The following is a 115,343-nucleotide window of genomic DNA, read 5'->3' as shown; positions in this document are numbered from 1 at the left end:
AGGCCGTCAGAACGGGCGCTGGGACAGCGGGACCCGCACCGTGATCGTGGCCCGCTCCTCCGCCGTCGGCCCCTGACGGCTCGCCCACGGCTCGCCGCCCCGCATCCAGGCCGGCAGACCGGCGGGCAGGTCACCCTCGGGGATGTCGCCGAGATCCGCGGGTGCGAAAACCTCCCCGTAAGGGGCCGGCGCCACCGGGGCGTCCGGTGTGACCACCGGGCGCAGGGCGTCCAGGGCGGCGTTCCAGGCGCTGAGCGTCTTCGCCACGGCGACCGCCCGGGGTGTTCCGCAGGACGCGGCGCCGTCGGGGCGGGTGGGGTCCGGGATGGGCTCGTAGGCGCCGTCGTAGGCCTGTCCCGCGGGGGTCTCGCGCCAGAGGCGGAACGCCGTGTCGGCCGGCCGGCCCAGTGCGACGACGGCCTCCACGGGACTGCTCGCCATCAGGGCGTCCAGCCACGTGTGCCGGTACAGGGCGATGCCGGGGTCCACCGCGTGGGCGTCGCCCGTGTGCCGGCCGTGGACGCCGTACAGATACGTGTTGACCATGACGTAGCCGGTCCCGATGCCGAGCTTGGCGAGAAAGCCCTGCACGCGCCGCCCCGCCGTGCCGACCAGGACCCGCCGGACGACGGCCTCGTGCGCCCCGGGCGCCTCGCCGAGGACCAGCACCCGGGCCGTGCCGTCCAGCCGCCCGCGATGGAAGACCGGGCCCCATTCCGTGCGGAAGTCCCGGGGCGGGTAGGTCTCCGTGCCGGGAAAGACGCGTGCCAGCGTGGCATACGGCTCTTCGGCACAGCCGGGATCGAAGTCGTGCATCGTGCTTCTCCTGTACGCCGCCCGGGCCCGCCAAGGCCTGCCGGTGTGGTGAGCGCGGCGGCCGCACCCGTGGGAAAATTGTTACCTCATACCAGGACTGTTCCCTGTACGCACTGCGGAGGGACCAGCGGATGTCACCACCCGTAGAGCCCCCGGTGGACCCCCTGGCGGGACCGCGTTTCGCGTTGCGGGGCCGCGTCGTGACGATGAACGCCCGGCACGACGTGCTCGACGACGGTGTCGTCTACGTCGACCGGGGCGTCATCGACGCGATACGGCCCGCCGCGGCCGGCCCGCCGGAAGGCCACGAGCTGACGCCGGTCGTCCGCAGTGGCGGCAGCGTCTACCCCGGGCTGATCGAGCTGCACAACCACCTGCCGTACAACGTGCTGCCGTTGTGGCAGGTCCCGGAGAACTACCCGAACCGCTCGCGGTGGGGCGGGGCCCGCAACCCCGACTACCGCAGACTCGTCACCGGACCGATGCGCGTCCTGGGCGAGGACGCCGCGCTGATGCCCGCCGTCGTGCGTTACGTCGAAGCCAAGGCACTCGTCAACGGAACCACCACCAGCCAGGGCATCGCCCTGTTCTCCAACACCGGAGCCCGCCGCATGTACCGGGGGGTGGTACGCAACGTCGAGGCCACGGACGACCCGGCGCTGCCCGAGGCGGCCTCCAGGATCGCGGACGTCGAAGCCGTGGACGCGCGGAAGTTCCTGGCCCGGCTGAACCAGGGACGCCGGCTGCTGCTGCATCTCGCCGAAGGCCGCGACGAGGCCGCCCGCAACCACTTCCTGGCCCTGAGGTTCCACGACGACGGCGGGCACGAGAAGTGGGCCATCACGGAGAACCTGATCGGCATCCACTGCGCCGGTCTGCTCGCCGAGGACTTCCCCGTACTGGCCGCGCACGGCGCGTCCATGGTCTGGTCACCGCTGTCGAACCTGCTGCTCTACGGCCGGACCGCCGACGTGGCCGCCGCCCGGCGGGCCGAAGTGCCCCTCGCGCTGGGATCGGACTGGTCGGTCTCCGGCAGCAAGGGACTGCTCGGCGAACTCAAGGCGGCCCGGCTGGCCTCGGCCGCCGCGGGCGGTGTCTTCAGCGACCGGGACCTCGTCGACATGGCCACCCGCAACCCCGCCGTCATGCTGCGCTGGGAAGCGGCCCTCGGTTCGCTGCGGGCGGGCGCGCGGGCCGACCTCCTCGTCGTGGCCGGGGCGGCGGGTGACGCGTACAGCACGCTGATCGACGCCCGGGACGGCGAGCTGAGCCTGGTCGTGATCGCGGGCCACGCGCGCTACGGCACGCGGGCGCTGATGGAGGCCCTGGCCCCGGAGACGGAACTGGAGACCGGGGTGCGGGGCCTGCCGGCCGGCCGGGCGCTGCACCTGGACCAGGAGTCGGCGGACCCCGCCGTGGGCGCCCTCACCGTCGCCGAGGCCGCCCGGCTCCTCACCCAGGCGCTGGCGGACCTCCCCGGCACCGCCGACCGGGCCCGCCGGGCACCGCCCGAGGAAGGCGTCGCCGGGCCGCGGTGGCGGCTGGCCCTGGACGAGATCGAGCCGACGGGCGCCGAACTCCGCCCGCGGCTGCCCCTGCTCGAAGCGGGCCGGGCCGTGCCCAGCGGGCCCGTCGTCGGCGGGCCGGACGCAGGACTGGAGGAGGGCCCGGCCGACCTCGCCTCCCTGCGGCTGGACGGGCTGACGGCGGCCAAGGACGCGACGTACCGCGGCACCCTGGCCGAGGAGGCCAACCTTCCCCCGGGCTTCGCGGACCGGCTCGCGGAGTCGCTGGGCTGAACCACCGGCCGGAGCGCGGCCGGCGTCGCACCGTCACCCGGACGGCCCACACCGCGTCGACGCGCCCGAGCGCGTGTCCCACCGGGTCCGGCCGCCGTTCCACGGCCGGGCCCGTTCCACGACGCCGGCCGAGCGGTCGCGGGTGAGGGCCCTTCGGGTGAAGCTGGAGCCCGCGGAGGGGCATCGGAGGGATCGAAGGGTGTCGCGCCATGTCAGACGAAACGACGCGGGTGCTGGCCGGCCTCGACGAGGCACGGCGCCGTGAACTGGCGGGGCTGTACCGGGATTTGCACTCCCACCCGGAACTGTCCTTCGCCGAGCACCACACCGCCGCGGAGGTCGCCCGCAGATCACGGGCCTACGGGTACGAGATGACCGAGGGCGTCGGCCGTACCGGTGTGGTGGCGGTCCTGCGCGGTGGCGCCGGGCCGACCGTACTGCTGCGGGCGGACTTCGACGCGCTGCCGGTGCAGGAGCGCACCGGGCTGCCCTACGCGTCCACCGCCGCGGGGGTGATGCACGCCTGCGGCCACGACATGCACACCACCTGTCTGCTGGGCGCGATGCGGCTGCTGGCCGAGGGCCGCGAACACTGGTCCGGGACGGTACTGGCGGTCTTCCAGCCCGCCGAGGAGACCGGCCAGGGGGCACGGGCGATGACCGACGACGGCCTCTTCACCCGCTTCGGCAAGCCCGACGTGGTCCTCGGCCAGCACGTCATACCGTTGCCCGCGGGCACGGTCGGCTGCCACCCCGGCACGGCCTACGCCGCGACGGACGTGCTGCGGGTGCGGATGTACGGCGGGGACGGGCCCGACGCGGCAGCCGGCCCGGCGGACGCCATGGCGCGCCGGTTGCGAACGGCGTTCACCCGGGAGGCCAGTGACACGGGCACCGTGCGGATCACGGTCGGTGACCCCCCTTCCGCCTCGGCGGCCGGTGCGCCGGAGGGTGACGTCCCGGTCGTGGCCGAGCTGACCGTCAGCCTGCGCACCCGCTCGCAGCCGTTGCGGCAGCGCGCGCTGGCCGCGCTGGAGCGGGCCGTACGGGACGAGGCCACCGCCATCGGCGCCGCCCGCGAACCGGAGATCATCCGGCTCGGCACCTTCCCGGCGCTGGTCAACGACGTGGACGCGGTGGACCGCACGATGACCGCCATCGGTGCCGTGATCGGCGCGGACAAGGTGGCCGACCCGGGACCGCTGCCCGGCGGCGAGGACGTCGGCGTGTTCGGCACGGTGGCCGACGTGCCGGTGTGCTTCTGGCAGTTCGGCGGCATCGACCCCGCCACGTACGCCAAGGCCGAGGCCGCCGGCACCACGGCACGCGACGTCCCTGCGAACCATTCGCCGTTCTTCGCCCCGGTCATCGAACCGACCCTGACCACCGGGGTGACCGCCATGGTGGCGGCCGCGCTGGCCTGGCTCGGCCCGGGCGGCGGCAGGCACTGACCCCCGGGCCCGGCGGACTCCGGTCGCCGGGCCCGCCGCGTGATCGTCACCCCCGCGTCACCCCGCTGACGCCGGGAGTCCGTCTGTCGTTGGCCCGCATGTTCGTACACCGTTAAATCATTGCTAATTCAGGCCATCTGTGTAAGAAGCGAAGGAAGAATTGCGGTATCTTCTTCGATGTTCCGGGGGGACGTGATCATGCGTGGGTGGCTTCGTCACCCACCCCCGTCGAACACCCGTAGTCAGGTGGCGGGCTCTGAGCCCCGCCTTGCCGCGCACGCCCGTCCTTCCTCGTATTCATCCAGACAAGGCCTTCATGCCCGTCCATCAGCTCTCGGACCTCATACGTCACGCCCGTCATCACTCGCCGTTCTACGCCGAGTTGTACGCCGACCTCCCGCCGGACGTGGACCGCCTCGCGGACCTTCCCGTCGTGGACCAGAGCGCGTTCTGGCGGGCCAACACGCTCGTCGACAACCGGGTGTTGACCGCACCCCTGGCCGAAGCGACCGTCTTCAAGACCGGCGGCACCAGTGGTGCGCCGAAGTTCTCCTGCTACACCCGGGAAGAGTGGCGGGAGTTCGTCACCGTTTTCGGCCAAGGTCTGCTCGACGCGGGCCTGCGCCCCGGCCACCGCGTCGCCGACCTCTTCTACGCCGGGGAGCTGTACGCCAGCTTCCTGTTCGTCCTCGACTCGCTCGCGCACGCCCCGGTCGACAACGTGCGGCTGCCCATCGGCGGCGGCGCCCCGCTGGAGTCGACGATCCCCACCCTCCACGACTTCGCCGCACAGGTGGTGGCCGGCACCCCGACCACCCTGTGCCGGCTCGCCGAGCACCTGATCTCCATGGGCCGTCAGCTGCCCGACGTGGAACTGCTGTTCTTCGGCGGCGAGGCGCTCTTCGACGACCAGCGCCGGCTGCTGGCCGCCGCCTTCCCCCGCGCCGAGGCCCGCTCGCTCGGCTACGCCAGCGTCGACGCCGGACTCCTCGGCCGCCCCGTGCCCGGCCCGGACGCGCGACTGCACCGCGCGTTCACCCCGCACTCCGTCGTCGAGATCCTCGACGAGACCACCGGCGAAGTGATCACCGAGCCGTACCGGCCCGGCCGCGTCGTCGTCACCAGCCTCTTCCGCCGCCTCATGCCCATCATCCGCTACCCCGCGGGCGACCGCGCGGAATGGACGGACACCGAAGGGCACTTCCGCATCCTCGGCCGCGCGGAGGAAGGCGTCCGCGTCGGACCCGTGTCGCTGTACTCGCAGGACGCGCAGGCCGCCGTCACCGCCGCCGACACCCGGGGCCGGATCATGGGCTCACAGCTCGTGGTGCGCCGCTGGGACGGCCGCGACGGCCTGGTACTGCGCCTGGCCACCGCACCGGGCGACGACGACCCGGCGGAGCTGGAGGTCCTCGCCAAGGAGATCATCACCGAGCTGTACACGGCCCGGCCGCTGTACCCCGACAGCGAGCGCGCCGGATTCGTACACCCGTTGACCGTCGAGTGGGCGCGCCACCGCGACCTCGCCGTCAACCCCCGCTCGGGCAAGCTCGTCCGCGTCATCGACGAGAGGCCGACCGCATGAGCGCCCCGACGACCGACACCGGCCGCGCGCGGCCGCTCGTGCTGCGCAACCGCGCCTTCGGCACCGTATGGCTGGGCCAGGTACTCACCCAGGCCGCGGTGCGGATGTTCCAGGTCGGCGTGTCCTGGTGGCTCGTCGCCTACGCCGTGACCAGCGGCCGCGGCCTCGCCTCGGGACTGTTCATGGCGGTCAGCACGCTGCCCGCCGTGACCCTCGCCCCCGTGGTCGCCCGGGCCATCGCCCGCTTCGCGCACCGCTCCCTGCTGCGCACCGCGGCCGGTGCCGCCGGCGCCACCGCGGCGGCGCTCGCCGGCTGGGCCTTCGCGAGCGACCTGCCGCTCGCCGCCGCGTACGCCGCGACCCTGGCCCTCGCCACCTGCCAGGCGTTCTTCGACCCCTGTCTGACCACCTCCGTGCCCGAACTCGTCGACGACGAGGACATCGAGGCCGCGACCGGCTTCGAGCTGTCCACCCAGTCACTGGCCAGCCTCGGCGGGGCACTGCTCGGCGCCCTGATCGTCGACCGCGCCGGGGTGGCCGGGCTCGCGGTCGGCTGCGCCGCCGCCTACCTGTGCGCCGCGGCGCTCATCACGACGGCACGCTTCCGCACCTCGCCGGCCGAGGCCGCCGAGCCGGCCGGTGAGGGCGCCGAGGCCCGCCGGACGCTCCGACAGGTCCTCGCCGATCTGCCCTTCGTCCGCAAGATCCTGGTCTGCTTCGCCGCGGCCAACCTCTTCACCACCGCCGTCTTCGTCGTCATCCCGCTCTACACCAAGTCGGTGCTCCACGGCGGCGGTGGCACCGTCGCCCTGCTCGAAGCCTCGCTCGGCGCGGGCACCCTGATCGGCTCCTTCTCCGGTGCGCGGGTCCCGGGCCGGCCCACCGTCGTCGGCTCGCTGTGCCTGGGCACGATGGCCGTCGTCCTCGCCCTGCCCGGCCTGATCGCCCAGCGGCCCGTCATCGCGGGCTGCCTCGCGGTGGCCGGCTGGTGCGTCGGGGTGATCGGCGTCCGCTTCGTCGCCCTGTTCCAGCGGCTGGTCCCCACCGGTGACAAGCCCGCCTTCTTCGCCGTCATGCAGGCCCTGCTGGGGGCGACCTTCCCCGTGGCCTCCCTGCTGTTCGGCCTGCTCGGAGACCACCTCTCCGCGCAGACACTGTGCCTGATCCAGGCGGCCGGTCTCGTCCCCGCGGCCTGCGCCCTGGCGCTGCTGCGCGAGCGTGCCACCCCCACCGGCACCGAGGACGCGCCGGACGTGCCGGACGTGCCCGCGCCGGAGACCCGGGTACCGGCCGATACCGCGGGAGCACAGCGATGACCGCCACGATCGACAGGGCAACCGCCGCCGACATCGCCGATCTGCGCCAGCTCTACTACGCCGTCTACGGACCGCACTACCCCGTCGCGCTCGGCACCGACCCCGCCGAGATGTCCCGCCTCATCGCGGACCCGCACTCCCTCTGGCTCGTCGCCCGCTGCCCGCGGACCGGCGGTCTGGCCGGATCGGCGGCCATCCGCGGCGAGGACGGCAGCCGCACCGGCAAGCTCGAGGGCCTCGCCGTCCACCCCGACCACCGGGCGGCCGGCCTGGCCGGGACGCTGACCGAGGAACTGTGCGCGCGGATGCTGGACACCGGCCGCCTCGACTCGGTGTACGCGACGGTCCGCACCGTCAGCACCGGCCCGCAGCGCGTCGTCTCCCGCAACGGCTTCCGGCCGATGGGCATCCTGCCCAACGCCGTGGACCTCAGCAGCCGCGAAAGCCTCGCACTCTACGCGCGTCACTCCGCCGGGGTGCTGGACCGCCGGCTCCCCGTGCCCGAGGTGCCCGCACCCCTGGCACCCCTGCTGCGCACCGTCGAACGCAGCCTCGGCATCAGCTACGCCGACACCCGGGCCACCGCCCCGCTGCCCGCGCCCGCGGAACCGACGGCGGGCGTACTGGAGATGATCGAGGCACCGGCCTTCGTGCGCCGCCGCTTCCACGAGCGCTTCCCCGACGCCACCCAGTGGTACTACCCGCTGCACACCCCCAACGTGCTGCTGATGCCCGACGACGGCCGCTTCGAGGTGTACGCCTACCTCAACCGCACCGGGGGCTACTGCGCCCTGGTCGCCGCGCACCCCGCCCCGGCCGACGCGGCCGCGTGGCTGGAGCCGATCACCCGGACCCTCACCCGGGCCGGCGCGGGCTACGTCGAAGCGCTGCTGCCGCTGTCCCAGCACGGCCTGCTCTCCGCCTGCCTCGCCCAGGGCTTCATCCCGAGCGCCCTGTACCCGGCGATGCGCCCCGAAGGCGACGGGTTCACCGACTACGTCGTCATGACCCGCACCACCGAGCAGATCGACTTCCGCGGCCTCGCCGTCGACGAGCCGCTCCAGCCCTACCTGGACGCCTACGTGTCGGCCTGGGCGTCGACCTACCTGCCCACACTCGAGGTTGCCCCGTGAACGCGCTGAACCCCCACCTCGCCCCCGTCGACGTCCCGGACCCGGCACTGCTGCCGCGCGTCCAGGAACTGTGCGACCTGACCGACCCCTACGCCTGCGGGCCCGCCGAGGACGAACTGTTCGCCGCGGCCATGGCCGAGACCAACGCCTGGCACACCGCACGCTCCCCGTTCTTCCGCAAGCTCCACGAGGCCCACCAGAAGAGCGAACCCGCCGCGGACTTCGCGGCCCCGCTCGTGCACGCGAACTTCTTCAAGCGGCACGAAGTGCTCTCCATCCCGCGCGACGACGTCCATCTGCACCTGACCTCCTCCGGCACCACCGGCCAGAAGTCGCAGATGTTCTTCGACGAATGGACCATCCGCTCCGCCCAGCGCATGGTCGCCCGCATCTTCGACCGCAACGGCTGGATCACCCCCGACCAGCCGGTCAACTACCTCCTCTACAGCTACGAGCCCGCCCGGGACCTGAAGCTGGGCACCTCCTTCACCGACAACTACCTGTGCGACTTCGCCCCCGCACGCCAGGTCGAATACGCCCTGCGCGACACCGGCAACGGACACGAATTCGACCCCTTCGGCTGTGTCGCCGCGCTGCGCCGCTACGCCGAGGACGACATCCCCGTCCGCATCCTGGGCTTCCCGGCGTTCCTGTGGTTCACCCTGGAGCGGATGCGCGCCATGGGACTGCCGCCCCTGACGCTCCCCGAGGGCTCGCTGATCCTCTTCGGCGGCGGCTGGAAGGGCAACGCCGACCGGCAGATCGGCAAGGAGGAGCTCTACGGGCGCATCACCGAGCAACTGGGCGTCCCCTCCGAGCGGATCCGCGACACCTTCGGCTCGGTCGAGCACTGCGTCCCCTACATCGAGTGCGACCACCACCGTCTGCACGCCCCCGTCTGGTCCCGGGTGTTCATCCGCTCCACCCGCACCCTCGAACCGCTGCCGTACGGCGAGAAGGGCTATTTGCACCTCGTCTCGCCCTACATCACCTCCGTACCGGCGCAGAGCGTCGTCATGGGCGACCTCGCCTCGCTGCACCCGGGCGAGGAATGCGGCTGCGACCTGGACACCCCCTGGTTCACCCTCCACGGCCGTGCCGGGGTGAGCCGCAACAAGAGCTGCGCGGTGGCCGCCGCCGAACTGATGAAGGGCATGTCGTGATGACCGAAAGCGTGCAGCACCACTACTGGCAGGGCACGTTCGTCGACGACGAGGAAGCGGGCCGCCGCCTGGCCGGCCTGCCCGCCACCGTCGAGGCGGCGCTGGCCGAACCGCTGGACACCGAGACCGTCCTGGCCGCCTGTGAACAGCTCGCGGCCGCCCTGCGCGACCCGGCCCACCCCACCCACCTCCGGCTGGCGCGGCACCTGGCCGAGGGCGAGGACACCACCGTCCTCACCGAACTGGCCGCCTTCCTCAGCCGGTCCGAACTGACCACCAAGCTCAAGCGCGAACTCGGCGGCACCAGCCCGCAGCGGCTCAACCGCCCCGACGCCAAGGAGACCGTCTACGAGGCCTGGGCCCCCGTCGGCCTCGTCGCGCACATCGCCCCCGGCAACGCCGCCACCGTCGCCCCGCTCAGCCTCGTCGAAGGACTGCTCGCCGGGAACGTCAACGTCCTCAAGACCAGCAGCGCCGATACCCTCCTCGCCCAGCACCTGCTCGCCGAACTCGCCGCCCTGGACCCCACGGGAGCCATCGCCGAGCGCGTCATCGTGCTGCGCTTCCCCTCCTCCCGGCAGGACTGGCTGAGCCTGATGTGCGCGCCCGCCGACGCCGTGGCGGTGTGGGGCGGCGAGAGCGCCGTCGAAGGCGTGGCGGCCCATGTGCCCGCCGGCTGCCGGCTCGTGGAGTGGGGCCACAAGATCTCCTTCGCCTATCTCACCGCGGACGCCTGGCGGGACCCGGCCGCCCTGGCCGCCCTGGCCACCGACGTCTGCCTGCACGAACAGCAGGCCTGCTCCAGCCCGCAGGTCGTCTACCTCGACACCGAGGACGCGGGCGAGGTCTTCGCCTTCGCCGAGCGCTTCGCCGCCGTCCTCGGCACCATGCCGCCCGCCGAGGGCGCGGACCCGATGGGCCCCGCCGAGGCGGCCGAGCTGACCACCACCGAACTCATCGCCCGCCTCGAGGAACACCTGGACCTCACGCGCGTCATCGCGGCCCCCGACGGCTCCTGGCGCGTCATGGCCGACACCCGGCCGGCCCTCACCGCCTCCCCGCTGCACCGCAGCGTGTGGGTCAAGCCGCTGCCCCGCAAGAAGCTCCTGGGCACCCTGCGCCCCATGCGCCGCTATCTGCAGACCGCCGGAATCGCCGGCGGCCGCACCGACATCGCGGAGCTGTCCCGGCTCGCCCTGGCCGCCGGGGCCACCCGCGTCACCCCGCTCGGCCGGATGCTCGGCGGCTACTCCGGCGAACCGCACGACGGTGTCTACGCCCTCCAGCGCTACAGCCGCCGCGTGGCCGTCCAGGCCGACGAGCGCTTCGCCACCACGGCCTGCCTCGACGACCTGACCCGGCCGGTCTCCTTCCCGCCGCCCACCGGGCCGCTGCTCGACAAGGCCGCCGTCCAGGAACTCAACGAGAGCGTCGACCGGCGCGACGCCGAGCTGTACTTCCGCAGCGGCGGCAGCACCGGCAAGCCCGCCCTGTCCCTGTTCACCTACGACGACTACGACACCCAGATGCGCGCCGCCGCCCGCGGCCTGCTCGCCGCGGGCTACGACCCGGCGCGCGACCGTACCGCCAACCTCTTCTACTGCGGCGGCATGTACGGCGGCTTCATCAGCTTCTTCTCCATCCTGGAGCGGCTGGGCGGCACCCAACTGCCGATGGCGGCGGGCCCCGACCACCGCGTCACCGCCGAGGCACTGGTCGCCCATGGGGCGGACACCCTGTTCGGCATGCCCTCCTACCTCTGGCAGCTCCTCCACGAGCAGGCCGACCTGCTGCGCTCGTACGGCGGCATCCGCAAGATCTTCTACGGGGGCGAGCACTTCACCGCCGAGCAGCGGCGCACCCTCAGCGAGACCTTCGGCATCGAGACCATCCGCTCCATCACCTACGGCAGCACCGATCTCGGCCCGCTCGGCTACCAGTGCACCGAGTCCACCGGCGGCGTCCACCATCTGCACGCCGATCTGCACACGATGGAAATCCTCGAGACCGAGGCCGACCGGCCGGTGCCGCCCGGCGAGATCGGCCGCCTGGTCTTCAGCACCCACGCCCGGCGCGGCCAGAACCTCGGCCGGTACGTCATCGGCGACCTCGGCCGCGCCCTGCCCGGCCCCTGTGCCTGCGGCAACCGGTCCCCGCGCTTCGAACTGCTCGGCAGGGGCGGTGACGTGATGCGCGTGGCGGCGTACTTCCTCAACTACCGCCGCTTCGTGGCCATCGCCGAGCAGGACTGCGGCTACCGCGGCGAACTGCAGGTGCTGCTCGCCCGCACCGACGTCCGCGAACAGCTCACCGTCCGCGTCGAGGCCACGGACACGGCCGGGCCCCAGGAGCTGCGCGCGGCCTTCCTGGCGGGTTACGAGGAACTGCGCTCGGCCGTCGACGACCGGCTGCTCGACCTGATCGTGGAGACGGCCGACGGCGCCGACTTCGCCCGTACGGCGACGAGTGGCAAGCTGCGCGCCGTCGTCGACGACCGGCAGGGCTGAGCCGTCCGCCCGTGGCTTCGGCGGACCACTGCCACGGTCCGCCGAAGCCACGGACGGTGCCCGGTGGCGCGCGCCGACGGACGCCGTCTAGCGTGACGTCATGAGCACAGAACACTCCACGAACGGACCCGAGTTCGACGTCGTCGTGCGCGGCGACGGCCCCGCCCTCCTGCTCGCCCACGGCGCCGGCGGGGGGATCCAGGGCAACTTCGGTCTGGTCCTCGACGACCTGGCCCGGGACCACACGGTCATCGGCCCGCACTACCCGGGCTCCGGTGCCACGCCCGCCGCCACCGGCCCGATCCGGCTCGACGACCTCGCGGACCGGTTGGTGGCCGCGGCCGTCTCCCGCGGGCACGAGACGTTCGCCGTCGTGGGCGAGTCACTGGGCGCGGCCGTCGCCGTCCGGGCCGCCACCCGGCACCCGGAACGGGTCACGGCGCTCGTGCTCACCGCCGGGTTCGCCGTCGCGGACCCGGCGCTGGCGATGGCCACCCAGTTCATCAAGGTGCTCGGGGCGGCGGGGGAGTGGGGCGCCCTCGCGCGGCTCGGCTGCGTGACGTGCATGTCGGACTCCGACGAGGCGGGCTACTCCGCCCCGGAACTCGACGCCGTGATCCAGCGGTTCCAGGAGGGGATGCCACCGGGCATACTGGACCACTTCGACCTGGTGGCCCGCGTCGACGTCCGCGAGGACCTGCCCCGCGTGCAGGCACCCGCCCTCGTCGTCATACCGACCGGCGACCGCCTGATCCGCCCCGAGAACTCCCGCCGGCTCGCCGACGGCATCCCCGGCGCCGAAGTGGTGGAACTCCCGGGCGCGGGCCACATCCTGAGCGAGCGGGACCGCGCGACGTGGCTGCGGCTGGTACGCGCCTTCCTCGTCGGCGCGGGATCACCCCCACGCCGGCCCTGACCGACCGCCCGTACGCTCCGCTGCGGTGACCTCAAGCGCCGGACAGGCCGCTGTGTTGTGTCCTCAAGCGCCGGACAGGCTCGTATGGCCGACCTCAGCCAAATCAAGCCCGTCCGGCGATTGAGGACGCGCCCGCAGGGCGCCCTCGTCGCCGCAGGCGACATCAAGACCGCCCGGAAGTGAAACGCTTCGTATGGAACTCCATCCCCCCACCGAGCCCTACGACCACGGCATGCTCGATGTCGGCGACGGTCACCACGTCTACTGGGAAGTCTGCGGAAACCCCGCCGGCAAGCCCGCCCTCGTCGTCCACGGCGGCCCCGGGTCGGGGTGTTCGCCCGGCGCGCGACGGTACTTCGACCCCGACCGTTACCGGGTGGTCCTCTTCGACCAACGCGGCTGCGGCCGCAGCACACCGCACGCGAGCGATCCCGCGGCGGACATGCGCCACAACACCACCGAGCATCTGCTGCGCGACATGGAGCGCCTGCGCGAACACCTCGGCATCGACCGCTGGCTGCTATTCGGCGGATCCTGGGGATCCACCCTCCTCCTCGCCTACGCCGAACGCCACCCGCACCGGGTCTCGGAAATCGTCGTCACCGGCGTCACCACCACCCGGCGATCGGAGATCGACTGGCTCTACCGGGGCGTCGCGCGGTTCTTCCCCGAACCGTGGGAGCGCTTCCGGGCCGGGCTCCCCGCCGCCGACCGTGACGGCGACCTGGTCGCGGGCTACGCACGCCTGATGGAGGACCCCGACCCACAGGTGCGGGCCCGGGCCGCGCACGACTGGTGTGCCTGGGAGGACGCGGTCGTCTCGCTGGAGCCGAACGCCGCTCCGGCTCCCTACAGCGGGCGTCCGCCGGCCGGGCGGCTGGCCTTCGTCCGGATCGCCACGCACTACTTCTCGCACGGCGCCTGGCTGGAGGAAGGCGCGCTGCTGCGCGACGCGGGGCGGCTGGCGGGCATCCCCGGTGTGCTGATCCACGGCCGGCTCGATCTGAGCGGACCCCTCGGTACCGCCTGGGAACTCTCCCGGGCCTGGCCGGACGCGCGGTTGGTCGTCGTCGGCGACTCGGGGCACCTGGGCAGCGACACCCTTCGCGCGCAGGCGCGTCGCGCACTGGACGGCTTCGCCCGGAGCTAGGGCCTGTCCGGCGGGTCTTCGGCTACCGACCGGCTTTGCCGCCTCTCGCCTGGCCGGCGGCTTTTTCGGCTGCGGGCCGTCGTGGCCGCCTGCGGCGGCGGGGCGCCCTGCGGGCGCGTCCTCAAACGCCGGACGGGCTTGATTCGAGCCCGCTGGGGGTCCCCAGCGGTGGTGTACACGCCACAGGCCGCAGCGCCCGCCCACATGATCCGCCGGACACGGCCTAGGCCCGACGCCGACGCGGCCCCAGGTGTCCCCTTCCGCCCCGGGACACCCGCACGGCCCGCGTCCACGCGCCTTCCGCGTGCGCCGGAGCCCGCCGGCGGGAGGCGCACCTCACCCGGCTCGTCACGCCTCGTGACGGGGCGGACAGGCAGGGGAACCATAGCGAGGGTGCCCCGCGGCAGACCGCGCCCTCGCAGACCCGAACGAACGTGCTCGATACCGCCGTCAATTTTGTTCTGTAATCATGCAATTACAGAGGGTTGGGGGCGTGATGGTGGCGGTGGAGGACGCGTTCACGGCGGATCCGGTGGCGATCGTGGGGCTGGGGTGCCGGCTGCCCGGCGGGATCATGGATCTGACGGGGCTGTGGGAGGCGCTGGAGGCGGGGCGTGACCTGATCGGGGCGGTGCCCGAGGACCGGTTCGAGGTGGCGCGTTTCGTGGATACCGCGATGGTGCGTCCGGGGAAGTCCTACACCGCGAGGGGCGGCTTCCTGCCGGACATCTCGGGGTTCGACGCGGACTACTTCGGCATCTCGCCGCGGGAGGCGGCGCAGATGGACCCGCAGCACCGGCTGCTGCTGGAGACCGCCGCCGAGGCACTGGACGACGCCGGCATCGACCCCGCGTCGCTGGCGGGTTCCGACACCTGCGTCTTCGTCGGCATCTCGGACTTCTCCTACGGCGGGCTGCAAATGGTCAGGGTCCGCCGGATGAACGCCTACTCCATGGCGGGCGGTGCCCACGCGATCGCGGCGAACAGGCTGTCGCACTTCTTCGACCTGCGCGGGCCGAGCATGGCGATCGACACCGCCTGCTCGTCGTCGCTGATGGCCGTCGAACGCGCCTGCCGCCAACTCGCGTCGGGCGGCAGCCGCGTCGCGTTGGCGGGCGGGGTGAACGTGCTGCTGAGCCCGAACGGCTACATCGGGTTCAGCCAGGCGTCGATGCTGTCGAAGCGGGGGCGCTGCGCGGCGTTCTCGGCGGATGCCGACGGGTTCGTCAGGGCCGAGGGCGCGGGCATGGTGGTGCTGAAGCCCCTGGCCGCCGCCGTGGCCGACGGCGACCGCGTCCACGGGGTGATCGCCGCGTCCGGCAGCAACTGTGACGGGCGCACCGCCGGGCTGGCCCTGCCCAGTGCGCGGGCGCAGGAGGATCTGCTGCGGCAGGTGTACGCACGGGCGGGGATCGCGCCCGACGAGGTCGTGTACGTGGAAGCGCACGGCACCGGTACGCAGGTGGGCGATCCGGCCGAGTGCACGGCGTTGGGCCGGGCGCTGGGTGCCGCGCGGACGGTGGGGCCGCTGCCCATCGGGTCGGTGAAGTCCAACGTGGGGCATCTGGAGCCCGCGTCGGGCATGGCGGGGCTGTTCAAGGCCCTCGCGGTGCTGCGGTACGGCACGGTCCCGGCCTCGCTGCACCTGGAGACCCTCCACCCGGGCATCGACTTCGCCGGGCTGGGGCTGGAGCCGGCCGCGCGGGCGCGTCCGCTGACGCCGGGGGAGGGGCGGCGCTTCGTGGGCGTCAACTCCTTCGGGTTCGGCGGGGCGAACGCCCATGTGGTCGTCGCCCCGCCGCCCGCCGGGCCGCCGCGGCCCCGCACCGAGGCGGCGGGCGAACTGCCCGTCATCGCCTCGGGGCGTACGCCGCGGGCGGCCGAGGAGGCGGCCCGGCGGCTGGCAGCCCGGCTGGCGGCCACCGCACCGAGCGAGCCGTCGGAGTTCTACGACGTCGCGGCCACCACCGCCGTCCGCCGGGCCAGGCACCGCTACCGCCGCGTGGCGCTCGCTCCGACGCCGCAAGAGGCCGCGCGGATCCTGACCGAGGACGGCATGACGGGCGAGGCGGTCGAGCGGGGCCGGGTCGCGCTGGTATTCGCGGGCAACGGCTCGCAGTGGGCGGGGATGGCCGCCGACCTGTCGGACGACCCCGCGTTCCGCGCCGAGCTGGAGGCGGTCGACGCGGCGCTGGCGCCCCGGCTCGGCTGGTCGGTCGCCGAGGCCCTGTCCCGCCCGGTGGACGAGTGGGGGCTGGAGGCCACGGAGGTGGCCCAGCCGCTGCTGTTCACGGTGCAGGCCGGCATCGTCGCGGTCCTGCGCGGCCGGGGCGTGACGTGGCGGGTCGCGCTCGGGCACAGCGTCGGCGAGGTCGCCGCCGCGTACGCCGCCGGCGCGCTGACGCTGCGGGAGGCGGCATGGGTGGTCGCCGAGCGCGGCCGCGCCCAGGCGGCCACGGCCGGCCGTGGCCGGATGGCCGCGGCCGGCCTGCCACCGGCCGAGGCGGAGAACCTCCTGCCGGCCTATCCGGATCTGGTCGTGGCCGCCGTGAACACCGCCCGGGACGTGACGATCGCCGGACCGCTGGACCAGCTCAAGGAACTGGGCGGGGAACTGGCGGCACGGGAGGTGTTCTTCCGTCTCCTGGACCTCGACTACGCCTTCCACAGCCCCGCCATGGAACCGGTCCGGGCCTCGCTGACCACCGCCCTGGAGCAACTGGCCCCGACCGGGAGCACCGAGGCGCTCATCTCCGGACTCACCGGTGGGCCGGTGCCGACGAGCGGTCTGAACGCCGACTACTGGTGGCGCGCCGTCCGCGAGCCCGTCCGGTTCGCCGACGCCGTGGACCACGCCCTGGACGCGGGCGCCGACATCCTGCTGGAGGTCGGCCCCCACCCCGTTCTCCGTACGTATCTGCGCCGGAGCACCGCCGGGCGCGGCCCGGTGGCCGTCCTCGCCACGCTGCGTCGCGGGTCCGCCGGCCCCATCGCGCTGCGCCAGGCGGTCGAAGCGCTGATCGCCGCCGGGGCGGAGACCGACTGGGCGCGCTGGTTCCCCTGCCCCGCCCGGGTGGCGGAGCTGCCCGCCTACCCGTGGCAGCGGGAGCGGCACTGGAGCGGCACCCCGCAGCAGTGGGTCATCAGCAGCGGATCGGGGCAGTTGGACCACCCGCTGCTGGGTGAACGGCTGCCGACGGCGGAGCCCTCCTGGCAGGGGCCCCTCGAACCGGCACTGGTGCCCTGGCTGGCCGACCACAAGGTGGCCGGATCGGTGGTGTTCCCGGCGGCCGGCTACCTGGAGATGGCCCTTGCCGCCGGCCGCCGGGTGCTGGACGGCCCGGTGGAAGCGGCCTGGCTGGAGGTGAGCCGCCCGCTGGTCGTCCCGTGGGACCGGGCCGGTGACGTCCGCCTGCAGCTCGCCTTCTCACCCGACGACGGCATGGTGTCCCTCACCAGCACCGAGGCCACCGACGGCACCGAAGCCGACAGCACACCACCCCGACCGCACGCCCGGTGCCGGGTCCGTGAGCTGATCGGCCGCCCGCCCGCGCGGATCGACCTGGTCGGCGTGCTCGCCCGCTGCCCCCGCCGGGGCGACGTCGACACCCAGTACCGTGAACTGGCCGCGAACGGCCTGGAGTACGGGCCCGCCTTCCGGCAGCTGGTGCGGCTGCACCTCGGAGAAGGCGAAGCGCTGGCCGCCTACCGGCACACCACCGACGCGGCCGACACCGCGCGGTACGAGGCGCATCCGGCGCTGCTCGACGGCGCGCTGCAGGCGTGCGTGCCGCTCGTGACCGCCCGGGCCGACGCCGGCCGGGCCTGGCTGCCGGCCTCGATCGGGGCCGTACGGCTGTGGCGGAGCCCGTCCGGCGCGGGGATGCTGCACGTCCGCGACCGCACGCGGAGCACCACCGAACTCTGCTTCGACGTGGCCGTCACCGACCCGGACGGCAGCGTCACCGTCGAACTGGACGGTGTACGCATGCGGCGCGTGCCCGCTCCGGCCGACCGGGCGCTCCGGCGGTACGAGACCGTGCTGCGCGCCGCGCCGCATCACCACCTGCCGGCCGCCCCCTCACCGCTGCCCGGCAACCAGGACCTCGCCCGGGCCGTCGCGGGAAGCGTCGACGCGGTACGGAACGAAGCGCGCTTCGTGCGCCTGACGCGCTTCATGGACCGGCTCAAACTGCTGACCGCCCATGTGGCCGCCGCGGCGTTCGCGGAACTGATTCACCCGGGTGCGGCCGAGTTCGCGCCCGCCGACCTGGTCGGGCAGGGGATGCTCCCCGAGCACACCCGGCTGGCGCGGGCCCTGCTCGTCCTGATGTCCCGGCACGGCCTGGCCACCGTCGGCGAGGGAGAACGGTGGCGGCTGACCGGCACCCCGGACCCGACGGCCCTCCTGCCCCGGCTGCCGCTGGACTTTCCGGCCTTCAGCGCCGAAGTCCTGCTGGCCGTCCGGCAGCTGACGCACCTTCCCCAGGTGCTGCGCGGCGAACAGGACGCCCTGCACCTCCTCACCGGACCGGACGTACGAGAGGCCTTCGAGCAGTTCTACGACCTCGGGCCGGGCAGCCGGCTCTTCAACGGGACCGTCGCCGCCGCCGTGGCGGAGATCGTACGTCTGTGGCCCCGGGACCGGCCACTGCGCGTCCTGGAGATCGGCGCGGGCACGGGTGGTACCACCGCCGCGCTGCTGGCGCTGCTGCCGCCGGAACGGACCGTGTACCACTTCACCGACCTGTCCGCGGGCTTCTTCGCACGCCCCCAGCACCGTTTCGGCGGCCATCCCTTCGTCACCTACCGCCCGTTCGATTTGAACACCGACCCCGGTGAGCAGGGCTTCACCGACGGCACCTACGACCTGGTCGTCGCGGGCAACTCCCTGCACACCGCCGACGACCTGCGCACGTCCCTGCGCCGGGTAGGCGGGCTGCTGGCGCCCGGGGGCCGGCTGCTGGCCTTCGAGGTACACGACACGGAGTATCTGCTGCCGTTCTTCGGCGCGCTGCGCGGCTTCTGGGGGCACGACGACGAAGTGCGGCCGGGTGCGCCCACGCTGGGCCGGGACCAGTGGCTCGATGTGCTGCGCGCGTGCGGCCTCACCGATGCCGTCTGCCTTGCCGAGTCCCTCGATCCGGCCGGGGACGCCGCCTCGGTGCTCCTGGCCTCGGCCCCCGCGGGCGAGGCCGCCCGGCCCACGCCGGCCGGGCCGCGGGACGGCACCCGATGGATCGTGGCCACCGAGAGCGGACCGGAAACACCCCTGGCCGAGCACCTCGCGGCACTGCTGACCGGCGACGGAACGCCGCCTGCGGCGGTGCTGCCCGCTCCCGGCGACCCGGCGTCCTGGACGGCGGCGCTCGGCGGTGCCGGCGACCCGGCGGTCGTGCTCCTGCTGGGCGAAGCCCCCACCGGCCCGCACACGATGCTCGACCGGGCCGTGCGCCGTGCGGCCACACTGCGCGCCCTCACCACGGCCTGCCAGGACCTCCCCGACGGAGTCCGGCCGGCCCTGTGGCTGGTGACCCGGCCCAGCGGCGCGTTGCCGGCGCCCGAACGGACCGTCCAACCGCAGGACGCCGTCGCGTGGGGCGTCGCCCGCACCCTGGCCAACGAGCATCCGGATCTGCGGATGACCCGGCTGTCGCTGGAACGCCTCGGTGACCCCGCCGCCGACGCGCACCGGCTGGCCCGCGAACTGCTCGAACCCCACCCGTCGACCGGCGACGACGAGACCCCGGCGGCACGCGAAGACGAGATCGTCCTCACCTCGGGCGGCCGCTTCGTCCCCCGGGAACGCGCGTTCCCCTCCGGCGAGCACATCGAGCCGAACGGCGACGACCCCTTCGTGCTGGAGATCGGCGCGCCCGGTCTGTCCTACGAGCCGCTCTGGACGCGGACCCGCCCCCTTACGCCCGGGACCGGTGAAGTGGTGATCGCGGTGCGCGCCGCGGCGCTCAATTACCGCGACATCATGCTGGCGACCGGCCTGCTGCCCCCCGAGGCGGCCGAAGGGGCCTTCGGCGAAGGCGGGCCGGGCTGCGAATGTGCCGGGATCGTCACCGCCGTGGGCGAGGGCGTCGACGATCCGGCGGTGGGGGACCGGGTGTGCGCGGCCGTCCCGGCCGCTCTGGCCTCGCACACGGTGGCTCCTGCGTCGGCCGTGGTGAAGATCCCCGACGAACTCGGTTTCGCGGAGGCCGCGACCCTGCCGGTGGCCTTCCTGACCGTCCACTACGCCCTGCACGACCTGGCACGCCTGGCGGCCGGGGAGACCGTGCTGGTGCACGGCGCCGCCGGCGGGGTGGGACTGGCCGCCCTCCAGTACGCCCGTCTGGTGGGCGCCACCGTGATCGCCACCGCGGGCAGCCCCGCCAAACGCGATCTCCTGCGTGCCCTGGGCGTCGAGCACGTACTCGACTCCCGCACCCTCGAATTCGCCGGCCGGGCACTGCGGATCACCGGTGGGCGCGGAGTCGACGTGGTGCTCAACTCGCTGGCGGGGCAAGCCATCGACCGGGGCCTGGAGACCCTGAGGCCCGGCGGCCGGTTCGTCGAACTCGGCAAGCGCGACATCTACGCCAACAAGCCGCTCCTCATGCGGCCCTTCGGCCGTAACATCGCCTTCTTCGGCGTCGACCTCGTCGCCATGCTGTTCGACGAGGCCGGACTGGAAACCGGTCGGCACGTACTGGCGGAGGTCGCCGAACGGGTGGCGGACGGCAGCTACCGGCCGCTCCCGCACACGGTGTTCCCGGCCGCACGGGTCAAGGAGGCGTTCGCGCTGCTGCAGCACTCGCGCCACATCGGCAAGGTCGTCGTGTGCCTCGATCCGCGGGACGGCCCGGTTCCCGTCCGCGTCCGGCCCGAGCCACCCCGCCTCGATCCCGACGGCAGCTACCTGGTCACCGGCGGGCTGGGCGGCTTCGGCGCCGCCACCGCCGACTGGCTCGCCGATCGCGGGGCCCGTCACCTGGCCCTGGTCTCCCGGCGGGGCGCCGACGGCCCCGAGGCCGCCGACGTGCTGTCCGCCCTGGCCGAGCGGGGCGTGACGGCCACGCCCTACGCCGCGGACGTCACCGACGCCGCCGCCATGGCCGAGGTCATCAGCCGCGTCGACGCCACCGGACACCGCCTCGCCGGTGTCGTCCACGCGGCCATGACGCTCGACGACGGCCCGCTCACCGAACTGACCGACGAGCGGATCCGCGCGGTCCTGGTCCCCAAAATGGCCGGGGCGGCGGTCCTCGACGCCCTGACCCGCGGACACGACCTGGGCTTCTTCTGGCTGTACTCCTCCTTCGCCACGGTTATCGGCAACGTCACCCAGTCCGCCTACGTCGGCGGGAACCTGTTCACCGAAGCCCTGGCCCGGCAACGGCACGGCACCCGGCCCACGCTCGCCATCGCCTGGGGCGCCCTCGGGGACCGCGGTCATGTCGCCCGCGAGGGCCTGGCACCGTCCCTGGAGGCACTCGGCAACGCCCCGATCGGCTCCCGCCAGGCCCTGGAGAGCCTGGGAGCGCTGGCGCCGTCCGGCACCGCCGTCGCCGGTGTCGCCCGCTTCGAGTGGGCGAAGGCGCGCTCCGTGCTGCCCGCCCTGGCCGCGCCCCGCTTCGCGGGGCTGCTGCCCGACGACGACTTCGGCGGGCACACCCGTCAGGACCTCCTGGCCGCCCTGGCCGGTCTCACCGCGGAGGAGGCGCTGGAATTCGTCAGCGGCGCGCTCGCCGAGCTGATGGCCGGCATCCTGCAGACCGATGTCGCACGTCTCGATGTGCGGCAGCCGCTGCAGGACTACGGCGTCGACTCCCTGATGGCCGTCGAACTGCTGACCACACTGCGACAGCGCCTCGATGTGGAGATCCCACCCCTGGAACTCCTCCAGAGCGGCATCACCCTCACCGACATCGCCCACCACGTGCTGCTGCGCCTGGGAGTGCGCACCCCGGCCGAGCGGACCGGAAGAACCGGAGCCGACGGTGAGTGAACTCGTCCGGTTTCTGCGCGAGAAGATGTGGATCCTCGGTGACACCCACTGGTACGCGCGCGTGGACAGCGTCCGCGGCGAACTCGTCGAGGTGGAACGCCTCGGATACGCCCAGCTCGACGCCCGCGCCCGCACCGTGGGAGCCTGGCTGGCCGGCCGTACGCCGCCCGGTGCGCGCGTCCTGCTGATGTATCCGGCGGGTCTGGAGTTCTTCACGGCCTTCCTCGGCTGCCTGTACTCCGGGCGGGTGGCCATCCCCGCCCCGCTGCCGGACACCGACCGGCGGGCCCTGCGGCGGGCCGAGGGCATCCTCCGCGACGCGGGTGTCGGCCTGGTCCTCAGCGACACCGCGCACCGGCCCGCACTCGGCTCCTGGCTCGCCGGCCTGGACCCGGCACCACGGGCGGAGTGCGTCGCCACCGACGCACCCGGACTGCCGGACCCGGACACCTGGTCCCCCCGCGCACTGGACCTCTCGGCGACCGCCTACATCCAATACACCTCCGGATCGACCGGCGAGCCGCGCGGGGTCGTCATCACCCACCGGAACCTCCTCCACAACCTGCTGTCGATCAGGGAGATGATCCTCCCAGAAGAAGTCCTGGACGAGCTGCGCCACGGCCTCTCCCAAGCCAGCGCCGGATGGCTGCCGCACTACCACGACATGGGCCTGGTCGGCATGCTGCTCAGCCCCCTCGCGAGCTACGGCAACCTCGTCTTCAGCTCACCGGTGTCCTTCATCGCCCACCCGGTGCTGTGGCTCCAGATGATCAGCCGGTACCGGGCCCTGTACACCTACGCCCCGAACTTCGGCTACGACTGGCTGTTGCGAAGCCTCCAGGACGGCCAACTCACCGACCGGTACCCGGACCTGGACCTCGGCTGCCTGCGGTTCGCACTGACCGGCGCCGAGCCCGTCCGCGCCGGTGTCCTGGACGCGGTCGCCCGCAGGCTCGCCCCCCTCGGCTTCCGCCCCGGAATCTGGGCGCCCAGCTACGGCCTGGCCGAAGCCACCCTGTTGGTCACCGGCACCCCCTGCGGCACCGGACCGACCACGGGGCGTTTCGACCGGGAAGCGCTGGAGAACGGCCGCGCCGTGCCCGCCCCGGACGGCGTGGACCTCGTCGGCTGCGGAAGCCCCGCGGGCGCGGAGGTCCGCATCGTCGATGCCGCCGCCTCGTGTCCCCTCGACGACGGACAGGTGGGAGAGATCTGGGTGCGGGGCCCGAGCGTCGCCGCCGGCTACCTCGCCGACCCCCGGGCCACTGCCGAGCACTTCGCCGCCACCACGGCCGACGGCGACGGCCCCTTCCTGCGCACCGGCGACCTCGGCTTCCTCCACGACGGCGAGCTCTACGTCACCGGCCGCGCCAACGACCTCATCATCATCGACGGCCGTACCATCCACCCTCAGGACGTCGAACACGTCAGCGAGAGGGCCGACCCCGCCGCGGGCCCCAGCGCCGCCTTCGCCCTGCCCGACGCCTCCGGCGACGAACGCGTCGTCCTGGTCCAGGAAGTCCGCCCGCTCCACCTCCACGGCCGTACCCCCGCGACCCTCGCCCACATCATCGGAAAACGCGTGACCCACGAACTCCGCCTGTCCGTAAGCGTCGTGATCGTCGCCCCCCTCACCGTGCCCCGCACCACCAGCGGCAAGGTCCAACGCGCGCGGGCCCGCGACGACTTCCGCGCCGGCCGTCTCACCCCCCTGCGCTGAGCCGGCCCCCCGACGCAACGGGCCGGGTGCCCGGAAGGAGACGGACTCCTTCCGGGCACCCGGCCCGACAGACGGGGTGGCCCGGGACCTCAGTGCCCCTTGGCCCGCGGTTTCGTGGAAACCGACCCCTGGCCGCCCCCGAGCTTCCACTCCCGGTGCAGCGTGCCGAGCGGGATGCGCCTCTCGAAGAGCGGCGTGCCGAATATCCGCAGTTGCGCCTGGAGCGCCCCCGACAGGTCGAAGCCGCCGAACGCCGCCCACCGGCCGGTGGCCGAGGCGCTGCCGTCACTGGCACCGGTGACGCTGCCCTCGCCCTCGGCCCGCAGATACGGGGCGAGTTCGGCGCTGACGCCCGCCATGCCGTACAGCCCGACGGCCGCCTCGGCGCCCAGCGTGGCCTTCACCGCGCCCGTGGCGGTCGCCGTCGCGACCACCGGGGTGGCCTTGATGTCGGACGTCGAGACGGGGCTCCAACCTTTGCCGCGGGTGTAGTCGCCGCCGACGCGGAAGTCACCCTTGACGCTCTGCTTGACGTCGACGCCGATCCGGCCGTCGCCGTCCACCTGGAGGTAGCAGGTGAGGTCGACGTTCACCACGACCGGCACCGCACCGACCTGGATGACGGGGGCGGCGTGCAGCTTGGCGAACGGCAGCCGCAGTGGCTTGCCGTCCTTGGTGGACCCGGCGGCCTGTCCCTTCAGCTCCCACTGGGAGGACCAGTCGCCGGACAGCCCGAGGGACGCGGTGCCGGGCGAACCCGCGGAGCCGAACCCGCCGCCGTTGTAGGCGAAGTCGACCTCGGGGGCCAGCTGGACGAAGCCCGCGACGGACGCCTCGGCGGACACCGGCGCGCCCTTGGCCGTGGGGACCGAGGCGCCGACGTCGATGCGCAGACTGCCCAGCGGCACCTTCGCGCCCTTGGGGCCGAACCGGACGTCGCCCATCTTCGCCCAGGAGACCTTCGTGCCCCGCAGCAGCGGTTCGACCTTCATGGCGGACGGGTCGACGGGCACCTTGCCGTCGGCCTTGGCGTCGCCCAGCAGGGCGCCGAGCGTCGCCGGGGCCGTGTTGACCTCGGTGCCCCGCTCGGTTTTGCCCAGCACCTTCGTGACCTTGGCGAGCACCCCGTCGGGCGCGCCGGGGGCGGGCGCGCTCGCGATGACGTCACCGACGGCCACGGTCGCCTTCGGGGGCGTCGCGGGCGGCGGGGTGTGTCCGGGGGCGGGCTTCTTCGGCGCGGCCGCCGTCCCGGAGATGACGGCCCGTCCGCTCCGGCGGTCGAAGGAGGCGATCTTCAGTGCGGACTTCTGTGCCTGCCGGCCGCCGCCGGACGGACGGGCCACGGCGCTCGGGGCACCGGCCGCACGGGCCGGCGCCGCCTGGACGGCGAGCTGCGGCGCGGCGGCGGCCGGGGCGGCACCGGCCGCCGGCTCTCCGTCTCCGCCGGCCGCGGGCGAGGACGGGGAGGCGGCCGAACACCCGGCGACGAGCAGGGAAGCGGCGGCGAGAGCGGGCAGCAGAGCGGTACTTCTGTGGGACTTGCGCAAAATGGGATCCTCGGGAGCGTGAGGTGGGGGCGGGCCGCGGGGGATCGACACCCGCGGCCCGCGTCACACGGCTGCGGGACATGTGTGTACCCGCCGGTAATGATTCGCATGATCATGCCACGCGCGCACCGGCGACCGCCCCGGTTCCTCCGGAGCCGGCGAAATGATCTGGATCACATCGGTACGGGAGGCACGGACACCACGTCAACTCCCCGCTTGGACAGGCCCCATACTACGGCCGGGGCGGCTGCTGACGGGTCGTCAGTCACAGGCAGCCACGGCTACCGGGCTCACCTCCGGGACGGGGACTTCCACGCACTGACGCCGACCTCGCCGGCGCCGCCCAGATCGACGGGGGCGCCCGGCTTCACCGTCCGCCAAGGGGCCCCGTCGGCCGGGGCCACCTCCAGATAGCCGACGCGTACGGTGCTTCCCGCAGAGCCCGCAGAGCCCGCAGAACTCGTCCGGCTCCGCGCGCTCTTGCGCCACAGCAGCCCCGCCACCGCCTTCTCGCCGGGGCGGAGCACCACGGCCCCGGGGGTCGCGCCGACGACGCCGGCGAGGGCGGAGGCCCCCTCGGTGACCCTGACGTCGAGCCGCTCGCGGTCACCGCCCAGGAGCCGCACCGCCGGATAGCCCCGCACGGTGTACGGCCGCGCCCCGCAGTTGACCAGTTCCAGGGTCAGGGACCCGAGCCCCATGCCACCGTCGACCGGACCGGCCTTGACCTCGGTACACGGCCCGGACGGAGCGGCGGCCGGCTTCGGCGCGGCCGAGGGGGAGGCCGTGCACGCGGCGAGCAGAACGGCCGCGGCGGCCAGCGGAACCGCCCGCCCGGGACGGCCGCGACGGATCCGGAGCGCCATGGCCCACATCGTGTTCACCCGCCGATCGTCCCACGTTCCGCGCGGGCGGCTCACGCCAGGAGCAACGCCCGGTCCCACCGGGTCGCGGGGGCGGCGTCGGTGGCGAAGGTGTGCAGCGCCAGCGCCGCGCCCGCCGCGCCGGTGAGGAACCCGGCGGGGTCGCTGACGACGCCGTCCGGTCCCGGGGCCGGGGGCCGCAGGCCGAAGGGCTGATCGGCGGCCGCCGACTCCAGGACGCGTTCGGCGAGCCAGGGCAGCCACGCGCGCAGCTCCGCGTCCCCGGTGTCGTCCGCCATGCGCCAGGTGGCCTGGAGCACACCGGCCCAGCCGTGGCACAGCCCCGCGTCCGTCAACCCCGCACCCGCCGCGCCCTCGTGGGCGCGCCGGGAGCGCGTCAGCGCCGCGTGCCAGGAGGACAGCGCGGCCCGGCGCCACTCGGGCACATCCAGCGCGCTCCCCGCCAGGTACAGCGCTCTGGCGATGCCCACGGTTCCGTAGCACCATGACGCCCGGCCCGCCGCGCTCTCGTTGGCGGCCGGCGCGCCGTCGGGGCCCAGCACCAGCGTGCGGGGCCACCACCCGCCGTCCTCGTCCCGCCGCTCGATGTCCATCAGCCACTCGGCGAGCACCCGGACCGCCCGCTCCTGCCCGGGGACGACCACACCGTGCCCCCAGGCCAGGGCCAGCAGGGCCAGAGGGCCCGGCGCGCCGTGCGCCAGGCCGACGTTGGCGTGACCGGCCCCGGGATCCGTCGGCGCGTAACCGGACGACTGCTGGGCGGTCCACCAGCCCGGCAGCGAACGCCCGCCGAGCCGCAGCGGCACGGCCAGCCCCGTCAACGCCGTCAGCACCTCGACCAGCACCTCGCCACTGCCCTCGACCCCCTCCTGCCGGCCGTCGAGCAGATGTGCGCCCAGCCCCGCGAGCCCCGAGATGACGTCGTACGTCCCGACGCTCACGCACTCACCGTCGTGCGGGCGCCGCCGCCGCTCCCAGGCGGCGAGGCCCCGGGCGAACGCCCGGACGTGCCCGGCCAGCCGCGCCGCGGCCCGGACCGGGCGCCCGGAGACCAGCTCGGCACGGCTCATCGCGAACGACAGCGCGGGAATGCCCAGATAGAGCCCCGGAGCCGAGGGAGGCGTGGCGCCCGACGTGCTCGAGGCGTCGGCGACCGCGTCGGCCAGCCACCGGTGCGCGGTGCCCAAAGCGCCCGGCGTCGTTTGTCCGCGCTCCAGGTGCAGCAGCGCGATGCCCGGTGCGCCCTCGCTCAACGTGCGCGTGCGCGAGGGGCTCTGCGGCGCCGGCAGCGACGCCCGGACCCGGCCCGGGTGGGCGAGCCGCTCGGCGATGTCGGCGGAGAGGGCCGCTGCCCTGTCCCGTGTGGTCATACCCGCGTCCGTTCCCGCTCCCGGTCGATGTGCGCCCGTACCGCGCAATGCGCCAGGGCGAGCGATTCCTCCTCGGCACCGCGGGCCGTTCCCACGAGCCGGTTGTGATGCATGTGGAACAGGGACGTCAGCACCGTGTGCTCTCCCGCCCACGCCGCCTCGCCGAGACCGCGCAGCCGGGCCCCGTACGCGGCGACCGCCGGGCCGCGCAGCTCCCAGGCGCGCAGCACCTGCGCCCCGCCCGGCCGCCGGGCCAGCTCCGCCCACTGACCGTCCGGATCGATGAGCCGCCGCGCCTCCCGCCGCAGGGCGGACGGGGCCGCCCGGTGCCCGAGCGGACCCGCGTCGTCGCGTAGCCGGTACGCCGCCTCGCGGTGCCCGGCGCCGTCGGCGCCGGGGAAGAAGCGATGGGCCAGGTCCACGTAGTTGGCCGCGGCCAGCAGCCGCGGGTCGAGGTCCACGGCGCCCTCGCGGAGCAGGGCCACCTGCTCCAGACACGCCCGGCTGTCGGCGTCGAAGGCCGCCTCCGCGTCCGCCATCGCCTCGGGCCCGCCGTAACGCTCCCACTCGGGATCGTAGGCGTCGAGGACCATGCGCGCGCACCACCCCTGCCGCCGCAACTCGTCGGCCCACCGCCCCAGGAGGGGCAGCAGCCGGCCGCCGAGGACCTCCGGGGTGCCGTGGAAACGCAGTCGGAGATGGGGCTCGGGGTCGGCGTAGCGCAGGAAGTGCCAGCGGTCCACGTCCTCGGGCAATCGGCTCAGCAGGGCGGGCAGCCGCCGGGCGAGCAACGTGTCCTGGTGTTCCGTGGCGCAGTACAGCTTGGCGTAGAGCCACCGCGACCCCGGGCCGTACACCGTGTGCGGACGGCCGGGGCCGACCGCCGGCGGCCGTGCCGTTCCGGGCGCGGCCCGTACGAGGGGGAAGGCGACCTCGGTGGGCCGGCCCCCGGCCCAGCCGTGGCCGTACCCCCCGTCCGTGGGCAGCTCCTGCAGGAACGCCCCCGGGCGGCGCTGCCACTCGTGCCGCAGCAGCTCCTCGTGCCCCGCGTCCCGCAGGTCGAGGGCGATGCGGTGGTCGGCGTACACCGAGGCGACCTCGTCGGGCACACCCGCCCTGGCGCGCCAGGCGGCGAACCGCCGCCGCCAGGTGCCGGGGGGTGTGGCGGGCGAGGTCAGCGCGGGATCGGCGGGCCGCCAGCGGGCCGGTGCCAGCACGGTCCGGCCGTAGCGCACCCGCGGCAGCCAGGGCAGGGCGGCGGCCGTGCCCCAGTCCCACCCCGGCCACGCGGCCTCGCCACCGCGCTGGATCTCCTCCAGGAAACGGGCGACGTCGGGGGCGTTGCCCGGGGCCAGCACCATGCTCGGCAGGGTGGGGACGACCTCGCGTCCCAGCGTGGCCGACACCAGGGCCAGCCGCCCGGGTTCCGCCACCACGGCGAGGTCCGCGAGGCCCAGGGCGTGCGGGGACCGGCGGTCGGTGAACGCGGACACGGTGATGGTGTGGTCCAGCCACCCGGGGACCTTGGAGACGTTGGCGGCCCTGCCCGAGCGCGGTGCGAAACCCAGCTGGGCCCGGACGGCCGCCGGGTTGCGGGTGGGCGCGGCCCGCACGAGACGGCCGAAGTCGTCGGCGGCCTCGCCCAGTACGGGGGCGAACCGGCCGGCGACCGCTCCCGCTGCCCCGGACACCCCGCCCACGATCAGCCGGAACTCGCCCCCGGCCATCGCCGGCACGGAGTCCGCCAGCAATTCGGTGAGCAGATCGAACGACGGCGGCGGGCCGGGACGGTCCTCCGGCGCGGTCGTGGCACCGGTCCCGGCGAGTTCGTCCAGCGACGCGTCGTCCAGCACGATCTCGCGTTCCGAGGCCATGGCCGCCTCCTGGGCCCAGGCCAGCAGCAGCCGGTCGCGCCCGTCGAGACCCTCGCCGCCCGTGTGGCCGCCGGGCGCGCGGGCGACGCCGTAGCCTTCGGGGACACCCAGTCCGCGCGCGGGATCGAGCAGTTCCAGCAGCGGAACCGACCGGCCCGTGCCGTACCGCTCCAGGAACCTCCGGTGGTAGTCGCGGAAGTGGCGGGGACCCGGCCGGCCGGCGGACAGGGACACCAGCGCCCGCGCCGCGCGTTCCGCCTCCGCCCGGACGACGTCCGGCAGACGGACGTCGGCGTCCAGCGCGAGATCCACCTGCACCGGACGCTCGGCGGGCCGGAGGGCGCGCATGCGGTCCGTCACGGCCGTCAGCGCCGGGCGGCCCCGGCCGACGGGCGCGGCGGCGTAGGCCGCCAGCCCGCTCCGGATGTCGATCAGTTCGTCGACGACCCGCCGGCTGTCGGGGGAGAGCGCGCCGCTGTGCCCGGCCAGCAGGCCGAGGACGTGGTCCACCGGGTCGCCGTCGTCCAGCGGCGGCCGCAGGTCCGTGAGCAGCAGTCCGAGGCGGACGAGCCCGGCGGCCATCCGCGCCACGGTGTCCGCGGCCACCTCGGGGTGGTCCTCGCCCAGCAGCTTGACCAGGTCGGGCCAGGGGACGGGGGTCGCGGCCAGTTCGAAGGCACGGCGCACCGGCTCGGTGTGACGCACCGACACCTCTTGGGGGGCCGCCCCGCCCGGGTGCGGGCGGTCGCTGTGCTCCGGTGCCGGGACGAAGGGCAGCACGAGCCGGTCGCCACGGACGGTGCACAGGTCGTTGGCGGTGACGTGCAGCAGGGCCAGGACGGCGGGGTCGCGTTCCAGGCGGCTGACGACGTCGAGGACCCAGCCCATGTCCGCCCGGGCGGCCTTGGTGTGCGCCGCACCCCAGCGTGCCCCGGCGACGGGACCGAAACCGGCGGCGGTCACCCCGGCCATGATGCCGAAGGGCGTGGCACGGCCGCTCATCCTCAGCTGATAGCGCGTCACCGCGCGGACCGCCCGGCGTGTTTCCTTGGGCGACAGGGCTTCCCCCGCCGCCGCCTTGTCCAGGACGTGGGCCAGGGACGGGCTGGCCAGGGCGATGGCCTCGGCGAACAGCTCGTCGGCCGCGGCCCGTCGCACCCGGGCGAGGTCGCCCGGATCCGGGTTCCCAGGCGAGGTGCCGGCTGGGCGGACCGCCGCCCGGAGGAGGACGGTACCGGCACAGGCGAATCCCGTGTCCCCGCCCCCGTTGTCCCTGTCCCGCACCCGTTGCACCATCGACTTTCCCTCGCCGCCTCTTCCGCCTCGCCCCGCTGCCTCGCCCGCTCGGCGTGGGTGGGGTGCCGGAGCCGGGCAGTCCCGGCACCCCACCCACGCCCGGTGGGGCCGACTAGCAGATACAACCCGTGTCGGGGTTGCAGACACGGCCGGTGACCGGGGTGTGGAACGAGACGAAGCCGAGCGCGTCCGCGGCCCCGGTCTCGTCGAAGGACGGAACGGCGATCTCTTCCACATCCAGATCGAACAGGTTCTCCATGGGAATTCCTCCTTGTTGCCGATGTCCGGTGCCCCGGGCGGCGCCGCGACCAGCCGGCCGCCGCGCTGTCCGGCCCGGTTACGAAGGACTGTAGGAGTGGCCCGTCAACCCTCGATCAACGTCCGATCAACGCCTCGGCGTGGGACGGGCGGGGCGACGCGCGGCCGGTGAGGGGAGCGGCCGCGCGGGAGTCCGCCCGGCGGGGAGCGGGTGCGCCCGGCCGTGCCGCGACGCGCCGCACGGAGATTCCCCCGGGCGCGCGGACGGCCTGCCAAGGTCGGTCCTGTGCCGACCCGGCGGAGATGAGGGAGACATGGACGACATCCTCGATACGCGCACACCCGGGCAGGACCACTGCCCGCCCCGCACCGAGGCGCCCCGGGCCGAACCGGTCACCGTCCGTCTGCCCCCGCTGGGGCGCGGCCTCGCGGCCACCCGGCATCCGAGGGGCGCCGAGGTCTCCGCGCGGGTGCTGGAGTGGGCGGGCCGTCATCTGACGTTCCTGCCGCTGTCGGAGGAGGACCTGCTCCACTCCCTCCGGCCGGTCGTCGCGTTCGCGGAGTGGGCCTACCCCTCGGCGCCCGTGGAACGGTTCACGGACCTGTCCGCCTTCACCACCTACTTCTTCGCCATCGACGACACCCTCGACGACCTCCGCGGCGGCGAGGAGAGCGGTGGCCACGACGAGCTGGTCCGTTCGGCCGTCGACGCCTGCGTCCGCGCGCACCACGGCGAGCCGGACCTCACCTCGCCGTGGGGCGCCGCCTATGCCGACGTCCTCGACGGTGTCCGGCGCCGGATGACCCCCGCGCAGTACACCCGTCTGACCTCGGTGTGCGAGGAATGGTTCGAGGCCTGCGTCCGCGCCCTCGGCGCGCCCCCGGAGAACTCGGACCTGGAGAGCTACATCGCCGGCCGGCTGCCCGCCGCCGCGGCCGAGGCGGCCATCGGCCTCGTGGAGTACGCCACCGGCACGGACGTCGCCGGTCCGCGCCGGGCGGACGCCGATCTGGAGGCGCTCTGCCAGGCGAGCCGGCGTTTCGGCGTCCTGGTCAACGATCTGTTCTCCTACCGGCGCGACCTCTTTTCCGGCGGCCCGGTCACCGGCGCCGTCACCGTGCTCCAGCGGAGCGAGGGCCTTTCCCTGCAAGGCGCCGTGGACCGGCTGTGCGAGGAGCTGGGCAGCACCGAAGCGGCTCTGCACACCGCGCACGCCAAGGTCCTGGCCGGCCCGCTGGGGGAGCGGGCCGACGTCAGGGCCTTCATGAACGGGGTGCTGGAGATGACCGCGGGCAATCTGCTGTTCTCCGCCACCACCCCCCGCTACCACGGCGTCCGGCTGAACCTCGATCCGCACGAGGGCAGCATCCTGCTGCTGACCCCCGCGCGCACCCTGGTCCTGTCGGTGGAGGAACGCGCCGGGTAGCGAGACCGAGCGGACGAGGCCGTCGGCCCGGGGACCGCCGGCCCCGGGGCCGGCGGTCCTCTTTCACCTCTTTCTCGTCCGCAGCAGCAGTGCGTGGAAGGTGCGCTGTTCCTGCGGGCTGAGGGCGGCCAGCGGGGAGTGATGGGTCAAAAGCTCCAGGAGCCGGTCGCGCAGGGCGGTGCCGTCGCCGGTCAGGGCGAGCTGCTTGGCGCGGCGGTCCGTGGGGTGAGGGCGGCGTTCGACCAGGGCCAGCTTCTCCAGCCGGTCGACGACGAAGGTGGCGTTGGAGGGCTCGCAGCTCATTCGGTCGGCGAGTTCACGCATGGTCATCGGGCCGGTCAGCTCACGCAGCGCGGTCGCCTGGGGGGCGGTCAGGCCCAGTTGCGCCGCGCGTTCCCGCACGTGCGACTCGAGCTGTCGGGCCAGCCCGCCCACCAGTCCGCACAGCTCCCGCTCTGCGGCGGCGCGCGGCTCTGCACCGACCATTGGGTCCCCGGGCACGAGGTCACTGGTCATGCCCGTCATTCTACCCAGGTGCATCAAGCTTTCATCATTGCAACTTGAATGATTCTAGTTGTAAGTTTCCTGTGAGGTGCCGCCCGGAGCGGTATCCCGTCACGAGAAGGAGACCGCGACCATGACACGTCCCGCGTCCGGCGCCCGCATAGACGCCTCGCAGGGTGAGCCGGAAAGCCGCCGGCGGCTCCACCGGGTATCGGGGATCCGGTCGTTCCGGCTGGGTGAGCTGAAGATCAGTTACGTCCCGGACGGGGCGGTCGCGCTCAAGCCGCTCGGCTGGCTGGCCGACTCGTCCGAGGAGTACTGGGCGGCCCACCCCGAATACCTCGACGCGACCGGCAATCTGGTGGCGAGCATCGGCGGACTGCTCGTCGAGCACGGCGAGCGCGCCCTGCTGATCGACGCGGGCTTCGGGCCCCAGGCGTGGCCGGCGGACCCCGGGCATCCGTTCATCGGCGCCATCCACGGCGGTGAGCTGCTCGACAATCTCGCCGTCCTCGGGCGCGCGCCGGAAGAGATCGAGGCGGTGGCGTTCACCCATCTGCACACCGATCACCTCGGCTGGGCCTGCCTTCCCGTCCCCGGCACGGACCGGATCGCCTTCGCCGGCGCGGAGTACCTGTTCTCGGAGCCCGAGTGGGCGCAGCGCCGTCCCAACGCCGGTCACGGGGTGACGCAGGAGATGCTGACCACGCTGGAGCCCCAGGTGCGCACCGTCACCGACGACGAGGAGATCTTCCCCGGCGTCCGGGTTTTCCTGACGCCCGGTCACACGCCCGGTCACACGGCCTACACGATCACTTCGGGCGGCCGGCGCCTCATCGCGTTCGGTGACGCGATGCACACCTCGGTGCAGATCGACCATCCCGACTGGTCGGCCGGCCCCGACCACGACCCGGTGGAGTCCGCCGTCCACCGCCGCCGCCTGGTGTCCGAGCTGGGACGGCCGGACACGATCGGCTTCGGCGTCCACTTCGCCGACGTGGTGTTCGGCCGGGTCCGCCCGAACGGTGACGGCCCGGCCTGGCACCCCGAGCCCTGAGGGCCCCGCTCCCGGACTTCGCCGTGCTGCCACGGTCTTTCGTGGGTGCCCGCACCGGGCACCCACGAAGGGCATCGGGGCCGTTCGGCCCGTTCACCCCTCGACGGCTGTCATCAAACGCTCATACAAGCAGGCCAACCGGGTAGGGCTCGCCCCCGTCTGAGTCGACGAACCGATTCACGACACAGGACGATCCGATCCAAGGCAAGCGAGCTGCCTCGTCGAGGAGCGATGGGACCATGGGCACAGACCGGTACAAGCCACGCCTGCCCCGCCGTAGGACCGCGGGCCCGAAGCGGCGGCGGCGCTACGTCGACTACCCGCGTCACGGCAGACGAGGGTGGCGGCGCTGGCTTCCCTCGTGGCGACAGCTCCTGGGCACCTTCACGTTCTTCCTCGCCTGTCTCGGCGCGCTGTTCGCCTACGTCTACACCAGTGTGGACATTCCCGACGAGAACGCGGCGGCCCGCCAGGAGGCCAACACCTACTACTGGGCCGACGGTACGCAGATGGCGAGCCTGGGGGCGGTCAACCGCAACATCGTCCGGTTGGCGGACGTCCCGAAGTCCGCCCAGAACGCGGTGATAGCGGCGGAGAACGAGAGCTTCTACAGCGACTCCGGGGTGTCCTTCAAGGGCATCCTGCGTGCCTTCTTCAGCACCGCACAGGGCAAGGAGACCCAGGGCGGTTCCACCATCACCCAGCAGTACGTGAAGAACACCTACCTCTCCCAGGAGCAGACCCTCACGCGGAAGGTCAAGGAGTTCGTCATCTCGCTGAAGGTGGACCGGAGCAAGACCAAGGACGAGATCCTCCAGGGCTACCTCAACACCAGTTGGTTCGGCCGCGGGGCGTACGGCATCGAGGCCGCCTCCCAGGCCTACTACGGCATCCCCGCCAAGAAACTGAACCCCAGCCAGGCCGCCATGCTCGCGGCGCTGTTGAAGGGGGCCGAGCAGTACGACCCCGCGCTCGGCGAGAAGAACCACGAGCGGGCCGAGGACCGCTGGAAGTGGATCCTCGACCGGCAGGTCCGGGCCGGACTCATGGACCGCGCCGAGCGCGAGAAGTACACGACCTTCCCCGAACCGCGCAAGCAGTCCACCGCCACCGGCCTCAACGGCCAGATCGGCTATCTCGTCGACGTCGCCAACAAGAACATCAAGCAACGCACCCGGCTCACCGACCAGGACCTCGCCCACGGCGGTTACCGCATCCACACCACCTTCGACAAGAAGAAGACACAGCAGCTGCTGAAGTCGGTGCAGGGCGTACTGAAACGCGACCTCGACCCGGGCAAGCGCCCGTCCGACACCGATGTGCAGGTCGGCGCCGCCTCGGTACGGCCCTCGGACGGTGCCATCGTCGCCCTCTACGGCGGCCCCGACGCCACCAAGCACTTCACCAACAACGCCGACACCTCCGGCGTGCCCGTCGGATCCGCCTTCAAGCCGTTCGTCCTCGCCGCCGCCCTGGAGAAGGGCGCGCGGGCCGCCTCCGGGGACGAGGACCGGGGGGACGTCACCCTCGACAGCTACTACGGCAAGGACGGCACACTGCGCCGGTCCTCCGACGTCTTCCCCGCCGCCCGGCCGACCCGGCCGCCCGGCCCCGGACAGCCCGGCGCCGAGGGGCCCGACGCGGCGCACCCCACCCTGCGCCAGGCCGCGGTCACCGGCGGCAACGCGACGTTCGTCCAGCTCGGCGCCGACGCGGGCCTGGAGCACGTACGGGACACCGCCGTCCGGGCCGGCCTGCTCAAGGAAAGCATGGCCCCGCTGGAGCGCACCTTCCCCATCGGCACCTCGACCCCCAGCGCCATCCGCATGGCGGGCGCCTACGGCACCTTCGCCAACAGGGGCGTGCAGAACGACCCGTACTCGGTGACCAAGCTGCTCAAGGAAGGCAAACCGGTCGAGGGCTTCCAGCAGACCCGGGCACGGCACGCGCTCGACGAGGACGTGGCGGACGACGTCTCCGACGTGCTGCGCGAGGCCGGTGACAAGGCCGCCGCCGAACTCGACGGTCACACCACCGGGCGCCCCGGCCCCTTCGCGGCGGGACGCACCGGCGATCAGGACCGGCTGAAGTCCGCGTGGTTCGCCGGCTACACCAAGGAGCTGTCCACCGCCGTGACCATGTTCCGCGCCAAGCCGGGCGAGCCGCAGCTGCTGCCCATGTCGGACGTCGGCGGTGCGGAGTCGGAGCGCGGCAACGTCTTCCCGCCCCGGATCTGGGCCGACTACATGGGCGCCGCGACCTCCTGAGCACCGGCGGGCGGGCCGGCGGGCGGCCCGCCCGCCGCCCGTTCCCGCCGCCGTTCCCGCACGGGAACGGGCGGGGCAGGGGCGGGGCCCCGGCCTCATGCCCTTGGGGCATCGAGCCGCTGATCGTGAGGGTGACCATCCGATCCAGCTCAAGGACGAGCCCCTCATGTCTGCCATCGCTTCACCGATCACCCTGGACAGGTGCCTCGTCGCCGGTTCCGTGAGTTTCCCGGTACAGGTGCGCCACGGGGAGGACTCCTGGCCCGAACTGGCGCGGATCGCGGCCGACCCGGCCCCCGACGCCTTCGTGCTCGTGGCGGAGCGCACCCTGCCCCGGGCCCACGTCGCCCGCGTCCTGCACCACCTCGGCACGGCGGCGCCCACCTGTGTGCGGTGGCTGACCGGCCAGGACGTCCCCGACGGTGCCGCGCCCACGCCCGGCTCGGTGATCGTCGCCCTCGGCGGCACCCGCGTCATCGACGCCGCCGGCCGGCTGGCCGCCCGTACCGGGGGCCGCCCGCGCCTGGTGCATCTGCCGACCACGCTGCGGGCCATGTCGGACTCGGCCCTGTCGCTCGTGGGCCCCACCGGCCCCCGCCCCGCGCCGGTCCTCGTCCGCGTCCAGCTGGACTTCCTGGACACCCTCACCCCCGAGGCCGTCCGCTCCGGACTGAGCGCCCTGGTCAGGAACGTCCTGGCCGTCAGCCCCGCCTTCCACGACCGGGTGGCCGACCGGCTGCGCCCCGACGCCCGGTACGGCATGGCCACCCTGGCGTCCTTCATCGCCCTGTGCCTGGACGTGCGGGCCACGCTCGTCTCCTACGACCCGCTGGAGCGGGGCCCCGCCATGGCCCTCCACTACGGCCGGACCGTGGCGGACGCGCTGCGGGGGCTCGGCGCCCCGCGCCACGGCGAGGCCACCGGCCTCGGCCTGCTCGTCGCCGCCCGCGTGTCCAGGCTCGCGGGACTGCTGGACGAGGAGGGCGAACGGGCCCACCGGGAGCTGGTGGCCCGGTGGGGCGTCCCCATGGAACTGCCCGCCACTGTCACCGCCGACGACGTACTGACGGCGCTGCGCCGGGGCGCGGCAGGGGGGATGGTGCTCCTGGACCGGCCGGGGGAGCCGCATATCGCCCACGGCCGGCCGAACGTCGAGATCGGCGAGGACATTTTGCGCGCGGGGCTCGACGCGATATCCGGCGGCTCCGCGCCCGAACGCCACCCGGCGGCGGTGCCCGCCCCTGCCGACCGGGCTGCTGTGCTGTGTCCTCAAGCGCCGGACGGGCTCGGTTTGGGCTGAGACATGGGACCGCCGCACAACCATCCCCTCATGTGCCCGGGACACCGGGACGCCCAGTGTGGATCACGAAGTTCATCCCGATTCGGTGCCCACGTGGCACCCCACCCGAGGAGACGGTCGTGCCGACCACACAGACATCCCGTGACCAGTGCCTCACCGACCTCTTCCAGGAGGCGGTACGGGCGCACCCCCACCGGACGGCGGTTGTCGACGAGGAGGAGAGCCTGACCTATCGCGAGCTCGCGGAGCGGAGCGCGGACCTCGCGGTGTACCTGCGACATCTCGGCGTCGGCCGCGACGACCGCGTGGGCATCTTCGTCGAGCCCTCGGTCGACCTGATGGTGGCAGCCTGGGGAATCCTGACCGCTTCGGGCGCCTATCTGCCGCTGTCCCCGGAGTACCCCGAGGCGCGGCTGCGGTACATGATCGAAGACGCCCGGGTCGACGTCATCGTCAGCCAGGACAAGCTCACGTCAAGGCTGGCGGAGCTGGCGCCCGAGGGCACGAGGGTCGTCACCCTGCCGGACGCGCTCGCCTTCGCGGGAACCCCCCAGGCCGAGGCCGCACGCCGCACCGGCCCGCGCCCCCAGGACCTGGCCTACGTCATCTACACCTCCGGCAGCACGGGGAAGCCGAAGGGCGTCATGATCGAACACCGTGCCATCGTCCATCAGATGCGGTGGATGCGGACCGCGCGCAACGTCGACGGGGACGCGGTCGTCCTGCAGAAGACCCCGATGAGTTTCGACGCGGCGCAGTGGGAGATCCTGGCCCCGAGCTGCGGCAGCAAGGTCGTCATGGGCCGCCCGGGCGTGTACCGGGACCCCGAGGGGCTGATCGAGACCATCGGCAGGCACCGGGTGACGACACTCCAGTGCGTACCGACACTGCTCCAGGCCCTCCTGGACACCGACGAGTTCGCGGGGCTCACCTCGCTGACGCAGATCTTCAGCGGTGGTGAGGCCCTGTCCAAGAACCTCGCCCGGCAGTGCCTGGAGACCTTCCCGACGTGCGACCTGGTCAATCTGTACGGGCCGACCGAATGCACCATCAACACCTCGGCGTTCGCCGTCGACCGGGCCTCCCTCGACGGCGACCCGCACACCGTGCCGATCGGCACCCCCGTGCACCACACCCACTACCGCATTCTCGACGCCCACCGGGCCCCGGTGGGTGTGGGGGAGACCGGTGAGCTGTACATCGGCGGGGCCCAGCTCGCGCGCGGCTATCTGCACCGCCCCGATCTCACCGCCGACCGGTTCGTCGACGACCCGTTCCGCCCCCACGACCCCGGGGCCAGGCTGTACCGGACCGGCGACCTGGCGTACTGGAACGCCGACGGCACGGTGCAGTTCGCCGGCCGGGCCGACAACCAGGTGAAGCTGAGGGGATTCAGGGTCGAGCTGGACGAGATCAGACTGGCGATCGAGAACCACGACTGGGTCAAGAACGCCGCGGTCGTCGTCAAGGACGACCCCCGCACCGGGTTCCAGAACCTGATCGCCTGCATCGAGCTGAGCCCGAAGGAAGCGGCCCTCATGGACCAGGGGCGGCACGGTGCCCACCACCAGTCGAAGGCGAGCAGACTGCAGGTGAAGGCCCAGCTGGCGAACGGCGGCTGCCGGGACGCGGCACGACTGCGCGGCCGAAGGGCGGTCGAGCTGCCCGGCCGGACACCGACCCCGCGGCAGCGGCGCCGGGTGTTCGCCCGCAAGACCTACCGGTTCTTCGAGGGCGGCGACGTCGGTAAGGCCGATGTCCTGCGCCTGCTGGGGGGCGGCGGCCCGGCCGCGGCGCCCCGGGGGCCGGGCGCCCCGGCCCTCGCCGAATGGGGCGAGATCCTCCGTTACTTCGGCCAGTACCCCAGTGCGGAGCGGCTGCTGCCGAAGTACGGCTACGCGTCGCCGGGTTCGCTGTACGCCACGCAGCTGTACATCGAGATGAGCGGCGTGGAGGGAATCGCACCGGGTTGCTACTACTACCACCCCGTGCACCACCGGCTGGTGCTGATACACGATACGGCGGACACGCGGGCGCCGCGGGTCCGGCTGCACTTCCTGGGAAAGAAGTCGGCGATCGAGCCCGTCTACAAGAACAACATCCGAGAGGTCCTCGCGATCGAGGCGGGCCACATGGTCGGCCTGTTCGAGGAGGTCCTCCCCGAGTACGGCCTGGACGTCCGGGCCGTAGGCCACCTGCCCGCCGTGAAGAACGCCCTCGACTGCGCCGGCGAGGACTACTACCTGGGCACGTTCGAGGTGGTGCCGTACTCCGGGCCGCGCCCCGAGGAGGACGCCCTCGACGTCTACGTCCAGACGCACCCCGGGAAGGTGCCCGACATGCCGACAGGGCTGTACCGGTACCGGGACGGCGACCTGGAGCGGATCTCGGACGAGATCATCCTGAAGAAGCACGTCATCGCCATCAACCAGCGCGTCTACGAGCGGTCGGCCCTCGGCATCACCGTGGTCAACCGGGACCGCCGGAGCTGGCGCGGCTACCTCGATCTCGGCAGGAAGCTCCAGCGCCTGCAGATGAACGACATCGGCCTCGGCTTCATGTCCTCGGGGTACAGCTCCGAGAGCGGCGACGACCTGCCGTCGGCGAAGCGTGTGGAAGGCATCCTGGCCGGCCTCGGGCGGGAGACGGGGGCGTCCTACTTCTTCGTCGGCGGCCGGGTGAGCCAGGAGCAGCTGCGCAGTGAGGGAATGCGGGAGGACATCGTCCATATGAAGGGCCCGGCGGAGATCATCAAGGATGATCTGGTCGCCTTCCTTCCCGACTACATGATGCCGAACCGGGTCCTCGTCATGGACCGGCTGCCGCTGACGGCCAACGGGAAGATCGACGTCAAGGCGCTGGCCGCGTCGGAGACGGTGCGGGCGGAAACGGCCGGGCGGCCCTTCGTCGCCCCCCGGACGAGCACCGAGAAGCGGATCGGCCGGATCTGGGGGAAGTCCCTGAAGCGGGACACGGTCTCGACGCGGGACGACTTCTTCGAGTCCGGCGGGAACTCGCTGATCGCGGTCGCGCTCGTCAACAAGCTGAACAAGGAGTTCGGGAGCGCGCTGCCGCTCCAGGTCCTGTTCGAACACCCGACCGTCGAGGAACTCGCCCGGCGGGTCGACGGCGCCCGGTCCGGGTCCTCCTCGCGCCTGGTGCGGCTGTGGGGCGAGGGCACCGAACCCCCCGTCCACTGCTGGCCCGGCCTCGGCGGCTACGCCATGAACCTCCGCCCGCTGGCCGCCGCCGTGGACATCGACCGGCCCTTCTACGGGGTGCAGTCCCACGGCATCAACGAGGGCGAGGCCCCTTACCCCTCCATCAAGGAGATGGCGGCGGCGGACGTCACGGCCGTCCGGCGGAACCAGCCGGCGGGCCCCTACACCCTCTGGGGCTACTCCTTCGGCGCGCGGGTCGCCTTCGAGACCGCCTACCAGCTCGAACAGGCGGGGGAGCGGGTGGAGAACCTCTTCCTGATAGCACCGGGGTCACCGACGTTCCGCGCGGAGTACGAGGCCGTGCACGGCGGCGAGCCCTCCTATCGCAACAAGGCGTTCGTGGCGATCCTCTTCTCCGTCTTCGCGGGCAGTGCCACCGGCCCGGCACTCGAGGACTGCCTGCGGGCCACCCGGGACGAGGAGAGCTTCCGCTCCTTCATCGGCGCCCGTCTGCCGGACCTCGACCGGCCGCTGATCCGGCGGATCGTCGACATCGTGCGCCGCACCTACGAATTCACGTACAGCTTCGAGGAGTTGACGGAGCGGACCATCGACGCCCCGGTGACGGTCTTCAAGGCCACGGGCGACGACTACTCCTTCATCGAGAACAGCGCCGGGTACGCGTCGAGCACCCCGACGTTCGTCGACCTCGGAGCCGACCACTACGGGCTCCTGAAGGACCCGGGCGTGGACGAGCTGGTACGGGCGATACGGCGCCGCCTGGAAACCGCGCGGGTGTGACGGCGCAGCCGTACGAGTGCGAGACGCTCAAGACTCCGGCGAAAGGGATATGAGTGGTCAAAAGTAGCTGATAGCGTCGCTTTGTGAGCGAAGAAGACAGGTCTGTGCCCCGCGTCCTGATCGTCGACGATCATCCACTCTTCCGCGCGGGGCTCAAGGCCGCCCTGGAGATCCGTCAGGGGGCCGTCGTCGTCGCCGAGGCCGAGACCGTCGGCGAAGTACCCGACGCCGTGGCACGGCACCACCCCGACGTCGTCGTCATGGACCTCTCCCTCCCCGACGCCTCCGGCATCGAGGCGACGCGTCAGCTCGCCGGACTCCACCCCGGGCTCCCCGTCCTGATGCTCACCATGTCCGACGACGACGGCAGTCTGCTCGCCGCCCTCCAGGCGGGGGCGCGCGGATATCTGGTGAAGGGCGCCGGCGCCGACGAGGTCCAGCACGCGGTACGCACCGTCGCCGCGGGCGGCGCCGTCTTCGGCTCCGACATCGCCGCCCGTCTCGCCGGACTGCTCTCCGGCAGCCGCCGCCACGACGCGGAAATGCTCTTCCCCTCCCTCACCTCCCGGGAGTCCGAGGTGCTCGAACTGATCGCCCGGGGCCTCGACAACCGGCACATCGCCCGCGAGCTGGTGCTCTCGGAGAAGACGGTGCGCAACCACGTCACGCACGTCTTCGAGAAACTCCAGGTCACCTCCCGTGCCGAAGCCGTCGCCCGGGCCCGGGACGTGGGCCTGGGCGACGACGACTGACCGGGCACCCACCCGGGCCCGGGACCGGCCCGGGACCCACGCCTCAGGCGCCCGGGACCACGGGCACACCAGGATGGAAGGTCAGCGCCACACGCGGCGAGGAGGGCCGGAGATGCCCACGGACCACATGACGCGGAAGAAGCCCAGCTCGGGCCCCCGCATGCTGCCCGCCTACGCGGTGAGCGTCGTCACCATGCTCTCCGGGATCGTATGGGCGGTCGTGACGCTGACCCACGTCGGCCATCCCCGGCTCCAGGACGTCCGCACGGGTTACGCCTCCGTCAACGTCCTCGTCGGGCTCGGGCTCGCCCTCAACGGCATGGCCTTCGTCGCCGGCCGCACCGGCCGCGCGGTGGGACGGCTCCTGCTCGTCTCCGGCTGCGCCATGGCCCTGGGACAGGCGATCTCCGTCGTGGCCGTCCTGGCCCACGTCGACTCGGTGACCTTCACCTTCGTCACCGTCGTCCAGATCATCGCGTTCTCCCTGTTCGGCATCGTCGTCTACGGCATGCCGCTGTGGCTTCCCGACGGACGCCTGCCCCGCCGGTGGGGCACACCGTGCGTGGTGCTCGTCACCGTCTGGAGCGTGGTCCAGCAGTACTACGAATTCGCCCTGCCCGGCAGCAGGTGGTACAATCGGCCCACCCCGCTGGACCACGGCGGCTGGGCCCGCGTCGAAGGACTGCTCGTCCCCTGGATGGACACCGCCGACGCCTGGGTACCCTCACTGATCCTCGCCGCGGGCCTGGTCGTCATGGCGATCCGCCGGCACCGCACCCCGAAGGGCCGCCGCGCCTACTGGATCCTCGTCGTGCCGTACCTCCTGTGGGTCGCCGCGGGCTACCTCCACCTGCACGCCGACATCCCTTACGATTTCAAGCTCGCCGCCTTCTACGTCCCGGCCGTCCTGTGGCCCGCGACCCTCGGCTACGTCCACGTCCGGGACCGGACCTGGGCCCTCGACCGGGCCGCCCGCCGGGTACTGACCGCCCTCGTGCTGACCTTCGTGATGTTCCTGGCCTACGCCGCGGCCGGTGCCTTCCTCTCCTCCATCGCGCCCGGATCCGTGACGGCCGAAGCCCAGCTCCTGGCCTGCCTCGGCCTGATCGTGGGCGCCCTGCTGCGCCCCACCGCCCGCTGGGCCTCCCGCGTGGTCGAGCACTACTACTACGGTGAACGCGCCCAGCCGTACCAGGCGGTCCGCGAACTGGCCGACCGGCTGGGCAGGGCGCCCCACCCCGACGACGCGCCCCGGCTGCTGTGCGACACCGTCGTCCACACCCTCAAACTGCCCGGCGCCCGGCTCGTGGTCGTCACCCGCGGCGGCCCGCGCGAACTGGCGAGCCTGGGCGAGATCGGCCCGGAACGCGAGACCTTCCACCTCGTCTACCAGGGCGACGACATCGGGTACCTGCTCGTCCCGGCCCGGCCCGGAGAGCTGGCCCTCGACCACCAGGACCGCGAGGCCGTACAGATCCTCGCCGACCAAGGCGCCCCGGCCATCGCGTCGTTGCGGCTGTACAAGGACCTCCAGACCAGCCGCCAGAAAATCGTCATGGCACGCGAGGAGGAACGCAGACGACTGCGCCACGACCTCCACGACGGCCTGGGCCCGGCGCTCTCCGGCCTCCGGCTGCAGGTCGACGCCGTCCACTCGGCCATACGCACCGACCAGCGGGCGTCGGAACCCCTGCGCGCCGTATCGGCGGGCATCGGGCAGGCGATCGACGAACTGCGCCACATCACCGACGGCCTGGCCCCCGCCGCCCTGGACGGCGCGGACCTTTCCCGTGCCCTGCGGCAACTGGGCGAGCACCTGGCCGGACGGCGGCTGCCCATCACCGTCGCCCTCGACCCCGACCCCTTCCCCAAGCTCCCGGCGGCCGTGGAGGTCGCGGTCTACCGCATCACCGCCGAGGCACTCCACAACGTCGTACGGCACGCACGCGCCGACCACGCCCACGCCTCGGTGCGGGCGACCTCCGACGCCGTCACCGTGGAGATCCGCGACGACGGCGTCGGGCTCCCCGAGCACGACCGGGGCCCGGGTGTCGGGCTGCACTCGATGGCGGAGCGCACGGAGGAACTCGGCGGCCGCTTCACCCTGACGAGCACGGCCCACGGCACCCTCGTCCGAGCCGCGTTCCCCCGCGGCCCCGACGGCCGGCGGGCCGGGACCGGGACCCGGCCGGGACCGTATCCCCATGCGCCCGGGACCACGGGAGCGCGAGAGTCGACGGTGAAAGGACGGCCCGTACTCGGGGGACGTGCCGTCGCGGACGACGAATGACGAACAAGGAGCGAACCGATGACCACACGCGGTGGCTTCACCTTCTCCGCCCTCAAGGGGCTCGCCGCCCTCGCCGCGCTCACCGCCCTGTGCGCGGTGCCGTGGGCCAGGAGCGACAGGCGTCGCGCCGGGGCCCGGGACTTCCCCGGCCCGAAGGCCACGTTCCCGGGCCCGAAGTCCGAGGGCGCCCGCTTCCCCGGCCCGAAGTCGGAATTCCGGCCCTTCCCCGGGCCCAAGTCCTAGCTACACGGCCTCAGGACGGGCCGCGGCCCGGGCCGCCGACATGTTCGGTCGGCCCGGGCCGCGGCCATGTCACCGTCAGCCGGTCGTCGCCTGGTACAAACCACGGCCGGGACGGTGTGCCTGGCCCGCCTTCACCAGCCGTTCGAGTGAGGTGCGTACGGCGTTGATGCTGCCATTGGTGTCATCACGGCCGAGCGCCAGGTTGACTTCGCGGGCCTTGACCGGGGCGCCGGCCTTGGCCAGATGCGCCACGACATCCTTGGTCAGCCCACTGGCCCGCTTCTTCGGCTGCTCCGCCGGCGTCGTCGCCTGCGCGGCCTTCCCGGCACCGTCCTGGACGGCCTTCGGCGCGGGGGCCTTGGCCTCCTTCTTCACCACGGCGGCCTTCTTCGCCGGCTGCTTCTTCGCGGCGACGGTCTTCTTCGCCACCCGCGGCCGCGGGACCTTGCCCTCGGCGGTCGACGCCGCGCGCTTGCGGCCGCCGCTCGCCCTGCCGGCGGGGGGCTTCGCCTCACCGGTGCTCTTCTTCCCGCGCGTGGGCTGCGGCTTCTCCCCGGTGGCCGGCCGCGACGGGGCGGTGGGCGCGGGGGCGTCCACCGCCTCGGGGCCCTTCTCCGCACCGGACTCGGGGCGACCGGACGGCACCGCCGCCGTCGCCCGCGCCAGCGGGGCGGGTGCCAGCGCCTCAAGGCTGCGCAGGGCCAGCCGGACCGACTCCAGCCGCTCGGTGACCACCGCCAGGTCCGTCTCCAGGGTCTGCTGGTGCTTCTCCAGTTCGGGAAGCTCTGTGCGCAACAACTCGAGGGTCGTCTCGATGCCGTCGTGCGTACCGAATGTGGCTGCCACGTATTCGTCCTCTCTCTGCCGGACCACTGCGGGTGCCTTCGTGTGTCCGCTGCGCGGAAGCCTAAGGGGCCGCTGTCGGCTGTTAGCTTCCCCATAAATCTCGCGGAAACGCATGTGACTTCACAGAAGAGGGGCGAGAGGCATCACGAAGCTGACGCGCCGGTGGGCGGTCCGCACATCGGGCGATGATGCGATGGTTCATGCGGCCGCACGTCGATCACGCGGTAAACGCCCTTGCAGCAAACAGAGTTGACGGGACATCAGGTGCGCGTCCGGGGTGTGGTGTTCGAGCCCTCCCGCCACCTCGCACGCCCCGGGGGCCGCGCCGCGGACGGCCGGGCGGGAACGTGGTCTCGTACAGTCGTTCCCCCGGGGAGTTGCGGGCGAGCGTGCGGCCCGGTTATGCCTCCGCCCCCTTCACCCTCATGGAGGGTGAAGGGGGCGGAGGGGTGGAGGGCGACCGTCCGTGCCGGTGCCGGCCTATTGGCTCACCGGTGAGCGGACCCGGCCGGGGTGGGGTTCGTCGCGCACGGCACGTTCGTGAGCCCGGTCGGGAAGATTCCGTCCTTCGTGCTCTGCCCCGCCGCGAACTCGTAGTAGAGGTACGAGTAGAAGCCGATGGCCTTGTTGGTCCCACAGGCGGAGTCGGCGGCGACCTGATACGTCAGCTGGACGGTGCGGGTGGCGCCCGGCGCTATCGGCACGCTGTAGTTCAGCGGCCGGGTGGCGTCACATGGCTTGCCCTCCTCGACGCAGGAGGTGAACGTGTACTTCAGCCCGCCCTTGGTGGTGTCGTACGTCGGGTGGATCGTCTGGTAGACGAACTGCACGTCGGTGGTCTGCACGTTGGTGAACGTCATCGTCAGCGTGACCGACGAACCAGGTGTCGCCGTTTGCTTGTCGGCGGTGACGGTGAGGGCCGGGGTCTCGGCGGCCGTGGCCGACGGGCTCAGCCCGGCAAGGCCGATGACCAGGGCAAGAGACGCGGAAAGGCTGAGTCGGCTCAGCACGGATCTGCTCATGGCCGGTGAGCGTAAGAAGGAACGCCCCGCCCGTCTGCCCCCACCGATCGGGACCGGCCAACCGTAAGAGCGGGGATATGGCTTCCGGGGCTGATGGAGCGGGTGTGGCGCCATCGAGGGCCGTATACGAGTTGGCTTGACATGTGCCGGTCGCATGTTCGGGATCCGGCCCTCGGCCGTGTCGTCCCCCGCCTTCCGGCGGGGCGCGGGCTACGGCTCGGCCGCTTCCCGGGGCTCCCCGCCGACACGGCACCGGTGCGGCCCCGTCGGCCGGGCCGGCCGAGGGGGCGCAGGTCAGACCGGGGCGACGGCCGGTTCCAGGGGACGGGGGGCCTCCGGCTCCGCCGCCTCCGGCTGCCCGGGGCCCCGCAGGCTCTCGTTCTCCACCGCGCCGCGCAGCTGCGGGTCGGCGATGAGGCTCGTCGGGTAGAGGGCCCGGCCGACCGGGTGCGGCTGGGCGTACACGGCGATCAGCTGCCGCACCGTCGCCGCGTCCGCCGTCGGGGTCGAGAACGGACGGCCGGCGTCCAACGGATCCTCGCCCTGGTCGGGATCGGACAGGGTGGACCACATGTCCTCGGCCGCGCTGACGAGCTGGTCGAGCTCGTCGCGGACGCCGCGCCACGCGCCGTCCCGCAGAGCCTGCTCCAGGCGGGAGACGACGTCGAGGACGCTGGCGTAGTCCTCGGCCAACTGGTCTTCCACGGCGGTGGGTTCGAGGGTCTTGGCGGCTAGCTCGGTGGTGTACACGGCACCTCCACGCAAGGGGAACGGTCGGAGCGGGGCCCGTCCCGAAGAGCCCCGCCCGGGCATCGTCGCGCGTCGGGTGGGCGAGGGCCGCCGTTCGCCGTCACCGGGCAGCGATATATCACTCGCTCGGACGAACATGCCTGCCACGACGCCCCCCGGCCGGTGCCCGGCGGGCGCGCCCTCAACGGCCGGCCCGGCCCGGCGCGGGGGAGGCCGTCCGGCCGTGGGGGCCCGCCCCGGATCCCCGGATCACGGAAGGGCCCGGGGCGGGCAGGGGTGTCGTCCTGATGGGTGTCCTGGGAGGCAGGGGCGGGGGTGTGGTGTCAGGATCCGGGAGTATGGACCCCATATCCCCACCGCCCGCGGGGCGGGGGAAGCCACGGCGTGGCTCCTCGCGGCTGATGAGCGTGCTCCTGCTGATACTCGTCGGGGCCGTCTGCTCCACGTTCGATCTGCTGCCCGGCCTCGCGTCCGAGGGCGGCCGGGCCGGGGGAGTGGCGGCCGACGCCGGCGGGCTGGTGACGCTTCGGCAGCGGACGGCCGCCGCGGCGAAGTGGGGACTGGACCGGCCGCCGCTCGCCGCGCCGCCGCGGCCGGCGGTCAAACCGGACCTGGAGACCCCCCGTGGCATGTTCCGGGGGCCGGGCCTGATCCCCGTCATCACCCGGGTGCCCACCACCGACAAGGTCGTCTTCCTGACGATCGACGACGGTATGGAGAAGGACCCGCGGTTCGCGGCGATGACCAGCGAACTCGGAGTGCCGTTCAGCGCCTTTCTCACCGACTCCGCCATCCGGGACGACTACGGCTACTTCCGCGACCTGCGTGCGCGCGGCCACGCCCTCCACAACCACACGCTCCGGCACCCGCAGCTGACCCGGCTGGAACCCGCGGACCAGCGCACACAGATCTGCGGACAGCAGGACCTCCTCCAGCGCGAGTTCGGCACCCGCCCGGCCCTCTTCCGCCCGCCGTACGGCGACTTCGACCGTGACACGCTGGTAATCGCCCGCGCGTGCGGGATCCACGCCGCCCCCCTGTGGAGCGAGGAGGCGTTTCCCGACCGGCTGGAGTACCGCAGGGCGGACGCGAGGCTGCATCCCGGTGACATCATCCTGACCCACTTCAACGGGCCCCGGCAATGGGGCGGCAGCATGACCGACATGCTCCGGCTGGTCCTGCGCGAGGCCACCGCACAAGGCATGGCCCTCGCCCGGCTGGAGGATTACGTCTGATCGGCCGCCCCGGCCCCGAATGGCCGAGATGTACGCGCCCTCGACGGCCCCCGCATTTGTCGCGGATCGGTGTGTGCCTTTCGTCGCCCGTGGGTATCCCGAGGTCAATGCGGGAATCGCGAGGTCAAACATGGTGATCGGCCGCCGTGCGCGCGGCATGGCCGGGAGCGAGTGGTGCCGGTGCCGGGGGTTTTGCCGGTCGGCCGGGGGGTGCTGGACGGATAGAAAGCGGTGTGCAAGCATCCCGCCATGATCTACATATGGCTCATATGTAATGTATCGGCACCACAGGCCGCGGTCCGGGTCCGTCCGCCCGGCAGCTGATTCGGCTGATTCGGCCGCGAACCGCTCGTATCTCGCATCAAAGGGCTCTTGTGCGTGTAATCCCTTGATTCCTTTTGGTTGGCGGGGATTCCCCTCGACGAGCGGCGCACCGTGTGCCGCTCATGGCCCGTGGCTATTGACAATCCGCGTTGTAAGAGAGTACGTGACCCCTGTGAAAACCGTTGTGAATGTGCCGGCCGAATTATCCTTCAACATTCTCGGACCGCTGTCGGTGTCGTCGACCGAGGGTCCCCTGCCGCTCGGTCCGGCCCGGCAACGCGCCGTGTTGTCCGCCCTGTTGCTGGCCCCCGGACAGGTGGTGGGAGCGGAGCGGCTCACCGAGGCGATATGGCCGGCGGGCCCCCCGGGCAACGCGGTCGCCAGCCTCCACAGCTATGTCTCCCACCTGCGCCGCCAACTGGAGCCGGACTGCCCGCCCTGGGGGCGGAACCGGATCCTGCGGCGTGAACCCCAGGGGTATGTGCTCGCCGTCGAAGCGGAGCGGGTGGACGCCCGCCGTTTCGAGGTCCTGCTGCGGGAAGGGCGGCAACTGCTGCGCAAGGGCCGCTTCCCGGAGGCGAGCCGGATCCTCAGGGCGTCCCTGGAGCTGTGGCGCGGTGCGCCGTACGCCGACCTCGGGGACTACGAGCCCGCCGTGTGCGAGGCGGCACGGCTGGAGGAACTGCGGCTGGCGACGCTGGAGGCCCTGTGGGAGGTCGAATTGGCCTGGGGCCAGGACTATGTCACCGCCGTCGCCGAACTGGCCGCGCTGAGTGCGAAGTTTCCCACCCGCGAACGGCTGGGGTGGCTGCTGATGGTCGCCCTGTGCCAGGTGGACCGCCAGGCGGAGGCGGTGGCGGTGTACAACCGCATCCGCAGGGCCGTGGCCCGGGAACTGGGCGTGGACCCCGGGCGGGAACTGCGGGCGCTGTTCGCCCGGATCCTCCGTGACGAATCCGTCGGCCAGGCCTGTCTGCAGCGCTGACGGCCCGCCGGGGGGCGCTGCCCCCGCCCCGGTCGTCCGGTCCGCGGCCACCGGGCCCCCTCAGTGGATCCGCCGGTCGTGGCCGGTCCAGTAGGGCTCCCTGAGCCGCCCCTTCTGGACCTTGCCGTTGCTGGTGCGGGGCAGCGCGTCGCGGAAGTCCACGGAGGTGGGCGCCTTGTACCGGGCCAGCCGTTGTTTGCAATAGGAGATGATCTCGTCCTCGGTGGTACGGACCCCCGCGGCGGGCACGACCAGCGCCTTGACGGTTTCGCCCCACCGCTCGTCCGGCACCCCGATGACGGCCACCTCGGCGACCGCGGGATGCCCCAGGAGACAGTCCTCCACCTCCACCGAGGACACGCTCTCCCCGCCGGTGACGATGACGTCCTTGACCCGGTCCGACAGCACCAGGTGCCCCTCGTCGTCGAAGGAACCCACATCGCCGGTGTGGAACCAGCCGTCCGCCAGGGCGGCCGCGTCGGCCCGCTCGTCCCGCCAGTAGCCGTCCAGCACCATGTTCGAGCGGGCCAGCACCTCGCCCCGCGGCCCGCTCCGCAGCCGCACCCCCAGGGCGGGCGCGCCCGCCCTGGTCAACCCCCCGGCCCCCGGGGCGCCCGGCAGCCGCCGGTTGAAGGTGAGCAGCGTCGTCTCGGTCAGACCGTAGACCTGGAGGAACTCCCAGCCCAGCTCGTTCTCCACCTGGGAGACCAGCCGTTCGCTGACGGGCGCGCCCGCACAGACCACGCGCGTCCGGCCGCGGCCGGGGATCTCCCCGGGCCAGTCGCGGGCCGCCCGCACCACCGCGTCCCACACCGCGGGAGCGCCGAAGGCGAGCGTCACCCCGTGCTCCTGGACCCGGCGCAGGATCTCCGCGCCGTCGATCCGCCGCAGCAGCACCTGCTTCGCGCCCAGCCCGGCGAGGAGGAACGGCACGCCCCAGCCGTTGCAGTGGAACGTGGGCAGGGTGTGCAGGTAGACGTCCCCCTCCCAGATCCGGGCGTGGACACCGAACGTCATCGCGTTGAGCCAGATGCCACGGTGGGTCAGCGCGACGCCCTTGGGGCGGGCGGAGGTGCCCGAGGTGTAGTTGATGGTCGCGACCGCGTTCTCGTCGGGACGTGACCAGGGCCGGGGCGCGACGTCGAACCGCATGACCTCCGTCTCGGTCTGTTCCCCGAGGACGAACCGCTTGGGGACGTCGACCGAGCCCAGTACGGCCTCGACGTCGGGATCGACGAACACGACCGAGGCGTCGCACTGGCGCAGGATGTAGGAGATCTCCTCGGGCGTGAGCCGGTAGTTCACCGGCACGCACACCCGGCCGCTCGCCGGGACGGCGTAGAGCAGCTCCAGCAGCCGGGTCGAGTTGGCGCTGACGACGGCGACCCGCTCGCCCTCGCCGATCCCCAGGGCGTCCAGACCGGCCTGCCAGGCCCGCACGCGTCGCAGCGTCTCGCCGTACGTGGTCGTGTGCAGCGGCGCGGCCGGCTGGTGCGGCTCGTCGACGAAAGCGGTGCGGTCGGCGGCGGTCGCCTCGGCGCGATCGAGGAAGTCGGCCATGGTGAGCGGAACGAACATGAGGTGTCCTCCGACGGGAGTACCGGGAGAAAGGGCGAGTCGAGCCGGGGCGGTAGGCACCCCCTGCGCAGCGGACGCTCCGGTCGCCCGAGGCCGCGCCATCGCGTCGGCCGCCCATATTGGCACTCCCGGTCCCCATCCAGAAAGCCTCGATCTGCCGCAGCCAAGTTGTGTTCAAGAAACCATCAAGAGCGGTCGGCGACGATGCGACGGCACTGCGGGCCACCCACTCGCCCCAAGGAGCCCCGAACGCTTCCGGGAGCGGCCGGACCCGCGGTGGGGCACGGGCGACGACGTCGGGAGAGACGATGCGGGACGAGGAGCCGGGCTCGGTGACCACCTGGGCCGCCCGAGGCTGGATCGAGGAGGACGGCATCGGCAGCGCGACCCTGCGCGGGCTGGTACGCGCCTGGCCCCGGCGGGCGGCGGTGACGAACAAGGCGGAGGTCCTGGAGGAGCCGGCCCCCTACGACCCGCTGGTGCCGGACTACCCGCTGGAGATGGTGCCGTTCGCCGAACACCCCCGGTTCCTCGCGGCCGCGCCGGAACAGCGGCGGCGGGTGCTGACGGGCCTGTGGATCGGCTACAACGAGCGGGTCATCGCCACCGAACAACTCGTGGCCGAGCCCGCCTTCGACGCCGTCATGCACGGTGTGTTCCCCGGCAGCGACGCCCCCCTGATACGCAAGGGGGTGCAACAGGCCCTGGTGGACGAGAGCTTCCACACCTATATGCACATGCTCGCCATCGACCGCACCCGCGAGCTGCGCCGGGTGCGCGAGCGGCCCGCACAGCTCGAACTCGTCACCTACCGGCGGCTGCGCCAGACCCTGGCGCGGATGCCGGAGCAGTGGGAACGGGACATCGCCGTCCTGGTCTGGGGCGCGGTGGCCGAGACCTGCATCAACTCCCTGCTGGCCCTGCTGGCCCGGGACCGCACGATCCAGCCCATGCACTCCCTGATCACCACCTTGCACCTGCGGGACGAGACGGCGCACGGATCGATCGTCATCGAGGTCGTCCGGGAGCTGTACGCCCGGATGAACGCCGAACAGCGCCGCACCCTGGTGCGATGTCTGCCGCTCGCCCTGGAGGCGTTCGCCGAACAGGACCTCGCCGCGCTGCGGCTGGAGTTGACCGCCGCGGGCATCCTCGGCGCGGACGAGATCGTGGCGGACCTGCGGGCGACGCCCGGCGGAAAGCGCCTCGTCCGTGACTTCTCCGGCGCCCGGCGGATGGTCGAGCAGCTGGAGCTGTCCGACGCGGTCGACTTCGACTTCCCCGAGCGGCCCGAATGGTCACCGGTCGCGGAAACACACCGTTGACGCCGGCGCCCCGCGCGCACCCGGCGAACCGTGACACCGCGGCGCGGAACCGGCCTCCCGCGGCGCGGCAGCGACACCCGTACACCGGCCGCCTCACCCTGCCAGGAAGGAAGCGATGATGGAGCTGCACGACGGAGGCGACCGGCCGCTTCGAGCCCGGCTGGCGGCCGCCCGGGAGGCGGAGCGACACCGTCTGCTGATGGACCTGATCCGCACCCACGTCTCCACCGCCACGAACGGCGAGGGCCCGGAGCCGCTCGACGCCCACCGGGCCTTCGGCCAGCAGGGAGTCCGCGGCCGGGTCGCCGCGCGGCTGCGGGAGCGGCTGTGCGAGGCCACGGGCATCGCGCTCCCCGCGACCGTCGTCTTCGACTACCCGACCCCCCACGCGCTCGCCGAGCACCTGAGCGGACTGCTGCTCGGCGGCCCCGCCGCCCCCGAGCCCGCCACCGGCGCCGAGGGCGCGGCCGTGGACGAGCCGATCGCCATCATCGGCATGGGCTGCCGGCTGCCCGGCGGGGTGCGCTCCCCCGAGGACCTGTGGCAGCTCGTGCACTCCGAGACCGACGCGATCTCCGAGTTCCCCGACGACCGGGGCTGGGACGTCGCACACCACCCGGACCCCGACCACCTGGGCACGACGGTCACCCGGCACGCCGGCTTCCTCTACGACGCCGCCGACTTCGACGCCGACTTCTTCGCGATCAGCCCGGGCGAGGCGGTGACGATCGACCCCCAGCACCGGCTGCTGCTGGAGACCACGTGGGAGGCGGTCGAAGGGGCCCGGCTCGACCCCACCACACTGCGCGGCAGCCGCACCGGGGTGTTCGTCGGCCTCATGTACAGCGAGTACGGGGCCCGGATCCGGCACGTCCCGCCGAGCGCCGAGGGCTACCGCGTCGTGGGCAGCATGCCCAGCGTGGCCTCGGGCCGCGTGGCCTACACCTTCGGCTTCGAAGGCCCCGCGGTCACCGTCGACACCGCCTGTTCGTCCTCCCTCGTGGCCGTCCACCTCGCCGCCGAGTCGCTGCGCAAGGGCGAATGCACGCTCGCCGTGGCCGGTGGCGTCACCGTGATGGCCACCCCCTGGGGCTACGTCGAGTTCAGCCGGCAGCGCGGACTCGCCCCGGACGGACGGGCCCGCTCGTTCTCGGCGGACGCCGCCGGCAGCAGCTGGTCGGAGGGCGTGGGCGTGCTGGCCCTGGAGCGGCTGTCCGACGCGCGGCGCAAGGGGCACCGCGTGCTCGCCGTGCTGCGCGGATCGGCGGTCAACCAGGACGGCGCGTCGAACGGACTGACGGCACCGAACGGCCCGGCCCAGCAGCAGGTGATCCGCCAGGCGCTGGCCAACGCGGGGCTGTCCACGGCGGACGTGGACGCCGTGGACGCCCACGGCGCCGGAACCCGGCTGGGAGACCCGATCGAGGCACAGGCACTGCTGGCCACCTACGGACAGGGCCGGCCGGCCGACCGGCCGCTGTGGCTGGGCTCGCTGAAGTCCAACATCGGCCACACCCAGGCCGCCGCCGGCGTATCGGGTGTGATCAAGATGGTGATGGCGCTCCGGCACGGGACGCTGCCGCGCAGCCTGCACATCAGCGAACCGACGCCCATGGTGGACTGGTCCTCCGGCGCGGTACGGCTGCTGACCGAGACCAGGCCCTGGCCGGAGATCGACCGGCCGCGCCGGGCGGCGGTCTCCTCCTTCGGCGTGGGCGGGACGAACGCTCACTTCATCCTGGAGCAGGCACAGCCGGACACCGAACCACCGCGCGCGGCGGAGCCGGCGACCGACGAGGACGGCGACGCCCGGCCCCTGCCGTGGCTGATCTCGGGGCGCGGGGCGCCGGGCCTGCGGGCCCAGGCCCGGCGGGTCCGGGACTTCCTGGCGGCCCACCCTCAGCTACCGGACGCGGACGTCGCGTACTCGCTGGCCACGTCGCGGGCGGCGCTGCCGGACCGGGCCGTCGTGGTCGCCGGGGACCGGACCGAGGCCATGGCACGCCTGGCCGCCCTCGCCGAGGGCGACCAGGGCGAGCAGGTGGCGCTGGGCTCCGCCACCACCCGCGACCGCCTCACCTTCGTGTTCCCCGGACAGGGATCCCAGTGGCCGGGCATGGCGGCCGAACTGATGAGCACCTCGCGGGTGTTCCGGGAGTCCATCGAGGCCTGCGCCGACAGCCTCGCCCCGCACACCGACTGGTCGCTGACCAAGGCCCTGCGGGGCAAGCCCGGCGCACCGCCCCTGGACCGCGTCGACGTCGTACAGCCCGCGCTGTTCGCCGTGATGGTCTCCCTCGCCGCGCTGTGGCGGTCCTTCGGGGCGGAGCCCGCCGCGGTCATCGGGCACTCGCAGGGCGAGATGGCGGCGGCCCACGTCGCCGGCGCGCTCTCCCTGGACGACGCGGCCCGCATCGTGGCCGTCCGCAGCCGGGCCATCCGGGTGCTGTCGGGGCGCGGCGGCATGGTCTCGGTCGCCGCCCCCGTCGACCAGGTGCTCCGAAGCATCGAGCCGTGGGGCGGCGCCGTGTCCGTCGCGGCGGTCAACGGACCGCGCTCCGTCGTCATCTCCGGCGACGTGGCCGCCCTGGAGGAGGCGATGGCGGCGTTCACGGCCGACGGCGTGCGCACCCGGCGGATACCGGTGGACTACGCGTCGCACTCGTCGCAGGTCGAGGAGATCCGCGAAACCCTGCTGACGGACCTGTCCGGCATCCGGCCCCGGCAGGCGACCGTGCCGTTCTACTCCACGGTGTCCGGCGAGCCCATCGACACCACCGTCCTCGACGCCGAGTACTGGGTGCGCAACCTCCGCGAGACCGTCCAGTTCGACCGCACCGTCCGCCGGCTGCTCGCCGACGGCCACACCGGCTTCGCCGAGATGAGCCCCCACCCGGTGCTCACCGTCGGCATCCAGGAGACCGCCGACGACCTCGACGCCGATGGCGTCCTGACCCTCGAATCGCTGCGGCGCAACGAGGGCGGCACGGCCCGGATGCTGACCGCCCTCGCCGAGGCCCACGTCCACGGGATCAGCGTCGACTGGTCACCGGCGTTCGAGCACACCGACCCCCGCCTGGTCGACCTGCCGACCTACGCCTTCCAACGGCGCCGCTACTGGCTGGAGGACGCGGAACCCCCCCAGGCGGACCTGGCGGCGGCCGGCCTGGACGGTGTCGACCACCCCCTGCTGGGCGCCGCCGTCCCCCTGGCGGACGGGACCGGCCAGACGCTGTTCACCGGCACCCTCTCCGCACGGTCCCACCCCTGGCTCACCGACCACGCCGTCGCCGACGTCCTCGTCGTTCCCGGCACGGCGCTCGTGGAACTGGCCCTGCACGCCGGCGCCCAGACGGGCTGCGAGGTGCTGGAGGAACTCGTCCTGGAAGCCCCGCTGATCCTCCCCGAACAGGACACGGTCCGGGTGCAGCTGTGCCTCGGCGGGCCGGACGGGACCGGGCGGCGCACCGTCACCCTGCACTCCCGGCCGGGCGGGGCCGGCACCGACGAGCCGTGGACCCAGCACGCCAGCGGCACCCTGGCCCCCGGCGGCCCCCCGGCGGAGAACCTCCCCGCACCCTGGCCGCCCACCGGCGCCCAGGAGGTCGAACTCGACGACTGCTACCGCCAACTGGCCAAGAGCGGACTGCACTACGGCGGGGCCTTCCAGGGGCTTCGACGCTGCTGGCGCCTCGACGGGGACATCTACGTGGAGGTCGAACTCCCCGAGAGCGGCGGCGACGGCGCCCGCTACGGCCTGCACCCCGCCCTGTTCGACGCGGCCCTGCACGCCGCCGCGTTCGTCGGACTGCCCGTCGCGGCCCCCGACGACACCGTGACCCGGCTGCCGTTCTCCTGGAACGGTGTCGCCCTGCACGCCACGGGCGCCGACCGGCTGCGGGCCCGGATCCGCTTCACCGGACCCGACTCGCTCTCCGTCACCGCCACGGACCCCGCGGGACGCCCCGTCGTGTCCGTCGCCACCCTCGGGATGCGCCCGGTGACCGCCGAGGCCCTGCACCGGGCCGCCGCCTCGGCCGGCACCTCGCTGCTCCGCCTGGAGTGGCGGCCCACGGCACGGCCCGAGCCGCACCGCGCCGACGCGGCCCACTGGTCCTGGATCGGCACCGACGCCGGCGATGCCGACGCCGCCCTCGCCCCGCTGGGCATCCACCGCGCCCACCACACCACTGCCGCGTCCCTGCGGGAGAGCCTGGACACCGGCGGTGCCGTGCCCGACGTCGTCGTGCTGGCGGAGCCCACACCCTCCGACGGCACCGACACGGCCGTAGAGACACACCGGGCCGTCCACCGGGTACTGGCCGCCGTGCAGGACTGGCTGGCCGACGACCGGCTGGCGCACTCGCGCCTGGTGGTGCTCACCCGCGGCGCGGTCGCACCCACCCCCGGCGCCGTACCCGACCCCGTCCTCGCCGCGGTGTGGGGGCTGGTGGCGTCGGCCCAGTCCGAGAACCCCGGCCGCATCACCCTGGTGGACCTCGACGCCTCCGGCACGTCCCTGTCCGCCCTCCCCGCCGCCGTGGCCGGCCAGGAGGCCCGCGTCGCGGTACGCGACGGATCCCTCCTGATCCCGCACCTGGTGCGCGTGACGGCACCGGCGGCCCACGACGGACCGTTCCGGCGAGCCGACGGGACGGTGCTGGTGACGGGCGGCCTGGGCGTGCTGGGCCGGCTGCTGATCCGGCACCTGGTGACGGCCCACGGGGTCCGGCGGATCGTGGCCCTGTCCCGCTCGGGGGACTCCGGCGAGGGCGTGGCCTCCTTCGTGGACGCACTGCGCGCCGAAGGCGCCGAGCTGCGCGTGGTACGAGGAGACGCGGCGGACCGTACGGTGCTCGACGGCGTGATGGCGTCGGTCCCGGCGGAGCACCCCCTGACGGCCGTGGTGCACATGGCCGGCGTCCTGGACGACGGCGTCCTCGGTTCGCTGACCCCCGAACGCGTCGACCACGTGCTGCGTCCGAAGGTCGACGGTGCCTGGCACCTGCACCGGCTGACGGCCGCGTCCCGCGTGCCGCTCGTGGTGTTCTCCTCCCTGTCGAGCGTGCTGGGCACCGCCGGGCAAGGCGGATACGCGGCCGCGAACGCGTTCGTCGACGCGCTGATGCGAGTGCGCCGGAGCGCGGGGGCACCGGGAGTGTCACTGGGCTGGGGCCTGTGGGAAGCGAAGTCGGGACTGACCGGCACGCTGGCCGAGACGGACCTGCGGCGCATCGCCCGCTCCGGCGTCCAGCCGCTCTCCGACGACCAGGGCCTCGCCCTGTTCGACCTCGCCTGCGCCACCGACGAACCCGTCGTCTACCCCCTGCGCCTGGATACGGCGGCCCTGAGCGGCGGCGACAGCGAGGACATCCCGCCGCTGCTGCGCCCACTCGCCCGCACCCCCGTCCGCCGCGCCACCGCCCACACCGAGGACGAGCCCGGCGGCGACTCCCTCGCCACTCAACTCGCCGGTCTTCCGGAGGCCGAACAGGACGCCCGCCTGCTGACCCTGGTCCGCGGCCACGTCGCGGCCGTCCTCGGGTACGACGACCCGCGCACCGTCGGCGAACGCCGCGCGTTCGTCGACATCGGATTCGACTCCCTGCGCGCCCTGCAACTGCGCAACCGGCTGGGCGGAGCCACCGGGCTGCGCCTGCCGGCCACGCTGGTCTTCGACCACCCCACCCCCGACGCGCTCCGCGCGTACCTGCGCACCCTGCTCCTGCCGGACTCACCCTCGACGCGGGACGACGAGGGCGCGACGGCAGCGGCGGCCGCGCCGGACCCCGGCACCGGGCCGGGCGCGGGCGACGAGGCCATCGAGCAACTCCGCTCGGCGGCCTCCCTGGAGGAAGTCTTCGACTTCATCGACGACCAGCTCGGCGAGTAGCCGACCCGCTCGAACCCGACAGGGAGGCGCTCGATGCGTGTGCTGTTGATCGACAACTACGACTCCTACACCTACAACCTGTTCCAGCTCCTCGCCGAGGTGTACGGCAAGGAACCGACGGTCCTCCTCAACGACGACCCGTCGTGGGCCGGGCTGGACCCGGCCGCGTTCGACTGCGTCGTGATCTCGCCCGGCCCCGGCCGCCCCCAGCACGCCGCCGACCTCGGCTTCTGCCAGGAGGTCCTGGACCGCTGGGAGAACGTGCCGGTCCTCGGGGTGTGCCTGGGCCACCAGGCGATCGCCCACCACCACGGCGCGCGCGTGGTGCAGGGGACACCCCGCCACGGTCACCTGGCGCGGGTCCGGCACGACGGACGGGACCTGTTCGACGGACTGCCCCAGAACTTCGTCGCGGTGCGCTACCACTCCCTGCGCGTCACCGAACCCCTGCCGAAGGACCTCCAGGCCACCGCCTGGGCGGAGGACGGCACGCTCATGGCGCTACGGCACCGCGCCCTGCCCCGCTGGGGGGTGCAGTTCCACCCCGAGTCCATCGCGAGCGAGTGGGGCGCCCAACTGCTGCGCAACTTCGCCGAACTCGTCGGCGGCGACTACGCCCCCGCGCCCTTACGGCACCCACACCGGGCCCGGCCACGGGAGCACACCCCCGCTCCCGGAACGCGACTGCGGCCGGTCGTCGAGGTCGTCGACCGGGCCGTGGACGCCGCGGCGCTGTTCACGGACCTGTTCGCCACGAGCCCGCACAGCTTCTGGCTCGACAGCAGCGCGCCGGGAACCGGCGGGGCCCGGTTCTCCTTCCTCGGCGACGACTCCGGCCCCCTCGCCGAGACCCTCACCTACCGGACCGGGGAGAACGCGGTGACCGTCCGCGACGCCACCGGCGAGCGGGCCGAGCCCGGCACCGTCTTCGACGTGCTCCGGCAACGGCTCGCGGCCCGCAAGCTCACCACCCCGGACCTGCCCTTCGACCTCAACGGCGGCTACATCGGCTACTTCGGCTACGAACTCAAGGCCGAGTGCGGAAGCCCGAACGTCCACACGGCCGAGACCCCGGACGCCGTGTGGACCTTCGCCGACCGGCTGATCGCGGTGGACCACCTCGAAGACAAGACCTACGTCCTGGCCGTCAGCGCACCCGGCCCGGACGCGCTGGAAGAGGCCCGCGCCTGGGTGGCGGACACGGCACGGCGCGCACGCTCCCTGCCGGAACCCGCACCGGCCGGCCCGGCGGACGCCCCCGCCACGGCACTGACCGACGAGGCGGACCTCGCCCGGGCCCGCACCGAGTACGTCAAGGACATCGGGGACTGTCTCGACGAGCTGAACAGCGGGGAGAGCTACGAGATCTGTCTGACCAACCGGATCCGGCTGCCCGCCCTGCCGGACCCGCTCGGCTACCACCTGCTGCTCCGCCGCCTCAACCCCGCCCCCTACGGCGCCTTTCTGCGCCACGGCGACATCAGCGTCGTGTGCTCCTCCCCGGAACGGTTCCTGCGCATCGACCGGGACGGGATCGCGGAGAGCAAACCCATCAAGGGAACGGCACCCCGGGGCAAGGACCCGGCCGAGGACGAGGCGCTCCGCAGGTCGCTGACGGCGTCCGCCAAGACCAGGGCCGAGAACCTCATGATCGTCGACCTGCTGCGCAACGATCTGGGCCGGGTGTGCGAGGTCGGCTCCGTCGACGTCCCCGCCTACATGGTGACCGAGACGTACGCGACGGTGCACCAGCTGGTCACCACGGTCCGGGGCCGCCTCCGGCACGACGTCGACCCGGTCTCCTGCGTCCGGGCGTGCTTTCCCGGCGGCTCGATGACGGGCGCCCCGAAGGTGCGGACGATGGCCATCATCGACCGTCTGGAGCAGGAGGGGCGGGGCATCTACTCGGGCACCATCGGCTACTTCGGACTCAGCGGCGGCGCGGACCTCAACATCGTGATCCGCACCGCGGTGACCACCGGCACCGGCACGGTGATCGGTGCCGGAGGCGCCATCGTCCTCGACTCCGACCCGCACGAGGAGTTCGACGAGGTGCTCCTCAAGGGGCAGGCGCTGGTACGGGCGCACGAGCTGCTGGCCCGGACGGGCGGGCGGGCCGATGCGCCGTGACCGGCCGCCCCTGCCCTGAAGCACGTGGGCCACACGTCCGCGTCACATTTCTCCGAACAGCGTGCGGGGCGGCAGCGCACCCGTAAGCCGAGGGAAGGATCGAACATGTCGACCACCGCACACGCCGAGCCGTCTTGGGCGGATCTGCCGTTTCTGGACTTCACCGACCCGGGGTTCGCCTGGGACTCTCCCGAGGTGGCCGAGGCCAGGGAGCGCTCCTGGGTCGCCCGTACCCCGCTGGCACTCCTCGTGCTGCGGTACGCCGAGGCCAAGGACCTGGCCCGTGACCCGCGGCTGGTCTCGGGCTTCCGCGGTCTCGTGGAGATGGTCGGGACCCCCGAGGGCCCGGCACGCGACTTCATGCGGGACTTCCTGCAGAGCCTCGACGGCGCGGACCACCGCCGCCTGCGCGGGCTGGCGACCCACCCCTTCACCCCCCGCAGGATCACCGAGACACAGCCGTTCGTCCGGGCCACCGTGGAGCGGCTGGCCGACCGGATCACCCCCGGTAAGGAGCACGACTTCGTCCAGGAGTTCGCCCACCCGCTGCCGGCGATGGTCATGTGCCGGCTGCTCGGCTTCCCGCTGGACGACTACGACACCGTCGGCCGGCTGTCCATGGACGCCAACCTCGGACTGGCACTCTCCGACGACCCGGGCCTGCTGACCCACGTGGAGCAGGGCCTCATCCGCATGTTCGACTACCTCGAAGCCGCGATCGGCAAGCTGCGGGCCGATCCGGGCGCCGACCTGACCTCCGACATCCTGCGCGCCCACCAGGAGGGCGTCCTCGACGACTACGAGGTCCGCACCCTGGTCGCGACCGTGCTCGTCGCCGGGTACGAGACCACGAACCACCAACTGGCCCTCGCCATGGCGGCCTTCGCCGCGCACCCCGAGCAGTGGACGCTCCTCAAGGAGCGCCCCGAGCTGGCCCCGCAGGCGGTCGAGGAAGTCCTGCGCTGGAGCCCCACCCTGCCCGTGACGGCCACCCGGACCGCCGCCGAGGACTTCGACGTCCAGGGCGTGCGCATCCCCACCGGAACCCCCGTGTTCATGTGCGCGCACGCGGCGCAGCGCGACCCCCGGGTGTACGCCGACGGCGACACCTTCGACATCACCGTCAAGCGGGAGGCACCCACCCTGGCGTTCGGTGGCGGCCCGCACTTCTGCCTGGGCACGGCGCTGGCCCGCGTCGAACTCGCCGAGGCCCTCGCGGTGCTGTCCGCCCGTCTGGACGCGCCCCGGATCACCGGGCCGATCAGCTGGCGGACCGCACTCGGCGTCGCCGGGCCCGACACCCTGCCGCTGTGTTTCGGGGACGCCCCCGCCGTATGACCTCACCCGGGCCGGTGCCGGGCCCCCGGGGCCGACGCCGGCGACGGTGCGTTCGAGAGGTCCCGCATCTCCTTGTGAAGGGCAGCACGTTCGACATGACCGATGACACCAGGACGCTCGATTACCTCAAGCGCCTCACCGCCGAGCTGTTGGAGACCCGTGAGCGGCTCCGTACCGCGCAGGCGGCGGGCCGGGAGCCGATCGCGGTCGTGTCGATGGGATGTCACTACCCCGGAGGAGTGTCGTCACCGGAGGAGCTGTGGCGGCTGGTGGCGACCGGGACCGACGCGATCTCGCCCTTCCCCACCGACCGGGGCTGGGACCTCGAGGACCTCTTCGACCCGGACCCCGACCGCCCCGGCCGGACCTACGCCCTCGAAGGGGGCTTCCTCGACCGGGCCGGGGAGTTCGACGCGGACCTGTTCGGGATCAGCCCCCGCGAGGCCACCGCGATGGACCCCCAGCAGCGCCTGCTGCTGGAGACCGCGTGGGAGACCTTCGAGCGGGCGGGCATGGACCCCGGCTCCCTGCGCGGCCGGCCCGTCGGGGTCTTCGTCGGATCCCTGTTCGTGGCGGGCGGCGGCGGGGCCGGGACGGCCGAGGGCACCGAGGGCTACCACATGACGGGCAACGCCGCCAGCGTGCTGTCGGGGCGCCTCGCCTACGTCTTCGGCCTCGAAGGACCGGCGGTCACCGTGGACACCGCCTGTTCGGCGTCCCTGGTGGCCGTGCACCAGGCCGTCCAGGCCCTGCGCCAGGGCGAGTGCGACATGGCCCTGGCGGGCGGGGCCACGGTGATGACGACGCCGGGGGTCTTCACCGAGTTCAGCCGGCAGCGCGGGCTGGCCCCGGACGGCCGGTGCAAGGCGTTCGCCGACACCGCCGACGGCACCGGATTCGGCGAGGGCGCCGGACTGGTCCTGCTGGAGCGGCTGTCCGACGCGCGGCGCGAGGGACACCCCGTGCTGGCCGTCATCCGGGGTTCCGCGGTCAACCAGGACGGCGCGTCCAACGGCCTGACCGCCCCGAACGGCCCGTCCCAGCAACGCGTGATCCGGCAGGCCCTGGCCACCGCCCGCCTGTCGGCCGACGAGGTCGACGCCGTGGAAGCACACGGCACCGGCACCGGCCTCGGCGACCCCGTCGAGGCACAGGCGCTGCTGGCGACCTACGGACGGAACCGGCCCGCCGACCGGCCGCTGTGGCTGGGCTCGATCAAGTCGAACCTGGGGCACACCCAGGGCGCGGCGGGCATCGCCGGTCTGATCAAGATGGTCATGGCCGTGCGGCACGGGGCGCTCCCGAAGACCCTGCACGCCGAGGAGCCCTCCTCGCACGTGGACTGGGAATCCGGCGCCGTCCGGCTGCTGACCGCGTCCCGCGACTGGCCGGAGACCGGCCGCCCGCGCCGGGCGGGTGTCTCGTCGTTCGGCATCAGCGGCACCAACGCCCACGTGATCCTCGAACAGGCTCCCTCCGACGACTCCAACGCCCCCGACGACTCCGACGACCCCGCCGAAGCGGACCCGGCCGGCCCGGCCGCCACGCCGCACCGGGTGCCCTGGGTGCTCTCCGCCCGGGGCGAGGGCGCCCTGCGGGACCAGGCGGAGCGGCTGACGGCCGAGGTCCGGGCCCGCCCGGAGCTACGGCCCGTCGACGTCGGCTGGTCGCTGGCGACCTCCCGCGCGGCCCTCGGCCAGCGGGCCGTGGTCTGGGCGGCCGACCGCGACGGTCTCCTCGCGGGCCTGAGCGCCCTGGCCGAGGACCGCCCCGCCCCGGGCGTCGTCCGGGGCACGGCGGCCGACGGCCGGCTGGCGTTCCTCTTCTCCGGCCAGGGCAGCCAGCGCGTGGGAATGGGGCGGGAACTGGCCGCCGCCCACCCGGTATTCGCCGAGGCGCTCGAGACGGTGTGCGAGCAACTGGACCCGCGGCTGGACCGGCCGCTGCGGGAGGTCCTGTACGCCGCCGAGGGAACACCGCGGGCCGCCCTGCTGGAGCGCACCTCGTTCACCCAGGCGGCACTGTTCGCCTACGAGGTGGCGCTCTTCCGCCTGCTCGAACACTGGGGACTCACCCCCGACCTCCTGCTCGGCCACTCGATCGGGGAACTGACGGCCGCGCACGTCGCCGGGGTCCTGTCCGTCGAGGACGCGTGCGCGCTCGTCGCCGCCCGCGGCCGGCTGATGCAGGAACTGCCCGGCGCCGGCGCCATGGTCGCGGTGCGGGCCACCGAGGCGGAGATCCGGCCGTGGGTGGCGGAACGCGCGCACGAGGTGTCCGTCGCCGCCGTGAACGGGCCGGCGTCGGTGGTGGTGTCCGGCACCGAGAGCGCCGTGCTGGAATGCGCCGCGCACTGGGAGAAGGAAGGCCGCAGGACCAAACGGCTCCGGGTGAGCCATGCCTTCCACTCCCCGCAGATGGACGGGATGCTCCAGGAGTTCGGCCGGGTCGCCGAGCGGCTCACCTTCCACCCGCCCCGGATCCCGGTCGTCTCGAACGTCACCGGTGAGGTCGCCACCGCCGACCAGTTGTGCTCGCCGGGGTACTGGGTCCGCCACGCCCGCGAGGCGGTGCGGTTCCGCGACGGGATGCGCCGGCTCGTGGAGGCGGAGGTCACCACGTTCCTGGAGATCGGACCGTCGGGGGTGCTGACGGCCATGGCCCAGGACTGCCTCGCCGAGGGACCGGACGGCGCCGGCGCCGTGCTGGTGCCGGTGGCGCGCCGCGGCCGGAGCGAGGCCGACACGGTGCTCGCCGCCGCGGCCGAGGCGTACGTCCACGGCGTCCGCGTCGACTGGGCCCGGCTCTTCGCCGGCGCCGGTGCCCGGCGGGTGGACCTGCCCACCTACGCCTTCCAGCGCCGCGGCTACCCCTGGGGCGCGCCCGGCGCGTCCGCGACGGCCACCGAGGTGAGTGCGGCCGGCCTCGCCGGGCTCGGGCACCCGCTGCTCGGGGCGTCGTTGGACCTGGCGGACGCCCAGGGGCTCGCCCTGACCGGGCGGCTCTCACGACGGACCGAGGCGTGGCTCGCGGACCACGTCGTGTTCGGCGCCGCACTCGTGCCGGGCGCCGCCGTCGTCGACATGGTGATCCGCGCCGGTGACGAGGCCGGCTGCCGTCGTCTCGTGGAGCTGACCCAGGAGGCGCCGCTGGGCGTTCCCGACGGCGGTGCCGTCCGGCTCCAGGTCCGGGTCGGGCCGGCGGGGGAGAACGGCCACCGCACGGTGGGCGTGTACTCCCGGCCCGAGGGCGCCGACGGGGACGAACCCTGGGCGTGCCACGCCCGCGGCGTGCTCGCGCCGGAGGCCGCCACCGTGCCGGGCGGCCACGGCGAGGCGTGGCCGCCCCCGGGAGCGGAGCCGGTAGCGCTCGACGGGTTCTACGAGCGCCAGGCCGCCTCGGGTCTCGACTACGGTCCGGTGTTCCGCGGGCTGCGCCGGGCCTGGCGGCTCGGCGACGAGGTGTTCGCGGAGGTGGCCCTCCCCGAGGCGGCACGGCCGGGCGCCGCCCGCTACGGTATCCACCCGGCGCTGCTCGACGCCGCGCTGCACACCGCCCTCCTCGACGCGCGGGACGCCGGACAGGACCCGGGGCAGGCGCGGTTGCGCGTTCCGTTCGCATGGCGGGAGGTGTCCTTCCATGGCACCGGCGCACCGGTACTGCGGGCCCGGCTGACCCCGTCCGGCCCGGACTCGGTGGCCCTCGCCCTGTGGGACGAGCACGGCACCCCGGTGGCATCGGTCGGGGCGCTGGTCACCCGGCCCGTCTCCGCCCACCAGCTGCGTGCCGCACCCGCCCACGACTCGCTGTTCCGCCTCGACTGGGCCCCCACCGCCGTCACCCCCGCGGCACCGGCCGCCGCCGCACGTCACGCCGTACTCGGCGACGACGACATGGCCGGTGTGCTCGCGGCCCCCGCGTTCGCGGACACCGGGGCGCTCCGCGCGGCGATCGACTCCGGCGAGCCCGTCCCCGACGTGGTGTTCCTCCCCTGCCACGGCACCGGCACCGGCGCCGAGGACGCGCGGGCCCGGTGCGGGCAGGTGCTCGACGTGCTCCGGACCTGGCTCGCCGACCCCCGGCTGCGCGCCTCCCAACTGGTGGTGGTGACCCGAGGTGCCGTGCCCGCCGACGGTGCGGAGGAGCCCGCCGACCTGGCCGCCGCCGCGGTCTGGGGGCTGGTGCGCTCCGCGCAGTCGGAGCACCCGGGGCGCTTCGTGCTGGCCGACCTCGACACGCACAGGGCGTCCACGGCCGCTCTCCCGGCGGCGGTGTCCGGCGGCGAAGGGCAACTCGCCCTCCGCGCGGGGCGCGCCCTGGTGCCCAGGCTGGCCCGTGGGGCGGCCGGGGGCACCCTCGTGCCCCCGCCCGGGGTGCGCGAGTGGCGCCTGGACCTGGCCGGCGGGGGCACGGTGGACGACCTGGTCCTCATCCCCTCCCCGGAGGCCGCCGCACCGCTGGCACCGGGCCAGGTCCGGGTCGCGGTGCGCGCGGCGGGGCTGAACTTCCGGGACGTCGTCATGGCGCTGGGCATGGTGCCCGACCGCCGGGCACTGGGCGGCGAGGTCGCGGGCGTGGTCACCGAGGTGGGGCCGGACGTGACCGGACTCGCCCCCGGCGACCGGGTGTTCGGGCTGGCCGCCGCGTGTTTCGGCCCGGTCGCGGTCGCCGACCACCGCACGCTCGCCCCCATTCCCCGGGGCTGGACCTTCCCCCAGGCCGCCTCCGTCCCCGTCGTGTTCCTCACCGCCTACTACGGCCTGGTGGACCTGGCCGGTGTGCGGCCGGGGGAGACGGTGCTCGTCCACGCCGCGGCCGGTGGCGTCGGCATGGCCGCCGTGCAGCTCGCACGGCACCTGGGGGCCGAGGTGTACGCGACGGCGAGCCCCGCCAAGTGGGACACCGTGCGCGCCCTGGGCATCGACGACGCGCACCTCGCCTCCTCGCGCGACGGCGGGTTCGAGGAGCGCTTCGGCGCGGCGGGCGGCGGGGCCGGCATCGACGTCGTGCTGAACTCCCTGACGAAGGAACTGATCGACGCGTCGCTGAGGCTGCTGCGGCCGGGCGGCCGGTTCGTCGAGATGGGCAAGACCGACATCCGGGAGCCCGCCGAGGTCGCGGCCGCTCACGACGGCGTCGCCTACAGCGCGTTCGACCTGATGGACGCCGGACCCGAGCGCATCGCCGCCATGCTGGCCGACCTCCTGGCCCTGTTCGACCAGGGCGCGCTGCGGCCGGTCCCGGTGACGTCGTGGGACGTGCGGCAGGCACCCGCGGCCTTCCGGTTCCTGGCCCAGGCCCGGCACACCGGCAAGATCGTCCTCACCATGCCCCCCGCGTGGGACCCCACGGGGACCGTCCTGATGACGGGCGCGAGCGGGGCGGTCGGCGCGGAGGTGGCCCGGCACCTGGTCCGGCAGCACGGCATCCGGCATCTCGTCCTGGCCGGCCGTCGCGGACCGGACGCCGAGGAGGTGGCCGCGTTGACGGCCGAGCTGACCGCGCTCGGCGCGAGCACGGTCCGGGCCGTGGCCTGTGATGTGTCCGACCGTGCCGCCGTCGCCGACGTGCTCGCGTCGATCCCGCCGACGCGTCCCCTGAGCGCCGTGGTGCACGCGGCGGGCGTGGTGGACGACGGGGTCCTGGAGTCGATGACGCCGGAGCGGATCGAGAAGGTGTTCCGGCCCAAGGCCGACGGAGCCTGGAACCTCCACGAACTGACCCGGGACCACGAGCTGTCCGCCTTCGTCGTCTTCTCCTCCGCCGCCGGCACCCTCGGCTCCGCCGGACAGGCCAACTACGCGGCCGCCAACGCCTTCCTCGACGCACTGGCCGCGCACCGCCGGAACACCGGCCTCCCCGGCACCTCCCTCGCCTGGGGGCTGTGGGCCGGCGGCGGCATGGCGGCCGGGCTGGGGCAGGCCGACCGGGACCGCATGGGACGCTCCGGCGTCGTCGGCCTGTCCACCGAGGACGGCCTCGCGCTCTTCGACACGGCACTCGCCGCCGACCAGGCGGTGTCCCTGCCGATGCGGCTCGACACCAAAGCCCTGCGGGCCGCCGCCGAGGACGGGGCCCTGCCCGCGCTGCTGCGCGACCTGGTCCGCCTCCCCGTGGCGGCGGCCGCGGGAACACCCGTGGCGGCGGACGCCCTGCGGGAACGGCTGGCGCCGCTCGACCCCGAGGAACGGCACCAAGCCGTGCTCGACCTGGTGTGCGGGCAGGTGGCCATGGTCCTCGGGCACGCGTCGCCGGAGGCCGTGGACCCCCAGCGCGCGTTCAAGGACCTGGGGTTCGATTCGCTCACCGCGGTGGAACTGCGCAACCGCCTCGGCTCCGCGACCGGTCTGACCCTGTCGGCCACCCTGGTGTTCGACTACCCGACGCCCATGGCGATGACGGACCACCTGCGGGCGCTGCTCCTCGCCGGGCTGGGCGCCCCGGCCGACCCCTTCCTCGCCCGTCTCGACGACTGGGCGGAGAAACTCGCCGCCCAGTCGCTCGACGACACCGAGCGGGAGCGGGTCGCGGCCCGGCTGCGCCTCCTCGCCGCGCGGTGGGGCGACACGCCCCGCGCGCAGGAGGGCGGGACCACCGTCGCGGATGAACTCGACTCGGCGGACGACGACGAACTCATCGACTTCATCGGCAAGGAACTTGGCATCTCCTGACCGGACATCGGTCGATTCTCGGCAAGGTGGTTTCAGATGGTGACCGACGACAAGATTCGCTACCTCCTCAAGCGGGTGACCGCCGACCTGCACGAGACGCGGGGCCGCCTGCGGGAGCTGGAGGACGCCGCCGGAGAGCCGATCGCGCTGGTGGCGATGGGCTGTTCCCTGCCGGGAGGCGTCCGGTCGCCGGAGGACCTGTGGCGCCTGGTCGTCTCCGGACAGGACGCGATCACGCCCTTCCCCGACGACCGGGGCTGGGACGTGGAGGACCTCTACGACCCGGACCCCGACCGGCTCGGGAAGACCTACGCGCGCGAGGGCGGGTTCCTCGCCGACGTGGCGTCGTTCGACGCCGGCCTGTTCGGCGTGGGGCCGCGCGAGGCGCTGGCCCTGGACCCGCAGCAACGCCTGCTGCTGGAGGTCTCCTGGGAGACCTTCGAGCGCGCCGGCATCACACCGGCATCCCTGCGCGGCAGCCGGACCGGTGTCTTCGTCGGCACCAGCAGCCAGGAGTACGCGTACCTCGTCCGGGGCGCCCGGGAGAACTTCGAGGGCTACTCCACGGGTTACCTCGCCAGCGTCATGTCCGGACGGCTCGCCTACACGTTCGGCCTCGAAGGCCCGGCCGTCACCGTGGACACCGCGTGTTCCTCGTCGCTGGTGGCACTGCACCAGGCCGTGCAGGCCCTGCGCGCGGGCGAGTGCGGCCTCGCCCTGGCCGGTGGTGTGGCGGTGATGGCGACCCCGGGCATGTTCGTCGAGTTCAGCCGGCAGCGCGGCATGGCGGCGGACGGCCGGTGCAAGGCGTTCGCCGCCGCCGCGGACGGCACCGGGTGGGGCGAGGGCGTCGGCCTGGTCCTGCTGGAGCGGCTGTCCGACGCACGGCGCAACGGACACCCCGTGCTGGCCGTCATCCGGGGCTCCGCCGTCAACCAGGACGGGGCGTCCAACGGGCTGACCGCCCCGAACGGCCCGGCACAGCAACGCGTGATCCGCGCCGCCCTGGCGAACGCCGGGCTCGCGCTCACCGACGTCGACGCCGTCGAGGCCCACGGCACCGGCACCACCCTGGGCGACCCCATCGAGGCCCAGGCCCTGCTGGCGACCTACGGCCAGGACCGGCCGGCCGGAGCGCCGCTGTGGCTCGGTTCGCTGAAGTCCAACATCGGCCACACCCAGGCCGCCGCCGGTGTCGCCGGTGTGATCAAGATGGTCATGGCGCTGCGCAACGGCGTCCTGCCGGCCACCTTGCACATCGACGAACCCACCCCGCACGTGGACTGGTCCGCGGGCGCGGTGGAACTGCTGACCGAGACACGGCGCTGGCCGCGCGGCGACCGGCCGCGCCGGGCCGGGGTGTCCTCGTTCGGGATCAGTGGCACCAACGCCCATCTGATCCTGGAGGAGGCGGAGCGGGAGCCGGACCCGGCGGACGCGAGTGCCTCCCCGGCACCGGAGCCGGGAGCGGAACCGGCCGGTGCGGCACGGGCCGGCGGTGTCACCGGGGAGGAGCCCGGGGATCCCGCGCCGGTGCCGTGGACGGTCTCCGCGCGGACCGACCGGGGGCTGCGGGAGCAGGCCGCCCGGCTCCGCGACCACCTCCGCGACCACCCCGGACTCGCCCCGTCCGACGTCGGCCACTCCCTGCTGACGTCGCGCACCCTGTTCGACCACCGTGCCGTCGTGCTGGGCGACGACCTGGACGCCTACGCCACCGGCCTCGACGCCCTGGCCGACGGGCGGGTGGCCCCCGACGTGGTGGAGGGCGTCGCCACGGACCCGGGGAAGCCGGTGTTCGTCTTCCCCGGCCAAGGAGCCCAATGGGCGGGCATGGCAGCGGAGTTGTACCGCGACGCGGCGGTCTTCCGCGACCGGATGGACGAGTGCGCCGCGGCCGTGGACCCCCATGTCGACTTCTCGCTCGTCGACGTCGTGTGCGGCGCCGACGGCGCCGTCTCCCTGGAGCGCGTCGACGTCGTCCAGCCCGCGTTGTGGGCCGTGATGATCTCACTGGCCGCACTGTGGCGGTCCTACGGTGTCGAACCCGCCGCCGTGGTGGGCCACTCCCAGGGCGAGATCGCCGCCGCGTGCGTCGCCGGCGCGCTGTCGCTGGAGGACGGGGCCCGGATCGTGGCCCTGCGCTCCCGCCTCGTGGCCGAACGACTGTCCGGGCGCGGGGGCATGGCCTTCCTCGCCCTCCCCGTGGACCGGGCCCGGGACCGGCTCGCGGCGTGGGAGAGCCGCCTCTCCGTCGCCGCCGTCAACGGCCCCTCGTCCGTCGTGGTCTCGGGCGAACCCGAGGCCCTGGACGAACTGCTGGCCGCCGCCGAGGAGGAAGGGGTGCGGGCGCTGCGCGTCGCGGTGGACTACGCCTCCCACTCGGCCCAGGTCGAGACGCTGGAGGCCGAACTCGCCTCGCTGCTCGCCGGTATCACGCCCCGGCCGGCCCGGATCCCGTTCTTCTCCACCGTCACCGGCACCGTGGCCGACACCACCGGACTCGACGCCGCCTACTGGTACCGCAACCTGCGCGAGACGGTGCGCTTCGGCCCCACCGTGCGCGAACTCCTCGCCACCGGACACCGCACGTACGTGGAGATGAGCCCGCACCCGGTGCTCGCGGTGTCGGTGGAGGAGATCCTGGACGACGCCGCCACGGAAGGCGTGGTGCTGACCTCGCTGCGGCGCGACGAGGGGCACCTCCGGCGCTTCCTGGCCTCCGTCGCGGAGGCGTACGTACGCGGTGTGCGGGTGGACTGGTCGTCCCGCTTCGGACCGCACCGCCGGCTGGTGGACCTGCCGACCCACGCGTTCCAGCGGCGCCGGTACTGGCTGGACACGGCCACCGGTCACCCGGCGGGGGAGGACGACGAGAGCGCGTCCACCCCCTTCCGGCAGCGCCTGACGGCCCTTCCCGCGCCCGAACGGGAGCGGGTGGTGCTGGAGACGGTGTGCGAACACGCCGCCGCGGTACTGAACCTGCCCTCCGCGGCGGACGTCGAGAGCACCAGGGCCTTCACCGACCTCGGGTTCGTCTCGATGACGGCGATGGAGCTGCGCAACCGGCTCGCCACCGCGACCGGGGTCCGCCTCTCCCCGGCGGCGGCCTTCGACCACCCGACCCCCGAGAAGCTCTCCGCCCTCCTGCTGGCCCGGCTGACGGGCACCCAGGACCACGCGGCGGCGCCGGCCCCGACGCCGCTCGGCACGGACGAGCCGATCGCGATCGTCGCGATGGGCTGCCGCTACGCCGGCGACGTGGCCTCCCCCGAACAGCTGTGGGACCTGGTCGCCTCGGGGCGGGACGCGACCTCGTCCTTCCCCGCCAACCGCGGCTGGGACGTCGAGGGCCTCTACGACCCCGAACCGGGACGGCCGGGGCGGACCTACGTCCGCCGGGGCGCCTTCCTGCGGGACGCCGACCGGTTCGACCCCCTCCTGTTCGGGATCAGCCCCCGGGAGGCACTGGCGATGGACCCGCAGCAGCGCCTCCTCCTCGAGGTGGCCTGGGAGGTGTTCGAGCGGGCGAGGATGTCACCCGAGTCGGTCCACGGCAGCCGCACCGGTGTCTTCGTGGGGATCGCCGGCCAGGACTACCTGCCGTTGCTGACCGCCTCGCCCGAGGACAGCGCCGGCCATCTGATGACGGGAACCTCGACGAGCGTCGCCTCGGGCCGGCTCGCCTACACCTTCGGTCTCGAAGGCCCGGCCGTGACGGTCGACACCGCGTGCTCGTCGTCGCTGGTCGCCCTGCACCTGGCCGTCCAGGCCCTGCGGCAGGGCGACTGCGAGGCCGCCCTGGTGGCGGGAGCCACCATCCTGTCGAGCCCGGGGGCGTTCGTGGAGTTCAGCCAGCAGGGCGGGCTGGCACCCGACGGGCGGTGCAAGGCGTTCGCCGGGTCGGCCGACGGCACCGGCTGGGGCGAGGGCGTCGGCGCGCTGCTGGTGGAACCGCTGTCGCGGGCCCGCCGCCACAGGCACCCCGTCCTGGCCCTGATCCGCGGCACCGCGACCAACCAGGACGGGGCGAGCAACGGCCTCTCCGCACCCAACGGGCTCGCCCAGCGACGCGTGATCCGGCAGGCACTGGCCACCGCCGGGCTCACCGGCCGGGACGTCGACGCCGTCGAGGCCCACGGCACGGGCACCACCCTCGGTGACCCGATCGAGGCGGAAGCCCTGCTGGACACCTACGGCCGGGACCGGCCGGCGCACACCCCGCTGTGGCTGGGATCGCTGAAGTCCAACATCGGTCACACCGCCGCCGCGGCCGGCGTCGGCGGTGTGATCAAGATGGTGATGGCGCTGCGCAACGGCGTCCTGCCGCCCACCCTGCACGTGGACGACCCGACCCCGCACGTGGACTGGTCCTCGGGCGCGGTGGAGCTGCTGACCGAGGCCCGGGACTGGCCGGATGCCGGCCGGGCACGGCGGGCCGGAGTCTCGGCGTTCGGGATCAGCGGCACCAACGCGCACGTGGTCCTGGAACAGGCACCGGACGAAGACGACGCCGACGAGCAGGGCCCCGGCTCCCCGGATCCCGCCCTCACGCTTCCCGCGGTCCCGTGGGTGCTGTCGGGCAGGACCGGCAAGGCCCTGCGGGACCAGGCCGAGCGCCTGCTCCACTTCGTCGAGCGGCGCCCCGGCCTGCGGCCCGTCGACATCGCACGCTCACTGGCGAACCGGGCCCGGCTGGAACACCGTGCCGTGATCCTCGGCCGGGACCGGGACGACGCCCTGGCGGCACTGTCGCACCTGGCGGCGGAGGAGTCTGCCCCGAACCTGGTCGGCGGTGCGTCCCGAGGGCGCCGACGGGTGGCGTTCCTCTTCCGCGGCCCGTCCGCCGCGCCGAGCGGCCCCGGACAGGAGGCGTACGCCCGGACACCGGCCTTCGTCTCGGCCGTGCACGAGGTCGGTGCCGCGTTCGCCGCGCATCTGGACCGGCCACTGGGGGAGATGCTCCGGGGGGACGGGCAGGAGCCCGCCGACCCGGTTCTCGCCCGGGCCGCGCTCTTCGCCGGACAGGTGGCACGGTTCAGGCTGCTGGAGCACTGGGGGGTCACCCCCGGCCACCTCCTCGCCGACATCGCCGGGGAGCCGGCCGCCGCGCACTGCGCGGGCGTGCTGTCCCTGGCCGACGCGGCCGCCCTCGTCGTCGCCCTCGCCCGGGAGACCGCCACCGGCGCCGGTCACGACGCCGAACCGGGCGAGGACATCCGCCGGACCGTCAAGGAGCTGACGTTCCATCCGCCGCGCATTCCCCTCCTCTCCGGCCGGACGGGCCGCCCCGTATCAGCGGAGGACCTCCGTTCCCCGGAGTACTGGACACGGCCGGCCGAGGAGGACGGCACACCCGCGGACGCCATGCGCCGGCTGGTGGCCGACGGGGTGCGCGACTTCCTCCGCATCGGCCCGGACGGCACACCGGGGGAGGGCGACCCGCACGCGTTCACCGACGACGGGACCGAGGACGACGTCGTCGTGGTGCCCGACGCCGGGGCGAGCGGGTCCGACGCGGACACGCTCCTCGGGGCCCTGGCCCGGCTGCACGTCCGAGGCGTCGCGGTCGACTGGGAACGGATGCTCACCGACTGCGGCGCCCGGCTGGTGGAGCTGCCCACCTACGCCTTCCAGCACCAGCGGTACTGGCCCGAAGCGGCCGCACCGGCGGCCGGCCCGGCCCGCTCCCCGGGCGCGGGCGACCCGGCGCGCGCCGAACGGGGCCGGGAAATCCGGCAGCGGCTGGCCGGGGCCGCCGAGGAGGAGCGGGCGGGGCTCGTGGCCACGCTGGTCCGCGGGCACGTCGCGGCGGTGCTCAGGCTGGGCGACGGGGAGTCCGTCGACGACGACACGCCCCTTCCCGAGCTGGGCTTCGACTCGCTGACCGCGGTGGACCTGCGCAACCGGATCGGCGCGGACCTCGGCTTCCGGCTCCCCCCGGGCCTGGTCTTCCAGCACCCGACCGTCACCGCCCTGTCCCGGCACCTGGCCGACCGGTGGGCGACGAAGGGGGCCTCGGACACGGAGGAGACGGCACCCGAGGAGACGACCGGGGCGCGCTCCACCCTGGGGCCGCTCTTCGCCCGCGCGAGCGCACTGGGCCGGGCCGACGAATTCCAGGAGCTGGTCCGACAGATGGCGGGCTTCCGGACCGTCTTCGACGCCCCCGAGGAGGGCCTCGCGGTCCCGCAGGTACGCCTGGCGCGCGGCACCGCCCCCGCGCGGCTGGTCTGCTTCCCGACGTTCGCCGGCGGCTCGGGGGCGCACCAGTACGCACGGCTGGCCGCCGCGTCCCGGGGCGAGCGGGACGTCTGGGCCCTGCCCGCCCCCGGCTTCACCTGGCAGGAAGCGCTGCCCGGGTCCGTCGACGCCCTGGCACGCCTCCAGGCGGACGCGGTCCAGCGCTGCGCCGAGGGCGCCCCGGTGGTCCTCCTCGGATACTCGGCGGGCGGCTGGATCGCCCATGCCACCGCCGCCGTACTCGAAGCGCGCGGGGCCGGCCCGGCCGCCGTCGTCCTCCTGGACAGCCACTGGCCGGACAGCGCGATGCTCCCGCACCTGCACGCCCAGATCGACCGGGCCCGGTCGGCGGGGTCCACCGGCACCCTCTGGACGGAGGAGACCGGCGACGACGCACACCTCACCGCCATGGCCCACTACGCCCGGCTGTTCCAGGACTGGGACCCGGCCGCCATCAGCGCGCCGACCCTGCTGGTCCGGGCCTCACAACCGCCCTTCGAGCGGGCACCGGACGACTGGCGGCCGCACTGGCACCTTCCGCACACCACCGCCGACACCGCCGGCACCCACTTCTCGATCATCCGTGAGCACAGCGAATCCGCGCTGCGTTCCGTACACGACTGGCTCGACGGCCTCCACTGAGGACACGACGTCCCGACACGACAGGAATGTGATGACCACCAACAGCACGCGCGACGACCGGCTCCTCGACCAGGACGTCATCGAGGGACAGTCCGGCTACACGAAGTCGTTCCTCAACCTCTACGACCTCGCGGTGTTCCGCGGTACCGCGCCCCTGTGCTGGCGGTGCCCGGCGGCGGTGTCCCGGCAGATGTACGACACCTGCGTCGGCGCCGAGCACCTGGAGATAGGCGTCGGCACCGGCTACCTCCTCGACCACGCCCGGTTCCCGGTGCCCGACCCGCGGATCACCCTCGCCGATCTCAACCCCAACTCCCTCGCCCACACCGCGCACCGTCTGCGGCGCTACCGGATCGACACGGTCCGCGCGAACGTGCTGGAGCCGCTGCCCGTCCCCGAGAAATCCTTCGACTCGGTGGGGATGAGCTACCTGCTGCACTGCGTTCCGGGCAGTCTGAAGGAGAAGGGGATCGCCCTCGCGCACGCCGCGGCCGCGGTCCGCCCCGGGGGCGTCGTCTTCGGCGCCACCGTGCTCTCCGCCGGCGTCCCGGTGACCTTCGGCGGCCGGCGGATGATGGCGTGGCTCAACAAGCAGGGCGTCTTCCACAATGAGCAGGACACCTACGAGGACCTCCGCGACCAGCTCGACCTGCACTTCGGCCGCTACCAGCTGACGGTCCGGGGCTGCGTGGGCATCTGGCGGGCCTGGCCGGCCTCCTGAGACACCACGAGGCGGCGGCCCGGGGGAGCGAAAACCCCGGGCCGCCTACGGCACCGCACCCGGGCGGGCCCCCGCCAGGGTGCCCGCCACCGACTGCCCCGACCGCCCCAGCCCCCGGTACAGTTCCTCGGCCTGCGCCAGATGCGCGTCGGCCGTCGCCTCCTCGCGCACCGCCCGCAGGGCCCGGCCGAGAGCCTGGTGGCTGCGCGCCATCAGCAGGGGCTCCCGGGCCAGCCGGGCACCGGCCAGGGCGTCCCGGGCGGCGTCGACGGCGCCCGCGGTGTCCCCGGTCGCCAACAACGCCTCGGAGAGCCGGAACAGACACTCCGTCTCGTTGCGGGCATGGCCACTGGCCCGGGCCCGTTCCAGCACCCGGCGGTACAGCTCCGCCGCCGCCGCGTGGCCGCCACCGTGCAGCAGACTGTCCGCCTCGGTCATCATCATCCGGATGAGCCACTTCTCGTCCTCGCTCCGGGTGAAGACTCCCCTCAGCTCCCGGCACTGCGCCCCGATCCGCGCCAGGTCCACCCGCCGGTCCGGGTCGGTGACCTCGATCTGGAGCAGGACGGTGCGCCGTCGTGCGACCAGCTCCCGGTCACCGCTGACCGCCGCCAGGGCCACCGATCGCTCCGCGAAGTCACGGGCCGCCGCGAAGTCGCCGAACTGCAGCTCCAGTTCGGCCAGCATCGCCAGGGTGAACAGCACCAGCAGGAAGGGCCGGTGTCCGTCGGCCGGCGCGGGAGCGTCGTCGAAGGACTCCAGGACCTTCAGCAGATGGGCCCGTGCGCGATGGAGGGACTCGGGGGAGGAGTGCTTCTTGAGAATCACCCCCGCCGCGTAGTGGGCGGTGCCGGCGATGTCCCCGCCGCAGTGCGCCTCCGCGGCCGGGACCAGAGCGGTCGCGGCCGGCGCGAGCGGCCCCAGCGGGACGGTCTCCTCGAAGCAGGGCACCAGCGTGACGATGTCCACGGCCAGCGCCACCGCGTCGGGGTCACCACAGGCCGCCGCCTGCTCGACGACCGCGGCCACCGTGGGCAGGATCCCCCGCATCCACAGCACCGCGTCGAGCCCGCTGCCCACGTCCGCGCCCGCCGACCGCCTCGGGTGGATCTCCGCGGTCAGCGGCCCGGCGAGGGGCTGGGAGGCCCGCACCGCGGCCACGACGCCGGCACACAGGAAGTCGGCCGCGCGGCGTACCACCTCACGGCGTTCGAGCGCGGTCAGCTCCGTCTGCGCCTTCGCCCGCGCGTACGCGCCGACCAGGTCGTGGAAGTGGTACCGGCCCGGTGCCCGGGTCTCCAGGAGCACGGCGTCGACCAGCGCCTCCAGCACCGTCTCCGTGTCCTCCTCCGGCAGTTCGAGGACGGCGGCCGCGCTCTTGACGTCGAACCCCACGCAGTGCGGGATGGACAGCGCCATGAACGCCCAGGACTGCCGGGGGGTCAGCTGCGAGGTCGACAGCTCGAAGACCGCCTCGAGGGTCAGTTCCCCCACCCGCAGCTCCCCGAGCAGCCTGGCCTGGTCCGACACGCGTGCCAGCAGCGTCGCGACGGTCCACGCCGGCCGGGCCGCCAGCCGGGCCCCGGCCGCGCGCAGCGCCAGCGGCAGATGTCCGCACACCGTGGCCAGCGCCGCGACCGCGCCCGGCTCCTCCGCCAGCCGCCGCGCCCCGGCGACCTTGCCGATCAGCTCGGCCGCGTCGTCGGTGCCCAGACCCACCAGGGGCACGGTCAACGTGGCGGGCATCGCCGCCAGGGCCCGTGCCGTGACCAGCACGGCGCACCGGGCCGCGCCCGGCAGCAACGGTTCGACCTGCGACACACTGGTGGCGTTGTCCAGCACGACCAGGACGGCGCGCTGGGACAGCAGGGTGCGGAACAGCGCCGTACGGTCCACGAGCGAGGCCGGGAAACGCTCGTGCGGAACCCCCAGCGCCGTCAGGAAGCTGGTCAGGATCCCGGCCGGGTCGCACGGGGTGCCGTCGGGCCCGCGCAGATTCGCGTACAGCTGCCCGTCGGGATAACTCCCCGCGACGGCGTGCGCCGTCCGCAAGGCCAGTGCCGTCTTGCCGACCCCGCCCATGCCCGTGATGACCGCGACGGCGTGCTCGGTACCGCCGGTGAGGGCGGAGACCAGCGCCGCGACCTGTTCGTGGCGGCCGGTGAAGTCACAGGGCGCGGGGGGAAGCTGCGCGGGCCGCGGCGGGCCCGGGTCGCCCGGCCGGGCCGGGTCGGCCCGCGGCGCGATGCCCTCGTCGGACGCCGGGGGGACCGCGAGAAGGGTCCGGTCCTCCGCCAGGACGGCCGCGTGCAGGGCCCGGAGGGTGGGCCCCACGTCGATGCCCAGCTCGTCCGCGAGCACCCGGCGGGCGTTGTCGTAGGCCAAGAGGGCCTCGGCGCCCCGCCCGGAACGGTAGAGCGCCAGCATCAGCGCACCGTGCAACCGCTCCCGGTAGGGGTAGGCCTCCAGGGCCCGCAGGATGTCGGGTATCAGCTCCGCGCTGCGCCCGCACGCGAGCAGCAGCTCCAGCCGGTGTTCCACCGCGGACGCGCGCTGTTCGGTCAGCGCACGACGCTGGTCCTCCGCACCGGGCCCCGGCAGCCCCGCCAGGGCGGGGCCCCGCCACATCCCGAGCGCCTCCTCCAGGCAGGCCACGGCGGTCGAGGGGTCACCGTCCCGGGCCCGGCGCCTGGCCCGTGCGGTGAGCAGGCCGAAGCGCAGCGCGTCGACACTCTCCTCGGGGAGCCGCAGCACGTATCCGTCGGCGGTGGTCTCGATGACGGAGGACGGGCGCCCGTCGCCGTCCGCGTCCACCCGGCCGATGTGCGTCCGCAGCCGGTGCACGTAGTTGACGACCACGCGCCGGGCGGAGGACGGCGGATCGTCGTGGTACAGCCCGTCGATCAGCTCGTCGACGGTCACCAGCGACCCCGCGCGCAGTGCCAGGGCCGCCAGTACCGTCTGCGGCCCCGGTGCACCGGGGCGGGAGGCCGCCCCACGGGCCGAGACGAACTGGACGGGGCCGAGCAAACGGATGCGCGTCACCTCATGCGGCGCAGGCAATGGCAAACGTCTCCTCCCACCCCCGACGGCTTGCTGATGATCATATGGGGCGGACCGCCCGGACGGGCAGACACACCCTTCCCGGTCCGCCACGGCCGCGCCCGCCGTGTTCCACGAGACGGAAAACAAGCCCGCCGCGTTCCGCGAGAGCGAAGACAAAACCGCCGCGAGAGCGAAGACGAAAACCGCCGCGCGAACGAAGGCAAAACAAAAGGCAAGGAGGGAAACCCACTCCTTGCCACTCTCAAGATATAGCGCATGGGGGGCCTTGCGGCAAGGCCCCGGCCGTGGTGCACAATCGCCGACCCAGCCCAGAACCTGCAGAAATGGGAGCTTCACTCCGTGCGAGCGCTTGTGTCGGCCGATGACATGAACCCCTTGACCAACTCCACGACCACCAGCGCGTTCGACCTCCCCGCTCACCTCGCCCCCAAGGCCGCCCCGGCGCTGATCGACGGCGACGAACGGCACTTCGCGGCCGTCGGTGAGTGCCTCGGCCAGTCGATCGCCGAACTGTCCGACCGCCTCGAAGCCGCGCGCAAGGCACCCGGCGGCATCGGCCGTGAGGCCATGGACCGGGACCTGGAGATCCACCGGCTGACCGGCCGCCTGCGCACCCTGCGACGCTTCGGGCTGGACCTGTGCCTGGGCCGTATCGTCCCCGCGGACAGCCCCGAGCCCGTGTACATCGGGCGCCTCGGTCTCACCGACAGCAACGGACGCCGGCTGCTGCTCGACTGGCGTTCCCCCGCGGCCGAACCGTTCTTCGCCGCGACCCACGCCCACCCGATGGGGCTGGCGAGCCGCCGCAGGTACCGCTGGACCCGCGGCCGGATCGGTGACTACTGGGACGAGGTGTTCACCACCGACGGACTCGAAGGGCACGCCGCGCTCGACGACCAGTCGGCGTTCATCGCCAGCCTGGGCACCAACCGGTCGGACCGGATGCGTGATGTGCTCTCCACCATCCAGGCCGACCAGGACGCCGTCATCCGGGCGGGATCCCGCGGCGCCCTCGTCGTCGACGGCGGCCCGGGTACGGGCAAGACCGTCGTCGCCCTGCACCGCGCCGCCCACCTCCTCTACTCCGACCCCCGCCTCGGTCACCGTCGCGGCGGCGTGCTGTTCGTCGGCCCGAGCCGGCCCTATCTGGCCTACGTCGCCGATGTCCTGCCCGGCCTCGGTGAGGAGGGCGTGCAGACCTGCACCCTGCGCGACCTCGTCGTGGAGGGAGCGGAGGCGGTGGCGGAGAGCGACCCGGAGGCGGCCCGGCTCAAGGCGTCCGCGGACCTGGTGCGGGCGATCGAGCCGGCCGTCGCCCTCTACGAGGAGCCGCCCGCCGAGGGAATGACGGTCTCGACCCACTGGGCCGACGTCCACCTGAGCGCCGAGGACTGGGCGGCGGCGTTCGACGCGGTGGAACCCGGCACCCCGCACAACGAGGCGCGCGACCAGATCCGGGAGGAACTGTTCACGATCCTGACGGACAAGCACGAGGAGGAAGACCTCGACATCCCGCCCGAGCTGCTGCGCAGGTCTCTGTCGCAGAACCGCGAGCTGATCGGCACCCTCAACCGCGCGTGGCCGATGCTCGAGGCGACCGACCTCGTCGGGGACCTGTGGTCGGTCCCCGCCTACCTGCGCAAGTGCGCTCCCTGGCTCACCCCCGACGAGGTCCGCGCACTGCGGCGCGCGGACGCCCATGCCTGGACCGTGTCGGACCTGCCGCTCCTGGACGCGGCACGGCAGCGGCTCGGCGACCCGCGGGCGTCCGCGCGCGAGCGCCGGCACGAGGCCGCCGTCGCCGCCGAACGCGCGCGCCGGGCCGACGCCATGGACAGCCTGCTGCAGAACATCGTGATCGACGAGAGCGAAGGCGCGCTGGGCATGCTGCGCGGCCGGGACCTGCAGGAGACCCTGATCGACCGGAGCGCGCTGCCCACCGCCGAACCGGACCTGCTCGCCGGCCCCTTCGCCCACATCATCGTGGACGAGGCCCAGGAGCTGACCGATGCCGAGTGGCAGATGCTGCTGCGGCGCTGCCCCTCCCGCAGCTTCACCATCGTCGGCGACCGCGCCCAGGCCCGGCACGGGTTCACCCGGTCGTGGCGGGAACGGCTGGAGCGGGCCGGGATCGACCGGATCACCGTGACCTCCCTGAGCGTCAACTACCGCACACCGCGAGAGATCATGGCGGACGCCGAGCAGGTCATCCGCGCCGCGCTCCCCGATGCCAATGTGCCGGCCTCCATTCGCGACAGCGGCATCCCCGTCACCCACGGATCCGTCACGGATCTGGACGCGGTCCTCGAGACCTGGCTCGCCGCGCACGCCGACGGAATCGCCTGCGTCATCGGCGCCGGTGACACCGAGGCCGCCGCCTTCCGGGCGACCTCCCGCGTCCGGTCGCTGACGCCGGAACTCTCGAAGGGACTCGAATTCGACCTGGTGGTCCTCGTCGACCCGCAGACATTCGGCGAGGGCATCGAAGGAGCCGTCGACCGCTATGTCGCGATGACCCGCGCGACCCGGCAGCTCGTGGTCCTCACGAGCCCCGGCGCGGGCGACCGGTCGGGAAAGCCGGGGGAATCACTGATACCTGTGTGACGAATGAGGCAAGAGTGATGTGTGTTGCCACCAAAGCCGGGAAAGACCGGCGATGCCCGCGCTCCTGTAGCCCACAATGCCGCTATGGCAGACGAGTTGGGCATCCACAACGTCATGCGCGGCACGGCGGAATACGTGCTGCAGATCGGGCACGTGCACGGAGACGTCACCGTGCACCTGCCGCCCGCCGCCGATCCGGTGGAGCGTGCCGCGTCGACGTTGGCCCGTAGCGTCCGGACCCAGTGGGCGGCGGAACTGAACGCCTGGGACCTGGCGTCGGCGGAGCCCCTGGCGGTGCGCTGGACGGCGAACTGGCCGACGGTGCGGCCCGACGCCGTGCACGGCGACCGCATCGCCTCGGTCGTGGACGACTTCCTGGGGCTGGACCACCGCCGCCTGGTGGTCCTGGGCGCCCCGGGAGCGGGCAAGTCGACCCTGGCCGTGCTGCTGACCCTGGAACTGACGGACCGCTGCCTTTCGGCGGCGCGGCGCGCACCGCACGACGGCGAAGGCGGTGACGGCCGTCCCGTGCCGGTCCCCGTCGTCCTCACGCTGGAGTCATGGGATCCGCACCGGGAACACTTCCACGTCTGGCTGGCGGCACGCATCACCGAGGAACACCCCGGTCTGCCGCCGGTCGACGGCCGGCACCCCGCGGCCCGGCTGGTCCGGGACCGGCGGATCCTGCCGGTGCTCGACGGGCTCGACGAACTCCCCGAACACCGGCGTTACCTGGTGCTGCGGGAGATCGACCGGGCCCTCGGCGACCACGACGCCGTCGTTCTCACCTCCCGCACCCGGGAGTACCGCCTGGGGGAGGAGACGGGGGCGGCCATCGCCCGGGCCGCGGTGATGGAGGCCCAGCCGGTCGGCTTGCCGGAAGCCACCGGCTATCTGCTGCGATCGGCCGCACCCCAGGTCCGCAGGCAGTGGAAACTCCTGCTCGACGCGGTGGACCAGGACCCGCACGGGCCGATCGCGCAGGCGCTGACGAGCCCGCTGATGATCTGGCTGGCCCGCCGGGGATTCGCCACGCCCCCCGCCGACCCGCTGGAACTGCTGCGCCGGCCGCTCCCCTCGCGGGAGGCCGTCGAAAGCCATCTGCTCGACCTGATCATCCCCGCCGTCTTCCCCCAGCGGCCGCACGCCCCGGACCGGCTGCACGCCCCGGGACAGTGGAACGCGCGCCGCGCCGCGCACTGGCTCGGCTACCTCGCCGGCCGCCTCACCGCCCGTCGTACCACCGAGCTGGCCTGGTGGGAGCTGCACCGCAGCGCCATGGTGCGGGCGGCGATGCTGCCCGTCCTGCTGGCGGTCTGCCTGCTGCTGTCCCAGGTCGCGTCCGCCGGCGTCGGCTGGTTCGCCGCCGGGCAGGCGAAAAGGACGTTGTGGGGCGGGGAGGGATTCCACGCGTGGGGCGTGCAGCTCGCCATGTCGGGCGGCCTGCTCCACGGCATGGCGGTGTGGATGGCCGTGGAGGTGTGGTTCGGGTTCAGACGGGGGCAACCACGCCGCCGGGCCAATCCCTTCCGGATCGGCGCGGCCCTGCGCTCGGCCGGCCGGGCCGCCTCCGTGGGGCGGGCCCTGAAGGCATCGGCGGTGATCGTCGTCCCGGCCGTGCTGTTCTCCGTCGTGGTGGCGGGAGCGTACGACCCCCGCCCGTACCTGGTGATGATCGTGTGCAGCACCGTGCTGGCGCCGCTGGTCATGGTGACGATCGCCGCCCCGTCCGACACCGAGGACGCGAGCACGCCCGACGAGGTGCTGGCCGGCGAGCGCACCGCAGCCTGGCTCTCGGTGTGCACCGCCGCCGTGCTGATCGGCATAGGCCAGGGGGCGCACGGCTGGTACCGCGAGGGCGAGGGAACGTTCGACGCGGGCCTGGCCCGGGCGGTCGCCGGCTGGTTCGGAGCCTCGGCGATGCTGCTGCTGATGAGCCTGTGGAGCCGCTGGCTGCTGGCCAAGGGGTGCCTGGCGGTCGCGGGCCGGGTGCCCTGGTCGCTGATGGAGTTCCTGCGCGACGCCCACCACGGCGGCTTGCTGCGACGCAGCGGCGGTGTGTACCGCTTCCGTCATCTGCGGCTCCAGGAACACCTGGCCGCGCGAGCCGCAGGGCACCGCGCACCCCAGGCCCCGCCGCGGCCGGCCCCGTGGCAGCCACCGCCGGGGCCCGCCCGCCCGGCGCCGCCCGCCCCGCCCCCGCCCGGCTTCCGCGAGACGCTCGCCGAGGCCCAGCGGACCCCGCTGTCCGCCCTGAAGAACTGGACCGTCCACATGGACGAGCACATGTTCAGCGCCAGCGGCCGGGGGCGCCGGATCGCCCTCGGCCACTGGCCGGTGGTCATGTTCTTCGCCGTCATGACGATCATCCGCACGGGCGTCGGCGGCAACTGGGCGGCGGCCCTGGTGGGACTGCTCTTCTGGTGCTGCTTCGGCACGCTGATCATGGTCGTCACCTGGCTCCTGCCACCCCAACGGCAAGAACTGCGCATGACCGCGACCCACCTCGAATTCACGGTGGGCCGCGCTCACGCCCGGCTGGCCTGGACCGATGTGCACGAGGTCGCCGTCCGCAAATTCATCCGCCGCAAACGGGACACCAAGCTCTACGCCCTGCACGTACGCCCCCACCCCGGCGTGCCGCGGCTCGCCCGGTCCCTCCGCGGCAGCGACGGATGGTTCCTCGTCCTCCCGCTGGCCACGACCGATACCGTCCCGCCCGACCTCGCGGCGGCCCTGCGGCGCTTCGCCGACGCCCGCTGGCGGCCACCGCTGGACATCGCCACCCCATGGAGCCGGCACACCACCATCCGTAACGAGGTCTCCGGGCAGGCGCACGCGGGCGGCGTCATCCAGGCCGGGTCCGTGCACGGTGACATCACCACCGGGCGGCCGGAGGCGGGAGGCGCCTCGCGGGATCCCGGGGCTCGCTGACTTGTTTCCGCCACCTATGAGGGCAGGGTCGTGTCGAGCCCGGGTCGATCACGAGATATCTTGATGTCGAGCAATGTTGAGACGTGGAGCGGAGCACCGGTGACTGACTCGACCATCATCTATACGCACACCGACGAGGCCCCGGCCCTGGCGACGTATTCGTTCTTGCCCGTGGTCGAGGCGTACGCCTCGACGGCCGGGATCACGGTGGAGAGCCGTGACATCTCGCTGGCCGGGCGCATCATCGCCAGCTTCCCGGAGCGTCTCCAGGAGAGCCAGCGCATCGACGACGCTCTCGCCGAGCTGGGCGAGCTGGCCAAGACCCCCGGCGCGAACATCATCAAGCTGCCGAACATCTCGGCCTCCATCCCGCAGCTGAAGGCGGCCATCGCCGAGCTCCAGCAGCAGGGCTACGCGCTGCCGGACTACCCGGACGACCCGAAGACCGACGAGGACAAGGACGTCCGCGCGCGTTACGACAAGGTCAAGGGCAGCGCCGTCAACCCCGTGCTGCGCGAGGGCAACTCCGACCGCCGGGCGCCCGCGTCGGTCAAGAACTACGCCAAGACGCACCCGCACCGCATGGGTGCCTGGACGGCCGACTCCAAGACGAACGTCGCCACCATGGGCGTCGACGACTTCCGCTCCACCGAGAAGTCCGCGGTCATCACCGAGGGCGGCTCGCTGCGCATCGAGCTCGTGGGTGACGACGGCTCCACCACCGTCCTGCGCGAGTCGGTACCGGTGCTCGCGGGCGAGGTCGTGGACGCCTCCGTCATGCGGGTCGCGGCGCTGCGCGAGTTCCTCGGCGAGCAGATCGCCCGCGCCAAGGCCGAGGACGTGCTGTTCTCCGTGCACCTGAAGGCCACGATGATGAAGGTCTCCGACCCGATCGTCTTCGGCCACGTCGTGCGCGCCTTCTTCCCGAAGACGTTTGCCAAGTACGGCCAGGTCCTCATCGAGGCCGGCCTGTCGCCCAACGACGGCCTCGGCGGCATCTTCAAGGGCCTGGAGACGCTGCCCGGCCTGGGCGAGGAGATCAAGGCGTCCTTCGACGCCGAGCTGGCCGAGGGCCCCGCCCTCGCGATGGTCGACTCCGACAAGGGCATCACCAACCTGCACGTGCCGAGCGATGTCATCGTCGACGCCTCCATGCCGGCCATGATCCGCACCTCCGGCCACATGTGGGGCCCCGACGGCCAGGAGGCCGACACCCTCGCCGTCCTCCCGGACAGCAGCTACGCCGGCGTGTACCAGGTCGTCATCGACGACTGCCGCGCCAACGGCGCCTTCGACCCCTCGACGATGGGCTCGGTGCCCAACGTCGGTCTGATGGCGCAGAAGGCCGAGGAGTACGGCAGCCACGACAAGACCTTCGAGATCCCCGCCACGGGTACCGTGCGCGTCCTCGACGGTGCCGGCAACGCCGTGCTCGAGCAGACGGTCGGCGCGGGCGACATCTTCCGCATGTGCCAGACCAAGGACGCGCCGATCCAGGACTGGGTCAAGCTCGCCGTCACCCGCGCCCGCGCGACCGGCGTCCCGGCCGTGTTCTGGCTCGACGAGAGCCGCGCCCACGACGCGACGCTCATCGCCAAGGTCAAGACGTACCTGGCCGAGCACGACACCGACGGCCTGCAGATCGAGATCATGTCGCCCGTCGAGGCGACGGCGTTCTCCCTCGCGCGGATCCGCCGCGGCGAGGACACGATCTCGGTCACCGGCAACGTGCTGCGTGACTACCTGACGGACCTGTTCCCGATCCTCGAGCTGGGCACGAGCGCGAAGATGCTCTCCGTCGTCCCGCTCATGAACGGTGGCGGCCTGTTCGAGACCGGTGCCGGTGGTTCCGCGCCCAAGCACGTCCAGCAGCTCGTCAAGGAGAACTACCTGCGCTGGGACAGCCTGGGTGAGTTCCTCGCGCTCGCGGTCAGCTTCGAGCACCTCGCGCAGACGACCGGCAACGCGCGCGCCCAGGTGCTCGCGGACACCCTCGACCGCGCGACCGCCACGTTCCTGAACGAGGACAAGTCGCCCAGCCGCCGCCTCGGTGGCATCGACAACCGCGGCAGCCACTTCTACCTGTCGCTCTTCTGGGCGCAGGAGCTGGCGCGCCAGACCGAGGACAAGCAGCTCGCGGAGGCGTTCTCCGCCCTCGCCACGACGCTGGCCGAGCAGGAGCGGACCATCGTCGACGAGCTGATCGCGGTGCAGGGCTCGCCGGTCGACATCGGCGGCTACTACCGGCCCGACGCGGCCAAGGCCGCCGCCGTCATGCGCCCCTCGGCCACGTTCAACCAGGCCATCGCGACCCTGGGCTGATCTTCGCGGGACACGCCGGGCACCCGCCCGGCACCGTGCGGGCCCCGGGCCCGCACGGCACACCGCCCCGGCCGGACCTTCGTCCGGCCGGGGCGGTGCCGCGTTCGCGCGGGCGATGCGGCATCGCCGGTCAGCCGCCGCCCAGCGGCGTCCGGTGCCCGGCCGGCGGTACGACGGCGGGCAACGGGTCGTGCCGGATGCGTGCGGCCGGCAGACGGGCACCGGCGAGCCGGTCCACGGTGGCGCCGACCAGCGCGGGCGGGCCGCTGACGAAGGCGATGTGCTCGGACCAGTCGCCGTGCCGTCCCACGACGTCCGCCAGCCGCCGGTAGGGATCCGTCGCCGGGCCCTCGCCGAGTACCGGGATCACCCGTAACCACGGGTGGCGGCGCTCCAGGTCCGTCGGGGACTCGATGTCGTACAGCCCGGAGCGGGCGTCGAGGAACAGGTGCGCCGCACGGTGCGGGGTCCGGCGTGCGGCCAGCTCCTCCAGCAGGGCCTTGGCGGGAGCCCAGCCGGTGTCGCCCGCCACCAGCAGCACATCGCGGGTCAGCGGGTCATCGAGCGTCATCGTGCCGCCCGCCGGGCCCAGACGCAGCGTGTCCCCGGTCCGGGTGTGCGCCACCAGGGCCTCGCTGACGCCGCCCGTCCCGGTTCGCCGTACGTGGAACTCCAACTCGCCGTCCGGCCGGGGGGCACGGGCGAGGGAATACTGCCGCCAGGCCTGTGGCAGCAGGGGTGAGGCCACCGAGGCGTACTGCCCGGCCCGGTGGGGGTAGGGCTCGTGCGGGCGCACGCGCAGCACGGCGAGGCCGGGTGCACGCAATTGATGCGACGTCACCGTCGCCTGCCAGGCGGGAGGTTCGGCGAGCGCGGCCTCCGCGCCCTCGACCATGGTGGCCACGGCGAAGCGCAGCATGCGCAGCCACGCCCCCTCCATCTCCTCGTTCCACCGCGGCCCCGCCGTGCGCCGCAGCGCTTCGCGCAGCGCCGCCTCGAACGTCGCGAAGTGCGCGGGCCGCACCCCCAGTTTGCGGTGATCACGCCCGAGCCGGGTGAACACCGTGACGATCTCCTCCGGCCGGTGCAGATTCCCGATCAGATACCGGAGGATGTCCGCCAGGTGCTCGCGCTGGAACTCCATGGACGCGGGGAACAGCGACCGCAGGAACGGCCGCTGGGTGAACATCGCGTCATAGAGATGGGAGATCAGGCCGTCGAAGGGCGTCACCAGGGCGAGATGATCCGTGATCACCCGCTGATCGGCCGCCCCGTCATAGGGGACCGGCGCCCCGTGCGCGGTGCGGGAGCCGTCCGGGTGCCCTCCCGGGGCCAGGAGCTGTCGGCGCAGCCGCATCGCGTCGTGCCGGGCGAGCAGTGCGTGGTAGTCGGCGTTGACGGTGGTCACTTGGTCGGTAGCTCCTCACGCGGGCGGGCACTCCGCACTGACGGACCCGGTGAGCGGGCCCGTGTGACGATCCGGCCCGGTCGGCGGGCGGACGCGTCAGTATGGCAACGCCCCACAGGGACCGGACGGCCCTATTCCACAGGGCCGTTCGGCCCTATCGCGCGCGGGCCGGGGGGTGTGGGCTGACCACACCGACCGGTATGCCCGGGCCGTCGGACCGGGGCCCCGCGGGCCGCCCCGGCGGCCCGGACATACTGGGAGTTCCCCCAGGAGGGCGGCACCCCGCGACGCCCCGTCAGACAGAGTGAGCAGCACATGGACCAGCACGCCGAGCCCCTGCGCGTCTTCATCCTCGACGATCACGAGGTGGTACGCCGCGGGGTGTGTGATCTCCTCGAGGCGGAGCGGGATATCGAGGTGGTGGGGGAGGCGGCCAACGGCCGCGAGGCGCTCTCGAGGGCGCCCGCCGCCCGTCCGCACGTGGCGATCCTCGACGTACGGCTCGGGGAGACCGGCGCGGACGGCGGCGATCACGAAGGCATCGAGGTCTGCCGCGAGCTGCGGGCGCGCATGCCGGAACTGGCCTGCCTGATGCTGACGTCCTTCGACGACGACGAGGCCCTGTTCGACGCCATCATGGCGGGAGCGGCCGGTTACGTCCTGAAGCAGATCAACGGCTCGGACCTGGTGACCGCGGTCCGTACGGTGGCCACGGGCAAGTCGATGCTCGACCCGCGCACCGCTTCCCGGGTGATGGAACGGCTGCGCGCACCACGGCACCCGGAGGTGACCGAGCCCGGTCCGGAGCTGCTCTCTCCCCGCGAACGGCAGATCCTGGAGCTGATCGGCGCAGGACTGACCAACCGTCAGATAGCCGACCGGCTGTTCCTGGCGGAGAAGACGGTCAAGAACCGCGTCTCCTCCCTCCTGGCCAAGCTGGGCGTCGGCCGCCGCGTCCAGGCAGCGGAAATCGCGGGCCGCCTGCGGGCACAACGGGAGGGGAACGGCACCCGATGACCCGGGTCAGGCGTTTTCCATCGCCGGACGGCCTGGTTTGGGCTGAGCCCAGCCATATCAAGCCCGTCCGGCGATTGAGGACGCGCCCGCAGGGCGCTAAGCCGCCGCAGGCGGCACAACCGGCTGACAGCCGAGGATCCGCCGGCCAGGCGAGGGGCGCTAAGCCGCCGCAGGCGGCAAGACGGCCCGCGGAGAAAGGGCCACACCTCATCGAGGCAACGGCACGCGCCACACGATGCGCGTACCTCCCGGCGCCCCCGACGCCTGCGGCGCCCCGGGCGCGACCGTCAAGTCACCGCCGTGGAGTTCGGCACGGGATCGCATGTTGGCCAGCCCCCCGGAGTGACCGGCGCCGGCCTCGGCCTCGGTTCCCACCCCGTCGTCCGTGACGGTCAGTGTCACCTGGTCGTCCACGAGCAGGGCGACGTCCACCCGGCGGGCCCGCGCGTGGCGGGTGGCGTTGCTGAGGGCCTCGGCCGTCACCGCCAGGACGTGCTCGGCCAGTTCGTCCGGGACGTTGGTGTCCGCCGGGCCCTCGATCCGCAGGGACGGGGGGAAGCCGAGGGCGCTGGCGGCGGTCCGGACGGTCTCCGCCATGCGACGGCGCAAGCCCGGCCCGTCCGTGCCGTCACCGGTCGTACGGAGCGCGAAGATGGTCGAGCGGATGATCTGGATGGTGGTGTCCAGGTCGTTCACCGCGCGGCCGACCCGTTCGGCCGCCTCCGGCCGCTCGATGAGCCGGGTGGCGCTCTGCAGCGTCATACCGGTGGCGAACAGCCGCTGGATCGCGAGGTCGTGCAGGTCCCGGGCGATCCGGTCGCGGTCGTGCAGCACGGCCAGCTCCTCCGATTCGGCGCGGTGCTGGGCGAGTTCCAGGGCGATGGCGGCCTGATCGGCGAAGCCGGAGATCAGCTTCACCTCGAAGTCGTCGAAAGCCGGGCGCCCGGCCAGCCGGCTCAGCCGCAGCGCGCCGGAGGTCCGCGCGTCCGCCCGTAACGGGACCGCGACGGTGGGGCCGCAGCCGTCCTCCGTGTCCTCGTCGAGCGGGTACGCCCGGGGGTCGGCCCGGACGTCCGAACTGGCCACCGGACACCCGGTACGCGCGGCCAGGCCGGCCAGCGACCCCTCGGCCGGTACGACCCGACCGCCGAGGCGGTCCGCGCCGTGGCCGTGCGCCACCTCCACCATCAGCCCGTCCGGTGCCCCCCGTTGCGAGGCCGCCGTCGGAACGGGAAGCAGGACGGCGGCACGGTCGGCGCTCGCGACCTCCATGGCGCGCTCGGCGATGAGGTGCAGCACCCGGGGAGAGTCGGTGCCCGACAACAGACTGCGGGTGATCTCGCCCAACGCCTCCAGCCCGCGTTCCCGGCGACGGCTCTCGTGGTACAGACGGGCGTTGTCGATCGCCACACCGGCCGCGATGGACAAGGTGGTCAGCACCGCCTCGTCGTCCTCGTCGAAGGACGCCCCGCCCCGCTTCTCGGTGAGGTAGAGATTGCCGAAGACCTCGTCCCGGACCCGGACCGGCACCCCCAGGAAGGTCCGCATCGGGGGGTGGTGCTCGGGAAAGCCGTAACTGTGGGGGTGGCCGGAGAGATCGGTGAGCCTGAGCGGTACGGGATGGGTGATGAGTTCACCGAGAATGCCCCGCCCGCAGGGCGTGCGGCCGATCCGCGCAGCCAGTTCGTCGGACATGCCCACGGTCAGGAACTCCGAGAGCCGCTGCCCGTCGCCGACGACGCCGAGCGCCCCGTACTCCGCGTCCGTGAGGGTGACCGCGGCCTGGACGATGCCCCGGAGCACCTGCGGCAGTTCGAGCCCGTGTCCCAGGCTCATGACGGCGTCGAGGAGACTGCGCACCCGGTCCGGTCCCAGCGGCTGCGGCCCTCGCGCCGACCGGGTCTGATCTGCGGATGTGGACATGACTGCTCCCCTGGACCGTGCCTGGTGAGCAGCCTACGCCAGCGCCGCGGCCGGGCCGCGCGGGGGACCGGCGGGCCGGCCGGGGACAGCACGCGCCGACGCCAAGTGTTCGACACGGGCCCGTTGTTCGAGGAAACGGGAGAGTACCCGGGGCGCAACTCCCCTCCGAAGGGTGGTTTGCCCGTCGGCCGGCGGGCGCTTTCCCGGGCGTTGGCGACACTGGCCGATGGACCACAGGGTGATCTCGGAAGCGGGGAAACGATATGGCCGCCGGTACGGTTCTGTTCGCGCTGCGCGAGGACCCGGGGGAAGAGGGCTCCGAAGGCGGGCAGTTGCGCAGGATCCGCGAGGCGGTGGAAGCCCAGGGCCTCGACGTGCGCTGGGCGCGGACCGCGGCCGACGCGCGGGCGGTGCTGCGCACGGAGGCGGGCCTCGCGGCCGCCGTCGTGGCCTGGGACCTCGCCTCGGGCGGCGGCGCCGAGGGGGAGCCGGGCGGCGCGGCGGTGCTGCGCCAGATCGGGCGGCGCTTCAAGGACCTGCCCGTCCTGCTCGTCATGACGGACGAGGCCGACGAGGACCTCGACCGGCTGCCGCTGTGGGTCTCGGAGGCGGTGGTCGGCTACGTCTGGCCGTTGGAGGACACCCCGGCGTTCATCGCCGGACGGATCGTCAGCGCGGCGCGCGCCTATGGCGAGGCGGTGCTGCCGCCGTTCTTCAAGGCGCTGCGGCGCTTCGACGACGCCCACGAGTACTCCTGGCACACCCCGGCCCACGCGGGCGGCGTCGCCTTCCTGAAGTCACCCGTCGGGCGGGCCTTCTTCGACTACTACGGGGAGCGGCTCTTCCGCAGCGATCTGTCCATCTCCGTCGAGGAACTCGGGTCCCTCTTCGAGCACACCGGCCCGATCGGGGACGCGGAGCGCAACGCCGCCCGGATCTTCGGCGCCGAGCGCACCTACTTCGTACTCCACGGTGATTCCACCGCCGACCGCATGGTGGGGCACTTCTGCGTCTCCCGCGACGAGATCGCGCTGGTGGACCGCAACTGTCACAAGTCCGTGCTGCACGGCCTGGTGCTGTCCGGAGCCCGCCCGGTGTACCTCGTCCCCACCCGCAACGGCTACGGGCTGGCCGGCCCGCTGCCGCCCGCCGAGATCCGGGCGGCGGCGGTGGCGGAGCGCATCACCCGCAACCCTTTGGCGAGCGGCGCGCACTCGCCCCGGGCCGAGTACGCCGTGCTCACCAACTCAACCTACGACGGCCTGTGTTACGACGCGGTGCGGGTCGCGCGCGAACTCGCCCCCAGCACCCCGCGGCTCCACTTCGACGAGGCGTGGTTCGCCTACGCGCGCTTCCACCCGCTGTACGCCGGGCGCTACGGGATGTCCGTGGGCCCCGACACCTTCGCCGGCCCCGAACGCCCCACGGTCTTCGCGACCCAGTCCACGCACAAGCTGCTGGCCGCGCTCTCCCAGAGCGCCATGGTCCACATCAGGTCCGCACCCAGGGCCCCGGTGGAGCACGAGCGCTTCAACGAGGCGTTCATGATGCACGGCACCACCTCGCCGCTCTACCCCGCCATCGCCTCCCTCGACGTGGCCGCCGGCATGATGGACGGCCCCCAGGGACACTGGCTGATTGACGAGGCGGTCACCGAGGCCATCCGGTTCCGGCAGGCCGTGGTCCGCACCGGCCGGCGCATCGCGGCCGCCGGGGACCGCCCCGCCTGGTTCTTCGGTGTCTGGCAGCCCGAGACCGTCACCGACCCGGCCACCGGCGCACCGCACGCCTTCGCCGACGCCCCCGCCGACCTGCTCCGCACCCAACCGTCCTGCTGGCAGCTGGAACCGGACGCCGACTGGCACGGCTTCCCCGGCCTCGGGGAGGGCTACGCCCTGCTGGACCCGGTCAAGGTGACACTCACCTGCCCCGGCATCGACGCGACCGGGCGGACCGCCGACCGGGGGATCCCCGCCCGGATCCTGACGGCCTACCTGGCCACCCGGAACATCGTGGTGGAGAAGACCGACACCTACACCACACTCATCCTCTTCTCCATGGGCATCACGAAGGGCAAGTGGGGCACGCTGCTGGACGCCCTGATGGACTTCAAGGCGCTCTACGACGCCGACACACCGCTCGACCGCGTACTGCCCGGCCTGTTCACCCTGCACCCCCGGCGCTACGACGGGATGACGTTGCGGGAGCTGTGCCAGTCCATGCACGAACACCTGCGCCGGGCCGACCTGGTCACCCTGCTGGACACGGCCTTCCAGGACCTGCCGGAGCCCGTCGCGCCACCCCAGTGGTGCTACCGGCAACTGATCCGGGAGGGCACCGAGCGGGTCAGGCTCGCCGACGCCGCGGAGCGCGTGGCGGCGGCCATGGTCACCGTGACACCACCCGGAATCCCCGTCCTGATGCCCGGTGAGTCCACGGGCGGCCCCGACGGGCCCTTGCTGCGCTACCTCGGGGCGCTGGAGGCCTTCGACCGCGAGTTCCCCGGCTTCCGCAGCGAGACCCACGGAGTGACCGTCGACCCGGACAACGGCGACTATCTGATCGAGTGTGTACGCGCGGACCGTGTGACCGCCTCCGGCAACTGACCGGAGGGGCGTGGTGGGACGACTGTCGGAGGGGGACTCGGGGTGACGGGCTGGCGGGCGACAGGATGCGTGGTGGCGCTGACCACGGTCGCCGTGCTCGCCCTGACGGGCGAGGCGGCGGCCGACGAGGCGGGCGCGCGGGCTTCGGTCGGCGGTGCGCCGGTGGTGGAGGCCGTTGTCACCGAACTGCCACGCCTGCTGCCGAACCACCCGCCCTCCCACGTCGGTGTGGACGCCCTGGGCGGCGCGGCGCGAGCGGAAGTCGTCGACACCGGGACGGGGTGTGTGAACGTCACGGCCCACGTCCTCGCCGTCGACGCCGAAGCGTGGCTGAACTGCCGTAAACCACCTGCACCCGCACCGCCCGCTCCCGCGCCTCCGGCCCCCGCACCGCCCGCTCCCGCGCCTCCGGCCCCCGCACCGCCCGCTCCCGCGCCTCCGGCCCCCGCCCCGCCCGCGCCCCCGGCCCCTGCGCCTCCGGCTCCCGCGCCTCCGGCTCCCGCACCACCGGCTCCCGCGCCCCCGGCCCCTGCGCCACCTGCACCCCCCGCTCCCGCGCCTCCGGCTCCTCCAGCCCCCGCGCCGATCCCCCCTGCGCCTCCGGCACCCCCCGCGCCCGCTCCCCCCGCGCCCGCTCCCCCCGCTCCCGCGCCTCCGGCTCCTCCAGCCCCCGCGCCGATCCCCCCTGCGCCTCCGGCACCCCCCGCGCCCGCTCCTCCCGCGCCCGCACCCCCGGCCCCCGCACCCCCGGCCCCCGCGCCTCCGGCCCCCGTGCCCCCGGCGCCGCCCGCACCCCCGGCACCGGGGCCGGCCGCGCCCGCTCCTCCCGCCCCCGGCCGCCCCGCTCCTCCCGCGCCCGGCCGGCCGGGCGCACCCGCACCGCCGCCGGCGGATCTCACGCCCATCGGTGCCGGACCGGCCCGTCCGTCACCCGTCACCACCCCGCCGCCCTCGACGTCGCCACCCGTCCCGCCCGTGCGTACCCGCCCTCACCCACGGCCCGCCTACCGCAACGCCCTCAAGTCCCAGAGCGGGCAGCGCATCCACGCCACCTCGCTGGTCACCCTCACCCTGCTGCTCACCGTTCCCGCGGTCATGGCGGTCGCGCTGCTGCGCCCGCGCTCCGGAGGCCGGCGCGGTCGCTGACCGACGAACGCCTTTGTCCTCGCAAGCACTTGCGAACCGGCCGTGGGACGACTTAGCTGTCGGTGACGTCAAGCAAGCGGGGGATACCATGCGCGACGACCGTGGCGGCCTGGTGGTGCTGGGCACCTCGTCAGAAGTCGGCAAGACACTGATGACGATCGCGATCTGCCGGTGGTTACGTGACCAGGGCGTGAAGACCACTCCGTTCAAGTCCCTCTCGATGCAGCCCGGACAGGCCCTCTATCCCACACCACCCGACGGGGGCATCCACTACCACCAGGCCTACCAGGCCGTCGCCGCCGGGGTGCGGCCCCACGGCGACCTCAATCCGATCGCGCTGTGGGTGACCCCGGAGAGAGTCGCGACGTCCATCCGCGGCAGACGGGCCGACTACTGGCTCGGCCAGCCCGCGCGCGTCTGTACGGACCGTGGCCGGGCCGAGATCGTCGAGGCGTACCGGCGCCTGGCGGAGCAGCACGCGTTCGTCGTGTCCGAGGGGTGCGGCAGCCCGGTGGAGTTGAACCTCAAGGACCGGGACGTGACCAATCTCTGGCTGGCGGACGCGGTCGACGCGCCGTGCGTGCTGGTGTGCAGCACCATTCACACGGGTGTCTTCGCCTCGCTGCTGGGCACGCTGGAGCTGATGGCTCCCAAGGAGCGGCGGCGCGTGGTGGGATTCGTCGTCAACCGCTTCGCCGGCGACCCGCGCGAGTTCGACTCGGCCGTGGAAATCCTCGAACAGAGATCGAACCTGCCCTGTCTCGGTGTCATCCCGCACTTCGACCGGGCGCCGCTGCTCACCTCGGTGCCGACCGGCCCCGACGAGGTGCTGGCGCGCGCCCACTCACCCGAGCTGGACGCGGAGATCTCGGCATGGACGGCCCATGTGAGCCGGCACGTGGCGCTCGACCGGCTGATGGAGGGCGTGCGCGCGTACGCGTCGGTGGCGGACGGAGCGGCGTGAGCCGTTCCCGGACCGGGAACGCGGCGGACACGGCGTCCACCGGGTCCCCCGAAGCACGGGGCGTGGTGTCCTTCGTCGTCATCTGGGTCGGCAGCGCCCTGTCCCAACTGGCCAGCGCGAGCACGAACTTCGCCATGACGGTCTGGCTCTGGCAGCGCAGTCACGCGGCGCTGCCGATCATCGTCCTGGAGCTGTGCTCCTACCTCGCGGTGGTGGTGCTGAGCCCGATCGGGGGAGTGCTCGCCGACCGCTGGGGGCGGCGCCGCACTCTGGTGCTGAGCAGCCTCCTCGGGGCCCTGGTCATCTGCTGTCTGTGGCTGCTGTACGGGCTGGGCGCGCTGAGCGAGACATACGTCTACGGCTCGATGGTGGCCCTGGGCGCGAGCATCACCTTGCAGTACCCGGCGATGGCCGCCACGATCACCGCCCTCGTACCGCCCGCGCAGTACGCGCGCGCCAACGGCCTGCTCTCGCTGTCCGTCTCCGTGTCCGGGGTCGTCGCCCCCGCCTTGGGCGCGTTCCTGATGTCCGCCGCGAGCCTCGCCGTGGTGTTCGTGGTCGACGTGGCCAGCTACGCGATCGCCCTCGCCACGCTCCTCGTGCGCGTCCCGCGGCCCGCCGCCCCGGACCGCGGCGGGCCACCGGGGGAGAGGCCCAAGGCCGGAGCCCGCCTGCGAGCCGACCTCACCCTCGGATTCCGCTTCATCTCGGGACAACCGGGGCTGCTGGCCCTCCAGGTGTGCTTCTTCGTCTTCTTCTTCGCCGGCATGTTCGGAGTGCTGCTCGCACCCATGGTGCTGGCCAGGACGGGCGGGAACAACGCGGCGCTGGCGGGGGTGCTCAGCGCCGCGGGGGTGGGCGGTGTGCTCGGTGGTCTGGCGACCACGGCGTTCGGCATCCTGCGGGCCCGCCCGCTGTATGTGATCTTCGCGGGTTTCGTCGTCACCGGGCTGCTGGGGCAGCTTCCCTATGGCCTCAGCACCCGCACATCCGTGTGGTGGGCGACCTCGTTCGTCGGAGCCTTCGTCTTCCCCTTCATCCTGGCGGCCCATCAGTCGATCTGGCAGACCAGGGTTCCGGTGGAGATCCAGGGGCGGGTCTTCGCCGCCCGGCGGGTGCTCACCGAATCCGCCGGGCCGCTCGCCCTGGTGCTGGCGGGTCCGCTGGCCGACCATGTCTTCGAACCCGCCATGCGCGGCTCGCTCGGTTCCTCGGCCGGATGGCTGGTGGGCACCGGGGCGGGCTCCGGCATGGCACTGCTGCTGGTGCTGTCCGGCCTGCTGTCGGTGCTGACCGGCTGTATCGGCTTCCACGCCGTCCGGCTGCCCGCGACGGACCCCCACCGGGACACGCCGGTGCACCAGCCGCTCGATCGCGGGTAGCGGACGGGTGGCAGCGGCCGGACGAGCCGCTGCCGTGCCGTGTCAGGTACGGAAACCGAGCGAGGCGACGTACGCGAAGTCCTGCGAGGCGTTGAGGATCCGGGTGAGGACGAAGTCGTCGTACAACCCCGGTGGCACCTCGGTGTCGATCCGTACGCGCACACTGAGGAACAGGGGCGAGGGGCGGTTCGCGAGGGCGAGGGGGATCTCCTTGCGGTTCTGGTCCGCGCTGGTCATCCGGGCCGTCGCCAGGACCGTCTCCACGCTGTGGTACGGCCGGGCCGGGTCCGGCAGATAGGCCGTCACCGTGACCAGATGCCCCGGATAGCCGGAGAACGTCTCCACCCCCTCGGTGACCACCACCAGTGCCATGCCGTCCGGGCCCTGCGGGTTGCTCCTTTCCAGGGTCAAGGGCACCTCGGCGGACAGCCCGGAGTAGTGGGCGTCGTCGTACAACCCCGGTTCGTCACCGAGGTGGACCCGTCCTTGCCATACCAGTTCCGGCTTCGGGCTGCGCATGGAGCATCTCCGTTCGGTGAGCTGTGCCGAGCTGTCTGCCGAGCTGTCTACCGAGCTGTCTCCGGGGTGGTCCGGGCTGTCTCCGGGCCGTCCCCGGCCTCCGGGCGGGGCAGGCCGATGGGGTTGGGGAAGGGGAGGACACCGGCCGCCAGGACCCGGGACACGGCCGGTCCCAACGCCGCGATCAGGGCATCCGCCTCGTCGGCCCGCCCCAGCGGGCGCAGCAGCCGGGCCGACAGCCGGTCGGTCTCGTCCTCGACGTGCTGCCGCCGCTCGCGGCCCGCTCGGGTGCACGCGGTGCCCACCGGCTCCATAAGGCCCCGCTGCCGCAGCCGTTCCCGCGCGGCCTCCCACTCCTCCTCGCTCCAGCCCCTGTCCTGCCGCATCCCCTCCGTGGGCACCCGGCCGGTGGCCGCCGCGAGCAACAGCGCCTCACAGCCGTCGAGTTCATGGTCGGCGAGCACCGCCGCGTGGGCATCACCCCGGTACTCGCGGACCGTGGTGGCCAGCTGCCACAGCCGCTCCACCGGATCGGCCGCGGTGTCCCCGCACAGCTCCCGGTTGGCGGCGAACAGCGGGCGGGCGCCGGCCGGCGCCGCGTCGATCATGGCGCGCAACGGGCGCTCCACGCGTGCGGACAGTTCCTCGGTCTCCGGAGCGAGCGCGCGCAGGGCGGCCGCGGCGGCGCGCGACCGGTGGGTGAGGGCCTCGGCCGGGGTGACCGTGTCCCAGGCCGCGGGCAGGGCCCGGGCGATCATCGACGGTGCGAAGACGGAGAACACGGCGGCGGTCAGGCCCGGCCCGACCGGTCCCAGCGGAGCCGCGCGGGTGGCGAAGTAGCCCATCCAGAAGCCCTTGAGGCCCAGCTCGCGGCCCATGCCACGGCACCGGGGGTGGAAGTAGACCACCGCGTGCAGGGGTTCGGTCCGTAACCACAGCATCCGCGCTCTGCGCTCCATGGGGTGGGAGGTTACCTCCGGGTCAGGTCACCGGCGGCGTGCGCGGAACCGCCGGTGACGCGCCGACGGCGAATTACGGCCAGTCGTATGCCCCGCGGCACCGGTCGGGGAGCGGGCCGGGCGCCCAGTCGCCGTATTCCGGTCGCCCGGGGTCGTCGCTGCTCATCGCTGGGCCGGGCGGCATCCGTTACCGGCCCGCACCGGTCCGGTGTCAAATGGCCGAAGTCCGCCCGTCGTACGCCGCACGGCGCTTGACGTATCCCGGCACGGCGCGAAGACTCGAACGGACGTCGGGATGACACGGCGGAAATCCGCCCGCATCGCCGCACCCACGAAGCGTGCGCCCTCAGTGCGGCGCGACACGCGTACCGGCACGGGCACCGCCCGCAGCCTCGGTCCAGGAAGAGTCCTCATCCCCCCACCCCACGACTCACCCGACCCTGCGATCCACGCTCGTCCGAGAGGAATCTCCGGTGGATCACGCCTCTCAGGTCCGCATCATCGAGGAATTGCTCGCCTTCGAGGAGCAGCGCACCACGGACATGGCCGGCCAGGACAACGAGTACCACAACCCGGTGTCCGTCTATACCGATCCCACCCGCTTCGAGGCCGAGGTGGACCGGATCTGGTACCGCACCCCGCTCGCCGTCGGTCACGTGGGGGAATTCCCCCGGGCGGGCGCGTTCAAGACCCTCACCGTCGGCAAGGTCCCGCTGCTGGTGGTACGGGGGAAGGACGACCGCGTCAGGGCGTTCGTCAACGTCTGCCGGCATCGTGGCACGGTCCTCGTCGAGGAGCCCGAAGGCCGGGCCAACGCGTTCGCGTGCCCGTACCACGCCTGGACCTACGGGCAGGACGGCGCGCTCCGCCACGTCCCCGACGACTTCGGCTTCCCCACCGTCGCGTCCGCCAAGGACGACTACGGTCTGCGCGAGCTGTGGTGCCAGGAGCACGCCGGCTTCGTCTACGTCCAGGCCGACGGAAACACCCCACGCCGCCCGCTCGGGGACTGGCTCGCCGACGTGGGCACCGATCTGCGCGATCTCGGTCTCGACGACTTCGTGTGCCTGGACGCCTCCCGGGCCCCGCACCCGGTCAACTGGAAGCTGCCGTTCGATATCTTCCTGGAGAACTACCACACCAAGTTCACCCACCGGAAGACGATCTACCCGGTCTTCCTCTCGAACGTGGCGAAGTTCGACCGGTTCGGCCCGCACATCCGGTGCGTGCTGCCGCGCCGGGAGATCACCGAACTCCGGCACATCGACCGGAGCAAGTGGGACCTGGTGGAACAGTCCACCATCCTGTACGTCGTCTGGCCCAACACCATGATCGCGGTGCTGCCCGAGCACGCCGCCGTCTGGCACGTCTACCCCGACGGGGTCGGGCACTGCACCCTGCACTTCTACGCCCTGCTCGCCCGGCGGCTGCACGAGTCCGAGGCCGAACAGGAGACGTGGAAGAAGAGCCTGAAGGTGGTGCAGAAGGTAAAGCGCGAGGACGCGGAGCGTTTCCTGTCCATCCAGCGCGGGCTGGAGTCCGGTGCCAACCCGGCCCTGACCTTCGGCCGGTACGAAAAGGCCATCTCCTGGTTCCACCAGAGCATCGAGGAGGCGCTCACGCGTGACCACTGACACCGCGCCGGAGGTTCTCCGGGTCGAGACACCCGAAGAGTTCCGCTCGATGCCCCAGGAGTACCAGGAACTGGCCACGCACCAGATGATGGTGCACACCGAGGGCGAACTCTCGGGGGCCGACGACTACTTGCAGATCTTCTTCCCCATCGCGCCCAGCGCCTACGAGCGCAAGGTGTGCTGCGAGCGCGCCGCCGAAGAGGTCGATCACTACATGATCGGTGCCGCCGTGCTGAACGACCTCGGCATCGACACCGACTACATGCTCCACCAGAAGCTGATGGAGCGCGGACTGTACGCGTCCCCCGCCATCCACAAGATCAAGACGTGGCCGCAGCGCGCGCTCTTCTCCTATCTCGGCGAGGACGCGGTCCTGGACCACATCAGGGAGATGGCGCAGAGCAGCTACCGGCCCTGGGCCGACTCCTTCGACAAGGTCATCAAGGACGAGCTCGTCCACGTCGGACACGGCCGGCGCATCGTCCGCGAACTCATGCGCACCCCCGAGGGCACCGCGGAGGTCCAGGCCACGCTGGACCGCATGTGGCCGTTCATCCTCAGTCTGTTCGGCAGCGACAAGTCCACCCGGTCCCCGCAGTACCTCCGGTGGGGGCTGCGGCAGAAGACCAACGCACAGGCCCGCCAGGACTTCGTGGCGCGCGTCGTACCCGAACTGACCCGCATCGGACTGACCGTACCCGGAACCGCCGCATGAAGCAGTTCCTCCCCATGCCGCAACTGCCCGGCCGCTCCCGCTCCACGGCTCCCGAGCGGGGCGGCTGGGGGCAGCGGCTGCGCCGGATCCTGGCCTCGGACCCCGCCCTCCGGCAACGCTTCGACGCCATCCGGCACTACGCGGCCGGCATCCGCGCCTCGGAATACCACCTCACCAACGCCTGCAACATCCGCTGCAAGGGCTGCTGGTTCTTCACCTACGAATTCCAGAAGGCCTCCCGGGAGAACACCGACCTGGCCGACCTCAAGGCGTTCGTGGCCGACGAAGCCGCCCGCGGCATCAACACCGCCCTGCTCATCGGGGGAGAGCCGACGCTCTTCCTCGACCGGATCGCGGTCTACCGCGAGGCCATGGAACGGGTGACCATCTCCACCAACGGCCTGCGGCCACTGCCCCGCGCCGGCTTCGAGGACGTCACCGTCGCCGTATCACTGTTCGGCGGGGGCCCGCTGGACGACGAACTGCGGGCCATCCGGCCGAGCGGCAAACGGTTCGCGGACCTCTTCGGCACCGCGCTCGGCCACTACACCGACGACCCCCGCGCCGGATTCGTCTACGCCCTGTCCGAGGACGGCATCGACCACATCGAGGACACCGTCCGCCGCATCCACGACAACGGCAACCGGGTGCACTTCAACTTCTACAGCAGCTACGACACCGACGATCCGCTGCGTGGCGTGCGCGGCCGTGAACTGCTCGCGGAAGCGCTGCGTGTACGGGAGCTCTACCCCGGCACCGTCGCCAGCCACCCCTACACGATCGAGGTGATGATCACCGGCGACGCGCACTGGGACTCCTTCGGCTACGACGTCTGCCCCAGCATCAGCGCCCGCCACCCCGCCCACCACGCCCGCACGCGCAACGGCAACCCCGTGCTGCCGCAGTTCAACACCTGGGCCGCCGACCTGGAGACCGTGCACTTCTGCTGCACCAGCGGACACTGCGAGTCGTGCCGGGACAGCCAGGCCGTCTTCAGCTGGCTCATGGTCAGCCCACGGCACTTCCTGGACAGCGCCGAGCAGCTGTGGACCTGGGTGCACATCGCGGAGAGCTACTGGAGCCAGTTCTACTGGTCCCCGTTCCACCCCGCCCACCGGTCTTCCGGGCCCCCGGGCCCGGCACCGGCGCCGGCGACGAGCGCACCGCGGGAGGGTGTGTGACACCACGGGACTGGAGCATCCCCCACCACCTCACGGGCCGGCGGGCCCCCGTCTCCAGCCTGGTGGAGGCCGTACGCTTCCGGGCGGCCACCACCCCCGACCAGGTCGGCTACGTCCTGCACCATCCGTGTGACGACGGCCCCGACGACGTCCAGCCGCTCGGCTACGGCGAACTCGACGAGCGCGCCCGGCGCGCCGCCGCCCATCTGCGCGACGGCCGCCGCCCCCCGTCCGGCGCCGGGCCGGGCCCCCGCGCCGTGCTGCTGTACCCGCCTCCGTCCGCCGACTACATCGCCGCGTTCTTCGGCTGCATGTACGCCGGGTTCCTCCCGGTGCCCGCCTACCCGCCGATGACCCCCGACCAGTGGGGCGCGCTCGCCGCCGTGATCGCCGATTGCGACGCGGAGGTGGTGTGCACCACGACCGCCCTCCACGAGTACGTCACGTCCTCCCTCGCCTCGGCGGGCCTCACCGCCGTACGCACCGTGGCCACCGACCGGCCGGCCCCGCCGCTGGAGGAGGCCGGGATCCGCCGCCCCGGCCCCGACGAGGCGGCGTTCCTCCAGTACACCTCCGGCAGCACCGGCCGGCCCAGGGGAGTGGTCGCCCTCCAGCGCAACGTTCTGGCCAACCTCGAGGTGATCGAGTCGGCGTTCGGCCACGGCCCCGCGTCCACCGGGGTGATCTGGCTGCCGCCCTACCACGACATGGGGCTGATCGGCGGCATCCTCACCCCCCTGCACCAGGGCTTCCCCGTCCACCTCAGCTCACCGCTGGCCTTCCTGCGCGACCCCCTGTCCTGGCCGCGCCTGATCTCCCGGGTGGGGGCCACCACCAGCGGCGGACCGGACTTCGCCTACGCGCTGTGCGCCCGCAAGGCACGGCCCGAGGACGTGGCCGAACTGCGCCTGGACTCCTGGGACGTGGCGTTCAACGGCGCCGAGATGCTGCGCCCGCGCACCCTGGAGGACTTCACCGCCGTCTTCGCCCCCGCCGGCTTCCGCCGCTCCGCCTTCCTGGCCTGCTACGGGCTCGCCGAGAGCACCCTGATGGTCACCGGCACCCCCAAGCACCGCGAACCCCTCGTGCTCCCCGGCGACGCGGCGGTGGCCAGCGGCGAGCGATGCGACGGCGAACTGGTCCTCGCCACCCCCGACGGACGGCGGATCACCGACGACGGCCGGGAAGGCGAGATCTGGCTGCGCGGGCCGAGCGTGTGCGAGGGCTACTGGGGCCGCCCGGAGGACAGCGCGGCCACCTTCGGCGCCCGCCTCGCCGACGGCAGCGGCCCGTATCTGCGCACCGGCGACCTCGGCTATCTGCACGGCGGACAACTCGTGGTCGTCGGGCGGCTGAAGGAACTCATCATCGTGCGCGGCCGGAACATCGCCCCCGCCGCCGTGGAGGACGCCGCCTGGCGGAGCGCCCCGGCCCTGCGCCCGGGATGCGTGGCCGCGTTCGCCCTCGACGGGGTCCACGGCGAGGAGGTCGCCGTCGTCGCCGAGGTGCGCCACCGCGACCCGGCCGGCGGCACCCCGGCCGAAAGCGCCCTGTTCGAGAAGACGGTGCGCCAGGTCAGAGCCGCCGTGTCCCGGGCCTGCGGCGTCGGCGTACGGCTCGTGGTCCTCGTGCCCCCGGGCACCGTCCCGAAGACCACCAGCGGCAAGGTGCGCCGCTCCCTCAGCCGCGATCTGCTGCTGCGCGGCGCCCTGACCGCACTGCACAGGGCCGACTCCGGCGCCGGCCCCGCACCGCGCCCGCTCCCCGCCCCCGCCGCGGGCGGCGGCCTGCCCCTCGCCGAGGCGGTGACCCGGCAGGCGGTGGCGGCCGTGCTCCGCGTACCGGCCCACACCGTGGACCGCCGGCGCCCCTGGAGCGAACTGGGCCTGGACTCCCTGGGCCTCACCGAGGTGGCGGCGTGCCTGGAGGAGCGCACCGGCGCGGAGGTCCCGGTGAGCATGCTCTTCGACCACCCATGCGTCAGCGCCCTCGCCGACGAACTGGACCGGCGGACCCGCACGGCCACCGCCCCGGACACGGCCGGCCGGCCGCACGTCCCCCCGGCCCCGCCGCACCCCCAAACCACGCGTGAACCCATCGCCGTCGTCGGCATGGCCTGCCGCTTCCCCGGCGGCACCGACAACCCCGACGCGTACTGGGAGCTGATACGGCGCGGCCTCGACGCCACCGAGGAACCCTCCGGCGACCGGGCCCGGCTGACCGGTGCGCGCACGGACGAAAGGCGGCTCGGCGCCCTGGAGGGTATCGAGTGCTTCGACGCGCCCCTGTTCAAGGTGAGCGCACCCGAGGCGCGGGCCATGGACCCGCAGCACCGGCTGCTGCTGGAGACCACCTGGGCGGCCCTGGAGGACTCCGGCGCCGACCCGCTCGCGCAGCGCGGCTCGCGCACCGGCGTGTACGTCGGCATCTCCGCCGCGGACTACGCGCGGATCGCCGAACAGTCACCGCTGTCCCGGTTCTCCGCCGTCGGCGCCAGCCCCTCCGTCGCGGCCGGGCGCCTGTCGTACCACTTCGGGCTGCGCGGCCCGTCCCTGTCCGTCGACACCGCCTGCTCCTCCTCGCTGACGGCCGTGCACCTGGCGGTCTCGGCGCTGCGCCTGGGCGAATGCGAACGGGCCATCGTCGGCGGGGTGAACCTGGTGCTCGCCCCGGAGCCGACCGCCGCCCTGGACCGGCTCGGTGTGCTGTCCCCCTCCGGCCGCTGCCTGCCGTTCGACGCGGCCGCCGACGGCTACGTACGCGGCGAGGGATGCGGGGTGGTCGTCCTCGTGCCGCTGTCCGCCGCCCGCGAACAGGGGCTGCCGGTGCGGGCGGTCATCCGTGGCAGCGCCCTGGACCACAACGGCACGGGCAACGGCATCACCGCCCCGTCCGGTCTCGCCCAACGGGACGTCATCACCGCCGCGCTGCGGGACGCCGCCCTGCCCCCGTCCCGCGTCGGATACCTGGAGGCCCACGGCTCGGGCACCGTGCTGGGCGACGCCGTCGAGCTGGGCTCCGCCGCCGTCCTGGCGGCCGACGACCGCGACCGGCCGCTGTACCTGGGCTCGGTGAAGGGCGTCCTCGGGCATCTGGAGGCGGCGGCGGGCATCGCGGGCCTGATCAAGACGGTCCTCGCCCTGGAACACGGCGAGATCCCCCCGACCCGCGGCGCAAGCGGCCCGAACCGCACCGCCGACTGGGCGGCCGGGCGGCTGGCCGTGACCGCCGAACCGATCTCGTGGCCGGCCCACGACGACGCCCCCCGCGCCGCCGGAGTCAGCTCCTTCGGCTTCAGCGGCACCAACGTCCACGTGGTCCTCGAACAGGCCCCGCCGCCCGAGCCGCGCATCCCACGGCCCCCCGGGCCCCGGCGGCGCTTCGCCGTCCCGGTCTCCGCCCGTACCGACGCCGCGCTGCGCGCGAGCGTCGAGCGGCTCGCCACGGCGCTCCGCCGCACCCCGCACGACCTGGCGGACGTCGCGGGCACCCTGGCGTGGCACCGCCCGGTCCTCGCCGCACGCGTGGCCTTCCACGCCGACGGGACGGCGGAACTGCTCGACGCCATGGACAAGTGGCTCACCGACGCCCCCCTCCCGGGCGGCCGCGACACCGTACCGGACCGCACGGGCCCACAGGACGCCCACGCCCCCTACGACGCCGCCTGCGCCCGGTACGTCGCCGACGGCACCCTCACCGGCCTGCGCGCCCTCACCCCGGAGCCGCTCCGACGGGTGCGCCTGCCGTCCTACCCCTTCGAACGACGCCCCTACTGGATCGGCGGAGGCCGAACGTGAACGATGAAATGACCTCTCCCCATCCCGTCACGACCCCCGCCATGACCCCCGACGCGGCGCTCGAAATCCTCGGGGACCTGGAAGCCGGCCCCACCGTGCTGCGTGCCGCCGCGCTCGTCCACCTCACCGCCCTGGTGCGCCGGGGGCTGGAACTGGACGACACCGAGGACGTCCCCGACGACGTCCCCGTCGACCAGCTCGGTGTGGACTCCCTGCTCGCCCTGGAAATCGGCGATCAGGTCTTCGACGCGACCGGTGCCGTACTGACCGTGGAGGACGTCGCCCAGCGCCCCACCCTCGGCGGGCTGGCCGCGCTGATCGTCGCCGATCTGCGGAAACAGCCGCCCACGTGACGCCGACTCCCGTGCTGTGCGTTCCCTACGCGGGCGCCACTGGTCTGGCGTACGCCAGGCTGGCCCGCCCGGCGGGCCCACAGCTGCGCTTCACCGGACTCGACCTGCCGGGGCGCGGCGCTCTCGCGGACCGCCCGCCACCGCGTGACGTGGCGGAAGCCGTCGCCGCGCTGCGCGCCCAGGCCACCCCGGCGGCACGGGCCGGGACACGGTACGCGGTGCTCGGGCACAGCCTGGGCGCCCTGCTGGCCCATCGACTGGTGGCGGCCCTGAGCGCGGGAGAGCACCAGGGCCCGTGGACACCACCGAGCCTGCTCGTGGTGTCCTGCTGCCCGCCACCGCACCTGGCGGGCCGTCTGGGCGCGGGAGCGGAGGACCTCTTGGGCGCCGCCGCCCGCGAACTGCGGTCCACCTCCCGGCGTGCCGGGGCGGAGGGCACCTGGGCGGCCGGCCGGCCGGATCTCGCACTGGGCCGCGAACTGGCCGACGCCGCCGGCCCGCCGCGGGGCGCGCCCCGCCCGGTGGACATCCCCGTGCTGGGGCTGTACGGCGCGGATGACCCCCTGTTTCCCGGGGAGACCGTGCGGGGCTGGGAGCGGTGGACCCGCGCCGGATTCACCGCCCGGGAGGTGCCCGGAGGGCACTTCTGCTTCCGTCAGCACGCCGCGGCGTACGTCACGACGATCCGGGAGGCGCTGCACACCCTCACACACGAATCCGGTCCGCCACCGGTGACCGGCCGACAGACGCCACGGCGCGAGGGCGTCATGACATCCGAAGGCGATGAGATGGGGCGGGCATGAGCGGCACGAGCATGGCGGACACCGGGGAGGAGACGACGCCCTTCGCGGTCCCGTCCGCCGCGGTGAGCCGGATGACCTGGGACTACGACGTCACCGACGAGCGGCTGATGGCGCTCTACCAGCGGGGCAAGGACCGCCAGTGGGACGCCGCCACGCGCATTCCCTGGCAGCTGGAGGTGGACCGGGCCAACCCGCTCGGCCAGAGCGAGGAGTTGCTGCCCATCCACGGGTCGCGCGACTGGCAGCGCTTCCACCACGACCGCCACTTCGTGGCGGATGTGTTCCTGCACACCACGGCCTGGCAGTTCAGCCAGTTCCTGCACGGGGAACAAGGCGCCCTGGTGTGCGCCTCACGCATCGTGGAGACCGTGCCCGGGCTGGAGGCGAAGTTCTACGCCAGCACCCAGGTCGTCGACGAGGCCCGGCACCTGGAGGCCTATTCCCGCTTCGTCAACGAGAAACTCGGGCTGATGTACCCGGTCAACCCCGCGCTGCGCACCCTCCTGGGCCAGACGCTCGCCGACTCGCGGTGGGACATCCCGTACCTGGGGATGCAGGTCCTGATCGAGGGACTGGCCCTGGCGGCGTTCGGGCTGCTGCGGGACGCCACCGCGCACACCGCGCCCCTGCCGCACGCCCTGCTCGCCTATGTGATGCAGGACGAGGCCCGGCACGTGGCGTTCGGCCGGATGGCGCTCAAGGAGCTGTACGCCGATCTCAGCGACGCGGAGCTGAAGAGCCGCCAGGAGTTCGTCATCGAGGGGTCGCATCTGCTGTTCCGGCGGTTCCGGGGCGACGAGATGTGGGACGCGCTGGGGCTCGACACCGCCGACTGCGTGGCGAGCGCCGACCGGTCACCCTCGATGAGGGCGTACCGCAAGCTGCTGTTCAGCCGGATCGTGCCCTGCCTGCGCGACATCGGCCTGTGGAGCGACCGGGTGGCGCGGGAGTACGAGAAGCTGGGCGTACTGGAGTGGGCGAAGGAGGATCTGGACAGCCTGCTGCGCCGCGACGAGGATGTCGCCCGGGCCGCCGAGCGACAGCAGCGTGAGCTGGCCGCGCGCCACGCCCAGGTCGCGGAGACCATCGCCATGGGTTCCGCGGACACGGAGGGTTCCCCGGACGCGGGTTCGCCGGACGCGGGCGGGGCGGCCACGACGAGCTGATCCCGCTCGGACGCCGGTGCGGGACCGACGGGAGGACCGATCCGCGTGACCCCTCGCAAGCCCCTGGACACCGACGTGTCCCACTTCCGCTGCGTGCTGCGCTTCACCGCCCCGTTCCACGACGTCGACATGCTCGGTCACGTCAACAGCGTGGCGTACGTGCGCTGGGCGGAAAGCGCCCGCGCGGCGTACCAGATCGACGTGCTGAAGGAGGACGTCGACGGTCCGCGGGGCTTCGTGGTCGGGCACGTCGCCCTCTCCTACTTCCAGCCGTTGCGCTTCCGCGACCCGGTCAGTGTGGGCATCCGCGTGGCCCGCGTCGGGGCGAAGTCCTTCGACTTCGCGTATCTGATGTGGCGCGACGGCGACGGCGCGGTGGCGGCCGCGGGCGAGACGGCGATGATCGCCTACAACACGGTGGAAGGCCGTTCCATCCCGGTGCCCGACGCCTGGCGTGACGCCGTGGCCGCGTTCGAGCCGGTTCCGCCCGAAGCCCCGTGACCGGCAGCGGCCGGTGGCCGTCGTCGGGGCCCGTCGTCAGTGCGTCAGATGGGTTTCCAGATGCGTGACCTCCTCGATGTCGACACCCGCCTTGTCGAGCAACTGGTGGGCCAGGCCGTTCAGCGCGCGGGCGGCCGCGACCTCCTCGCCGACCCGCTGCTGCCCGGGGTCGTCCGGGTGCCGGTGGGCGATTCCCTGTGCCATCAACTCCGTCCCGTCGTGGAGGCGCAACCGGACGGCCGCCTGCGTCATGGCATCGACCTCACGGAACTCCATGTCGATGGCGCAGTCGACGATCGTCTCCATGGCGATCACTTCCCGTGTGTGCGTTGAATCGGTCGCTTCCCGCGGGCCCGGTCAGGGGCCCGACGCGGTGGGTCGGGGCGGGTGCCGGTGTCGCCCGCCCAGATGGGCGGTGAACCAGTCGCGGGCGAGTTCCGCGACGGTGTCCAGCGTTCCCGGTTCCTCGAAGAGATGGGTGGCGCCCGGTACGACCGCCAGTTGTCTCTCGCACGTCAACAGCTCCGCGGCCCGCCGGTTGAGTTCGAGCACGGTCTCGTCCCGGCCGCCGACCACCAGCAGGGTCGGCGCCGTGACCTCCGGCAGCCGGGGCCCGGCGAGATCGGGGCGGCCGCCCCGGGAGACCACCGCGGCGATGTCCGTCCCGGCCGCCGCCGCGTCGGCCGCCGCCCACAGCGCCGCGGCCGCACCCGTACTCGCCCCGAAGTAACCAAGGGGCGGGGGAGTGGGGCCGGGCGACTCGCGGCGCAGCCACCGTGTCACCTCCGTCAGCCTCCGGGCCAGGGGTTCCACGGCGAACACGTTCGCCCGGTCCCGCTCCTCGGCGGGGGTCAGGAGATCGAAGAGGAGCGTGCCCAGCCCCGCCCCGCCGAGGACGTCCGCCACCGCGCGGTTGCGGGGACTCAGCCGGCTGCTGCCGCTGCCGTGCGCGAAGACGACGAGACCGGGAGCGCCGGCCGGCAGGTCCAGATCACCGGCGAGGGTGACGCGGCCGTCGTCCACCGGGATCTCCACCGGGCCGGACACGGCCCGCGCACCGCCCGGCCCCGGGTTCCCGGGCCGCTCCGCCGTGCTGCGCCGCAGCAGTTCGACGACTTCGTCGTCCGAGGTCTGGGAGAAGTCCCGGTACCACTCGCCGACCGCGGAGAAGCCCGCCGGTGTCGAGAGACAGACCAGCTCGTCGGCCTCACCGCCGAGCGCCACCACCGCGTCCGGGGGTGCGACGGGCACGGCCAGCACCACCCGGGCGGCGCCCTGGGCCCGCACCACCCGGCAGGCGGCCGACGCCGTCGAACCGGTGGCGATGCCGTCGTCGACGATCACCGCCGTGCGGCCCTCCAGCGGTACGCGCGGCCGTCCGCCGCGGAAGCGTTCCGCGCGCCGGACGAGTTCCGCCTGCTCGCTCCGCTGGACCTCGGCGAGGTCCTCCTCCTCGACCCCGCTCATGCGGACGATGTCGTCCCGCACGACGCGTACGCCCCCCTCGCCGATGGCGCCGAAGCCGAGTTCCCGGTGGTAGGGCACGCCGAGCTTGCGGACGAGGATCACATCGAGCGGGGCGCCCAGGGCCCGGGCGACCTCGAAGGCCACGGGGACGCCCCCGCGCGGCAGGCCGAGCACGACCGGATGGTCTCCACGCAGATACTCCAGCCGCTCCGCCAGGTGCTGCCCGGCGTCCTCCCGGTCGACGAATCGCATCATCCACCTCCGGCCCGGGCCCGGTCCGGCCCCGGAAGACAAGGGAAACGGAACGAGAGACGCTATACGTCCAATATCCTCACATTCGGCCCAATAGTCCATGCGATGGCGGGCCGGCACCGTCGCCCCGGTTCAGCCGGGGCTCCCCCCGGGCAGCGCCGCCCGCACCCGCGCCGCCGCCTCCGCCGCCTCCCCGTCCGTGGCGTACCGCGTCCGCGGCCAGAAAAAGCCCCGCAGACCGTCCTTGCGGTTGCGCGGCACGACGTGAACATGAAAATGCGGCACGGACTGGCTGACCCGGTTGTTCGCGGCCACGAACGACCCGGCGGCGCCCATGCCCCGCTCCACCGCCCCGGCGATCAGCCGCACCCGGGTGAAGAACGGCCCCACGTCCTCGGCCGGCAGATCGGTGAGGGTCTCCACATGCAGCCTCGGCACGACCAGGACATGACCGGGGAACAGCGGCCGCACATCCAGGAACGCCACCGCCGTCCCGTCCTCGAAAACCCGGTGACCGGGCTGCTCGCCCGCCACGATCGCGCAGAAGACGCAGTTCACGACACCATCAACTCCCCATCGCTCGATCCGTGCCGGAATTATCCGTGACGACCGCCGTCCGCCGGGGCAGGGATCACTCATGCCCCTTCTCGTCGGCACCTCGGGATGGCAGTACAAGGACTGGAGCGGCGGCCTCTACCCGGCCGGGCTGCCGCAGCGCCTGTGGCTCGAGGAGTACGCCCGGGGCTTCACCACCGTGGAGAACAACAACGCCTTCTACCGGCTCCCCACGCCGGAGACCTTCGCCGCCTGGCGTGACCGCACGCCGGAGGGGTTCGTGATGGCGGTCAAGGCGAGCCGCTATCTGACACACATCAAGCGGCTGCGCGACCCCGGGGAACCGGTCGCGCGGCTGATGCGGCACGCCGCCGGGCTGGGGGACCGGCTCGGACCCGTGCTGCTGCAACTGCCCCCCACGCTCCACGCCGACCCGGGCCTGCTGGACACCGCCCTCGCCTGCTTCCCCGCCGGGACGCGGGTGGCCGTCGAACCCCGGCACGCGTCGTGGTGGACCGACGAGGTGCGGGCCGTCCTCGAACACCGCGGTGCCGCGCTCTGCTGGGCGGACCACGGCTCCCGGCCGGTGACCCCGCTGTGGCGCACGGCGGACTGGGGATACGCGCGCTTCCACTGCGGCCGGGCCGAGCCGTGGCCACGCTACGGGCGCCGGGCCCTGGACAGCTGGGTCCGGCGCATCGCCGAGAGCTGGCCCGACAGGGCCGAGGTGTACTGCTACTTCAACAACGACCCCGGCGGCGCGGCCGTCCACGACGCCACCGCCTTCGCGCGGGCGGCCGCCGGCCGGGGGCGCACGGCCAGCCGCACGCCTGCCGCGCACGGCTGAACCAGGCGTCGGACGCCGCGCGCGGTGCGTGCCCGAACGCGCCGGGAGTTACCCGGGGGTGTGTGCACAGCGGTCCGGCGGGCACCGTACGGTGATCGGATGACCCACGCCGTTGATGTTGTCGAAGCCGCCGCGATCGCCCTGCACCAGGGCACCTGGACCCCCAGTGGTGACGAGCGCGCCTTGGGCCAGGCGTTCTTCTCCCACCGCGCGGCACTGGAGCAGCGTCTGCTGCCCGGCATGCCCGCGAGCCAGGACCCGCAGGGGTGGGTGACCCAGCACGTGCTGTGGCTCCAGGACGCGGCCAACCTCGCCGACCAGCTCGTCGCCCAGTGGTACGCCTATCTGCCCGGCAGCTATATGACGGCGCTGCTCGCCGCCTATGCCGACCAGGCCCGGCCCGTCCTCCCGCTCGCGACCCGGTTGTACGAGTCGTGGGAGGCGGAGCGTCCCGAGCCGCTCACGCAGGAGACGGTCGCGTGGTGGGAGGAGTGGCACCTGCCCGCCGCCGAGCGGAAGCAGCTCGACGAACTGACACACCGTATGGTCATCATCGGGTCGGTGCTGGTCACCGCGGTGGGCGACAACTGACCGGGGACGGCCGCCCACCGCCGCGCGCGCCGGGTGGCCGTCAGCCGACGGGCTGCTTCGGCGCGGCCGCCGGCAGGGCGGGTGCCACGGCCGGCACCGGCTGGGGGAGGCCGGTGGGTGCCTTCGGGCGCGGGCCGGAGAGTTCCGCCGCACCGGCGGGCACGGGCACGGCCGCGAAGATCGCGTCCTGCTGGGCCTGGAGCTCCTTCGCCCGCTCCGGCGGGGTGCCCGGCAGCCGCTGCTCCTCGTAGATCCTGTGGGTGTCCAGCTGCGCCTTCTTGCTGGCCGGGGTGTGGAACTGCACCTCGTACGCGTGCCCCCACCGCGGCTCGCGCCAGGCGGAGTTGATGCCCTTGTAGCCCTTGGGCCGGTCCCAGGTGTTGGACCACTTCACGGCGTCGTCGCCCCACGCGGACAGCAGGGACGCGGCGAGGGAGACACCGGAGGTGTACTTCCCGTCGGGCCACTGCAAGGTGTAGCGCACCGAGTCCTTCATGGTGTCCAGGGCCTGGTTGACGGTCTGCCCCGGGGTTTCCTTCATCGAGGTGGCGACCTTGCGCTTCAACGAGTCCGGGGATTTCAGGCGCTGGTCGAACCCGACCAGCTCGGCCTGGCTGAGGACGGCCGCCGCCCGCACCCGCGGGCTGATCTCCTTCTCCGCCTCCCGGGCCTGTGTGAGGAAGGCGTCCACGGCACGGTTGTCGGTGGCGTTGAGCTCCAGCCCCTCCCCGCGCCAGCCGTCGTCGCGGGGGGCGCTCCTGCCCGTCCTGCCCGCCCCGCCGGGCCCGTCCCCTACCCCGGGTGCGGCCCACGCAGCCGTCGGCAGCGCCCCCATGCCCAGCGCCGCGGCCAGCGCGGCGGTGACCGCTCCCCGACGTCCCCTGACCAGCATCCCCATGGGCACTTCCCCTTCCGTCCCGCGTCCGGACCGTCTGCCGATCAACGCGGGTGAGGGGGCATCGGTTCGCCGGTTGCCCACGACCGGTGGCCGATTTGACTCGATCACGACGGTCGAGGGCGGGAAATCGATGGCGGGGTGCTCAAGCGCCGGACGGGCTGCTGTGCTCTGTCCTCAAACGCCGGACGGGCTGCTGTGCTCTGTCCTCAAACGCCGGACGGGCTTGAGTGACTGAGCCCGGCCAAAATCAGCCCGTCCGGCGATTGAGGACGCGCCCGCAGGGCGCCCGCCGCCGCAGGCGGCAAAGACGGCCGGTAGCCGAAGATCGCCGGACACGGCCTACGGCGCGGCCGTCGGGCCCCGCATGTGCTCACTGATCCACTGGATCGGCCCCTTGCCCAGGTTCGGGACGTAGGTGCGGGCGTTGTGCTTGCCGCCCTCGATCACCCGGAGACTGGTGTGGACCGGGCCCTTGCCGTAGCGGGCCCGGAACTTCTGGATGTCCTTCAGACGCTTGGGCGGTTCCGCGGTGCCGACCTGGAAGGCCAGGTAGACGTCCGGGCCCTTCCGGTCGATCAGTTCCTGGGCCAGCTTCTGCGGGTTGTTCCGCTGCTTCTCCTTCGGGTGGCCGGCCCACAGCGGGGAGTCCGGCACGATGTCGGGGCCGGAGGCGATGACGGCCTTGAAGCGGTCCGGGTACGCGAGGACGGACTTCAGGCTCGCGAAGCCGCCGGAGGAGGAGCCCATGAACGCCCAGCCGTCACGCGACTTCAGCGTCCGGAAGTTCCGCTTGACCAGATCGGGGACGTCCTCGGTCAGCCAGGTGCCCATCTTCGCCTGGCCGGGGATGTCACTGCCGTCGTAGTAGTGCTTCTTGTCCGGGTTCAGGACCGGCATGGCCAGGATGAAGGGCAGGCTCTTGCCTTCCTTCGACCACGTGGCGAGGGAGGACTGGAGCTCGCGCTTGGTCTCCATCCAGTAGTTGTTCGGCCAGCCCGGGCCGCCGGGCAGGGCGACGAGGACGGGGAAGCCGCTCCGGGCGTACTTCGCGTCGTGCAGGTACTGCCGGGGCGCCCATACCCAGACGTCGCCGGTGAAGCCGGACTTCGGGCCGTGCAGGGTCGTCTTGGCGATCTTCGTCCCGTCGTCGACGGTGCTCTCGACGGTGAACCTCGCCTCGGGCCCGGTCGGCATCAGCGTCTCGGCGTTCGCCGCCCGCGCCCCGACCTGACCCTCGCTGAAGCTGATGGGGTCGCCCTTGTCCGTGAACGGAGGGATGTCGAAGTGGTCGAGGACGGGCCACGCGACCAGCCCGAGCGTGGCGACGGCGGTCAGCGCGAGGATCCAGCGTCTGGCACGGCGCCCGGGGCGGCGGCTCGGGGACGGCGGGGGGCCGTCGGACGATTGGGTCATCACATCTCTCCGGATGATGGTGCTGCCCCGA

Annotated in this window: 66 protein-coding genes and 2 pseudogenes; 46 read left to right on the top strand and 22 right to left on the bottom strand. The window is 73.3% G+C overall.

Annotated features, from left to right (window positions below; all coding sequences use genetic code 11):
* Positions 1-6 precede the first annotated feature (6 nt).
* Positions 7-816: a uracil-DNA glycosylase family protein gene (locus ACZ6MA_RS06530; protein WP_469431585.1), complete on the bottom strand. Its 810-nt coding sequence runs from the start codon at positions 814-816 to the stop codon at positions 7-9.
* Positions 817-947: 131 nt separating this feature from the next.
* Here ACZ6MA_RS06530 and ACZ6MA_RS06525 point away from each other — a divergent pair, with 131 nt between their 5' ends.
* The 11 genes from ACZ6MA_RS06525 to ACZ6MA_RS06475 all read left to right on the top strand — a co-directional run bounded on the left by ACZ6MA_RS06525 (position 948) and on the right by ACZ6MA_RS06475 (position 23,555).
* Positions 948-2,615: an amidohydrolase family protein gene (locus ACZ6MA_RS06525; protein ID WP_469431584.1), complete on the top strand. Its 1,668-nt coding sequence runs from the start codon at positions 948-950 to the stop codon at positions 2,613-2,615.
* Between the two features lie 209 nt (positions 2,616-2,824).
* Positions 2,825-4,066, top strand: a complete 1,242-nt coding sequence (locus ACZ6MA_RS06520; RefSeq protein WP_469431583.1) for an amidohydrolase — start codon at positions 2,825-2,827, stop codon at positions 4,064-4,066.
* A 316-nt stretch (positions 4,067-4,382) separates the two neighbouring features.
* Positions 4,383-5,651, top strand: a complete 1,269-nt coding sequence (locus tag ACZ6MA_RS06515) for a phenylacetate--CoA ligase family protein (protein ID WP_469431581.1) — start codon at positions 4,383-4,385, stop codon at positions 5,649-5,651.
* A complete protein-coding gene (locus tag ACZ6MA_RS06510) occupies positions 5,648-6,967 on the top strand; it encodes an MFS transporter (RefSeq protein WP_469431579.1) in 1,320 nt (439 codons plus the stop codon). Before ACZ6MA_RS06515 ends, ACZ6MA_RS06510 begins: the two co-directional genes overlap by 4 nt.
* Complete coding sequence (locus tag ACZ6MA_RS06505; protein WP_469431577.1) at positions 6,964-8,100, top strand: GNAT family N-acetyltransferase; 1,137 nt, start codon at positions 6,964-6,966, stop codon at positions 8,098-8,100. The genes ACZ6MA_RS06510 and ACZ6MA_RS06505 overlap by 4 nt, the downstream gene beginning before the upstream one ends.
* Before the next feature lie 5 nt (positions 8,101-8,105).
* Complete coding sequence (locus tag ACZ6MA_RS06500) at positions 8,106-9,263, top strand: LuxE/PaaK family acyltransferase (RefSeq protein ID WP_469432264.1); 1,158 nt, start codon at positions 8,106-8,108, stop codon at positions 9,261-9,263.
* Positions 9,263-11,770 carry an aldehyde dehydrogenase family protein gene (locus ACZ6MA_RS06495; RefSeq protein ID WP_469431575.1) on the top strand — a complete coding sequence of 836 codons (2,508 nt, stop codon included), beginning with the start codon at positions 9,263-9,265 and terminating at the stop codon, positions 11,768-11,770. The genes ACZ6MA_RS06500 and ACZ6MA_RS06495 overlap by 1 nt, the downstream gene beginning before the upstream one ends.
* A gap of 100 nt (positions 11,771-11,870) precedes the next feature.
* Positions 11,871-12,686, top strand: coding sequence for an alpha/beta fold hydrolase (locus ACZ6MA_RS06490; protein ID WP_469431573.1), 816 nt, complete (start codon positions 11,871-11,873; stop codon positions 12,684-12,686).
* A 193-nt stretch (positions 12,687-12,879) separates the two neighbouring features.
* Complete coding sequence (gene pip / locus ACZ6MA_RS06485; RefSeq protein WP_469431572.1) at positions 12,880-13,836, top strand: prolyl aminopeptidase; 957 nt, start codon at positions 12,880-12,882, stop codon at positions 13,834-13,836.
* A gap of 496 nt (positions 13,837-14,332) precedes the next feature.
* Positions 14,333-21,835, top strand: a complete 7,503-nt coding sequence (locus tag ACZ6MA_RS06480) for an SDR family NAD(P)-dependent oxidoreductase (RefSeq protein ID WP_469432263.1) — start codon at positions 14,333-14,335, stop codon at positions 21,833-21,835.
* Positions 21,828-23,555, top strand: a complete 1,728-nt coding sequence (locus ACZ6MA_RS06475) for a fatty acyl-AMP ligase (RefSeq protein WP_469431570.1) — start codon at positions 21,828-21,830, stop codon at positions 23,553-23,555. The genes ACZ6MA_RS06480 and ACZ6MA_RS06475 overlap by 8 nt, the downstream gene beginning before the upstream one ends.
* Before the next feature lie 89 nt (positions 23,556-23,644).
* Here ACZ6MA_RS06475 and ACZ6MA_RS06470 read toward each other — a convergent pair whose 3' ends face one another.
* From ACZ6MA_RS06470 to ACZ6MA_RS06450, 5 genes are all read right to left on the bottom strand, one after another.
* A complete protein-coding gene (locus tag ACZ6MA_RS06470) occupies positions 23,645-25,102 on the bottom strand; it encodes a hypothetical protein (protein ID WP_469431569.1) in 1,458 nt (485 codons plus the stop codon).
* 290 nt (positions 25,103-25,392) lie between these two features.
* Positions 25,393-25,977, bottom strand: coding sequence for a DUF4232 domain-containing protein (locus ACZ6MA_RS06465; RefSeq protein WP_469432261.1), 585 nt, complete (start codon positions 25,975-25,977; stop codon positions 25,393-25,395).
* Positions 25,978-26,018: 41 nt separating this feature from the next.
* The gene (locus ACZ6MA_RS06460; RefSeq protein WP_469431567.1) at positions 26,019-27,356 is read right to left on the bottom strand and encodes a lanthionine synthetase C family protein; all 1,338 of its coding nucleotides are present in this window, start codon (positions 27,354-27,356) and stop codon (positions 26,019-26,021) included.
* A complete protein-coding gene (locus ACZ6MA_RS06455; protein ID WP_469431566.1) occupies positions 27,353-30,526 on the bottom strand; it encodes a lantibiotic dehydratase in 3,174 nt (1,057 codons plus the stop codon). Before ACZ6MA_RS06455 ends, ACZ6MA_RS06460 begins: the two co-directional genes overlap by 4 nt.
* Before the next feature lie 112 nt (positions 30,527-30,638).
* Complete coding sequence (locus ACZ6MA_RS06450) at positions 30,639-30,785, bottom strand: hypothetical protein (RefSeq protein ID WP_362211383.1); 147 nt, start codon at positions 30,783-30,785, stop codon at positions 30,639-30,641.
* A 313-nt stretch (positions 30,786-31,098) separates the two neighbouring features.
* Between ACZ6MA_RS06450 and ACZ6MA_RS06445 the strand changes: the two genes are divergently transcribed.
* Positions 31,099-32,211, top strand: a complete 1,113-nt coding sequence (locus ACZ6MA_RS06445) for a terpene synthase family protein (protein ID WP_469431565.1) — start codon at positions 31,099-31,101, stop codon at positions 32,209-32,211.
* 63 nt (positions 32,212-32,274) lie between these two features.
* Here the strand turns inward: ACZ6MA_RS06445 and ACZ6MA_RS06440 are convergent, their stop codons facing one another.
* A complete protein-coding gene (locus tag ACZ6MA_RS06440) occupies positions 32,275-32,727 on the bottom strand; it encodes a MarR family winged helix-turn-helix transcriptional regulator (protein ID WP_469431563.1) in 453 nt (150 codons plus the stop codon).
* A 121-nt stretch (positions 32,728-32,848) separates the two neighbouring features.
* On the opposite strand from ACZ6MA_RS06440, the gene ACZ6MA_RS06435 reads away from it, so the two are divergent.
* The 7 genes from ACZ6MA_RS06435 to ACZ6MA_RS06405 all read left to right on the top strand — a co-directional run bounded on the left by ACZ6MA_RS06435 (position 32,849) and on the right by ACZ6MA_RS06405 (position 44,586).
* Positions 32,849-33,772, top strand: a complete 924-nt coding sequence (locus tag ACZ6MA_RS06435; protein WP_469431561.1) for an MBL fold metallo-hydrolase — start codon at positions 32,849-32,851, stop codon at positions 33,770-33,772.
* A gap of 239 nt (positions 33,773-34,011) precedes the next feature.
* Positions 34,012-36,039 (top strand): transglycosylase domain-containing protein, encoded by a 2,028-nt coding sequence (locus tag ACZ6MA_RS06430; RefSeq protein WP_469431559.1) that lies wholly within the window; start codon positions 34,012-34,014, stop codon positions 36,037-36,039.
* 166 nt (positions 36,040-36,205) lie between these two features.
* Positions 36,206-37,339, top strand: a complete 1,134-nt coding sequence (locus ACZ6MA_RS06425; protein WP_469431557.1) for a 3-dehydroquinate synthase family protein — start codon at positions 36,206-36,208, stop codon at positions 37,337-37,339.
* Between the two features lie 119 nt (positions 37,340-37,458).
* Positions 37,459-41,301, top strand: a complete 3,843-nt coding sequence (locus ACZ6MA_RS06420; RefSeq protein ID WP_469431555.1) for an amino acid adenylation domain-containing protein — start codon at positions 37,459-37,461, stop codon at positions 41,299-41,301.
* 83 nt (positions 41,302-41,384) lie between these two features.
* Positions 41,385-42,053, top strand: a complete 669-nt coding sequence (locus ACZ6MA_RS06415) for a response regulator transcription factor (protein ID WP_469431554.1) — start codon at positions 41,385-41,387, stop codon at positions 42,051-42,053.
* Between the two features lie 112 nt (positions 42,054-42,165).
* Positions 42,166-44,343 carry a sensor histidine kinase gene (locus tag ACZ6MA_RS06410; protein ID WP_469431551.1) on the top strand — a complete coding sequence of 726 codons (2,178 nt, stop codon included), beginning with the start codon at positions 42,166-42,168 and terminating at the stop codon, positions 44,341-44,343.
* 18 nt (positions 44,344-44,361) lie between these two features.
* On the top strand, positions 44,362-44,586 hold the full coding sequence (locus ACZ6MA_RS06405) for a hypothetical protein (RefSeq protein WP_469431549.1): 225 nt from the start codon (positions 44,362-44,364) through the stop codon (positions 44,584-44,586).
* Positions 44,587-44,661: 75 nt separating this feature from the next.
* On the opposite strand, the gene ACZ6MA_RS06400 is transcribed toward ACZ6MA_RS06405, so the two are convergent.
* The 3 genes from ACZ6MA_RS06400 to ACZ6MA_RS06390 form a co-directional block, all read right to left on the bottom strand.
* The gene (locus tag ACZ6MA_RS06400) at positions 44,662-45,432 is read right to left on the bottom strand and encodes a hypothetical protein (RefSeq protein WP_469431548.1); all 771 of its coding nucleotides are present in this window, start codon (positions 45,430-45,432) and stop codon (positions 44,662-44,664) included.
* Positions 45,433-45,920: 488 nt separating this feature from the next.
* Positions 45,921-46,454 carry a hypothetical protein gene (locus ACZ6MA_RS06395; RefSeq protein WP_469431547.1) on the bottom strand — a complete coding sequence of 178 codons (534 nt, stop codon included), beginning with the start codon at positions 46,452-46,454 and terminating at the stop codon, positions 45,921-45,923.
* Positions 46,455-46,748: 294 nt separating this feature from the next.
* Positions 46,749-47,204, bottom strand: a complete 456-nt coding sequence (locus tag ACZ6MA_RS06390; RefSeq protein WP_469431545.1) for a hypothetical protein — start codon at positions 47,202-47,204, stop codon at positions 46,749-46,751.
* Positions 47,205-47,542: 338 nt separating this feature from the next.
* Here ACZ6MA_RS06390 and ACZ6MA_RS06385 point away from each other — a divergent pair, with 338 nt between their 5' ends.
* Together ACZ6MA_RS06385 and ACZ6MA_RS06380 are read left to right on the top strand one after the other, a co-directional pair.
* Positions 47,543-48,439 (top strand): polysaccharide deacetylase family protein, encoded by an 897-nt coding sequence (locus ACZ6MA_RS06385; protein ID WP_469431544.1) that lies wholly within the window; start codon positions 47,543-47,545, stop codon positions 48,437-48,439.
* Between the two features lie 514 nt (positions 48,440-48,953).
* On the top strand, positions 48,954-49,748 hold the full coding sequence (locus ACZ6MA_RS06380; protein ID WP_469431543.1) for an AfsR/SARP family transcriptional regulator: 795 nt from the start codon (positions 48,954-48,956) through the stop codon (positions 49,746-49,748).
* 60 nt (positions 49,749-49,808) lie between these two features.
* Here the strand turns inward: ACZ6MA_RS06380 and ACZ6MA_RS06375 are convergent, their stop codons facing one another.
* Entirely contained in the window at positions 49,809-51,326 is a 1,518-nt protein-coding gene (locus tag ACZ6MA_RS06375; protein ID WP_469431542.1) for an AMP-binding protein, read from the bottom strand.
* Positions 51,327-51,634: 308 nt separating this feature from the next.
* Here ACZ6MA_RS06375 and ACZ6MA_RS06370 point away from each other — a divergent pair, with 308 nt between their 5' ends.
* From ACZ6MA_RS06370 to ACZ6MA_RS06340, 7 genes and pseudogenes are all read left to right on the top strand, one after another.
* Positions 51,635-52,651, top strand: coding sequence for a 4-aminobenzoate N-oxygenase (locus tag ACZ6MA_RS06370; protein ID WP_469431541.1), 1,017 nt, complete (start codon positions 51,635-51,637; stop codon positions 52,649-52,651).
* 115 nt (positions 52,652-52,766) lie between these two features.
* Positions 52,767-58,544 (top strand): annotated as a pseudogene (locus ACZ6MA_RS06365) (type I polyketide synthase); the annotation flags it as partial.
* Between the two features lie 33 nt (positions 58,545-58,577).
* Positions 58,578-60,674 (top strand): aminodeoxychorismate synthase component I, encoded by a 2,097-nt coding sequence (gene pabB, locus ACZ6MA_RS06360; RefSeq protein ID WP_469431539.1) that lies wholly within the window; start codon positions 58,578-58,580, stop codon positions 60,672-60,674.
* A 105-nt stretch (positions 60,675-60,779) separates the two neighbouring features.
* Positions 60,780-62,012: a cytochrome P450 gene (locus ACZ6MA_RS06355; protein WP_469431537.1), complete on the top strand. Its 1,233-nt coding sequence runs from the start codon at positions 60,780-60,782 to the stop codon at positions 62,010-62,012.
* On the top strand, positions 61,985-68,683 hold the full coding sequence (locus ACZ6MA_RS06350; protein WP_469431535.1) for a type I polyketide synthase: 6,699 nt from the start codon (positions 61,985-61,987) through the stop codon (positions 68,681-68,683). Before ACZ6MA_RS06355 ends, ACZ6MA_RS06350 begins: the two co-directional genes overlap by 28 nt.
* 36 nt (positions 68,684-68,719) lie before the next feature.
* Positions 68,720-75,541, top strand: a pseudogene (locus ACZ6MA_RS06345) (type I polyketide synthase); the annotation flags it as partial.
* A 58-nt stretch (positions 75,542-75,599) separates the two neighbouring features.
* Positions 75,600-76,289 carry a class I SAM-dependent methyltransferase gene (locus ACZ6MA_RS06340; protein WP_469431534.1) on the top strand — a complete coding sequence of 230 codons (690 nt, stop codon included), beginning with the start codon at positions 75,600-75,602 and terminating at the stop codon, positions 76,287-76,289.
* Positions 76,290-76,334: 45 nt separating this feature from the next.
* Here ACZ6MA_RS06340 and ACZ6MA_RS06335 read toward each other — a convergent pair whose 3' ends face one another.
* Positions 76,335-79,334 (bottom strand): AfsR/SARP family transcriptional regulator, encoded by a 3,000-nt coding sequence (locus ACZ6MA_RS06335; protein ID WP_469431532.1) that lies wholly within the window; start codon positions 79,332-79,334, stop codon positions 76,335-76,337.
* 387 nt (positions 79,335-79,721) lie between these two features.
* On the opposite strand from ACZ6MA_RS06335, the gene helR reads away from it, so the two are divergent.
* The 3 genes from helR (at position 79,722) to ACZ6MA_RS06320 (ending at position 87,215) form a co-directional block, all read left to right on the top strand.
* Positions 79,722-81,959, top strand: a complete 2,238-nt coding sequence (gene helR, locus ACZ6MA_RS06330; RefSeq protein ID WP_469432260.1) for an RNA polymerase recycling motor ATPase HelR — start codon at positions 79,722-79,724, stop codon at positions 81,957-81,959.
* A gap of 84 nt (positions 81,960-82,043) precedes the next feature.
* Positions 82,044-84,893: an NACHT domain-containing protein gene (locus tag ACZ6MA_RS06325; RefSeq protein ID WP_469431530.1), complete on the top strand. Its 2,850-nt coding sequence runs from the start codon at positions 82,044-82,046 to the stop codon at positions 84,891-84,893.
* A 99-nt stretch (positions 84,894-84,992) separates the two neighbouring features.
* Positions 84,993-87,215 (top strand): NADP-dependent isocitrate dehydrogenase, encoded by a 2,223-nt coding sequence (locus ACZ6MA_RS06320; protein WP_469431527.1) that lies wholly within the window; start codon positions 84,993-84,995, stop codon positions 87,213-87,215.
* 130 nt (positions 87,216-87,345) lie between these two features.
* Here the strand turns inward: ACZ6MA_RS06320 and ACZ6MA_RS06315 are convergent, their stop codons facing one another.
* Positions 87,346-88,623 carry a globin domain-containing protein gene (locus ACZ6MA_RS06315; protein ID WP_469431526.1) on the bottom strand — a complete coding sequence of 426 codons (1,278 nt, stop codon included), beginning with the start codon at positions 88,621-88,623 and terminating at the stop codon, positions 87,346-87,348.
* 315 nt (positions 88,624-88,938) lie between these two features.
* Here ACZ6MA_RS06315 and ACZ6MA_RS06310 point away from each other — a divergent pair, with 315 nt between their 5' ends.
* Positions 88,939-89,640 carry a response regulator gene (locus ACZ6MA_RS06310; protein ID WP_469431525.1) on the top strand — a complete coding sequence of 234 codons (702 nt, stop codon included), beginning with the start codon at positions 88,939-88,941 and terminating at the stop codon, positions 89,638-89,640.
* Positions 89,641-89,847: 207 nt separating this feature from the next.
* On the opposite strand, the gene ACZ6MA_RS06305 is transcribed toward ACZ6MA_RS06310, so the two are convergent.
* Positions 89,848-91,563, bottom strand: coding sequence for a GAF domain-containing sensor histidine kinase (locus ACZ6MA_RS06305; RefSeq protein ID WP_469431524.1), 1,716 nt, complete (start codon positions 91,561-91,563; stop codon positions 89,848-89,850).
* 263 nt (positions 91,564-91,826) lie between these two features.
* Here ACZ6MA_RS06305 and ACZ6MA_RS06300 point away from each other — a divergent pair, with 263 nt between their 5' ends.
* Entirely contained in the window at positions 91,827-94,169 is a 2,343-nt protein-coding gene (locus tag ACZ6MA_RS06300; protein WP_469431521.1) for an Orn/Lys/Arg family decarboxylase, read from the top strand.
* A gap of 292 nt (positions 94,170-94,461) precedes the next feature.
* Here ACZ6MA_RS06300 and ACZ6MA_RS06295 read toward each other — a convergent pair whose 3' ends face one another.
* Positions 94,462-94,869 carry a hypothetical protein gene (locus tag ACZ6MA_RS06295; protein WP_469431520.1) on the bottom strand — a complete coding sequence of 136 codons (408 nt, stop codon included), beginning with the start codon at positions 94,867-94,869 and terminating at the stop codon, positions 94,462-94,464.
* A gap of 275 nt (positions 94,870-95,144) precedes the next feature.
* Between ACZ6MA_RS06295 and ACZ6MA_RS06290 the strand changes: the two genes are divergently transcribed.
* From ACZ6MA_RS06290 to ACZ6MA_RS06280, 3 genes are all read left to right on the top strand, one after another.
* Entirely contained in the window at positions 95,145-95,315 is a 171-nt protein-coding gene (locus ACZ6MA_RS06290) for a hypothetical protein (RefSeq protein ID WP_469431519.1), read from the top strand.
* 88 nt (positions 95,316-95,403) lie between these two features.
* Positions 95,404-96,279 (top strand): AAA family ATPase, encoded by an 876-nt coding sequence (locus ACZ6MA_RS06285; protein WP_469431517.1) that lies wholly within the window; start codon positions 95,404-95,406, stop codon positions 96,277-96,279.
* A complete protein-coding gene (locus ACZ6MA_RS06280) occupies positions 96,276-97,661 on the top strand; it encodes an MFS transporter (RefSeq protein ID WP_469431516.1) in 1,386 nt (461 codons plus the stop codon). The genes ACZ6MA_RS06285 and ACZ6MA_RS06280 overlap by 4 nt, the downstream gene beginning before the upstream one ends.
* A gap of 42 nt (positions 97,662-97,703) precedes the next feature.
* Here ACZ6MA_RS06280 and ACZ6MA_RS06275 read toward each other — a convergent pair whose 3' ends face one another.
* Both ACZ6MA_RS06275 and ACZ6MA_RS06270 read right to left on the bottom strand, forming a co-directional pair.
* Positions 97,704-98,180, bottom strand: a complete 477-nt coding sequence (locus tag ACZ6MA_RS06275; protein ID WP_469431515.1) for a hypothetical protein — start codon at positions 98,178-98,180, stop codon at positions 97,704-97,706.
* A 47-nt stretch (positions 98,181-98,227) separates the two neighbouring features.
* Positions 98,228-99,139, bottom strand: a complete 912-nt coding sequence (locus tag ACZ6MA_RS06270) for an SCO6745 family protein (RefSeq protein ID WP_469431514.1) — start codon at positions 99,137-99,139, stop codon at positions 98,228-98,230.
* 473 nt (positions 99,140-99,612) lie between these two features.
* On the opposite strand from ACZ6MA_RS06270, the gene ACZ6MA_RS06265 reads away from it, so the two are divergent.
* From ACZ6MA_RS06265 to ACZ6MA_RS06230, 8 genes are read left to right on the top strand one after another with little or no spacing between them, the layout of a single operon-like run.
* Positions 99,613-100,773 carry an aromatic ring-hydroxylating oxygenase subunit alpha gene (locus ACZ6MA_RS06265; RefSeq protein WP_469431512.1) on the top strand — a complete coding sequence of 387 codons (1,161 nt, stop codon included), beginning with the start codon at positions 99,613-99,615 and terminating at the stop codon, positions 100,771-100,773.
* Positions 100,763-101,488, top strand: coding sequence for a Phenylacetic acid catabolic protein (locus tag ACZ6MA_RS06260; protein WP_469431510.1), 726 nt, complete (start codon positions 100,763-100,765; stop codon positions 101,486-101,488). The genes ACZ6MA_RS06265 and ACZ6MA_RS06260 overlap by 11 nt, the downstream gene beginning before the upstream one ends.
* Positions 101,485-102,669 carry a radical SAM protein gene (locus ACZ6MA_RS06255; RefSeq protein ID WP_469431509.1) on the top strand — a complete coding sequence of 395 codons (1,185 nt, stop codon included), beginning with the start codon at positions 101,485-101,487 and terminating at the stop codon, positions 102,667-102,669. The genes ACZ6MA_RS06260 and ACZ6MA_RS06255 overlap by 4 nt, the downstream gene beginning before the upstream one ends.
* Positions 102,666-106,466 carry a beta-ketoacyl synthase N-terminal-like domain-containing protein gene (locus ACZ6MA_RS06250; protein ID WP_469431507.1) on the top strand — a complete coding sequence of 1,267 codons (3,801 nt, stop codon included), beginning with the start codon at positions 102,666-102,668 and terminating at the stop codon, positions 106,464-106,466. The genes ACZ6MA_RS06255 and ACZ6MA_RS06250 overlap by 4 nt, the downstream gene beginning before the upstream one ends.
* Positions 106,463-106,819, top strand: a complete 357-nt coding sequence (locus tag ACZ6MA_RS06245) for an acyl carrier protein (protein ID WP_469431506.1) — start codon at positions 106,463-106,465, stop codon at positions 106,817-106,819. The genes ACZ6MA_RS06250 and ACZ6MA_RS06245 overlap by 4 nt, the downstream gene beginning before the upstream one ends.
* Positions 106,816-107,622: a thioesterase II family protein gene (locus ACZ6MA_RS06240; RefSeq protein ID WP_469431505.1), complete on the top strand. Its 807-nt coding sequence runs from the start codon at positions 106,816-106,818 to the stop codon at positions 107,620-107,622. Before ACZ6MA_RS06245 ends, ACZ6MA_RS06240 begins: the two co-directional genes overlap by 4 nt.
* Positions 107,619-108,788 carry a ferritin-like domain-containing protein gene (locus tag ACZ6MA_RS06235; RefSeq protein ID WP_469431503.1) on the top strand — a complete coding sequence of 390 codons (1,170 nt, stop codon included), beginning with the start codon at positions 107,619-107,621 and terminating at the stop codon, positions 108,786-108,788. The genes ACZ6MA_RS06240 and ACZ6MA_RS06235 overlap by 4 nt, the downstream gene beginning before the upstream one ends.
* Positions 108,789-108,833: 45 nt before the next feature.
* Entirely contained in the window at positions 108,834-109,289 is a 456-nt protein-coding gene (locus ACZ6MA_RS06230) for an acyl-CoA thioesterase (RefSeq protein ID WP_469431501.1), read from the top strand.
* Positions 109,290-109,325: 36 nt separating this feature from the next.
* Here the strand turns inward: ACZ6MA_RS06230 and ACZ6MA_RS06225 are convergent, their stop codons facing one another.
* The 3 genes from ACZ6MA_RS06225 to ACZ6MA_RS06215 form a co-directional block, all read right to left on the bottom strand.
* Positions 109,326-109,595, bottom strand: a complete 270-nt coding sequence (locus tag ACZ6MA_RS06225; protein WP_469432259.1) for a DUF1876 domain-containing protein — start codon at positions 109,593-109,595, stop codon at positions 109,326-109,328.
* Between the two features lie 51 nt (positions 109,596-109,646).
* The gene (locus ACZ6MA_RS06220) at positions 109,647-111,008 is read right to left on the bottom strand and encodes a phosphoribosyltransferase family protein (protein ID WP_469432258.1); all 1,362 of its coding nucleotides are present in this window, start codon (positions 111,006-111,008) and stop codon (positions 109,647-109,649) included.
* Between the two features lie 132 nt (positions 111,009-111,140).
* Positions 111,141-111,566, bottom strand: a complete 426-nt coding sequence (locus ACZ6MA_RS06215; protein ID WP_469431500.1) for an HIT family protein — start codon at positions 111,564-111,566, stop codon at positions 111,141-111,143.
* A 79-nt stretch (positions 111,567-111,645) separates the two neighbouring features.
* Between ACZ6MA_RS06215 and ACZ6MA_RS06210 the strand changes: the two genes are divergently transcribed.
* A complete protein-coding gene (locus ACZ6MA_RS06210) occupies positions 111,646-112,410 on the top strand; it encodes a DUF72 domain-containing protein (protein WP_469431499.1) in 765 nt (254 codons plus the stop codon).
* 99 nt (positions 112,411-112,509) lie between these two features.
* Positions 112,510-113,001: a hypothetical protein gene (locus ACZ6MA_RS06205; RefSeq protein ID WP_469431497.1), complete on the top strand. Its 492-nt coding sequence runs from the start codon at positions 112,510-112,512 to the stop codon at positions 112,999-113,001.
* A 40-nt stretch (positions 113,002-113,041) separates the two neighbouring features.
* On the opposite strand, the gene ACZ6MA_RS06200 is transcribed toward ACZ6MA_RS06205, so the two are convergent.
* Both ACZ6MA_RS06200 and ACZ6MA_RS06195 read right to left on the bottom strand, forming a co-directional pair.
* Complete coding sequence (locus ACZ6MA_RS06200; RefSeq protein ID WP_469431496.1) at positions 113,042-113,899, bottom strand: ATP nucleotide 3'-pyrophosphokinase; 858 nt, start codon at positions 113,897-113,899, stop codon at positions 113,042-113,044.
* A 339-nt stretch (positions 113,900-114,238) separates the two neighbouring features.
* The gene (locus ACZ6MA_RS06195) at positions 114,239-115,312 is read right to left on the bottom strand and encodes an alpha/beta hydrolase (RefSeq protein ID WP_469431495.1); all 1,074 of its coding nucleotides are present in this window, start codon (positions 115,310-115,312) and stop codon (positions 114,239-114,241) included.
* Between the last annotated feature and the right edge of the window lie 31 nt (positions 115,313-115,343).

This window comes from Streptomyces sp. NPDC042259, assembly GCF_055582085.1.
This window is presented reverse-complemented; position numbering and strand designations above follow the sequence as displayed.

Bases quoted from the DNA above. Each gene is read 5' to 3' on its own strand.
- ACZ6MA_RS06200 (WP_469431496.1), bottom strand. From the start codon at position 113,899: ATGGGGATGCTGGTCAGGGGACGTCGGGGAGCGGTCACCGCCGCGCTG.
- ACZ6MA_RS06355 (WP_469431537.1), top strand. From the start codon at position 60,780: ATGTCGACCACCGCACACGCCGAGCCGTCTTGGGCGGATCTGCCGTTT.
- ACZ6MA_RS06235 (WP_469431503.1), top strand. From the start codon at position 107,619: ATGAGCGGCACGAGCATGGCGGACACCGGGGAGGAGACGACGCCCTTC.
- ACZ6MA_RS06450 (WP_362211383.1), bottom strand. From the start codon at position 30,785: ATGGAGAACCTGTTCGATCTGGATGTGGAAGAGATCGCCGTTCCGTCC.
- ACZ6MA_RS06490 (WP_469431573.1), top strand. From the start codon at position 11,871: ATGAGCACAGAACACTCCACGAACGGACCCGAGTTCGACGTCGTCGTG.
- ACZ6MA_RS06495 (WP_469431575.1), top strand. From the start codon at position 9,263: ATGACCGAAAGCGTGCAGCACCACTACTGGCAGGGCACGTTCGTCGAC.
- ACZ6MA_RS06460 (WP_469431567.1), bottom strand. From the start codon at position 27,356: ATGACCACACGGGACAGGGCAGCGGCCCTCTCCGCCGACATCGCCGAG.
- ACZ6MA_RS06370 (WP_469431541.1), top strand. From the start codon at position 51,635: ATGCGGGACGAGGAGCCGGGCTCGGTGACCACCTGGGCCGCCCGAGGC.
- ACZ6MA_RS06425 (WP_469431557.1), top strand. From the start codon at position 36,206: ATGTCTGCCATCGCTTCACCGATCACCCTGGACAGGTGCCTCGTCGCC.
- ACZ6MA_RS06255 (WP_469431509.1), top strand. From the start codon at position 101,485: ATGAAGCAGTTCCTCCCCATGCCGCAACTGCCCGGCCGCTCCCGCTCC.
- ACZ6MA_RS06275 (WP_469431515.1), bottom strand. From the start codon at position 98,180: ATGCGCAGCCCGAAGCCGGAACTGGTATGGCAAGGACGGGTCCACCTC.
- ACZ6MA_RS06530 (WP_469431585.1), bottom strand. From the start codon at position 816: ATGCACGACTTCGATCCCGGCTGTGCCGAAGAGCCGTATGCCACGCTG.
- ACZ6MA_RS06310 (WP_469431525.1), top strand. From the start codon at position 88,939: ATGGACCAGCACGCCGAGCCCCTGCGCGTCTTCATCCTCGACGATCAC.
- ACZ6MA_RS06515 (WP_469431581.1), top strand. From the start codon at position 4,383: ATGCCCGTCCATCAGCTCTCGGACCTCATACGTCACGCCCGTCATCAC.
- ACZ6MA_RS06430 (WP_469431559.1), top strand. From the start codon at position 34,012: ATGGGCACAGACCGGTACAAGCCACGCCTGCCCCGCCGTAGGACCGCG.
- ACZ6MA_RS06375 (WP_469431542.1), bottom strand. From the start codon at position 51,326: ATGTTCGTTCCGCTCACCATGGCCGACTTCCTCGATCGCGCCGAGGCG.
- ACZ6MA_RS06220 (WP_469432258.1), bottom strand. From the start codon at position 111,008: ATGCGATTCGTCGACCGGGAGGACGCCGGGCAGCACCTGGCGGAGCGG.
- ACZ6MA_RS06195 (WP_469431495.1), bottom strand. From the start codon at position 115,312: ATGACCCAATCGTCCGACGGCCCCCCGCCGTCCCCGAGCCGCCGCCCC.
- ACZ6MA_RS06395 (WP_469431547.1), bottom strand. From the start codon at position 46,454: ATGAGCAGATCCGTGCTGAGCCGACTCAGCCTTTCCGCGTCTCTTGCC.
- ACZ6MA_RS06385 (WP_469431544.1), top strand. From the start codon at position 47,543: ATGGACCCCATATCCCCACCGCCCGCGGGGCGGGGGAAGCCACGGCGT.
- pabB (WP_469431539.1), top strand. From the start codon at position 58,578: ATGCGTGTGCTGTTGATCGACAACTACGACTCCTACACCTACAACCTG.
- ACZ6MA_RS06505 (WP_469431577.1), top strand. From the start codon at position 6,964: ATGACCGCCACGATCGACAGGGCAACCGCCGCCGACATCGCCGATCTG.
- ACZ6MA_RS06210 (WP_469431499.1), top strand. From the start codon at position 111,646: ATGCCCCTTCTCGTCGGCACCTCGGGATGGCAGTACAAGGACTGGAGC.
- ACZ6MA_RS06285 (WP_469431517.1), top strand. From the start codon at position 95,404: ATGCGCGACGACCGTGGCGGCCTGGTGGTGCTGGGCACCTCGTCAGAA.
- ACZ6MA_RS06340 (WP_469431534.1), top strand. From the start codon at position 75,600: ATGACCACCAACAGCACGCGCGACGACCGGCTCCTCGACCAGGACGTC.
- ACZ6MA_RS06525 (WP_469431584.1), top strand. From the start codon at position 948: ATGTCACCACCCGTAGAGCCCCCGGTGGACCCCCTGGCGGGACCGCGT.
- ACZ6MA_RS06435 (WP_469431561.1), top strand. From the start codon at position 32,849: ATGACACGTCCCGCGTCCGGCGCCCGCATAGACGCCTCGCAGGGTGAG.
- ACZ6MA_RS06455 (WP_469431566.1), bottom strand. From the start codon at position 30,526: ATGGTGCAACGGGTGCGGGACAGGGACAACGGGGGCGGGGACACGGGA.
- helR (WP_469432260.1), top strand. From the start codon at position 79,722: ATGAACCCCTTGACCAACTCCACGACCACCAGCGCGTTCGACCTCCCC.
- ACZ6MA_RS06270 (WP_469431514.1), bottom strand. From the start codon at position 99,139: ATGGAGCGCAGAGCGCGGATGCTGTGGTTACGGACCGAACCCCTGCAC.
- ACZ6MA_RS06480 (WP_469432263.1), top strand. From the start codon at position 14,333: ATGGTGGCGGTGGAGGACGCGTTCACGGCGGATCCGGTGGCGATCGTG.
- ACZ6MA_RS06205 (WP_469431497.1), top strand. From the start codon at position 112,510: ATGACCCACGCCGTTGATGTTGTCGAAGCCGCCGCGATCGCCCTGCAC.
- ACZ6MA_RS06440 (WP_469431563.1), bottom strand. From the start codon at position 32,727: ATGACCAGTGACCTCGTGCCCGGGGACCCAATGGTCGGTGCAGAGCCG.
- ACZ6MA_RS06465 (WP_469432261.1), bottom strand. From the start codon at position 25,977: ATGTGGGCCATGGCGCTCCGGATCCGTCGCGGCCGTCCCGGGCGGGCG.
- pip (WP_469431572.1), top strand. From the start codon at position 12,880: ATGGAACTCCATCCCCCCACCGAGCCCTACGACCACGGCATGCTCGAT.
- ACZ6MA_RS06300 (WP_469431521.1), top strand. From the start codon at position 91,827: ATGGCCGCCGGTACGGTTCTGTTCGCGCTGCGCGAGGACCCGGGGGAA.
- ACZ6MA_RS06405 (WP_469431549.1), top strand. From the start codon at position 44,362: ATGACCACACGCGGTGGCTTCACCTTCTCCGCCCTCAAGGGGCTCGCC.
- ACZ6MA_RS06305 (WP_469431524.1), bottom strand. From the start codon at position 91,563: ATGTCCACATCCGCAGATCAGACCCGGTCGGCGCGAGGGCCGCAGCCG.
- ACZ6MA_RS06410 (WP_469431551.1), top strand. From the start codon at position 42,166: ATGCCCACGGACCACATGACGCGGAAGAAGCCCAGCTCGGGCCCCCGC.
- ACZ6MA_RS06325 (WP_469431530.1), top strand. From the start codon at position 82,044: ATGGCAGACGAGTTGGGCATCCACAACGTCATGCGCGGCACGGCGGAA.
- ACZ6MA_RS06225 (WP_469432259.1), bottom strand. From the start codon at position 109,595: ATGGAGACGATCGTCGACTGCGCCATCGACATGGAGTTCCGTGAGGTC.
- ACZ6MA_RS06445 (WP_469431565.1), top strand. From the start codon at position 31,099: ATGGACGACATCCTCGATACGCGCACACCCGGGCAGGACCACTGCCCG.
- ACZ6MA_RS06510 (WP_469431579.1), top strand. From the start codon at position 5,648: ATGAGCGCCCCGACGACCGACACCGGCCGCGCGCGGCCGCTCGTGCTG.
- ACZ6MA_RS06520 (WP_469431583.1), top strand. From the start codon at position 2,825: ATGTCAGACGAAACGACGCGGGTGCTGGCCGGCCTCGACGAGGCACGG.